Source organism: Streptomyces sp. NPDC090022 (assembly GCF_044748145.1).
In the GTDB taxonomy this organism is placed as follows: domain Bacteria; phylum Actinomycetota; class Actinomycetes; order Streptomycetales; family Streptomycetaceae; genus Streptomyces.
Window position 1 is genome coordinate 1 of record NZ_JBIVFN010000009.1, and the last position, 115343, is coordinate 115343.

65 protein-coding genes and 2 pseudogenes (1 of these 67 running past the window's edge) are annotated in these 115343 nt (G+C 72.6%); 18 read left to right on the plus strand and 49 right to left on the minus strand.

Annotated features, from left to right (window positions below; genetic code table 11):
* Positions 1–5515: amino acid adenylation domain-containing protein (locus tag ACIPXB_RS18415; RefSeq protein ID WP_401450834.1), on the minus strand; the 5515-nt coding region annotated here is incomplete at its 3' end.
* Positions 5516–6048: 533 nt separating this feature from the next.
* Here ACIPXB_RS18415 and ACIPXB_RS18420 point away from each other — a divergent pair.
* On the plus strand, positions 6049–7251 hold the full coding sequence (locus ACIPXB_RS18420; protein WP_401450836.1) for a cytochrome P450: 1203 nt from the start codon (positions 6049–6051) through the stop codon (positions 7249–7251).
* A gap of 96 nt (positions 7252–7347) precedes the next feature.
* Here ACIPXB_RS18420 and ACIPXB_RS18425 read toward each other — a convergent pair whose 3' ends face one another.
* From ACIPXB_RS18425 to ACIPXB_RS18445, 5 genes are all read right to left on the minus strand, one after another.
* Positions 7348–7635, minus strand: a complete 288-nt coding sequence (locus tag ACIPXB_RS18425) for an acyl carrier protein (RefSeq protein WP_401450839.1) — start codon at positions 7633–7635, stop codon at positions 7348–7350.
* Between the two features lie 32 nt (positions 7636–7667).
* On the minus strand, positions 7668–9410 hold the full coding sequence (locus ACIPXB_RS18430; protein WP_401450841.1) for an acyl-CoA dehydrogenase: 1743 nt from the start codon (positions 9408–9410) through the stop codon (positions 7668–7670).
* Positions 9407–11095 (minus strand): acyl-CoA dehydrogenase family protein, encoded by a 1689-nt coding sequence (locus tag ACIPXB_RS18435; protein WP_401450843.1) that lies wholly within the window; start codon positions 11093–11095, stop codon positions 9407–9409. The genes ACIPXB_RS18430 and ACIPXB_RS18435 overlap by 4 nt, the downstream gene beginning before the upstream one ends.
* Positions 11092–12840, minus strand: a complete 1749-nt coding sequence (locus ACIPXB_RS18440; protein WP_401450846.1) for a fatty acyl-AMP ligase — start codon at positions 12838–12840, stop codon at positions 11092–11094. Before ACIPXB_RS18440 ends, ACIPXB_RS18435 begins: the two co-directional genes overlap by 4 nt.
* 158 nt (positions 12841–12998) lie before the next feature.
* Positions 12999–13934 carry a TauD/TfdA family dioxygenase gene (locus tag ACIPXB_RS18445; RefSeq protein WP_401450850.1) on the minus strand — a complete coding sequence of 312 codons (936 nt, stop codon included), beginning with the start codon at positions 13932–13934 and terminating at the stop codon, positions 12999–13001.
* Between the two features lie 624 nt (positions 13935–14558).
* On the opposite strand from ACIPXB_RS18445, the gene ACIPXB_RS18450 reads away from it, so the two are divergent.
* On the plus strand, positions 14559–15332 hold the full coding sequence (locus ACIPXB_RS18450; protein ID WP_401450853.1) for a 4'-phosphopantetheinyl transferase: 774 nt from the start codon (positions 14559–14561) through the stop codon (positions 15330–15332).
* A gap of 175 nt (positions 15333–15507) precedes the next feature.
* Here ACIPXB_RS18450 and ACIPXB_RS18455 read toward each other — a convergent pair whose 3' ends face one another.
* The 3 genes and pseudogenes from ACIPXB_RS18455 to ACIPXB_RS18465 all read right to left on the minus strand — a co-directional run bounded on the left by ACIPXB_RS18455 (position 15508) and on the right by ACIPXB_RS18465 (position 19015).
* Positions 15508–16629: a sensor histidine kinase gene (locus ACIPXB_RS18455; protein ID WP_401450856.1), complete on the minus strand. Its 1122-nt coding sequence runs from the start codon at positions 16627–16629 to the stop codon at positions 15508–15510.
* Positions 16626–17303 carry a response regulator gene (locus ACIPXB_RS18460; RefSeq protein WP_401450858.1) on the minus strand — a complete coding sequence of 226 codons (678 nt, stop codon included), beginning with the start codon at positions 17301–17303 and terminating at the stop codon, positions 16626–16628. The genes ACIPXB_RS18455 and ACIPXB_RS18460 overlap by 4 nt, the downstream gene beginning before the upstream one ends.
* A 402-nt stretch (positions 17304–17705) precedes the next feature.
* Positions 17706–19015, minus strand: a pseudogene (locus ACIPXB_RS18465) (phosphatidylglycerol lysyltransferase domain-containing protein).
* Between the two features lie 611 nt (positions 19016–19626).
* On the opposite strand from ACIPXB_RS18465, the gene ACIPXB_RS18470 reads away from it, so the two are divergent.
* From ACIPXB_RS18470 to ACIPXB_RS18485, 4 genes are all read left to right on the plus strand, one after another.
* Entirely contained in the window at positions 19627–19896 is a 270-nt protein-coding gene (locus ACIPXB_RS18470) for a TerD family protein (protein WP_401450860.1), read from the plus strand.
* 136 nt (positions 19897–20032) lie between these two features.
* Entirely contained in the window at positions 20033–20614 is a 582-nt protein-coding gene (locus ACIPXB_RS18475; RefSeq protein WP_401450862.1) for a TerD family protein, read from the plus strand.
* A 110-nt stretch (positions 20615–20724) separates the two neighbouring features.
* The gene (locus ACIPXB_RS18480; RefSeq protein WP_401450864.1) at positions 20725–21948 is read left to right on the plus strand and encodes a DUF418 domain-containing protein; all 1224 of its coding nucleotides are present in this window, start codon (positions 20725–20727) and stop codon (positions 21946–21948) included.
* A 241-nt stretch (positions 21949–22189) separates the two neighbouring features.
* Positions 22190–23452, plus strand: a complete 1263-nt coding sequence (locus ACIPXB_RS18485; protein ID WP_401450867.1) for a cation:proton antiporter — start codon at positions 22190–22192, stop codon at positions 23450–23452.
* A gap of 18 nt (positions 23453–23470) precedes the next feature.
* Here ACIPXB_RS18485 and ACIPXB_RS18490 read toward each other — a convergent pair whose 3' ends face one another.
* The 8 genes from ACIPXB_RS18490 to ACIPXB_RS18525 all read right to left on the minus strand — a co-directional run bounded on the left by ACIPXB_RS18490 (position 23471) and on the right by ACIPXB_RS18525 (position 36126).
* Positions 23471–23593 carry a hypothetical protein gene (locus ACIPXB_RS18490; RefSeq protein WP_401450869.1) on the minus strand — a complete coding sequence of 41 codons (123 nt, stop codon included), beginning with the start codon at positions 23591–23593 and terminating at the stop codon, positions 23471–23473.
* A gap of 191 nt (positions 23594–23784) precedes the next feature.
* Positions 23785–25572 carry an ABC transporter ATP-binding protein gene (locus tag ACIPXB_RS18495; RefSeq protein ID WP_401450872.1) on the minus strand — a complete coding sequence of 596 codons (1788 nt, stop codon included), beginning with the start codon at positions 25570–25572 and terminating at the stop codon, positions 23785–23787.
* 284 nt (positions 25573–25856) lie between these two features.
* The gene (locus ACIPXB_RS18500) at positions 25857–28484 is read right to left on the minus strand and encodes an RICIN domain-containing protein (protein ID WP_401450874.1); all 2628 of its coding nucleotides are present in this window, start codon (positions 28482–28484) and stop codon (positions 25857–25859) included.
* A gap of 39 nt (positions 28485–28523) precedes the next feature.
* Complete coding sequence (locus ACIPXB_RS18505) at positions 28524–30887, minus strand: non-reducing end alpha-L-arabinofuranosidase family hydrolase (protein WP_401450876.1); 2364 nt, start codon at positions 30885–30887, stop codon at positions 28524–28526.
* Positions 30888–31394: 507 nt separating this feature from the next.
* Positions 31395–32975 (minus strand): sigma-70 family RNA polymerase sigma factor, encoded by a 1581-nt coding sequence (locus ACIPXB_RS18510; protein WP_401450878.1) that lies wholly within the window; start codon positions 32973–32975, stop codon positions 31395–31397.
* A gap of 434 nt (positions 32976–33409) precedes the next feature.
* Entirely contained in the window at positions 33410–34519 is a 1110-nt protein-coding gene (locus ACIPXB_RS18515) for a methyltransferase (RefSeq protein WP_401450880.1), read from the minus strand.
* Between the two features lie 154 nt (positions 34520–34673).
* Positions 34674–34907, minus strand: coding sequence for a DUF3592 domain-containing protein (locus ACIPXB_RS18520; protein WP_401450883.1), 234 nt, complete (start codon positions 34905–34907; stop codon positions 34674–34676).
* Between the two features lie 508 nt (positions 34908–35415).
* Positions 35416–36126, minus strand: a complete 711-nt coding sequence (locus ACIPXB_RS18525) for a 4'-phosphopantetheinyl transferase (protein WP_401450886.1) — start codon at positions 36124–36126, stop codon at positions 35416–35418.
* Positions 36127–36360: 234 nt separating this feature from the next.
* On the opposite strand from ACIPXB_RS18525, the gene ACIPXB_RS18530 reads away from it, so the two are divergent.
* Together ACIPXB_RS18530 and ACIPXB_RS18535 are read left to right on the plus strand one after the other, a co-directional pair.
* A complete protein-coding gene (locus ACIPXB_RS18530) occupies positions 36361–37062 on the plus strand; it encodes a YitT family protein (protein ID WP_401450889.1) in 702 nt (233 codons plus the stop codon).
* Complete coding sequence (locus ACIPXB_RS18535; RefSeq protein WP_401450892.1) at positions 37050–37817, plus strand: thioesterase II family protein; 768 nt, start codon at positions 37050–37052, stop codon at positions 37815–37817. Before ACIPXB_RS18530 ends, ACIPXB_RS18535 begins: the two co-directional genes overlap by 13 nt.
* Positions 37818–37894: 77 nt before the next feature.
* On the opposite strand, the gene ACIPXB_RS18540 is transcribed toward ACIPXB_RS18535, so the two are convergent.
* The 12 genes from ACIPXB_RS18540 to ACIPXB_RS18595 form a co-directional block, all read right to left on the minus strand.
* The gene (locus ACIPXB_RS18540; RefSeq protein ID WP_401450895.1) at positions 37895–38707 is read right to left on the minus strand and encodes an SAM-dependent methyltransferase; all 813 of its coding nucleotides are present in this window, start codon (positions 38705–38707) and stop codon (positions 37895–37897) included.
* A 71-nt stretch (positions 38708–38778) separates the two neighbouring features.
* The gene (locus ACIPXB_RS18545; RefSeq protein ID WP_401450898.1) at positions 38779–39921 is read right to left on the minus strand and encodes a MupA/Atu3671 family FMN-dependent luciferase-like monooxygenase; all 1143 of its coding nucleotides are present in this window, start codon (positions 39919–39921) and stop codon (positions 38779–38781) included.
* A gap of 7 nt (positions 39922–39928) precedes the next feature.
* Positions 39929–54421, minus strand: a complete 14493-nt coding sequence (locus tag ACIPXB_RS18550) for an SDR family NAD(P)-dependent oxidoreductase (protein ID WP_401450901.1) — start codon at positions 54419–54421, stop codon at positions 39929–39931.
* Positions 54418–64836 carry an SDR family NAD(P)-dependent oxidoreductase gene (locus ACIPXB_RS18555; protein WP_401450904.1) on the minus strand — a complete coding sequence of 3473 codons (10419 nt, stop codon included), beginning with the start codon at positions 64834–64836 and terminating at the stop codon, positions 54418–54420. Before ACIPXB_RS18555 ends, ACIPXB_RS18550 begins: the two co-directional genes overlap by 4 nt.
* A 2-nt stretch (positions 64837–64838) precedes the next feature.
* Positions 64839–77441, minus strand: coding sequence for an SDR family NAD(P)-dependent oxidoreductase (locus ACIPXB_RS18560; RefSeq protein WP_401450907.1), 12603 nt, complete (start codon positions 77439–77441; stop codon positions 64839–64841).
* 66 nt (positions 77442–77507) lie between these two features.
* Positions 77508–78368: an ACP S-malonyltransferase gene (gene fabD, locus ACIPXB_RS18565; RefSeq protein ID WP_401450910.1), complete on the minus strand. Its 861-nt coding sequence runs from the start codon at positions 78366–78368 to the stop codon at positions 77508–77510.
* On the minus strand, positions 78365–79795 hold the full coding sequence (locus tag ACIPXB_RS18570) for a PfaD family polyunsaturated fatty acid/polyketide biosynthesis protein (protein ID WP_401450913.1): 1431 nt from the start codon (positions 79793–79795) through the stop codon (positions 78365–78367). The genes fabD and ACIPXB_RS18570 overlap by 4 nt, the downstream gene beginning before the upstream one ends.
* Positions 79796–79865: 70 nt before the next feature.
* Positions 79866–80381, minus strand: coding sequence for a hypothetical protein (locus ACIPXB_RS18575; protein ID WP_401450916.1), 516 nt, complete (start codon positions 80379–80381; stop codon positions 79866–79868).
* A gap of 49 nt (positions 80382–80430) precedes the next feature.
* A complete protein-coding gene (locus tag ACIPXB_RS18580; RefSeq protein WP_150210957.1) occupies positions 80431–80934 on the minus strand; it encodes a hypothetical protein in 504 nt (167 codons plus the stop codon).
* A gap of 150 nt (positions 80935–81084) precedes the next feature.
* Positions 81085–83919: an ATP-binding protein gene (locus tag ACIPXB_RS18585; protein ID WP_401450920.1), complete on the minus strand. Its 2835-nt coding sequence runs from the start codon at positions 83917–83919 to the stop codon at positions 81085–81087.
* Positions 83920–84163: 244 nt separating this feature from the next.
* Positions 84164–85354, minus strand: a complete 1191-nt coding sequence (locus ACIPXB_RS18590; RefSeq protein WP_401450923.1) for a cytochrome P450 — start codon at positions 85352–85354, stop codon at positions 84164–84166.
* A 116-nt stretch (positions 85355–85470) separates the two neighbouring features.
* On the minus strand, positions 85471–85962 hold the full coding sequence (locus tag ACIPXB_RS18595; RefSeq protein ID WP_401450926.1) for a GbsR/MarR family transcriptional regulator: 492 nt from the start codon (positions 85960–85962) through the stop codon (positions 85471–85473).
* A gap of 91 nt (positions 85963–86053) precedes the next feature.
* Here ACIPXB_RS18595 and ACIPXB_RS18600 point away from each other — a divergent pair, with 91 nt between their 5' ends.
* The 3 genes and pseudogenes from ACIPXB_RS18600 to ACIPXB_RS18610 form a co-directional block, all read left to right on the plus strand.
* Entirely contained in the window at positions 86054–86980 is a 927-nt protein-coding gene (locus tag ACIPXB_RS18600; protein WP_401450929.1) for an ABC transporter ATP-binding protein, read from the plus strand.
* The gene (locus ACIPXB_RS18605) at positions 86977–88632 is read left to right on the plus strand and encodes an ABC transporter permease (protein ID WP_401450932.1); all 1656 of its coding nucleotides are present in this window, start codon (positions 86977–86979) and stop codon (positions 88630–88632) included. Before ACIPXB_RS18600 ends, ACIPXB_RS18605 begins: the two co-directional genes overlap by 4 nt.
* Before the next feature lie 95 nt (positions 88633–88727).
* Positions 88728–89396 (plus strand): annotated as a pseudogene (locus tag ACIPXB_RS18610) (sensor histidine kinase); the annotation flags it as partial.
* A 36-nt stretch (positions 89397–89432) separates the two neighbouring features.
* Here ACIPXB_RS18610 and ACIPXB_RS18615 read toward each other — a convergent pair.
* Entirely contained in the window at positions 89433–89669 is a 237-nt protein-coding gene (locus ACIPXB_RS18615; protein WP_401450935.1) for a hypothetical protein, read from the minus strand.
* A 59-nt stretch (positions 89670–89728) separates the two neighbouring features.
* On the opposite strand from ACIPXB_RS18615, the gene ACIPXB_RS18620 reads away from it, so the two are divergent.
* Positions 89729–89887, plus strand: a complete 159-nt coding sequence (locus tag ACIPXB_RS18620; RefSeq protein ID WP_401450938.1) for a hypothetical protein — start codon at positions 89729–89731, stop codon at positions 89885–89887.
* Between the two features lie 187 nt (positions 89888–90074).
* On the opposite strand, the gene ACIPXB_RS18625 is transcribed toward ACIPXB_RS18620, so the two are convergent.
* Complete coding sequence (locus ACIPXB_RS18625; RefSeq protein WP_401450941.1) at positions 90075–91805, minus strand: FAD-dependent oxidoreductase; 1731 nt, start codon at positions 91803–91805, stop codon at positions 90075–90077.
* Between the two features lie 58 nt (positions 91806–91863).
* On the minus strand, positions 91864–93756 hold the full coding sequence (locus ACIPXB_RS18630; RefSeq protein ID WP_401450944.1) for a glycoside hydrolase family 15 protein: 1893 nt from the start codon (positions 93754–93756) through the stop codon (positions 91864–91866).
* Positions 93757–94266: 510 nt separating this feature from the next.
* Here ACIPXB_RS18630 and ACIPXB_RS18635 point away from each other — a divergent pair.
* Complete coding sequence (locus tag ACIPXB_RS18635; RefSeq protein ID WP_401450947.1) at positions 94267–95208, plus strand: hypothetical protein; 942 nt, start codon at positions 94267–94269, stop codon at positions 95206–95208.
* Between the two features lie 98 nt (positions 95209–95306).
* Here ACIPXB_RS18635 and ACIPXB_RS18640 read toward each other — a convergent pair whose 3' ends face one another.
* The 4 genes from ACIPXB_RS18640 to ACIPXB_RS18655 form a co-directional block, all read right to left on the minus strand.
* Entirely contained in the window at positions 95307–95636 is a 330-nt protein-coding gene (locus tag ACIPXB_RS18640) for a GAP family protein (RefSeq protein ID WP_401450950.1), read from the minus strand.
* A gap of 42 nt (positions 95637–95678) precedes the next feature.
* On the minus strand, positions 95679–95846 hold the full coding sequence (locus tag ACIPXB_RS18645; protein WP_401450953.1) for an SHOCT domain-containing protein: 168 nt from the start codon (positions 95844–95846) through the stop codon (positions 95679–95681).
* Between the two features lie 672 nt (positions 95847–96518).
* The gene (locus tag ACIPXB_RS18650) at positions 96519–97844 is read right to left on the minus strand and encodes a class I SAM-dependent RNA methyltransferase (protein WP_401450956.1); all 1326 of its coding nucleotides are present in this window, start codon (positions 97842–97844) and stop codon (positions 96519–96521) included.
* 94 nt (positions 97845–97938) lie between these two features.
* Positions 97939–99996, minus strand: coding sequence for an APC family permease (locus ACIPXB_RS18655; RefSeq protein ID WP_401450959.1), 2058 nt, complete (start codon positions 99994–99996; stop codon positions 97939–97941).
* A gap of 141 nt (positions 99997–100137) precedes the next feature.
* Between ACIPXB_RS18655 and ACIPXB_RS18660 the strand changes: the two genes are divergently transcribed.
* Positions 100138–100806: a potassium channel family protein gene (locus tag ACIPXB_RS18660; protein WP_401450962.1), complete on the plus strand. Its 669-nt coding sequence runs from the start codon at positions 100138–100140 to the stop codon at positions 100804–100806.
* A complete protein-coding gene (locus tag ACIPXB_RS18665) occupies positions 100803–101465 on the plus strand; it encodes a potassium channel family protein (protein ID WP_401450965.1) in 663 nt (220 codons plus the stop codon). The genes ACIPXB_RS18660 and ACIPXB_RS18665 overlap by 4 nt, the downstream gene beginning before the upstream one ends.
* A 113-nt stretch (positions 101466–101578) precedes the next feature.
* On the opposite strand, the gene ACIPXB_RS18670 is transcribed toward ACIPXB_RS18665, so the two are convergent.
* From ACIPXB_RS18670 to ACIPXB_RS18700, 7 genes are all read right to left on the minus strand, one after another.
* Positions 101579–102337, minus strand: a complete 759-nt coding sequence (locus tag ACIPXB_RS18670) for a DUF3159 domain-containing protein (RefSeq protein ID WP_401450968.1) — start codon at positions 102335–102337, stop codon at positions 101579–101581.
* A 3-nt stretch (positions 102338–102340) separates the two neighbouring features.
* Positions 102341–102760: an OB-fold nucleic acid binding domain-containing protein gene (locus ACIPXB_RS18675; protein ID WP_401450971.1), complete on the minus strand. Its 420-nt coding sequence runs from the start codon at positions 102758–102760 to the stop codon at positions 102341–102343.
* Positions 102761–102784: 24 nt separating this feature from the next.
* Positions 102785–103471, minus strand: coding sequence for a response regulator (locus tag ACIPXB_RS18680; protein ID WP_401450974.1), 687 nt, complete (start codon positions 103469–103471; stop codon positions 102785–102787).
* Complete coding sequence (locus tag ACIPXB_RS18685) at positions 103468–106101, minus strand: ATP-binding protein (protein ID WP_401450977.1); 2634 nt, start codon at positions 106099–106101, stop codon at positions 103468–103470. The genes ACIPXB_RS18680 and ACIPXB_RS18685 overlap by 4 nt, the downstream gene beginning before the upstream one ends.
* Positions 106102–106291: 190 nt before the next feature.
* Positions 106292–107074 carry a DUF3710 domain-containing protein gene (locus ACIPXB_RS18690; protein ID WP_401450980.1) on the minus strand — a complete coding sequence of 261 codons (783 nt, stop codon included), beginning with the start codon at positions 107072–107074 and terminating at the stop codon, positions 106292–106294.
* Position 107075: 1 nt separating this feature from the next.
* Positions 107076–107609 carry a dUTP diphosphatase gene (gene dut / locus ACIPXB_RS18695; RefSeq protein ID WP_401450983.1) on the minus strand — a complete coding sequence of 178 codons (534 nt, stop codon included), beginning with the start codon at positions 107607–107609 and terminating at the stop codon, positions 107076–107078.
* Positions 107610–108194, minus strand: a complete 585-nt coding sequence (locus ACIPXB_RS18700) for a PaaI family thioesterase (protein WP_401450986.1) — start codon at positions 108192–108194, stop codon at positions 107610–107612.
* A gap of 58 nt (positions 108195–108252) precedes the next feature.
* Here ACIPXB_RS18700 and ACIPXB_RS18705 point away from each other — a divergent pair, with 58 nt between their 5' ends.
* The gene (locus tag ACIPXB_RS18705; protein WP_401450988.1) at positions 108253–108798 is read left to right on the plus strand and encodes a DUF3093 domain-containing protein; all 546 of its coding nucleotides are present in this window, start codon (positions 108253–108255) and stop codon (positions 108796–108798) included.
* 86 nt (positions 108799–108884) lie between these two features.
* Here the strand turns inward: ACIPXB_RS18705 and ACIPXB_RS18710 are convergent, their stop codons facing one another.
* From ACIPXB_RS18710 to ACIPXB_RS18725, 4 genes are all read right to left on the minus strand, one after another.
* A complete protein-coding gene (locus ACIPXB_RS18710) occupies positions 108885–109793 on the minus strand; it encodes a hypothetical protein (RefSeq protein ID WP_401450990.1) in 909 nt (302 codons plus the stop codon).
* Between the two features lie 11 nt (positions 109794–109804).
* Entirely contained in the window at positions 109805–110101 is a 297-nt protein-coding gene (locus tag ACIPXB_RS18715; RefSeq protein WP_030154344.1) for a DUF4193 domain-containing protein, read from the minus strand.
* Positions 110102–110485: 384 nt separating this feature from the next.
* Entirely contained in the window at positions 110486–111736 is a 1251-nt protein-coding gene (locus tag ACIPXB_RS18720) for a sensor histidine kinase (protein WP_401450992.1), read from the minus strand.
* 5 nt (positions 111737–111741) lie between these two features.
* Positions 111742–112395, minus strand: a complete 654-nt coding sequence (locus ACIPXB_RS18725) for a response regulator transcription factor (protein ID WP_030154340.1) — start codon at positions 112393–112395, stop codon at positions 111742–111744.
* 253 nt (positions 112396–112648) lie between these two features.
* Between ACIPXB_RS18725 and ACIPXB_RS18730 the strand changes: the two genes are divergently transcribed.
* On the plus strand, positions 112649–112825 hold the full coding sequence (locus ACIPXB_RS18730; RefSeq protein ID WP_401450995.1) for a hypothetical protein: 177 nt from the start codon (positions 112649–112651) through the stop codon (positions 112823–112825).
* A gap of 198 nt (positions 112826–113023) precedes the next feature.
* Here the strand turns inward: ACIPXB_RS18730 and ACIPXB_RS18735 are convergent, their stop codons facing one another.
* Both ACIPXB_RS18735 and ACIPXB_RS18740 read right to left on the minus strand, forming a co-directional pair.
* Positions 113024–113833 (minus strand): inositol monophosphatase family protein, encoded by an 810-nt coding sequence (locus tag ACIPXB_RS18735; protein WP_401451252.1) that lies wholly within the window; start codon positions 113831–113833, stop codon positions 113024–113026.
* A 29-nt stretch (positions 113834–113862) separates the two neighbouring features.
* On the minus strand, positions 113863–115026 hold the full coding sequence (locus ACIPXB_RS18740; RefSeq protein ID WP_401450998.1) for a ferrochelatase: 1164 nt from the start codon (positions 115024–115026) through the stop codon (positions 113863–113865).
* A gap of 190 nt (positions 115027–115216) precedes the next feature.
* Here ACIPXB_RS18740 and ACIPXB_RS18745 point away from each other — a divergent pair, with 190 nt between their 5' ends.
* Positions 115217–115343, plus strand: partial view of an MFS transporter gene (locus ACIPXB_RS18745; protein WP_401451000.1) — the 5' portion only. The gene runs 1124 nt beyond the window's last position; 127 of the gene's 1251 nt are visible here — the first part of the coding sequence; it begins with the start codon at positions 115217–115219; its stop codon lies beyond the right edge, outside the window.

Here is a 115343-nt window from a genome sequence, read left to right on the forward strand (position 1 = left end):
GGCACTCCCAGGCCGTCACGTCGACCGACGCCTCCGTCGGACCGTACAGGTTGTGCAGCTCCACACCCTCGAAGACCTCGAAGAACCGCCGCTGGACGTGCGCCGGCAACGCCTCGCCGGAACACACGACGGTGCGCAGCGCGTTCCCGCACGCCGCGGCAGAGGCATCCGCCAGGAACGCCTCCAGCATCGACGGCACGAAATGCACCGTCGTCACACCGGTCTCACACACCAGCTCGGCCAGGTACGCCGGATCCTTGTGACCCTCCGGACGCGCAACGACCAGCGTCGCACCCTCCAGCAGCGGCCAGAAGAACTCCCACACCGACACATCGAAACCGAACGGCGTCTTCTGCAACACCCGGTCCGCGGCGCCCAGCCCGAACCGCTCCTGCATCCACACCAGACGGTTCACAATGCCCTCGTGCGCCACGACGACGCCCTTCGGCCGACCCGTCGAACCCGACGTGAAGAGCACATACGCCGGATGCGACGGAAGCAGCGCCACATCCGGCGCACGACCGTCCGACCCCGCCAGCTCCACGACCACCGCCGGCTCGTCGAGGGCCACCACCGGGACTCCGCCCGGCATCCGTCCGGCCAGATCCTGCGAGGTCACCGCCACCACCGGCGCCGCGTCCGCCAGCACGACCGCGATCCGCTCGGCCGGATACTCCGGGTCGACCGGCAGATACGCACCGCCGGCCTTCACCACCGCCAACAGCGCCACCACCATCTCGACGCCGCGCTCCAACGCCACCGCGACGACCGACTCCGGACCCACACCACGCCCGACAAGCAACCCCGCCAGACGGTTCGCCCGCGCATCCAGCTCCGCGTACGACACCTCCACACCCTCGAACACCACCGCAACCGCATCCGGCGTCCGCACCACCTGCGCCTCGAACAACCCCGGCAACGTCGACCGCTCGACCTCCACCGCCGTGTCATTCCACTCGTGCACGATCCGCCGCAGACCCGCCTCGTCCAGCACCGGCACCGCACTCAGCGCGATCTCGGGGCCTCCCGCCGCGGCTCGTTCCAGCGCGGCCAGCAGGTTCCTGGTGGCCGTGCACAGCAGCGCGCCCACCTGCTCCGGGTCCGCCGGTGCGACCGCGTCGACGGTGAGCCGCATCCCGTCCCCGTCGTCGTCGATGTTCACCGCGAGCGGGTAGTTGGTGTGCTCCCGGTAGTGGCGCAGCTCGACGCCGTCGAAGAGGGCTCCGTCCTTGCTGACGGAGCGGTCGTTGTGCCGGTAGTTGAGCATGGAGGCGAAGAGGGGTGTCTCGCCCTCCACACCGCTGGCGTTCTGTGCCACGGCCAGCGGCGCGTGCTCGTGCTCGAGGAGCGCGGCGAGCCGGCCGCGTACGGCGGTCACCGCGGCCATCACACCCACCTGCCCGGTGTCCACCCGCACCGGCAGCATGTTCATGAACGGACCGAGGACCCGGGCGGCGTCGGCGTCGGCGTTCATCCGGCCGAACAGCACCGTGCCGAACACCACGTCGTCCCGGCCGCTGACCGCCGCGAGCACTCGCGCCCACGCCACGTGCATGAGCGTCGCGGGGCTGGCGCCCACCTTCCGCGCGACTCTGCGCAGCTGGCGTTCGAGGTCCGGAGCGATCCGCAGCTCGGCCTCGGCCGAGTCCGTCCCCGGCTCACGCGTGTTCAGCAGCCCGTACGGCGCGGTCGGCTCGGTGACGTCCCCCAGGAGGTCGGCGAAGAATCGCTCGTGGCCGTCCTGCTCCAGACCGGCCCGTGCCTGGACGACGGCGCTGCGGAAGGGCAGCGGCTGGGGCAGCTCGCCACCGCCTCCCCGCATGAACTCCCGGATCTCGGCGAGCAGCACCTCGACCGTCGTGTGGTCCTGTACCAGGTGGTGCAGACGCAGCAGCACCAGCCGCCGGCCCTCCGGGAGCGGGGCCACGTGGAGACCGAGCAGCGGCGCCCGCGTGATGTCCATGGTCCGGCTCACGGCCGCCGACAGCGCGGTCACCGGATCCCCGGCCTCCGGATCAAGGGCCACGTCGGCCACCGGCAGCTGAGCGTGCCGCCACACCACCTGAACCGGCTGGGGCAGGCCTTCCCAGACGATCGCGGTGCGGAAGATGTCGTGCCGGTCCAGCACGTGCTGCAAAGCGTCGGTGAATGCGTCCAGCCGCTGCGCGGAGTCGAACTCCAGGACGGCCGACGCCAGATAGGTGTCCTCACCGCCCTCGGCCAGCAGGTGGTGGAAGAGCAGGCCCTCCTGGAGCGGCGCCAGCGGGTAGATGTCGGCGACGTTGGCCGCCCCGCCCTCGACCGTGGCGACCACCCGGGTCACGTCGTCGGCCGAGAGGTCCACCAGCGGCAGCATCTCGGGGGTGATCTCCCGCGCGTCGGCGGGGATCCGGTTCGCCGGCACGGTGACCTCGCCCGCACCCCCCGCGGAGGCGGCGAGACCGGCCACCGTCGGTGACTCGAAGAAGGCGCGCACGGACACCGAAACACCGAGCTTGCGGATCGCCCCCACCAGCCGGATCGCCATCAGCGACTGGCCGCCGAGCTGGAAGAAGTCCTCGTCGACGCCGACCCGGTCCAGTCCCAGGACGTCGGCGAACGCCGCGCAGAGGATCTCCTCGCGCGCGTTCGACGGGCCGCGTCCGGTCCCGGCCCTGGTGCCCGGGTCCGGCGCGGGCAGTGCCCTCCGGTCCAGCTTGCCGCTCATCGCGAGCGGCAGGGCGTCCAGGACGACGACGGCGGAGGGGACCATGTGTTCCGGAAGCCGTTCGGCCGTGAAGGCGAGGACTTCGTCCGTCAGGTCGTCGAAGGCGTCGTCGATCACGACGTACGCGACGAGCCGGACGTCACCGGGCGTGTCCTCGCGCGTCACCACGGCGGCCTGGGTGACGTGGGGGTGGGCGGCCACCACGGCCTGGACCTCTCCGGGCTCGATCCGGTAGCCGCGGATCTTCACCTGCTCGTCCGCCCGGCCCAGGTACTCCAGTTGCCCGTCCGCACGCAGGCGTGCGACGTCGCCCGTGCGATACATCCGCGTTCCGGGCTCGAAGGGGTTGGCCACGAATCGCTCCGCCGTCTGCCCGGACCGGTTCACATAACCCCGGGCGAGCTGGACACCCGCGATGTAGAGCTCGCCGGCCACACCCGGCGCCACCGGACGCAGGAACCCGTCCAGGACGTACAGGCGCATGTTGGCGATCGGACGGCCGATGGGAACTGCGTCGCCGACCTCCTGGCCGGCCCGCACCTCGAACACCGAACAGCCGACGACCGCCTCGGTCGGACCGTACTCGTTGACGACCACCGAACCGGGGGAACGCTCCAGCCAGTGCTGCACCACCGCGCCGGGCAGCGCCTCACCGCCGACCACCCAGGTGCGGGCGGCAGCACGGATCTGGTCGTCCGTCAGCATGTCGGCAAGAAGGGGCAGATGGGCGGGGACGACCTTGGACAGACCGAAGCCGTCGCCGTCCCGCAGCAGCCCGGCCAGACCGTCCGCACCGCCCTCGCGGCTCACCACCACCGGCGACCCCGAAATCAACGGCACGACGATGCTGGTCACGGTGAGGTCGAACGCCAGCGAGGAGTGCAGCGGCGCGCCGCCCTCCGTTTCGTACGCGCCCGCGGCCCACTGCGTGTAGTTCGCGAGGCCACCGTGCGTGACCGCGACGCCCTTCGGGCGACCGGTGGAACCCGAGGTGTAGATCACGTACGCCAGTCCGTCGGCGGCCACCGGCACTCCGGCAGGCGTCCCCAGCACCGGGCCGGCCGCCAACGCGTCGTCCATCGTGACGACATGTGCCGCGCTTCCGAGCCGGTCGGCCGGCCCGGCGCTGTCGGTCAGCGTCAGCACCGCGCCGCTGTCCGCCAGCAGCCGGGCCGTACGCTCCACCGGGTGGCTCGGGTCGATCGGGAGGTAGCCGGCCCCCGCCTTCCAGATCGCGAGGATCGCGACGACCGCGTCCACGCTCCTCGGCAGGCACACGCCGACCACCGACTCGGCGGCGACGCCCCGGCTCAGGAGGTGGTGCGCGAGCCGGTTCGCCCGCGCGTCGAGCTCGGCGTACGACACCTCGAAGCCGTCCTCGACCACCGCGACCGCTTCCGGGGTGCGGGCCGCCTGCGCGGCGAACAGCTCCGGCACCGACCGGCCCGCGAACGGGACCGCGGTGTCGTTCCACTCCACGAGCACCCGGTGCCGCTCGTCGGCGTCCAACAGGCCGGACCGGCGGACCGGTTCGGCGGGGTCGACCGAGACCATCCAGTGCGCGAGCGCCAGGAAGCGGCGGCAGACTTCGTCCCCCGGCGCCAGGTCGGGGGCGTCGGGGTTCACGTCGACGGCGATCTTCAGTCCGGACCGGTCGTACACGTCGATGCGCGTGCTGTCGACCGGCCCGCTGGACAGGTTGTGCGCGCTCACGGAGCAGTCCCCGAACGGCAGCGCGTAGATGTCGAAGGACATCACGTTGATGAGCAGGTCCCACAGAGCGCCCTCGCCGAGCATCGCGTCGTGGAGCATCTCCTCGTAGCGGTACCGCTGGTGGCGCAGTCCGTCCAGCACCGCCCTGGTGGTCTGGCGCACGAGGTCCGCGACCGTGGTGTCCGCGGTGATCTTCACGCGGATCGGAAGGACGTTGTTGGTCATGAACGGGATCGCCAGGTCCCGCGTGCCCGCGCGGCCGCTCACCGGAACGCCGACGACCACGTCCTGCCGTCCGGTGAGGTGGTGCTGGTAAAGGGCCGCGGCACTGATCATCAGGCCGGCGAGGCTGGCCCCCAGTCCGCGGGCGGCGGTCTTCAGGTCCGCCCCGGCTGCCGCGTCGACGCTCTCCACGTACCGGACGGGGGCGCGCTGGGCGCGCTCCGCGTAGGTGCTGCCCAGGCCCTGGGCCTCGGGGAGCCCGGCCAGGACGCCGCGCCAGTACGTCCGGTCCGCCTCGTAGTCGGCCGAGTTCCGGTAGGAGCGCTCGGCGTCCATCAGACGGGTGCTCGAGGGTAGCGCACCCTCCTCCGGCGACCCGCCCTCCAGCAGCGTGTTGTAGATCTGGGACAGCCGGCCGACCATGAGCCCCGCACTGCGTCCGTCCAGGATCACGTGGTAGGCGCGCTGGTACCAGAAGGTGAGGCGGGGTCCGGCCGTGAAGATCCTGATGGTGTAGAGGGGGCGGTCGGCCGCTCCCTTCTCGGCACGCAGGTCGTCCCACATCAGGCGCTCGGCCGCCGCCTGCGGATCGGCCTCCGAGCCGATGTCGACGACCTCGACGGGGTAGTCGTCCGCCGCGTGGAAGAACTGCCGCGGCTGGCCGTCCACCTCGCGGATGCGGAGCCGGGCGGCGTCGGCCTCCTCCAGGAGGCGCTGCGAGGCCTGCACCAGGAGGCCCAGGTCCACGTCGCCGTCGAGCCTCAGATACTCGGCACCGTTGAAGCACGGGTTCTCAGGCGCCAGCTGATGGCTATACCAGATTGCAAGCTGGCCGGCCATCATTTCCCGGAGCTCACCCTCAGACGTGGCCATTCCCGTGCACCCCATTCGCTTCGAATTATCGGCTGGAAAAAGCACGGGACTGCCACATCCGGACATGCCGTATGACAGCCCAGTTCTCCTCGCACACCGCTGCAACGTGATATTGCGGACTTAGTGAGCCCGCGCACGGCGCAGGCAAAGGACAAACACTGGAGTCGCGACGACAACCGTTGCCGCGACATAGGCCCGCGGCGCCGCACACGCCTCCGCGGCACACGCTCTCCACTGCCCAATACGTGATCCACTATGGCTCAGGGAGGCGGCCGTGATCAATGACGGACGACTGGTCGGGCGACCGCCTCCGCCCGTGTTCGGCCAGGCGGCGGTGGGCCGTTCAACTGTGCCCCGGCGGCGGTTGAACACGGGCGGACGGCGGTGGGCGGCCGTGCGGGGCAGCTGCCGCGAAGGGGTGGCCCGCACGACGGCACCCTCTCGGCGGCCGCACTCGGCGGCATTCCCCGACACCCCGGCCGGGTGCATGATAATTCCGGTCCCGAATTCCGAGGAAACTGTGAGGCATTCACATGCACAACGAGCCGGCCGAACCGGCCCCGCCGATCAATCTGGTGGATCCCGGACTCTACTCGCACGGCGATCCGTTTGTGCAGTGGCGATGGCTCCGCGCAAATGAGCCGGTGTACTGGCACCCCCCGACGGAGCTTCCCGGTTTCTGGTCCCTGACCCGGTACGAGGACATCCGCACCGCCTACCGGGACGCGGAGACGTTCAGCTCCGCACAGGGCATCCTGCTCCGGCCGGAGGAGCACGGGGCCGACCCCGGCGGCGGCCGCACCCTCGCACTGACCGACGCGCCACGCCATCGCCAACTGCGGGGACTCGTGGACGAGTGGTTCTCCGTGCGCTCGGTCCGTGCGCTGGAGCACGAAATGGCCGAGATCACCCGCGGCATCGTCGACAAGGCTCTGGACCAGGGCAGTTGTGACTTCGTGACGGAGGTCGCGGCCCGGGTCCCGCTGTACGTGATCTGCAAGATGATGGGGGTGCCGGAGTCCGACTGGGAGTACCTCTACGACCTGACGAGTCAGGCGTTCGCGGCCGGCGACCCGCTCACCCGCCGCTTCGCCCACCTGAACATCCTCGGGTACTTCGAAACGCTCCAGGCGGAGAAGGCGGCACGCCCGGGCGACGACCTGGTGACCGTCCTGGCGACGGCTGAGATCGACGGTGAGCGCCTGAACACGGACGACGTGATCCTCAACTGCGACAACCTGCTGGTCGGCGGCACCGAGAACACCCGGATATCCGCTGCCGGGGGCATGCTCGCCCTCCTGGAACGCCCCGAGCAGTGGCAGCAACTGGCCGAGGACCCCGCCCTGCTCCCTTCCGCGGTCGAGGAGATCCTGCGCTGGACGTCCACAGCGACGCACATCATGAGGACCGCCGTCAGGACGACCGAGATCCACGGCAAGAAGATCGAAGCGGGTGACCGGGTCGTCTTCTGGCTGCCGTCGGCCAACCGGGACGAGACGGTGTTCGACGACCCGGACACCTTCAGCATCACCCGCAAGCCCAACCGTCACCTGGCTCTGGGCTTCGGTGAGCACTTCTGTCTCGGAAGCATGCTGGCACGCGTCGAACTGCGCCTGCTCTACGGCGAGTTGATCGACCGATCGGTACGGGTCGAGCTCGACGGCATCCCCAAGCTCCTGGACTCGATCGTCGTCAACGGCCCCGAGCGCCTGCCCGTCAGGCTGACCCGGGGCTGACCACGGGCGCGGGCGAACGCAGGCGAACGCGATGACGGGCCGCCGGAGAACCGGCGGCCCGTCATCGCGGTCCCACGGACCGGGTGACCCCGGCGATCACCCCGGGCCCTGGCGGCCGGCGAGCAGCGGGGTCAGGGCGTCCGCGAGCGGGCCGACGGCCGGGTGGTCCCACAGAAGGGTGGGCTCGACCTCGACGCCGTAGCGGTCCTCGATATCGGCGCACAGGCTGAGCACGTACACCGAGTCGAGTCCGTACTCGGACAGCGGCAGATCGACGTCGATGTCCTCGGCCGGCAGCCGGACGTACGCGGCCACGCAGCCGCGCAGCCATTCCCGGACCGCTTCTGTGTCGACCGCGGCCGGCCGGTCGGTGATGTCGGACATGGCAACCTCCGTTGTGTTTTCATCGATTGGGGTCAGGCGCCCGTCGGGCGGCAAGCGTGGTCGAAGGTGAGGCCGGCGTCGTGACGCCGGAGGAGTTCGGCGAAGAGGGACCGGGTGAGCGGCTCGGGCAGCGGGTCGTGGTGGCGTCCGGTGTGGGCACCCAGCCGGTGCAGGGCCGCGACCACCCAGGCCGGGTCCGCCTCCGCCCCCTGTCCCTCGGAGGGCCGTTCCCACCACAGGCCCAGGCACGCGGCGGCGGCGAGCGCCGCGGCCCAGCGACCGGTCAGGTCGAACGCCTCCGGCGGCGCTCCGGGCCCTAGCCGGTCGGGGGCGAGCGTGGCCGTCTCGGCGGACAGGGCCCGTATCTCGGCGGCGTACTCCGAGGCTGCGGAGACGATCCCCGCGTCCTCGCCGGCCCGCCGTTCGGCGCCCTCGAGGAGGGTCCGGGAGAGCGGGTCCCGGCCGCCCGCGGTGACCGCGAGGGTCCCGAAGTCGAGCGCCGGCAGCGGCTTCCCGGGCCGGAACGTGATGGCGGGCAGCGCCGCGCCACCGTCCGCGTTCCAGGTCCGCCGCGCGGTCAGGGGCAGCTGCGGCAGCAGCGCGGACTGGCAGGAGACCCGGGAGGCATGGCCGAAGGCCGAGGGCAGCACGTCCCGCTGGAGCTTCTGGAAGAGCGGCTGCTCCCCGGCGCGGAGGTAGAACTGCGAGCCGAGCAGCTCGGAGAGCCGGTTCACCGCTGCCATCAGCAGCGTCGGGACGAGGAGTTTGACCGCCGACGCGTACACGGTGCACTGCGCGGGAGCCGTGTGGGTCGCGCGGGCGGCCACCGTGACGAACGCGTCCGCCAGGAGCAGGTCCGCGAACGCCTCGGCGAGCACCGTTCGGGAGAGGGACAGGTCGGCGGCGGTGCCGCCGTACAGTCGACGCCCGAAGGCCCCGCGCAGGGCCGTGCGCAGCGCGGTGTCGAGCAGGCCGACGGTCATGCCGGGCAGCGCGATCCGGGTGAGCTGGAAGGAGCGCTGGGCCGTCTCCAGGCCGTGTCCGGGGGTGCCGACCACGGCCTCGGCCGGTACGGGGCAGTCGGTGAACGCGATGCCGCCGAGCGGCACGCCGCGCATTCCGACGGTGCCGAAGCGGGGCAGGCGGGTGACGGTCTCCGGTGGCAGCCGGTCGGCCTCCAGCAGGAGCTGGGAGTGGCTGCGGCTGCCGGGGGCGGCGTCCGTGCGGGCGAAGAGCACCATGGCTCCGGCCCGGCCGAGGTTGGCCACCACCTCCTTGCGGCCGTTGACGCGCAGCAGGCCGTCCGCTGCGGGCAGGGCGGTCAGCTCGGCGCGCGCGAAGTCGTTTCCGTGGGCCAGCTCGTGATAGCCACAGGCCACCCGGCCGCCCGAGATCAGGTGGTCGGCGAGCCATTCCTGCTGACCGGTACTGCCCGCGGTCCACACGTTGACGGCGGCCATGAAGGACCCCGCGCCGTAGCCCAGCCCCAGGCACGGGTCACGGCGGTAGACGGCGCGCATCACGTCGATGAGTTCTTCCGGGCCGGTGAACCGGCCCCCCAGGGCTCGGGGGACGAAGTGCGCGTTGAGCCCGAACGCGTCGAGGAGGTCTTCACCGGCCGACAGCATGGAGCCGTGGGCGTCGGCGGCCAGCACCGCGGCCCGGCCGACCGGGTTGCCGGGGTCGCCGGCGTCACCGAAGAGCGCCTCCAACCGGTCGACCGGGTCCGGGGACGCCGCGGGGGACGCGGGCCCGGCGGGATCTGCGAGGGTCATCGGACCGGTTCCTCCACCATGGGCGTGAGCGGCGGGACGAGAGACTCGTAGGCGTCGAGCGGTGGCCGGTGGCCGGGCACCAGCAGCTCCAGACAGCGTTCCAGGGCCGCGGTCAGCACCGTGGAGCGCTCCGTCCCGCCGGGTGCGGACAGCAGGTGCAGGGCGGCGGCGCCGGCGAAGCACGCCTCGAACCGGCGGGCAACCGCGAACGCGGCCGCGGGTGCGTTCCGGCCGGCCGGCGGCAGCTCCGCCATGGCGTCCGCGAGCGACGTCGTCTGCGCGCAGAGGAGGCTCGCCAGCTCCGCGGCGCGCGCGGGCACGGAACCCGCACGGGCCAGAGTGGTGACGCGCGCGGCGGCGTGCGGAACCGCCTGGACGATGCTGCAGCCGGTACGGCTGACCAGCCGCAAGGCGGTCGGGTCCAGCTCGGGCAGCGGGGCTTCGCCCATGGTCGCGGCGAGTCCGGCGGCGTCATGGCCACCGGTGCGGATCAGGCGGGTCAGCAGCGGGAACTGGGAGATGAGCAGTGAGCGGTTCACCGCCGTACTGCCGTCGAAGACCGACACGATCCGGTGGTCACGCTCCAGCTTCTGGAACATGCCGTCGGCATAGGCGTCCGTCAGGAACCCTCGTGCGCCCAGAAGTTCCGCGAGGTCATCGATGGTCTGCTGGACCATCCACGGCACTCCCGCCTTGAGGGCCGCGGAGACGGTGCTCATCTCGCCGGGAAGTCCGTGGGCACAGCGTCCGCCCAGCAGGGCCGCGGCGTCCGCCAGGGCCAGGGTCGCGCCGGCCCGGCCCAGCACGCGCCGGGCCAGCGGCAGGGCCAGCAGCCGGGTGCCGTAGAGGGCCCGCTCGGCGGCGAAGCCGGTGACCAGCCGCAGGGCGTGCTCGCCGGCGCCGAGGGACAGGGCGGCGCAGAGGGTGCGGGTCAGCTGGAGCGCCCGCAGCACGGTCCCCAGTCCGTCACCGACCGCTCCGACGAGCGCGTCCGCCGGGACCGGCGCGTCACAGAGGCGCAGGCCGCTGATGTCCGCTCCGCGGATCCCGTGCGTCGGCTCCTTCGGGAGCGGCTGCCATGTTCCGTCCGGAAGTGTCGACTTGTCGACCAGGAAGAGGCTGAACCCCCTCGGACCGCCGGCCGGATCGGTGCGGGCCAGCACACAGATCAGCCGGCCCCGGGTGGCGTTGTTGATCGGCCACTTCTCCCCGGTCAGCCGCCATCCCCCGTCCGGCCCGGGGGTGGCGGTCAGGTTCCCGGCCAGGAGGTCGCTGCCCATGCCCGGCTCGGTCAGGCCCCACGAGACCACCGCGTTCTCGTCGAGCACCAGCCGGGCCAGGGCCCGCTGCTGCTGCTCCGTCCCGGCGACCCAGGTCGACACGGCGCCCAGGAACGTCTTGCCGTGCGCCACGGCGACCGTCACGTCGCGGCGGGCGACCTCCCGCAGCGCGTCCAGCAGTTCGGGCAGACCGCCGGGTGCTCCGCCGAGCCGAGGCGGTACGTAGGCGCGGGGCAGACCGGTGGCGTCCAGCAGGGCGCATTCCTGGTCGGGGAACGCCTCCGCGGCGTCCAGCGCCGCGCTGCGGCCCGTACTGAAGGGGCCCTGCGCCGCGGCGGCCGCGTCCATCGCCCCGGCGAGCGCCGCAGCGAGTCCCGTCGGCCACTGCGGTGCGTCCGCGGTCACCCGGCCGCTCCCGCCAGTGCGGCCCGCGCCCCGGGCGCCATGTCCTCGTACAGCGGGGTGAGGGCGCCCGCCAGGAACAGGGCGCGCATCTCGGAACGCTGCACCTTGCCGCTGGTGGTCTTCCGGACCGTGCCGGGCCTCAGGAGCACGATGCCCGCGGCGTGCACCCCGAACTCCCGGTGCACGGTCGTGCGCATCCCGACGGCGAGTTCGCGCAGCTGCTCCTCGCTGAAGCGGCCGCGGACCTCGTGCACCACGACCACCTCCTCCTGGGGGACGGGGACGGTGAACGCCGTGCCCGCCAGGGCCGTCAGCGGCTCGTGCCACAACCGCAGTTCGTGTTCGATGTCGTGCGGGTACAGGTTGCGGCCGTGCACGATGAGCAGGTCCTTGGTGCGGCCGGTGACGTAGAGCTCTCCGGCGAGCAACACACCCAGGTCGCCCGTGCGCAGGTAGGGACCGTCGCCGTCCGCGGTGCGGGCACGGAAGATCTCTTCGGTCACGTCCGTGCGGCGCCAGTAGCCGCGACCCACGCTCGGGCCGCGCAGCCAGATCTCCCCGGTCGCGCCCTCCGGCAGCACCCGGTGGTCCTCCGGGGCGACGATGCGCACGTCGAAGTCGGGTACGTCGCCGCAGCCGACGAGCTCGCGCACCGGGCCGCCCGGTTCCGGGTCCTGGAGGCGGTGCTGTTCCAGTGCCTGGGGATCGACCGCCCGCAGGCGGGGCGGCCGGGTCGAACGGCCAGAGATGAACACGGTCGCTTCGGCCATCCCGTAGCAGGGTGCGAGCTGCTCGGCACTGAAGCCCGCCGGGGCGAAGCGCTCCGCGAACTCCCGCAGCGTGCTGGCCTGGATCGGCTCGGAGCCGTTGGCGGCGAACTGCCAGCGCGAGAGGTCGAGTCCGGCGATCTGCGCGTCGGTGACCCTGCGCAGGCACAGCTCGTAGGCGAAGTTGGGGGCGGCGGAGAAGCCGATGTCATAGCGGTCGATCATCGCCAGCCAGTGGTGCGGGCGCTTGAGGAAGGCCATCGGCGACATCAGGGCGCAGCTGCTGCCCAGGAAGAGGCCCGGCAGGAGCTGCCCCATGAGGCCCATGTCATGGTAAAGCGGTATCCACCCACCGAAGTTGGTGTTCTCGGTGAGACCAAGAGCGCGCCGCAGGCTGTCCGCGTTGTGGAGCAGGTTGCCGTGGTCGAGCATGACGCCCTTGGGGTCGCCGGTCGACCCGGAGGTGTACTGCAGCAGCACCAGGTCCTCGGTGGTGGCCCCGGCGTACCGCCAGCGCACGCTGTCGCCGAAGCCGGGGGCGTCGGTGGCGGCGACGGGCAGGTTCAGTCCGGTGTCGGCGATCCACTTCTGGGTCTCGGCGAGCTGGCCCGTGTCGGTGAGCGCCACGCTGACGTCGGCGTCGCGGGCGATCGTGGTCACGCGGCGCTGCTGGTACTGGAACTGGCCGGGCATGGGGGAGGGGACCGCGACGACCCCGGCGTACACGCATCCGAGGAAGGCGGTGACGAACGGCAGACCGGCGGGGTGCAGCAACAGCGCCCGGTCGCCGGGGGCGCAGTGTTCCTGCAGCCAGGACGCGACGCGACGGGCCTCGGCGTCCAGTTCGGCGTAGGTCAGGCTCTGCGCGCCGTCGGGCGCCTCGAGGTCGTGGACGAAGGTGACGGCGGTCCGGTTGGGGCGCTCGGCTGCGTGGCGGCGCAGCAGATGGAGCACGCTGGATTCGAGTGTGAGGTTCACTGGGCTCTCCTATCCGCGCTGGCGAGTGGACGGGCGCGGGCGAGAACGGCGAATCCGGATGCCGACAGGCAAGGCCCGAACCGCTCAGCGCGGCCTGAAGTGTGGGGCGGCTGGACGCGGCTGGACATGTGGTGCGTGCAATTGCCGCTACGCCGGAATTACGGTTGGAAGGGCTCGGCCATCGCGACCGCTATCTTTCGCGGTCCGGTGAAGGGTTCCCGACCGTGCGAGGTCAGCATGTTGTCGATCACGAGAACGTCGTGCTCCCGGTAGTCGAACCGTACGGTCGCGGCCCGGTAGCAGTCACGCACGTGCTCGATGACGTCGTCGGGAATGGCTGCACCGTCTCCGAAATAGGTGTTCGTCGGAAGATCGGGCTCGTCGAACAATTCGAGCAGCCCCTCCCGGATCTCCGCGTCCAGGGTGGTCAGATGGAAGAAGGCGGCATGGTTGAACCAGACTTCCTCACCCGACACGGGGTGGCGGTGGACGGCCTGTCTGACCGCGGTGGTGCGCAGACCGTCGCCCGGCAGCCATTCCGCTTCGATGCCGTTCTCCGCACAGTACGTTTCCACGGCGGCACGGTCGTCGATATTGAAGACGTGCTGCCAGGTCAGCCCGATTCCGGGGCGGAAGTTGCGCACCACCCGCCAGCCGCGCTGGACGAATTCCTCGCGTACGGAATCGTCGAGCCTCGCCAGTACGTCGCGGGTGCCGGCCAGCGAGGTCGCCCCGAGCGTCGTAGGCGGCTGGACGCAGTAGAAGTACAGCGCCATGGGCCAGGAGCGCTGGTAGGAGTTCTCGTTGTGCAGGAAGATCTCTTCGTTGGGCGGGTAGTCCGTGGAGGTGTACACCTGTCCTTGGATCGCGCTGCGCGGTGACGAGCGTTCCGTGTAGGTGAGCGGGTCCCCGGACAGGCCGCGGACGACGGCGTCGAAGGCGGCCACATCGGGGACGGAGAATCCGCGCAGGAGCAGCGCACCGTGCTCGAGCAGGGAGGCCCGCAGGGGGCCGCGCCCGGCCCGCACCCGCTCGGCGAGACTCTCCCCCTCCTCCGATTCGATCACGAGGGGAAATGCTGTGCTGTGGCTCATGCGTTGGGTGTTCCCTTCCGAAGCGGTACGCGATTCGCCGGGGTGGGTCGTCTACGGGTGCCGGGACGGAGCGGGGCCGTTCCGCGTCCGCCCGTCCGGGTCGATTCCCGGTCCCCGTGTCCGGCGGTGGGCGATCAACGGGGATCTCGCAATTCCCACGCGATTGATTCGGGCCGGCACTCGGTTCTCCCGGAGTCTGCCGCAGCGGGCCGACGGGCCGCCACCCGTGTCCGGCCGATCAACTGCGTCCGGCGCGCCGGTTGAACACCCGGCCGGGCGGCTCGACGCGTGTGCGGAAACCGCGCCCTCGACAAGAACGCCGCTCTCGAACATTGTGGTTCGGATCATCAGAGACCGGTTCCGGACCGCCCCGGCCGCGGGCGTCGGTCCTTCGTCGCCATTTCGTTCCGAAGGTGGAGGGCTGTCATGCCGGTAACCCGCTCACCAGGCCCGCTGAATTCGTTTCCCTATTCCCGAATGCCGGCGGATGCCGAGCAGCCCCGGGTGGAGCAGGTCGTTCCGGGCGGGACGCGGAAGGTGGCAGCGAGCCGTGACCCGCGCACCGGCTCGGGGCGCAGGCCGTCACGCGCGAGCACAGGCCGCCGTGCACGGGTGATGGCCGGCATGCTTCCCTCCGGCGTGTCGGCGGTCGAGACGTTCGGCGATCCGTGGCCCCTTCCCGCCCTGCTCCCGGAGGAGGCCCGGCTGACGACGCGCATGACCCCTGACCGCCGCCGCGAGTTCGCCACCGTCCGGGCATGCGCCCGGGCGGCCATGGGAGACCTCGGCCTCCCGCCGTCCCCCGTCCTGCGCGGGCCGCGCGGAGAGCCGCGGTGGGCGGCCGGGCTCGTCGGCAGCATGACGCACTGCACGGGCTACCGAGCGGCGGCCGTCGCCCGGAGCGCCGACATCGCCTCGCTGGGCATCGACGCCGAGACCAACGCGCCGCTGCCCCAAGACGGCATGCTGCGCATCGTCTCGACCCCGGAGGAGCGCAGGTGGCTGGCCCCCCTGACCGAGCAGCGGCCGGACATCGCCTGGGACCGGCTGCTGTTCAGCGCGAAGGAGAGCGTCTACAAGGCGTGGTATCCGCTCACCGGCCGCTGGCTCGACTTCGACGAGGCAGTCATCACCGTGCACCCGGACACCCGCACCTTCACCGCCCGCCTCCTCGTACCGGGGCCCCTTCTCGGCGGGGTCCGGCGCACCACCTTCCACGGCCACTGGCGAGCGGCTCACGGCCTCATCATGACGTCGATCGCCCTACCCGCAGGTCAGAAGCCCTTCTCCACCGGCTCCAGGATCGCCACGCACTCCACGTGGTGCGTCACAAGAAACAGGTCTACGCAAAACGAGTTAAGAAAAAGCGCAGGTCAGCAGCACCGACGACGCAAATAGGACTCAAGATCAATGTGCATTACGGGCATCATGGGCGCTACGCGCGAGCTCTTGGCACCCTCGCCGGCGGCGCCCGCGGGGCGAGCCCATCCCACAGGCTCTCGGATCACCGCCGGCGCCTCGGCCGAAGTGTCCGGACTTGAGGCTCGTTACGAGAACTCGCGCCGGCTGATGTTCAGTCGGACCGGGCGGGGGCTCGTAGTTCGATCTTGTAGCCGCCCTCTGGGGTGGGTTCGGCGGTGAGGGTGCCGTCGAGGAGTTCGGCGCGTTCTTTCAGGCCGATGAGGCCGTGGCGGGCGCTGGGGAGGGCGACGGTCGGGCGGGTGGGGGCGGTGTTGGTGACGGTGACGCCGAAGTGGTCGGCGTCGTGCCACAGGCACACGTCGGCGCGGGCTCCGGGGGCGTGTTTGCGCACGTTGGTGAGGGCTTCCTGGACCGTGCGGTAGACGGTGCGCTGGGCTGTGGTGCTGATGCCGGGAGGAAGTTCTCCGGTGAGGGTCGTCTCGATGCCGCTGTTGGCGATGAGCTGCTGGAGGTCGGCGAGGGTGGGCTGGGGGGTGAGTTCGGTTGCCTTGCCGCCTGAGGCGCGGAGCAGGGTGACCATGTGGCGGAGTTCGTCGAGGGTGTTCGCGCTCAGGGTGCGGATGGTGCGGGCGGCCTCGCGGGCGTCGGGGTCCTTGGCGGCCATCTGCAGGGCTCCGGCCTGGACGGCGATGAGGCTGACCTGGTGGGAGACGACGTCGTGCATCTCGCGGGCCAGCTGGGCACGTTCGCGGGCGAGGACGGTCTGGGCGTACAGGGCGCGTTCGTGCTCCCGGGCCTCCTTGACCTCGACGAGCCGGCGGGCCGCGTCGTGCCTGGCCTGCACGAGCTGGCCGAACAGGACGGGGGCGAAGGCCGTGGCCAGTGTGTAGACGAATTGGACGAGCGTCCAGGTCCGGTCGCCGTCGAACGCGTCGGACAGCGGCCACAAGAGGGTGGCCGCAGTGGCGTTCAGCAGGGCGCAGCCGGCGAGCAGCGGGCGGTTGCGGGTGGACGCGGCGAGTGTGTACAGGGCGGCGATCGGCGCGAGCGCGACGTCCATGAACAGGGTCATGGGCAGGGTGAGCAGGAAGACGGGCAGCGGGAAGCGTCTGCGCAGGAGCAGGCCGGCGCAGCCCGCGGCGGCGCAGGCCCACATCACGGGGGTGCCCTCGCCCAGGAGGTTGATCCAGGCGTCGAGTGCGGCCAGCATCACGAGCCCCGTGTCGACGGCCCAGGGCGGTACGCGCCGCCACCGTGCCCGGCCCGTGCTCATCGTCCGTTGTCCCGTGCCGTGTCGTCGTTGTGGGTGAGCAGTCCGGCGCGCTCGGCGAGGAGTGCGGCCTGGACGCGGCTGGTGACCCGCAGTTTGGTCAGGATCGAGCTGACGTGGTCCTTGACGGTGCCCTGGCTCAGGTGGATGCGGGTGCCGATGTCGGCGTTGGAGAGTCCTTCGGCGATCAGGACGAGGACGTCGCGTTCCCGGTCACTGAGCAGGCCGACGCGCGAGACGTCCGCGTCCTGGGGTGCTGCGGTCCCCGGGTGGCTGCGGAGCAGGGCGCGTGATGCCTTGGGCGACATGACGACGCCTCCCGCGGCCAGGGTGCGGACCAGCTGGGCGAGCTGTTCGGGCTCGGTGTCCTTGAGGAGGAAGCCGGAGGCTCCCGAGCGCAGTGCGGTCAGGATGTACTCGTCGGTGTCGAAGGTGGTCAGCATGGCGACGTGCGGTGGTGCGGGCAGTTCCTGGATCTGCCGCAGCACGGTCAGGCCGTCCACGTCCGGCATGCGGATGTCGAGGAGGACGACGTCCGGCCGCTCGCGCCGGATCACGTCGGCTGCCTGTGCCCCTTCCGCGGTCGCCACGACCTCGATGCCGTCGGACGCGTTCAGGATCATCTGGAAACCGGACCGCACCAGGGCCTCGTCGTCCACCACCACTACCCGGATCACCGGCGTCCCGCCTCACACTCTCGTCTGCACTGTCCCGCTGCTCGGCGACCCGTGCATTCGGGGGTCCCGCGTGCTCGTAGGGGTTCGCCTGACGTCGACCGTACGCCGGGCAGGGTACGCGGTGACGTGATCGCCCACCGACTGTGGACACCTGGCGGGTCGGCTCCAGCCGTTCGGGGGGTGCGCTCCGGCCGGTCGGCAGGCCGGCGGGCGAGGCTCGGCGGATGGCGCCCCCGGGCTCGTACCGTGGGATCGGTCCGTAGCCCCGCGCCGAGTCCGAGGGCCGCAGCCGATGTCCGTACCGTTTCGAGGACCGTCCCGCCATGCCCGGCTCATACCTGCGTCAGTCCGTCCGTGCCCTGCGGGATGTGAGGGGGCCGCCTGTGGGCGAGGCGCCGCACGTCAGGCGGACCGCGATCGCCGCCGGAAGAGGGCGGGCAGGCCCGGTGTCGTGACGAAGCCCTCCGCGCGGCCGGCGGCCAGGGCGATCCGCGGCAGTTCGGCGCTCTTCTGGAAGAGGACGAAGCGGGGTTCCCAGACCGGTCGGTACTTGGTGTTCGCGCGGTACAGCGATTCGATCTGCCACCAGCGGGAGAAGAACCCCAGGGTGGTGCGCCACAGGCGCAGGACGGGTCCGGCGCCCAGGCGGTCTCCGCGCTCGAAGACCGACCGGAACATCGCGAAGTTCAGGGAGATCCGGGCCAGTCCCACGTCGTCCGCCTGCCGCAGCAGCTCGATCACCATGAACTCCACCAGGCCGTTGTCGCTGTCGCGGTCCCGGCGCATCAGGTCGAGCGAGAGCCCCTTGCTCCCCCAGGGAACGAAGCTGAGCAGCGCGCGCAGTTCGCCGTGGGCGTCGTGGCACTCGACCATCACGCAGCGCCCGTCGTCCGGCGAACCGAGCCTGCCGAGCGCCATCGAGAAGCCGCGCTCGGTCGCCCCGTCGCGCCAGCGGTCGGCGTCGGCCACCAGACGGGCCATCTCCGGCTCGGGTATGTCCTCGTGGGCGTACCCGCACGCCGTATCCCCAGGGAGTCCCGCTCGCCGTGCCGGTCGAGGAGGGTGCGCAGCCGGGCCTCGTCGTCCTCGGTCGGCATCACCCGGCCCCGGGGGCTGCGGAACGCCACGTACAGCACGCTCAGGAAGACCAGCGCCGCCGTCACGTTGAGCGTCCCGTCGACCCAGCCCGGCACCTGGATGAGGCGGGCGGCCTTCTCGGACGGGTCCAGCGTGACGAAGCGGGACAGGACGTAGCCGAGGCGATCGGACAGGCCCGCTCCCGCACCGGTGGCGGTCGCCTGCACCAGCGCCACCCCCAGCGCGCTGCCGAGGACCGTACCGCCGGCCAGGGTGGCGAGCGCGGTCCGCGGGTTGGATCGGTCGCCCTTCGACGTGAACTCCGTACGCCCCACGAGCAGGGCCAGCAGGAAGAGGCCGGTGAGCGCGGCGGAGGCCCAGTTGATCCCGTGCTGACGGAAGCCGGATTCCTCGCCGGGCACGAACAGCCGGAGGATCATGACCGACAGGGTCAGCGCGGCGAGGACCGTGTTGAAGATCCAGGCCGCGCGCTTGCGCCTGCGCATGGCGACGGCCAGGCCCAGGGCGAGGATCGCGGACACCAGGCCGGCCGTGAGCAGGTACGGGGTGAAGTGCTCGCCCTCGTTGTGTTCCCGCACCCTGTCGCGCAGGGGAACGGAGCACCGCCAGCACATTGAGCAGAGCCATGACACGCAGGTACCAGACGCTCGCTGTGGCCGCCGCGCGACGGCACCGTGGTGTCACCACGGTCGGGAGAGTCTTCACGGCGGCGGTCGGCGGAGTCGTTGATGCAGTCACGTCTACGACATTCGTGAGGATCCGGAGGATTCACCACCCGGCAACCGGCCACACGTACCCCGCCAGGTGGCGGGGGTGGCGCAGCGGCGGCGGTCCCGGTCTGCGACCGCCGCCGAGCGGCGGATGATCCTCCCGCCGCTCGGCGGGGGGCGACCGGTCACCTGTCGGATACCGCCAGGCCGAGGCATCGACGAGGTTGGGGACATGCAAGCCGGGACGCCGTGAGCGTCGGTCCTGTCCGGCGGACGGATGATCCCGTGTCCGCTCGCCGCGGCCGTGCGTCGGCCAGGAGCAGAAGCAAGGAGCATCCCATGTCGGCCACCAGCCGGACCCTGCTCGCCGGTGCCATCGCAGCGGTCGTCGCCGTACTGATCACCGTTCTGGCCACGGCCGTCGGCGACTAGACCCCTGCCACGCCTCATCGCATCCGGTCCACACAGGACCATGCGGTCCTTCTTCGAGTGCACCCAAGTCAGGAGGGAACGTCATGAGTGTTTCGCTGTCCAAGGGCGGCAACGTCTCGCTGAGCAAGGAGGCTCCGGGCCTCACCGCGGTCCAGGTCGGCCTGGGCTGGGACGTACGCACCACCAGGGGCGCCGTCGCCCGCTACGACCTCAGCGAGGACGCGGCCACCGAGACCGCGATGGTCTTCGGCGAGCTCTACCGCAACGGTGCCGAGTGGAAGTTCCGGGCAGTCGGCCAAGGCTACGCCTCCGGGCTCGTCGGCATCGCCCAGGACTTCGGCGTCAGTCTCTGACCCCAGGACACCAGTCCAGCCGCCCGCCTGCCCTCGCGTGGACATCCCCCTCCGCGTGCGGGCGGCGGGTCCTCCCCGCCGGCCGCCGTTCGGGCCCGGCCACATCCTTCGCCTCGACCCACCCCGGGAGTTCCTCATGTCCATCAACCTCACCAAGGGCCAAAGGATCAGCCTGGCCAAGTCCGGCACGACCCCCCTCAGCCACGTACGGATGGGCCTGGGCTGGCAGGCGAGGACGCGCACGGGCCTCCTCGGCAGACTGATGGGCCCCGCGGCGATCGACCTCGACGCTTCCGCGGTCCTGTACGCGGGCCGGAGGGTCGTGGATGTCGTCTACTTCCAGCACCTGACCGGCATCTTCGGTGCCGTGAAGCACTCCGGCGACAACCGCACCGGCGGCGACGGGCCGGGGGACGACGAGGCCGTCACGGTCGACTTCACGCGGATGCCGGCGGAAGTGGACCAGATCGTCTTCACCGTGAACTCCTTCACCGGCGCGACCTTCGACGAGGTCGAGAACGCCTACTGCCGCCTGGTGGACGAATCGACGGGGGCCGAACTCGCCCGCTACACCCTGTCCGGTGGCGGCTCCCACACCGCCCAGATCATGGCCAAGATCTCCCGCATCAACGGGGCGTGGCAGCTGACCGCGATCGGCGAACCCGCCTCCGGGGCCACCTTCCAGGACCTCCTGCCGGCCATCGACCGCCACCTCTGATCCTTCCGCTCCGGCCCGCCGGTCGGCGGGGCGGTCCCGGCCGGTCGGCGGGGGTGCCACCGAAACCTGCCGGATGGTCCGCCTCCCCACCCCGACGGGAGATTCCTCGTATGACACAGATGCAGCCGCCGCAGGCGACGCCGGCCCCGCGGGAGTCCGCCGGGAAAGCCGCTGGTGGTCCCTCGATGGGACGCCTGGTCGGCGTGGACCTGGCCCGCGCGCTCGCGGTGTTCGGCATGTACATCGTCCACATCGGCCCGGTCCTGTCGTCCACGCACGGCGTCGGCACCTGGGTCCGGTATCTGGCCGACGGTCACTCGTCGGTCCTCTTCGCCACCCTCGCCGGGTTCTCGCTGATGCTGATCGCCGGCCGCCGTCAGCCGAAGACCGGCCTGGCGGGCCGGCAGGAGAAGGTCCGGATCGCGATCCGCGCCGTGGTCCTGCTGGCCCTGGGCAGCGTGCTGGCGATGGAGTACGGGGGAGTCATCATCCTCGGCTTCTACGGCGTGTACTTCCTCCTCGCCCTGCCCCTGCTGCGGCTGTCGGCCAGGGCACTGGCGATCACCGCGGCCGGGCTCGCGCTCGTCACACCCCAGCTGGCGTTCTTCCTGAACTCGCGGTTGAGCGAGTCCGTCCAGCAGACCATCGACGCCTACGACCCGCTCAAGAAGATCAGCGAGGTCGGCGTCCTCGACCTGCTGCTCACCGGCTTCTACCCGACGATCACCTGGATGTCGTTCGTCGTCGCCGGCATGGCGCTGGCCCGCCTCGACCTGTCGGCCGTCCCCGTCCAGCGTCGCCTGGCCGCGCTCGGCGCCGCCCTGACCGCCGGCGCGTACGGCCTGTCCCTGCTCCTGGCGGGCAAGGACGCTCTGCGGAGCACGGCGGAGGGCGGAAAGTCGTCCGCCGGGTTCGAGAAGGCGTCGTCCTTCGACGGCGGATCGTTCGAGGCCCCCCAGCGGGCGGCCTCGGAACTGCTGTCCGCCGGACCGCACAGCGGCACCACCTTCGACATCATCGGCAGCCTCGGCGTCGCCATCCTCGTGATCGTCGGCGCGACGGTGCTCATGGACCGCCTGCCGCGCCTGGACAGCCTGGCGAAGCCGGTCATCGCCGTGGGCACCATGTCCCTGACGGCCTACGTCGGCCACTTCCTCGCCCAGTCCACGCTCGGCGTATCGGCAGGCGAGAGCACCCAGACGTCCTGGATCCCCGTGCTCACGTTCATCCTCGGGGCGATCGTGTTCGCCGCGCTCTGGTCCCGATTCTTCCGCCGCGGACCGCTGGAGGCATTGCTCAACGCCGTCACCAAGCCGGCGAAGTACGTGCGATGACACCGGCCGGGGCGGGCGGTCCCTCATAGCCCGCCCCGGCCCGGATGGCCCCGACGGCCCGCTCAGGCCCGAGCAGCTCGGACAGGAGCGCTCGACGCCGCCGTCCACGGACGGTGGATCCTAGGGTCGGATACGGCGGCGCTCCGGCCGGGCTCACGAGGCCCTGTGGAGCGTGCTTCTCGCGCGGCAAGGCCGGCCCTTCTTGCTTCGTACGTGTTGTCGCCCCGGAACCGGAATTCACATGACCTTCGTCCTGATCGTGATCACCGCAGTGACAGCCGGGTGGGCGCTCTTCGCCCGAGGGCTTGAGCGGGGGCATGTCAGAGCCCCTGTGCTGCTGGTCCTCACGGGCGTCGTCACCGGGGTGTTCACGCACAGCCAGATCGCGGTCACCCTCAACTCCGAGATCGCCCAGCACGTGGCCGAGGTCATCCTGGCGGTCCTGCTGTTCGTCGACGCGACGGAACTGCCGGGCGGCCGGCTGTTCGGCAATGATCCCGGCGCGACCGTCCGCACCCTCCTGGTGGCGCTGCCCCTGAGCCTGGCCGCCGTCGTCCTGCTCGGCTCGCTGATGCTCCCCGACCTGCCCGCGGTGATCCTGCTGATCATCGCGTGCATCATCGTCCCCACCGACTTCGCCCCGGCCGAGACCCTCGTACGGGACACCCGCATCGCGGCACGCGTCCGCGACGTCCTCAACGTGGAGAGCGGCTACAACGACGGCATCATCTCGCCCGTCTTCCTCTTCGCCCTCATCCTGGCGGGTTCGACAGCGCAGGCACAGACCCCCGCGCAGGCGCTGGGCACGGCCGTGCCCTTCGCCGTGAAGGCCCTGGCCGTGGGCGTCGCCCTCGGCTCCCTGCTCGCATGGCTGATGACCACGGCCGACCGCAGGCAGTGGATGACCGGACAATCCCGCCGCATCCTCGTCCTGGTCACGCCGCTGCTCGTCTACACCGTGACGGTGGCGGCAGGCGGCAACGGCTTCGTCGCCGCGTTCGTCTGCGGCATCGCCTTCCGGTACGTCCGGCAGACCCCGGCCCGGCGACACGAGTCCTACGTCCCCGACGCCTCGGACTTCCGCCTCGTCGAGGACACCAGCTCGATCATGACCATGTGCATGTGGTTCTTCTTCGGCAACGCCACGGTGCTCGCCCTGAGCGAGGGCGTCGACGTGCCGACCCTGATGCTCTGCCTCGCCGCGCTCACCGTCGTACGCGTCGGTCCGATCCTGTTCGCCTTCCTCGGCTCGGACTTCACGCGGCGTGAACGGCTCATGATCGGAGCCCTCGGCCCACGCGGCACCACCTCGATCGTGTTCGGCCTGCTCGCCTTCAACGCCCTCCCGGACGGCCCCTCCGCAGACACCGCCCTGTACGCCATGACCATCACCGTGCTCGGCAGCGTCCTGCTCCACGGCCTCGGCTCGACGCCCCTCGCCCGCCTGCTCACCGCCCCCGTCCCCGTCCCCGCCTCCCCGGTCAGCCCGGGGAAGCTCCGCTGAGCACGTGGGCCGACCGGGTCACGCCTCGGCTGCCTGGAGGAGGTCGGGGCAAGGAGCGGACTGCCAGCCGATGCCCATCCGCATCAGGTTGAGCCGACGGCCGTCCGCCGTGTGCAGCGGAACCTGCTGGCCCTTGGTCATGAGGGGGGCGCGGGGACTCCAGGTGAGGTGGTGGACGGAGCACGGAGGAGCGAACCGCACAGTGATGCGGCGCTGACCTGAGCCTCACGCTTCGTACGGTCCGCCGGTGTCCGACGGCTGTCCGGTGCCACTCCGCCACCCAGCAGAGCTGCCCCCGCCATGTGGCGGGGGCAGCTCTCGGGCCACTCCTCTCACCCGGCGGGGCGCCCCGCCGGGGTCAGGAGCTGGGTCGCGGCGAGCTGTGCGTACAGCTCGTCCTGGTCCACGAGTTCCTCGTGGGTGCCGATCGCACGGACCCTGCCGGCCTCCATGACGACGATGCGGTCCGCGTCCGTCACCGTGGACAGGCGGTGCGCCACCACCAGGACGGTGGTCTCGCGCGCCGTCTCGGCGATGACGTCCCGCAGCGCCAGCTCGTTGACCGCGTCGAGCTGCGAGGTCGCCTCGTCCAGGAGCAGCAACCGGGGCTTGCGCAGCAGTGTGCGGGCAATCGCGACGCGCTGGCGCTCTCCGCCGGACAGCTTCGAGCCGCGGTGTCCGACCAGGGTGTCCAGGCCGTGGGGAAGACGCTCGACGAGGGTGTCGAGCCTGGTCCGGGCGAGGACGGCGCGGATGTCGTCATCCGTCGCGCCGGGCGCGCTGAAGACCAGGTTCTCCCGAAGCGTGCCGGCCAGCACCGGCGCGTCCTGCTCGACGTACCCGATGACGGATCGCAGTTCGGACAGCGGCCACTGCCGGATGTCCTGGCCGTCGACCAGGATGCGCCCGCCGGTCGTCTCGTAGAACCGCTCGATGAGCGAGAAGACCGTCGACTTGCCCGCGCCCGAAGGCCCGACGAAGGCGGTCATCCCGGCGCCCGGCACCTCGAAGTCCACCCGCTGGTGGATGTCGGGCAGTCCGGGCCCGTAGCGGAAGGACACGTCCTCGAAGCGGACCGACGCCGGACGCACCTCGATCCGCGCCGGCCTGTACGTGGCGGGCGGCTCCGCCGCCAGGCGGTCCACCTCCTTGATACGGGAGATCGCGGCCGCGCCCTCCTGGTAGGCGGAGGCGGCTTCGACCAGCTTGTACACCGGCTCCATCAGGTAGAACAGGTACAGCAGGAAGGCGATGAGCGTGGAGACGGGGATGTCCCCGGACGCCACCCGTGCGCCGCCGGCCGCGAGGACCGCCAGGAACGCCAGCTGGACGGCGAGGTTGTCCGCCGTTCCCAGCAGCGCCTCCCACTTCGCGCCGCGCACGCCGTGGCGCCACGCCCGCCGGGCCGACGCCTCGACGCGGGCGGTCTCCCGCTCCTCGGCTCCGGACGCCTTCACCGTGCGGAACGCGCCGAAGACCCGCTCCAGGCCGGTGGACATCTCCCCGACCGCGGCCTGGGAGCGCTCGGCGGCCTGTCCGATCCTCGGCATCACCAGGGCGGCGCCCGCACCGACGACCACGACCACGGCGAGGGTGACGCCGAGCAGGACGGCGTCCAGGAAGGCCATCACCACGACCGCCGCCACCAGCGTCAGCGCCCCGGTCGCTGCGTTGACCACCGCCTGGGTGCTCACGGCCCGCAGCAGCGTGGTGTCGGAGGTGACCCGCGACATCAGATCGCCCGGCTGCATCCGGTCCACCGCCGTCAGCCGCAGCCGCAGCAGCCGGCCGATCAGGCTGCGGCGCGCGGCCAGCACGACCGACTCGGCCGTCCGCTCCAGCACATAGGCGCCGAATGCCTCGGCCACCGTGCTCAGCAGCACCAGCACGGTCAGCGCCAGCAGGACGGTGGTGAGCGTGCCACCGGACGAGAGCCGGTCGACCAACGCCTTCGTGGCCAGCGGCTGCAGCAGCCCGCCGGCCGCCCCCACCAGCGCCAGCAGCAGACCGAGTACGACGGTCCACCGGTGCGGGCGGACGTACCCGTACAGCGCCTTGAGCGTCTCGCTGACGCGCAGGGACTCGGCACCCGTCGCCTCCGGGGCGGATGCGGTGTTCACAAGGATTCCTTGCGACGACCCGCTGCTTCGGGCAGGGGGCCTGCGGGCCGCATCGGGCACCTTCTCGTACGCACGCCGTGTCATGCCACCAGCCTGGGAGCCCGGGCGCACCGTCGGCCATCCGGCGATCGTCGGGTGCACCCCCGCCATGTGGCTGGAGCCGCCCGCACACAGTGTGACCGAAGCAACGAAAGCCGCCCTCCGACCGAGGTCGAGGGGCGGCCTTCTGTTACTGGTCGCGCGTCAGCTCAAGCATCAGACGTGCGTCCGCTCCGGCGTCGGGGTCAGGACGGGTCGCCGTACTGGAGACCACGCCCGTTCGTGCCGACGTACACGCGACCGAAGGTGTCGGGGTCGCCGGTGATGACGCCGACGCCGCCGATGCTGCCCCACTGGTGGGCGTCGTCGTTGACGCGGAGCCAGGTGGCGCCCTTGTCGGTGGAGCGGAAGACGCCGGTGACGTCCTTGACGGTGCCGATCATGTAGAGGGCCTGGTAGGAGGCGCCGGGTGCGGCCTTGCCGAAGCCGAGGGCGGAGGCGGACTTCACCGTGGTGAGCGGGGTGAAGGTGCGGCCGCCGTCGGTCGAGTGCAGCAGCCCCTGACCACCGCCGGCGATCCACAGGTCCCCCGCGACGCCGGGCACGGCCGTGAGCCGGCCATCGGCGGGAAGGCCGGTGGCACGGGCGGTGAAGGTCGCTCCGCCGTCGGTGCTGGCGTGGAGCGTGCCGCCGGACAGGGAGTAGAACGTCCTTGCCGTCGAGCGGTCGGCGACGACGGCGGCGTCGGTGCCCAGGCCACCGACCCTCGACCAGCTCGTCCCCTTGTCGGTCGAGCGGTACGGGGCCTGGCCGGCCTGGGTCCAGACGATGGTCGAGCCGTCCGCCGAGAGCGCGACGCGCCCGTCCTGGGCGCCGGCCACCGGCTCCGCCTTGAAGCCGTTCCAGCTGATGCCGCCGTCGGTGGAGTAGGCACCGTCCTGCGCGCCACCACGGCCGACACGGACCATGACCGAGGGGTTGGACTGGGCGAAGTCGATGTCGGTGCTGTTGGTCATCATCGGGTTGCCCAGCCGCCCGGCGGGCACCTTGGTCAGGTCGTCGTGGCGGAAACCGCCCTGGTCGCCCATGGCGGTGATGACGGTGGCACCGCCGGGCGGGGCGATCGCGTCCATCAGCGCGGTCTCCTCCAGGCCACGCGCCCCCACGGCCCAGTGGCTGGTGCCGCCGCTGTCGGTGGCGTCGGCGTCCTTGCTGCGCCAGATGCCGTTGCCGGTGCCGTACAGCACGTGCCCGGAGTCGAAGGGGTCGATGGCCAGGGCGGTCATCCAGTGCCCGGTGTGGGTGCCGATGTACGGAGCGGCCGAGGCGTTCCGCACCGACTTGTCCCCCAGCGCCTTCCAGGTCGTGCCGCCGTCGGTGGTGCGGTAGATCTCGTCCTCGGGCCACCAGCGGTCGAGAGTGGTGACCATCACCGTGGACGGCTTGTTCGGATCGACGGCCAGGCCGGAGAACCCGTAGCCGCCCTGCGAGGGGGAGATGTTCTTCCACGTCCCGCCCTGCGGCGTGTACTTCCACACCGAGCCCGCCGTCACGCCGTTGGGCCCGAGGGCGTTGGTGTACGTCAGGTACAGCGAGCCGTCACCGGAGACCACCCCGTGCTGCGGCATCTGGCCGGTGGGTTGGCCGGGGACGGCCTGCCAGGTGCTGCCGCCGTCGGTGGAGCGGTACAGGGAGGTGGACCGGTCGGCGACGCCGACGTAGATCGTCTTGCTGCCGGCCGGACCGTACGTCACGAAGGAGATGCCCGCGCCGCTGCCCGCCCCGTCCTTGACGGGGAACGTGGAGACCTGCCGCCAGGTCGCCCCGTGGTCGGTGCTGCGCCACAGGCCGTTCTTGCGGGTGCCGAGCAGCAGGGTGCGGTGGTCCGAGGGGTCGATCACGAGCCGCTCGCCCGCCCCGCGGCCGTCCTCGTTGCCGCCCAGCTTGAACGGCAGATCAGTGCGCTGGAAGGTGCGGCCCCGGTCGGTGGAGCGCAGGATCGCGCCGTTGCCGGCCCATTCGTTGGTGTACGTGCCCGCCGCGAGGTAGAGGCGGTTCGGGTCCACGGGATCGGTGGCCAGCGCGTCGATGCCCAGCAGGTTCCAGTCCTTCTCGCCGAGCCAGTCGGTCAGCGGGATCCACTGCTCGGCGCCGGTGTCCCAGCGGTAGGCGCCGCCCATGTCGGTTCGTGCGTACAGCAGCCCCTTCTCCCGCGGGTTGAACACCAGACCGGTGACGTATCCGCCGCCGACCACCTGGGCGTTCCGCCATGTGTACGGGCCGGCCGCCGCTGACGGGGCAGCGGCCACCTTCACCAGCTTCCACTGCTGGTTGGTGCTGCCATGGCCGCGGTACTGGATGACTGCCGCGCCGTCGGCCGTGGAGCCTCCGGAGACGTCCAGGACCTGGCCGCTCCTGCGGGAGGTGAAGGTGACGGCGTCGGAACCGCTCACCGTGTCGATCCGCCACTCCTGGGAGGCGGAGGAGCTGTCGGTCTGCTGCTCGGCGGCAGCCGCCTGTGCGGTCGAGCCGCCGGCTATGCCGAGCACTTTGCCGCTGTTGCGGTTCACCAGCTCGTAGTAGCCGTCGCCGGTGGACCTCAGCATCCACTGCTGGTTGGCGGTGTTCTGGTCGGTCCACTGCTGGATACGCGTGCCGTCGGCGGTGGAGAAGGCGTTGACGTCGAGCGCCTTGCCGCTGCGTACGGAGACCAGCCGGTAGTAGGCCTTGCCGTCGACCGTCGCGGCCTGCGAGTCGTCCTGCACGAACAGGAGGTACGGCACGACGATGGCGGGCACACCGAGCAGCAGGGCGGTGGCGGTCCTGCGACGGCGGTGACGTCCGCGACGCCGGCCGTTCGTGGGGTTGTTCATGGGGGGGTGTTTCTCCTTGTGCAACCGTGGGTCGGGCGGTCAGCGCTGCAGGGTCAGGACGCCCGGCCGGTACGGCAGCTGGTCGTAGGGGCCGCCCGCCTGCGGGGACTTGCCCTGGTAGAGGAACTGCAGGTTGCAGGGGTCGATGGTCATGGTCTGATCGGGGTTGGTGCGGATCAGATCACCGTGGCTGATGTCGTTGGTCCAGGTGGCACCGCTGTTGGCCTTGCCCGCGAAGGGGTTGCTTTCGTCGGCGGCCTGCGGGGTCCACGAGCCGTTCAGGCTGGTGGCCGTGAAGGAGCGGAAGTAGCGCTGCTCGTGCGCACCCCGGGCTTCGACGATCATGAGGTACTGGTTCTGGCCCTGGACCTTGTAGACCTGCGGCGCCTCGAACAGGTTCTTCGCGGTGTCGCTCATGACCGTCGTGTACGCCGAGCCGAAGCTGCCCGGGAAGTTCCCGATCGGCATGCTCGCCCGGTAGATCTTGCCGTTGTCGCCGGCGAAGAAGAGGTACATGTTCCGGTCGTCGGCGATCAGCGTCTGGTCGATCGGGCCGGTGCCGGATTCGGTGCGGGGGATGCTGCCGGTGAACAGCGGCTGCGGCGCGGACCAGCCATGGGGGTTGGTGGGGTCGCTCGACGTGCGGTAACTGAAGGGCGACGCACCCCACTGGTACGCCAGCACCCAGATCTTCTTGGGCGCGAAGTAGAACAGCGTGGGCGCCACCGCGTTCTGGTTCATCCTGGTCTGCCCGGCCGCCGCCATGTCGGGCCAGTTCGTGAAGGGGCTGAAGGCCATCGAGCCGTAGGAGGTTCCCGACGCGCTCGACGCGTAGACGAGGTGCTTGCCGCCCAGCGTCACATGGGTGAAGTCCTTCAGCGCGGCCCACCCGTTCGACGGCTGCGCGAGGGGACCGGTCGAACTCCACCTGTACGTCGACGGAAGAGCACATGTGCCGCCGCCCGTGCTGGACGGGGCTGTCCACTTCTGGTTGCCGACGGACGCGCAGGTGTACAGCTGGATCCTGGTGCCGTTCGCGGTGGCCGCGCCGACGGCGTCGAGGCACAGCCCGGACTGGACGCCGGTGATCGTGCCGTCGGTGTTGATGCTCCACTGCTGGTTGGCACCGCCGTTGCAGTCCCAGATGACCACCGGGGTGCCGTTGGAGGTGCCCTTGCTCTTGGCGTCCAGGCACTTGTTCCCGTGGACCTTCAGCTGCTTGGCGGCGGTGTGGGTCCAGCGCTGGTTGGGCTGTCCGTCGCAGTCCCGCAGTTGCGCCTGGGTGCCGTTGGCCGTGGCGGAGCCGGGGATGTCGATACAGCGCCCGGAGGCCACGCCCTTGATCTCCCCGGTGCTGCCGGCCGGGTCGACCGGAGAGGTACCTGAGCCGGAGTTGAACGCACGCGTGACGGCGGTGTACGCGGGCTTGGGCTTGCCGCTGTTGTCGAACAGCAGGGGATTCTCGCCGCCGCGCCAGGAATCGCTGTCACGGACGCCCCACACCGTGATACCGGTGCACCGTGCCACGGACAGGCAGGCGCTGACCGTGTTCGCGTAGTGGGTGGGTGACGCCTGGGCGATGTCCAGCTCGGTGATCTGTACATCGACGCCGAGGGCGGCGAAATTGGCCAGGGTGGTCCTGAAGCTCGCCGGCGGGCCGCCCGCCCCGAAGTGGCTCTGGAAGCCGACGCAGTCGATGGGCACGCCGCGGGACTTGAAGTCCTTGACCATGCGGTGGACGCCCTGGGTCTTGGCGTCCGACCAGTTCTCGATGTTGTAGTCGTTGTAGCAGAGCTTGGACGAGGGGTCGGCCGCCCGGGCGGTGCGGAACGCCTCCTCGATGAAACCGTTGCCGAGCACCTTCTGGAAGACCGAGTCGCGGAGTTGGCCGCTGCCACCGTCGGCGAAGGCCTCGTTGACCACGTCCCAGGCGTAGATCTTGCCCTTGTAGTGGGTCATCTGCGTCGTGATGTGGTGGTTCATCACGCCGCGCAGCGTGTTCGCGTCGCCGATGGAGCTGACCCAGGACGGGAGCTGCGAGTGCCAGACCAGGGTGTGTCCGCGCATTCGCTGGCCGTGCGCCGAGGCACGGTTGACGATCCGGTCGGCGGGGCCGAAGTTGAAATTGCCGCGGGACGGTTCGATGGCGTCCCACTTCATCTCGTTCTCCGGGGTGATCATGTTGAACTCCCGGTCCGCGATCGCGGTGTACGCCGGGTCGCCGAGCCGGCCGGCGGCTACAGCGGTGCCGAAGTACCTGCCCGACGAGACCGCCTGGGTACCCAGGCCCGCGGCTCCGGCGGAGCTGGGGAGGAGCGTCACGACACCGGCCACCAGCGCCGCGGCCGTCAGTCCTGTCGCCAGTGTCCGGCGACGTCGGCGGAGCCGGTGCAGGCCCTTCATGATTCTCCTCGGGAGTCGGTTGTCATCCCGGGTGCCGTGATCGTGCGCGCGCCGACCAGGGCGGCCCGATCTGCCGCGGAGTGTCGTGTCATGGGAGTGGCTTTCTTCAGGGGACAGGTCAACGGGGAAGCCGGGAAACCCGCTACGCCGTCACGTCGAGGCGAGCGGCGGCGGGAAGGCACCCCTGAAGTGGAGGCTTGAGGACTCGCGGTCTCGTAACGGAAAACCCGCGCCGTCCAGGACGATTGCTCGGTGATGCATCTCGCAGCAGGAAAGCGTTATGCCAGGCCCCGCGATCTGGTCGTCCCGGGAAACGGCGCACCGCACCGCTCATCGGCGAAGGAATCCGCTCACGGCGAGGCAGCCGTCGACACCATGGCATCGGAGCCGGGTTGGGGTGCGGGACCCGGCTCACCGCCGGGTGGAGAGGGCACGGTGCGGGACCGTACCGCGGGATCACCCGCCGTCACCGAGACGGCCGGGCCCCCGCTGATCGAGGAGCGGTCCTCAAGCCGCGGGCCCGCGCATGGTGAAGGAAGCCTGGCCGGCGAAGGCCCTCGTGCCGTCGGAGCCGTCGAGCCAGATGCCGCCGTCGCGGTGGCGGATGACCGAACCGGGATAGTTGTGCGCGTGCAGGGTCACCGACCCGGCGACCGCCCCGGGGCGCGGGCAGAAGGTGGCGTCTTCCCGGAACAGTTCGCTGCCGTCGTCGGTGCTCAGCCGTAGCCGCAGGTAATGGTGGCGAAGATACCGGCCGTCCGCGGCGCGGAAGGTGACACACCCTGTGTCGGCCAGTCCCCTGACGACCGTGAAGGTGACCCGTTGCCGTGCCCGCTCGCCGCTTGACGCGGAAACCTGGCCGAGCGCCGCGAAGTCGCCGTCGTACGTGACGAACAGGCCGGGCCGGTCCACGGACTCCAGCGACTGCGCGCCCAGCGGAACAGTGCCGGTGACGGCGGTCGGACCCACCGGGGACGGTGTGGCCGGCGGGGTGGTGGGCGACGGGATCGGCGTGGGGGTACCGACCGTGGGAGTACCGCTCGCGGAAGCGGCGACCGTGGGAGCGGCGCTCACGCCGGGCACCCGCGGCGCCGGTTCGGGCCAGGCCGCGTAGGTGGCGGTCCCGGCGACGAGTATCGCGCCGGTGGCGAGGCTCGCCACCGGATGGGCGGTCACCGCGTGGAGTTTGCCGAGCAGCGAGCCGTGCAGACCGCCTCCCCCCGCCGCCGTGCCGGCGGCGACGTGTGCCGTGGCCAGCCCGGCAGCGCTCGCGGCCGTACCCGACAGCAGGCCCTTGGCGGTCAGCGCGGCGACGAGTGCGGCCGGGACGGCCAGCGGCGTGAGGCTGAGGAGCAGCAGTTCGGCCGGAATCCGTTCTGTCGTCGACACCGTGCAGATCGGGCAGTCGCGGATGTGCCGCGCGATCCGCTTGCGCCACACGGATGTACGCGCACCCTCCCAGCCGACGACGGTCTCGTTCAGCCCCGGACAGCGCGGGTCCGCCTCCAGCGCGGTGACGATCGTCCGGCTCAGTTCCAGTTGCTCGCGCATGCGCTGCAGGCGTACTGCGGTGTGGGCGACACTGAGCCCCATCGCGTCGGCGATGTCCTGACGGCTCAGCAAGCCGGCGCATTCCTGCCACCACAGCGACAGCAGCACCCGATGATCCGGGTCGAGCCACCGGCCGGCTTCGACCGCATGCCGGCGTTCGTCCGACATGTGCAGACGCAGGATCGTCACATCCTCGAGCGCGCCGCCGACGTTCGGTACCTCGAGCGCCTCGTCGATGACCGTGATCCGGTCATCGAGCGTGCGTCGCCGGTGCCAGTGGTTGTTGATCTGGCGGAGCGTGATGGACACCAGCCAGGACCGGAAGCTCTCCGGGGCACGCAGGGCAGGCAGGTCGCGCACCACGCGCAGCAGGGTCTCCTGAACGACGTCGTCGACGTCGGCATGTCCGCTCAGCGCTCGCCCGACGATGTTGTAGAGCAACGGCAGGTACGCGGCGAGCAGCTTCTCGCGCGCGCGATCGTCGCCGGCCTGCGCCGCGACAACCAGCTCCGCGTGATCCGCGTCCATGAGCCCCATGCCCACCTCTCCAGGGGATAGATCCGCCGAGTACGGCGCCATACCTTAGCGTCGGCGAAGGAGCACGCCTTGCAGCACCCGCGCCCTGCACGGTCGACGTCCGCCCGATGCCTCGCCCGGCGTCACGGAACGTCACCGCGGAAAGGCGAACCAGGAGGTCGGCCACCGACTCGCCAGCCCGCCTCCTCACCCCTTCGAAGGGCCGGCCGACACCCGACTGCGGGCTCCTCCGTCTGCAGCAGAACCGCGCATGACGACCCATCAGAAACTGCGCCGCCCGTGCGTCAAACGTGCGTCAGGTATGCGTCAAGATATCACCTGTAACGCACGTAACACCCATCATGCACACTCGGCAAAGCCGCAGGTCAGAGGCGAGTCCTCCGGCTACCTTGCGGTGCCCCTCGGGAGAAGCCGCCCCGCAGGGGCGGTGGGGCTCACGCCACTCCGAGCCGCCACAGCGACGTGACCTCTGCCGCGCGGAAGTCGTGCAAGGGATCCGACGGGTCCTTCGCACGGCGGTGGCGAGGTCTGGTGGCCTTGCGGGACAGCACGCGCAGGCCCGCCGCCGTGATCGTGTCCGCCAGCTCGGTGCGCTCACGCAGTCCGAGGCGTTCGGGCAGATCCGAGAGGATCAGCCAGCCTTCGCCGCCCGGCTCCAGATGGTCCGGGAGCCCCGTGAGGAAGCGCTGCAGGGTCCGGCTGTCCTGGTCGTACACCGCCTGGTCGAGCAGCGTGCGGGGGCGGCCGGGGAGCCAGGGCGGGTTGCAGACGATCAGGTGGGCGCGGCCTTCCGGGAAGAGGTCGGCGTGTCGTACGTCGATCGTGTCCGCCAGACCGAGACGTGAGGCGTTGTCGCGGGCACAGGCCACGGCGCGCGGTTCGTGGTCGGTGGCGATGACCCGGCGCAGCCCGCGCCGGGCCAGGACCACGGACAGTACGCCGGTGCCGGTGCCGATGTCGAAGGCCCTGTCGCCCGAAGGCAGCGTTGTCTCGGCCACCAGGTCGACGTACTCGCCACGGACCGGGGAGAAGACGCCGTAGTGCGGGTGGATGCGGCCACCGCCGAGTGCGGGGACCTCCACCCCCTTCTTGCGCCACTCGTACGCGCCGATCACGCCCAGCAGTTCCCGCAGCGAGCCGACGCCGGGCCCTGCGCACGGGCCGTACGCCTGGGTACAGGCCTCCTGTACCCAGGGCGCGCGCCGCAGCGGGATCCTCCAGTCGCTCTCGTACGGAATGAGCAGCCGGCCCAGCAGCCGTGCCCGGCGCGACTGTTCCTCGCGGTGCAACCGGAACGTCTCGGCCGGGGACAGGCCGACGGCCGGACCCCGGCGCTCGACGCGGCGGCCCAGAGCGGCGAGGAGACTGCGCGCACCGGGATAGTCGCCGCGCCACAGGACGGCGTTGCCCTCACCGATCAGACGGTGTACGGAGGCGACGCCGACGGTGTCGTCGATGGTGACGATGCGCCTCGGGGGTGGCGCTCCGTTCGCCGAGTACAGCCGAGGGGACGCCGTCCGCGCACCCTTCACCGTCCGACTCATCGCCTGTGCGGTCACCGACATCAACTCCCTTGAGAGCCGATTCTCGACGCCCGGCAGCCGACCTGGGCGATTCCGAACGGGATCTTCTCGCCGTTTTGACGTGCCAGTGACACCCGGCCCCTGACCAGGAGTTCCGTGCCAACGGCTCGCCAGGTCACCGGCCTGCGACCACGACGGCGAGGAGAGCCGTCGAGAGCAGCACGATCAGCGTGCCCCCGACGGCGAAGGCCCGTTCGAAGCCGAAGCGTTCGCGGCCCTGGACGACGACACTGCGCGGGTCGGCCGGATCGTAGCTGACCAGTACGTTGTCACCGTCGCGAAGCGGTTGCCGGTCTGCTCCTCGCCGCGCCCGCGCCGTCGCGTCGGTGCCTCGGGCGCCACCACCCATTACGGGACGCCCTGGATTCATACCGGCCGCGGCTGAGGGGCGCGGAGGTCAGTGGCATGCCCGGTCGGCCCCCGCCGCGGCACGGGCGGTCCTCGAGCCGGAAAATCGCGCAGGGGCCGCGCTGCTCCGGTACCGCCTCACCGAAAACAGCACGGCCTCCGGCTTGATGTGACAGCCTGTCGGCGTCGGCGAGTGGCCGGCCTCCCACGGTCCGGCCCGCCTCCGTACGGACATGTGCAAGGCACACCCGTCGGACGCTTTCTCCACGGCCTGCCGCCAAGGCGTCACGGGAGTCAGCATGCGGCCGGATTCGCACCCACGGGAACAATCTTGACGTTCTCCTTCCGCCTCTGCCGTGACCTCTGACGTGTTGTTGACGCATCGGCGACTCCCCCACGTCAGAGGCGTGTCAAGGCCGAGTGCCGGATCTTGTCGAGGGCGGCCGCATGCGTTCCGATGGGGACCGTGAACAGCGCGTACCCGCCCAGGTGAGGACGGCGGGGAGCCTTCAGGACGGCCGGCCGCCCGAGTCGCGGGCACCGGCTCCCGGCAGGACGACGGAGGTGAGGATCAGGCCGTACCGGACGAGCCAGCGGCCGGGGAAGGCGCCGTCATGCAGGCCGCAGGCCAGGGCTTCGAGCTCGGGCGCGGGGACGAGCAGGCGGGCCCGGAAGGTTCCACCGGCGGGGTCCAGGGTGATGTCGGCCTGCTGGAACTCCAGTTCCCGGCCGGTCAGCGGGTACCAGGTCTTGAAGACGCTCTCCTTGATGCTGAACAGCAGCCGGTCCCAGCACACTTCGGGACTCCTGGTCCCGAAGTCGAGGATCTCGCGGAGTTCGGCGGCAGTGGCGATCGCGGCAAGCACCCCTGCCGGGAGGGGCACGTTGGGTTCGGCGTCGATGCCCAGGGAAGCCACGTCCCGTGCGGTCGCCACGGCGGCCGCCCGGTAGCCGGGGCAGTGGGTGAGGCTGCCGACGACACCGGACGGCCATTCGGGGGCTCCGCGCCTGCCGCGGACCAAGGGCACGGGTGGCAGGCCGAGGCCTCCGAGCGCTCTGCGTGCGCACATCCGCACGGTGGCGAACTCGCGCCGGCGGGCCTCCGTCGCGGTGGCCACGCCCTGCGCCTCGGCGGGGAACAGCGCCGCTTCCGCGTCCCACACCTGGTCTCCGTACACCGCGTCGGTGACGACCGTGACCGGCACGATCCGCTCGATCACGTTCCCCGTTCCCGCTTTCCCGTTCCCGCTTCCACGACGACTCACGATAGGGCGCCGGGTGGCCGGTGACCGGGTTCGCGACAGCGGTCTGGGGTCCGTGCTGGGGGTTCCACCGGGGTGGGCGCTCGCGCGGTGGGCGAGGCTCGTGCCGACACACGTCCGCGACCGTCACCGCTCCCGCCGCGGCGCGGCGCGGCGCCGGTGCGCGCCGACCCCGAAGGGAGTGCGGGAGCAATGTCCCAGCCTCGTTGGAAGCGGTCCGGCTTGCCGGCCCGTCTGCCGGGCCTCCGCAGCAGGTCCGTGGTGTACCTGACCGGCTGTCTGGTCTTCTCGGCGGGCGCCGCCTGCTTCATCCGGTCCGATCTCGGCACCGACCCGCTCGATGTCTTCGCCCTGGGGCTGCTCCGCCACGTGACCGCCACGATCGGCATCGCGCAGGCCCTGGTCGCCGTGGTGTGCATCGCGGTGTGGGCATGGTGGAACCGGCGCCGCCCGGTCGTCTCCCCGTTCGTCACCTTCTTCCTCTGCGGAAGCCTGATCGACATCCTGCGGGCCGTTGACGCGGCGGGGCTCCTGCCGGTGCACCGGGCCGTTCTGATGCTCATCGGTGTGCTGCTGTGCACCTACGGATCGGCCTTGATCATCATGAGCGGTCTGGGGATCCGCGCCATGGACCTGGTCGCCATCACGATGACGCAGCGGTGGAGGTGGCCCTTCTGGGCGGCCAAGGGGAGCCTGGAGCTGGTGCTGCTCGGCAGCGGGTGGCTGATGGGCGGGCCGGTGGGGCTCGGCACGGTGTGCTTCCTGGTGTTCGTCGACACCTTGATCCAGCCCTGTATGCGGCTGACCACGCGGCTGTTCGCGCTGCGCGACTACGGGCTGGAAGCGCCGGCGCCGGCCCGCCGTGGCCTTGAGGCGCCGTCATGGAGCGCCTAGCGGACAGGTGGGTCCTGCGGCCGCCCCGGGAGCGGGCCGGCCGCATGCGGCTGATCTGTGTGCCCTACGCCGGCGGAAGCGCTGCCGCGTTCCACGGCTGGGGAGACGTCCTGCCGCCCGCGGTCGAACCGTGGGCGCTGCGGCTGCCCGGACGGGACGCCCGGATCCGGGAACCCCTCGGCACGGATCTGCGGGCGGTGGCCGCCGAAGCGGCCGAGGCACTGGCCGGCCTGCTCGGCGACGAGCCGTTCGCCCTCTTCGGGCACAGCCTCGGGGCCTGGCTCGCCTACGAGATCGCCCATGAGCTCGGCCGGAAGTGGGATCTGCACCCCGCGTTGCTCGCCGTCTCCGCGAGCAACGCGCCCTCGGCGCGCCGTCGCCCGCGCACGTCCGTGCACCGGCTGCCCGACCTGGAGTTCCTGGAGGCACTGGACTCCCGGTACGGGGCGATCCCGCCGGTGATCCGGGAGGATCCCCAGCTGCGGGCTGTGTACCTGCCGGTCCTGCGCGCCGACGTGACGATGCTGGAGACGTACGAGTTCCCCGCCGGTCGGCTGCTGCCCTGCCCGGTGCTGGCCTACGGCGGCACGGAGGACCGGGAGACCAGTGCCGAGGGGCTCGCGGCGTGGGGTGCGCTGACCGGCGCCGGTTCCGGTGTCACCCTGCTGCCCGGCGGGCATTTCTTCCTCCAGCCCGAGCGGGCCCGCCTGCTCGGGCACCTGGCACCGGAGCTGCTGCGCAGCCTGATCCCCTGACGCCGCGCACTCTCCGCACGCACGAGGCCCCGCTGGCAAGCCGGCGGGGCCTCGTCCTATCGGGGGCTGTCCTCGGGTCAGCGCCGTTCGGCGGTGATCAGCACATAGCCGAGGCCGGGCGTGTAGAAGGTGTTGAGCTCGGGGTCGAGCATCGCCTTCACCACGTCCTCGCCGGCGATCCGGACCCATTCGTCGCGGTGCTCCAGCATCTGGGCGCGAAGGCTGACACGTACCTGCTCGGGGACGAGGATGCGCGGGGTCACGTCCTCGATGTCGAGCACCCGGAAGCCGGCCTCCTCCAGCATGGGCGCATACGCGTCGAGGGTGGTCGCGGTGACCAGGGGGTGGATCTGCGACCAGTCCTGTCCCGGCTCGTGGAACATGTCCGCTATCGCGAGCCGGGCACCGGGGCGCAGCACCCGGGCGGCCTCCCGCAGGGCCTTGGGCTTGTCCGGCATGTGGATGAGGGATTCGAAGAGCCAGGCCGCGTCGAAGGACCGGTCGGCGTACGGGAGATTCATGGCGTCCGCGCGCTCGAACTGCACACGTCCGGCGAGTCCGAGTTCCCGTGCCCGGTCCGTCGCCCGCTCGAGCTGCCGCTTGCTGACGGTGATTCCGACGATGTCGGCCTCCGCCGCCTGGGCGAGGTGGAAGGCGGGCTGGCCGATGCCGCAGCCGATGTCGAGGACGCGCTGTCCGGTACGCGGTTCCAGCCGGCGGACCATGAGTTCCGAGAGGCGGGCCGTGGCCTCCTGGAAGGAGGAGGTCTCGTCCCCTTCCGGCCAGTAGCCGACGTGCAGGTTGCTGTCGCAGATCCGGGCGTGGAACTCGCTGAACTCGTCGTAGAGTTCGGCGACTTCCTCGGTGTTGGACTGCGGGGTGGCGGTCATGGCGGTGCTTCTCCTTGCTGCCCGGGGGCGGTGAGGGATGGATGGTGCCGTGCCGGTACCGGACATGGGCTTCAGCCGCGGTCGTAGTACCAGGTCATGGGGGGCGCGGTCGCCGGGACCGGGGCACGGGTGGCCGTGGGGTCCGGCACGGTGGCCGACGCGGTGGCCCGCGTGGTGGTCGGGGCGGGAGCGAAGCGGCGGCGCAGTGCGTCCAGGGCCGGGAGCGCCGCGGTCACCGTGTCGAACGGCAGGCCGAAGTCGACGAGGCAGGCCACCTCGTCCACTCCCGAGTCACGCAGCCGTTCCACCGTCGCCGCGCACTTGTCCGGTGTGCCGAGCAGGGAGCGCCGCTGGTAGTAGTCCTCCGCCATGAGCTCGGCGAGCTTGTCCTGTTCCTCGGCGTCGGCGCCTCGGGCGCTGCCGCGGACCTTGTCGTCGGTCCGCTGCTGGGCCATGAAGGAGGAGAGGTAGTTCTTCACGGGGCCGCGTACGGTCTCCCACACCCGGTCCTCGTCGTCGCCGATGTAGGTGTGCATGCCGATCGTGACGATCCCGGCGGCCGGGTCGTGGCCGGCCTCGGCGCGGGCCGCGCGGTAGCGGGCGATGTCCTCTGCGAGCTTCTCCCAGCTGGTGAGGAGGGAGAGCACGTTGAGGCCGAGCCGGCCGGCGTCCGCCCAGGTCTGCGGGTTCGAGGTGTGGACCAGCCAGAGGGGGAGCTCGGGTTGTACGGGCCGCGGGTAGGTGCGGGCGCTCAGCTCGCGTCCGCCGGGGCCGGGGAAGGCGACCGGCGCGCCCCGCCACAGCGAGCGCAGGGTCTCGACGTGCCGGAGGGTGTACTCCCTGCGCGTGTCGTAGTTCTCCGGGTAGAAGACGAAGTCGCCCTGGTGCCAGCCCGTGGCGACACAGATCCCGGTGCGGCCGCCGGAGAGCTGGTCGACGAGCGCCCATTCCTCCGCCACCCGGACCGGGTGGTGGTGGGGCAGTACGACGCTGCCGGCCCGGAGCTGGAGGTGGCGCGTCGATACGGCCAGTGCCGCGGACAGGACGGCCGGGTTGGGGAAACTGCCGCCGAACTCCTGGAAGTGGCGCTCGGGGGTCCAGATGGCGGTGAATCCGCGGCTGTCGATGAACCGCGCAACGTCGAGGACGAACCGGTAGCGCTCGCCGAAGTCGTGCCGGTCGTTCGCGGAGAAGAAGTAGACGCTGAAGTCCATGCCTGCCTCACCTGCTGCCGTTCGGGCTGGAGGGGTAGAGCGACGCGGGGAAGAGGCTGGCCGGGAAGCCGCTCCTGTCCAGCAGGGGCATCAGCATCCGTGCGATGCGTGCCAGGTTCTCGTTGTGCGCGATGGTGTGGTGGTCCGCGCGCAGTTCGTGGATCACGAGCCGGTCCCCGACGAAGCCGGCGAAGCCGTTCGACGTGTCGGTGCTGGTCCGGGGCACGGCCGGCAGGCCGTTGGTGTTCCCCGCGGCCAGGAAGCCCTCCGTCGCGTGGAAGAGGGTGGTGGGCACGGGCGTGAGCAGGGGGCGCGGGCGGTACGCCTGGAGCAGGTCGCCGTTGCGGAGCATCAGTTCGTGGCGGACCAGGATCTGCCGCTTGATCATCTCTTCGTCGGGCCGCGCCGGGGAACGCTCGTGGATGTGCCGGGCCACGAGGTCCAGTTGCTTGTCGAGGTCGAAGCCGGTCAGTGAGGCGAGGCCGATCTGCTCGCTCACACCCCAGCGCTGACACATGGCGTTGCCGAGCATCACCAGGGAGAAGGCCTCGGCCTCGACGGCGGTCACCGTGCCCCAGTCGACGCTGTCCCACGCCTCGGTGCCCGGCATGATCGGGTCGATGGCGATGAGGTGGGAGACCTCCTCGCCCTGTGCCTGGAGCTGGCGGGCCATCTCGTACGCGAGGACGCCGCCGAAGGAGCAGCCGCCGAGGAGGTAGGGCTCGCGCGGAAAGCCGGTACGCAGCTCGGATACGTAGTGCGCGGCCATGTCCTCCACGGAGGAGTACTCCTTCGGGCGTGCGTCGCCGGACCCGGCACCGGAGCCGAGCTGTTCCAGGCCGATCACGGGCTGGCGCATGCCGAGGTGGCGGGAAAGGTAGATGGCGTAGCTGACCTCGCCGTACAGGTTGTGCGCCCAGACGGACCGGCGCCCGTTGCCGTGCCGGTTGATGGGCACCACGGGGGAGACGGCCACCGCGGACGGGGACGGCGACGGGACGGATGCGGAGGAGGCGGGGCTGCCGGCCAGCAGGTCGGCGATCCGCGCGGACGGACCCGCTGCGGTCAACGCCCAGGCAGCGCAGTCGAGTTCGCGGACCACCGGCGGCGGTGCGATCCACCGGCCGAAGTCGCCGCGGGCGGCGCCCGCCCCGGCCGCCGGCTCGGCCGGACGAATCACCAGCGCCTCCCCCGTCACTGGCAGCGGCCGGTACGCCGCGGCCCCGTGGGCCAGGGCGCTCCGCCAGCGCACGGCGGTGTGCAGCCAGCGACGCAGGTCGGGAGCGGACATCGGGGCGCGGTCCGCGAGCTCTCGCACCGCCGCGTCCACCTGCTCCTCCAGACCCCCGTCGGGCACGCCGGTCACGGGGTGTCCGGCGCCCCAGGCCGCGGCGAACCGTGAGGCGGCCTCGACGACCGAGACGGCGACGGGTTCGGCCGGGAGAGTGTCGTCACCCGGCTCCGGGGTGCCGAGGAGGAGCAGTCCGGCCACCTCCACACCGCGCGACACCAGGTTGCGTACGGTCTCCCCCGCGACGAGGCCGGCCAGCCCGTGGCCGATGACGCGGCACGGACCACCGGTGTGATGGCCGGCGATGACGGCGGCGCACCGCTCGCCCAGTTCGGCGATGCCCCCGGCCGGATCCGCGTCCTCCGCGAAGCCGGGCGCCTCCAGCCCGAAGACCGGCCCGTCCTCGGCGAGGCGGGCATGCAGGTGGGTGAGCCAGGTCAGCTCTCCGGTGTCACCGAACAGGCAGTACGAGGGTGTCCCGCCGGTACCGTCACCACCGTCACCGAAGGGGATCAGGCGGATGGCGGTCTCGGGACGTGCCTGGGCAGGGGCTGCGGCGACGTCACCCGGCACTGCGTCCGGCACTACGTCCGGCAGGACGTAGTTCTCGTTCAGGTGGGCGGTCAGGCGGTCGACGCTGGGGTGCTCCAGGATGGCCGCCATCGGGATGTGGTCGCCGTACCGGGCCTGGATCTGCTGCATGATCCGCATCGCTCCGATGGAGTCGACTCCGTATGCCGAGAACTCGCGTGCGGGTACGACCTGTTCGGGGCTGATCCCGATGCCGTCGGCGACGGCCTCGCGCACGTGGCGCCGCAGCGCAGCCAGCGGGTCGCTGTCGGAGGAGTGCGGGGCGGGAGCCGGGGTGGCCGTCCGCGGAGTCACCGCGTGGGCCGCCGGGGCGGTGGCTCGTGCGGGGGCCGGGGCGGTCGGATCCGGAGCGCGACGGGGCGCGGGCGTGGTGACCGGCAGGTCGGGAACGGACGTCGTGACGGCCCGGACGCGCGGGGCGGCCTGCACGGGGTCCTGTGCCGGAGCGGGGTTCGCCGGCTTCGGGAGCCAGTGGCTCTCGGGGGCGAACGGGTAGCCCGGCAGCGACACCCGGTACCGCGGGCGGCCCTGGTGCAGAGCAGCCCAGTCGGGCCGGGCACCCCGGACCCACAAGGCGGCCAGCCGGGCCGGGTCACCGCTCTGTGCCCGCTCGGCGGCGTGGGCGAGTTCCTCTGCGTCGGGACGGGCGGTGTCCGGCTGCGCGGTGACCGTCCCGGTCCACAGCGCGGGGTCGGAGGTGCCGTCGAGGTGAGCGCGCAGGAGCCGGGTCAGCTCACCATGGCTCTCGGCTGCGGCGGCCAGGCGGACGGGCAGCGCCCGGCGGCCGGTCTGCAGGGTGTACGCGGTGTCCGCAGGGCGGGCGTGCGCCAGGGTGCCCTCGCGCTCCATCCGCCGCAGGTGGTCGAGCAGCCGCTGGGCGCAGGCACGCAGCCGGTCCTCGTCACGGGCGCTGAGGACGAAGAGCTGGGGTCCGTCCGCCGCCGCGGGTACGGCGGCGGTGGCCGGCGCCTCCTCGACGATCACATGGGCGTTCATCCCGCCGAACCCGAACGAGCTGACGCCTGCCCGGCGGGGCTTGCGGGCGGCCGGGCCGGCCGTGCCGGACGGTCGGTCCCACCGCCGTGCCTGACCCACGAGGTAGAACGGCGAACCGCCCAGTTCGATCAGCGGGTTGACCTGCTGCAGGTGCAGGGTCGGCGGCAGCATCCGGTGGCGAAGCCCGAGGATCACCTTGATCACGCCCGCGATGCCGGCGGCGGTCTCCAGGTGGCCGATGTTGGTCTTGACGCTGCCCAGACCGCAGAACTGGGTGGCCGGGTCCGGGCGTTCACCGGCGGCGAAGGCGTTGCGCAGGCCGGTGAACTCGATGGGATCACCGAGGGCCGTGCCCGTGCCGTGCGCCTCCACGTAGCCGATGTCCTGCGGCCGTACTCCGGCCCGCTGCTGCGCCGCGGCGATGACAGCGGCCTGGGCGGCGGGGTTGGGGGCGGTGAGCGAGGCGGACCGGCCGCCGTGGTTCGTCGCGGTCCCGGTGATCAGGGCGTGGATGTGGTCGCCGTCGGACCGCGCGCGGCTGAGCGGCTTGAGCAGGAGGGCGCCGACGCCTTCGCCGCGTACGTAGCCGTCGGCCCGGTGGTCGAAGGACTTGCAGCGGCCGTCGGCCGCGAGCATGCCCGAGCGGTCGAACGCCTCGAAGCCGGTGGGGCTGAGGATGACGTTGACCCCGCCCGCGATCGCCAGCTCGCACTCGCCGGTCTGGATGGCCCGGACCGCCCGGTGGAGGGCGACCAGTGAGCTGGAGCAGGCCGTGTCGACGGGCTCGCTCGGGCCGCGCAGGTCGAGGAGGAAGGAGATCCGGTTGGCCAGCACGCTGTGGTCGTTGCCGGTCATGAGCTGCCCGTCGAGTTCGGCTCCGCGCTCCCGGGCGAGTTCGCCGTACTCGGAGGAGGCGACGCCCACGAAAAGGCCGCACGAGGAGCCGGCGAGGGCGGCCGGGTCATACCCGGCCTCCTCCACGGCCGACCACACCGTCTGGAGGAACAGCCGGTGCTGCGGGTCCATCACGCGCGCCTCGCGCGGGGTGATCTGGAAGAAGCCGGCGTCGAACAGGTCGACGCCGTCCAGGAATCCTCCCCAGTACGGTGCGGATCCGGCGGTGCCGGACGTGCCGGAGGTGCCGGAGGTGCCGGACGTGCCTTGGAAGCGGTCGGCCGGGGCCCGGGTGATCAGGTCGCGGCCTTCGGCGAGGTTGCGCCAGTACGTCTCCAGGTCGGGCGAGCCGGGGAAGGCTCCGGCCATGCCGACGACGGCGACCGGTTCGGCGGGGGCGCCTCCGGCGGGGGCGAAGGCCGGTGCGGGGGCCGTCCGCGCAGCGGGCACGGGGGCCTCGGCGACGGCGGGGGCCGTGGTCGGCGCCGGGGTCACGGATACGGACGGGGCCGGGGCCGCCGGCGTCGCGGGGGCCGTCACGCCGACCGGGGCCACGGTCTCGACGGAGGTCGGGACGTCGGCCGGGTCGCCGAGAGGGGCCGGGGTGTCTGCCCGGGCCGGGCCGGTCGCATGGGCAGGCGCCGTCTGCGCGGACGGGGCCGGGGCGGTCCCGGGGGCGGGGGTTGTGTGGTCGGCCGCGGAGCCGAGTCCCCTCACCAGGGCGGTGACGTCGGGGCAGCCGTAGAGCACGGCGGGGCTGACCGGGACGCCCAGCTCCGCGGTCAGCCGGTCGGCCAGGTGGACCATGGTCACCGAGTCGAAGCCGAAGTCGCTGAGGTGGTCGCCCAGGTCGATGTCGGAGGGCTTGACGTGCAGCAGCTCGCAGATCGCCTCGGTCACCGTGCGGGCGATGTCCGGCCGTACGTCCCGCGCGGGGACCGGCACCGCCGGACGGCCGGCGGCGGGCCCGGCTGCGTCGGCCGCGGGGGCCGGGTCCGGGTGGGTCACGTAAGACTCCTCGGGGTAGTCGGACGGCGCCGTGTCCGGCGCGGCGGGCCCGGTGGCCGGCGGCTCGGCGTCGAGCCAGTACCGGTCGCGGGCGAAGGGGTAGTGCGGCAGCGTGACGAGGCGCGGCGTACGGCCGGCCCACAGGGCCTGCCAGTCGGCCTGGCCGCCTGCCGTCCAGCCGCGGGCCAGGGCCGCCAGGCCGGCCTCACCCGGCACCTGCGGCTCCACCGGCGGCGCGGTCGGTCCGGGGTGCGGGGCGCGCGGCACCGTGCCGGTCCGGACCCGGTCGCTGCCGGCAGCGTCGCCCTGGGCGAATGCGCGGAGCGCCTCCGCGGCATCGCCGACGCTGTGTGCCACCAGTGCCAGCCGGGCAGGGAGCGGCTCGCGGCCCGTCTGGAGCGTGTACGCGACGTCGTCGAGGCGGAGCCGGTCCGCCCCGGAGTGCAGGAACTCCGCCATGCGGCGGGCGTGTTCCTTCAGCCGGTCGGGGCGGCGGGCGGAGAGCACCAGCAGCTGCGGAGCCGAGTCCTCCTGGGCGGGCCGGACGGCCGGGGGTGCCTCCTCCAGGATCACGTGGGCGTTCGCCCCGCCCGCGCCGAAGGAACTGACTGCCGCTCTGCGGGGCGGACCGCCCGGCTCACGGTGCCAGTCGGCAGGCTCCCGCACGACCCGGAAGCCGTCGGCCGTGGCCGGGCCGTCGGTGCCGAGGGTGGGCGCCAGGGCGTCATGGCGCAGCTGGAGCAGCACCTTGGTCAGCTGGGCCATGCCGGAGGCGGCCTCCAGGTGGCCGATACCGGGCTTGAGGGAGCCGATGGTGAGGGTGCGCCGGGTGCCGCCCACGTCGTAGGCGCGGCGCAGCGCGGCGAGCTCGACGGGATCGCCGACGGGGGACCCGGTGGCCTGCGCCTCCACGTACTGCACGGAGCCGGCGTCCGCGCCGGCGTCGCGCAATGCCTCCTGGATGAGGGTGACCTGGGCCTCGACGCCGGGTACGGCGAATCCGTCCGTCGGGCCGTCGGCGTTGACGGCCGTGCCGAGGACGCAGGCGTGGATCCGGTCGCCGTCGCGCAGTGCGTCGGAGAGCCTCTTGAGCAGGACCACGCCGACGCCCTCACCGGTGACCATGCCGTCGGCCGCGGTGTCGAAGGCACGGCCGTGGCCGTCGCGCGAGAGCATCCTGGCGGCGGACAGATCGAGGTGGTGGCTGGGGTGCAGGATGAGGTTGACGCCCCCCGTCAGCGCCGCCGAGCACTCGCCGGACCGCAGGCTGCGCACCGCCAGGTGCAGGGCGGTGAGCGAGGACGAGCACGCGGTGTCGACCGCCATGCTGGGTCCCGTCAGGCCGAAGCAGTGGGAGACGCGGTTGGCGATCGCCCAGCCGGAGGAGTTGGCCCTCAGGCGGCGCCCCCGGCCCCACTGCTCGGCGGCGAGCAGCTGGTACTGCGCGTGCATCACCCCGACGAACACGCCGACCCGGGGCATACCGGGAGCGGCTGCGGACCGCAGCCGGGACGGCGGCCAGCCGGCGTCCTCCAGAGCCTCCCACGCGGTCTCCAGGACGAGCCGCTGGGCGGGGTCCATGGTTTCGGCCTCCCGGGGGGAGATCCGGAAGAGCAGCGGGTCGAAGCGGTCCACGTCGTCGAGGAACGCGCCCCATCGGTGGTAGCTGCGGTCCGGGTCGGTGCCCGAGGGGTCATGGTGCTCGGCCAGCGGCCAGCGGTCCTCCGGGACGTCCGTGACGGCACGGCGCCCGGAGCGGAGGTTCGCCCAGAACGTGTCCAGCTCCCGGGCCTGGGGGTAGCGGCCCGCCACGCCGACCACGGCGATGGGCTCGGCGGTTGCGGCGGAGCCGGCGGGACGGCCGGCGGGACGGCCGGCGGGACGGCCGGCCGGGCCCGGCTCGGGGGCCGGGCCGGTCGCCCGCGCAGGTTCGGTCACCTCCGCCGGTACGGTCGCACGCGGTCCCGTCGCCCGTTCCGGTGCAGCCGCCTGCGCACCTGTGGCCGTCCTGTCCGGAGCGGACGCGGGGCCCGCCCCGTTCGGCGGCAGCGCCGCGGGGGTGGCACCGCCTCGCTCGACGAGTTGCTCGGCGATGCCCCGTACGGTGTCCCCCGCGAAGAGGACCTCCCTGGGCACCGGACCGAGTACGCGCTCCAGTTGCTCGGCCGCCTCCATGGTGCTGAGGGAGTCCGCGCCGTACGCGGACAGCGGCGTCGTCTGGTCGATCTCCGGCTCCGGCAGCCTGAGAATGCCGGCGAAGACGGCGGTCAGGTGCGCTGCGGTCCTGGCGATCAGGCTCTCGGTCTCCGGGCCGGTCGCAGGTGCGCCGGCTGCCGGTGCCACGGCCGGGCGGATCGCGCCGTCGGCCGGGCGGGCCGTCGCGTCGGCGGTCCCGGAGGCCTGGTCGGAGGGGGCGGTGCTCCCGGAGGCGGGGTGGGCGGCGGCTGCGCTCCGGGCGGCCGGAGCCCGGCCCGCGCCGTCGGCCGGCGTGACCCGGCGCCACACACCGCGCTCCGCGAGGATCAGCTGCTGTCCGTCCTGCTCGGCCGTCCGGCCGGGAACTCCGTGACGGCTCACCCCGTTCAGTCCGGCCTCGGTCAGCAGACCCGACCAGGTGCCGGGGCCGACGAGCGGGGAGTGCGGGAGCCGCAGCTCCGGGTCCCGGGCGAGCCACCAGCCGTCCGTGAGCCCGAAGACGGCCGTGATGCTGTCGAGGACCCGGGTGGCCTCGTTCAGGACCAGCAGGGCACCCGGGGCCATCAGGTCGGCCACGTTGGCGAGGGTCCGCCGGATGTCCGCCGTCGCGTGCAGCACGTTCGTCGCCAGGACGATGTCGTACCGCTCGTTCGCGAAGCCCTGGGCCCGGAGGTCACCGGATATGTCGAGCACCTTGAACTCGGCGAAGCGACGGGCCGCGCCGAAGCCCTCGCGCCCGGCGGCGACCAGGGTGGGAGAGATGTCGGTGCAGTCGTAGCGCAGGCCCGTGCCGGTGGACGCGAGCGCGCCGAGTGCGTCGAGCACGGGCAGGCTGGTGCCGCCGGTGCCGGCGCCGACCTCCAGGATCCGCAGCGGGCCGGCCTCCGCGGGGCGGCCGTCCAGCCGATGCCGGGCGGCGGCGGTCACGGCGGCGGCGCACAGGGTGTTGAAGTACCGGGTGCGCGGGTCTTCGTGGTACAGCGCCGCGATCCGGTGGCCGGAGCCACCGGGGAAGAGGACGTCCAGCCCCCGTCGGCGGCCGGCGAGCACGTCGGGCAGTGCGGCCGCGCAGTCGTCGAGCAGGTCGAGGGTCGGTACGGACTCCGGGAAGCGGCGTACCAGTTCCGCCCGTTGCGCGGTGAGGTCGGCCGTCTCGGCCCCGGGTCCGGACCGCCCGGCGGCGAGCAGCGCCTCGTACAGCCGCTGCCGGGTGTCCGGTGTGCCGGACGGCCCCGCCGGTGCGTGGCCGGCGTGACCGGCGAGGCCGTCCAGGACGGCGAGGACCTCACGTATCCTGCGGCGCCCGTACGCGTCCACCGCGTCCAGGTAGTCCGGCGCGTACGGCTCGCCGTACGCGGCCTGGGCCTCCCGGACCGCGGCCCGCACGGGGGCCAGTACCCGGGCGGGGGCTGCGGGGACGGCGGGTTCGGCGCGCTGGAGGGTGTCGGTGGCCACCGGTGTCACGTCGGCGAGGGAGCCGTCCGCCTTCAGCGGGGCGAGCTGGACCGCCCCTGCCGCCAGGCAGGCGCGGAACGCCCGGACGCCTTCGGCGGCGGACAGCGGCAGGATGCCCCAGTCGGCCAGGCGCCTGCGGTGTTCCTCGGTGGCGACGGCGCCCTGGTCCCCCCAGAAGCCCCAGTCGAAGACGGTGACCGGCCAGTGCAGCCGGCCGGCGAGACTGCGGCCGTACGCGGCGAGGAAGGTGGAGCCCGCCGCGTAGTTGGCCTGTCCGGGGTTCCCGGTGTGGGCGATGGCGGAGGAGAACAGGGCGAGGAAGTCGAGCGGCTGGCTGCCCAGCGCGTCGCAGAGGGCGACCGTGCCGCGCACCTTGGGGTCGAGGGCCGCCCGGAACGTGCTCTCGTCCATCCGGGCGAGGGTCCGGTCGGCCAGCCGGAACGCCGTGTGGATCACACCGTCCACGCCGCCGAAGCGCTGCCGCATCCACGCCACGCAGGCCCGCACGGCCGCGGGGTCGGTGATGTCGCCGCAGTGGTACTCCACCTCTGCCCCGGCCTCGCGCAGGGATGCGAGCAGACCCTCCGGGAGTGCATCGGCCGGTCGCCTGCCGACCAGCATCAGGCGGGCCCCGTACGTTCGCGCCAGATGTCCGGCGATCACCTGCCCGAGGCCGCCGGCGCCGCCGAGCAGGAGGTAGCGGCCGCCGTCACGCAACGGGAGCGTCCCCGGCAGCGGCTCGCCCGGCTCTGCCGGCTCCAGCCGCTTGACCATACAGGCGCCCTCGCGCAGGGCGACCTCGGCGAACGGTGTCCGTGCCGGTTCCGCCTCGATGGCGTCCAGCAGCGCCTCCCAGCGGCCGAGTTCGGCGCACCGGGCCAGGTCCTCGCCGGCCAGGTCGATGCAGACGGTGTCGAGGAAGGCGAGTTCACGGGCGACGGTACGGGTCAGGCCGTGCAGCGAGGCGGCGAACGGATGGGCGAGCGGCATGTCCTCGTCGACCTGCTGGGCGTCGCTGGTCAGCACGGTCAGGCGGGTGCCGCGGGGGCGGTGCTCGGCCAGGGCGCGTGCCAGGTGGAACAGTGCGAGGCAGCCCTGGCTCTGCGCGTCCTCCAGGTGGTCGAGGTCGGTGGGGGTGTACCGGCGCTGCTCCACGCCGCCCAGGAAGTAGACGGCGGCCGGCACCGGATGACTCCGCAGCAGCTCGGCGAAGGCGGTGGCCCGGTCGGCGGCGGTGGCCGTGAGGTCGATGAGGTGGGCGCGGCCGCCGTGCCGCTCGGCGAGGGCCGCGCCGAGGCCGTGGTCGTGCTCCGTGGTGAGGATCAGCACCGGGCCGTCCTGGCCGCGGGCGACGCGGGCGGCGTCGAGCGGGGTGAGCCGCCAGGTGGGCCGGTAGTACGGCACTCGGGCCGCAGGGGATGCACCGGGGGCGCGGACGGCGGTGAAGCCGGTGAACTCCACCAGCGGCTGCCCCTGGGCGTCGCACAGGGTCACCTCGCAGCGGACGGAGCCCCGTTCGGCGTCCGCAGCGGTCAGGCGCGCGTACGCCCAGCGGGCCGGACCGGTCGGCGCGTGCAGCCGGACCCGGTCCACGGAGGCGGGCAGGGTCGCGGGACGGTCCCAGGCCGGCACCGCGCCGTGCAGGGTGTGCAGGGCCGCGTCGGCCACCCCGGGCTCCAGCCACCAGTCGGCGGCCGTCCCGGCGGGCTGTTCCGCGAGTTCCGCGAGGGCTTCGCCGTCACCGCTCCACAGCCGGCGGACGAGCCGGTAGGAGGGGCCGTACACGAGGCCCTCGGCCGCGGCCCGCTCGTAGAAGGTCTCCCCGGACCGCGGGCCGGCGCAGCGGGCGCGGATCCCGGCCAGGTCGAGGGGGCGGGGCCGCGGTGCGGCACCGCCGTCGAGGCGGGCGGTCAGGGTCGAGTGGACGGTGGTGCCCTCGGGGCCGTCGGTGACGAGCGCCACGTCGGCCGCGTCCGCCGCGGTGGTCACCCGGACGGCGGCGCCGGTCCCGTCCAGGACCAGCGGGACGCGCCATTGGACGCCGGTGAGTTCGACGACCTGGCGGCCGGTCAGGGTGTGGGCGGCGGCCCGGGCCAGTTCGAGGTGCGCGACTCCGGCCAGCACGGGCCGGCCGGCGACGAGGTGGTCGGCCGCGACCCGGTCGCGGGGCCCGAGCAGTACGGGAAAGGAGGCCGTGCCGGCCGTGGAGGTGTGGGGGCCCAGGGCTGCGACCGGTCCCGGAGCGGCCGTGCGGGCCGCGGCGGGGGCCGCGTCGAGTGCCGCGGGGAGTGCCGCGGGGAGCGTGGCGGGCCAGTGGGACGGCCCGGAGAAGGGATAGCCGGGCAGCGGTACGACGTGGGGGGCGGGACCGGCGGCCGGGGCGGCCCGGTGGGCGTCGTCCCAGTCGATCTCCGCGCCCGTCACCCACAGTTCGGCCAGCTCCCGCCAGCGGCGGGCGGCGAACAGTGACCGGGTCCGCTCGGGACCGTCGTCGGTGCGGAGCGCCGCGTCCGGGGCGGCGCGACCGGTGAGCACCCCTTCGGCGGCGCCGGTGCCGGCGAACCGGGCCAGCCGCTCCCGCAGTTCGCCGCGGTCGCGGACGATCAGGGCGAGCCGGTGCTCGAGGTGTTCACGCCCCACCTGGAGGGTGTGGGCGATGTCACGGAGCCCGGCGCCGTCGTGCCGGGCGAGGCGGTCGGCCATCGCGGCCAGCCGCTCCTCCGTCCGGGCGGAGAGCAGGATCAGGTGCTCGCCGTCCTCGGCGGGGCTCGTGCCCTGCCCTGCGCCGATGTGCCGGTGGTGCGGCGCGCCGGTGAACTCCTCGACGATCAGGTGGGCGTTGGCACCGCCCGCGCCGAAGGAGCTGAGCGCCGCTCGCAGGGGGAGGCCGGCCGAGGTGGGCCGCCAGGGCTCGACCGCGCGCTGGAGCCGGAACGGGGACGAGGCGAAGTCGATCCTGGAACTGGCCGGTTCGGAGTGCAGGGTCGGAACCAGGGTGCGGTGGCGCAGCTGGAGGACCACCTTGGTCAGGCCGGCGATCCCGGCCGCGGCCTCCGCGTGGCCGATGTTGCTCTTCACCGAGCCGAGGGCGCAGTGCCGGTGGTCGTCGCTGCGGTCACCGAACGCACGGGTCAGGCCGTCGATCTCGATGGGGTCGCCGAGCTCGGTGCCGGTGCCGTGCGCCTCGACGTAGCCGATGGTGCGGGCGTCCACGCCGGCCCGGCGCAGGGCGGTCCGGATGACCGAGGCGTGGCTCTTCGGCGAGGGCACGGTGTAGCCGTTGGTCCTGCCGCCGTGGCTGACGGCGGTGGAGCGGATCACGGCGTGCACGTGGTCGCCGTCGGCGAGCGCGGCGCCGAGCGGCTTGAGCAGAACCGCTCCGACGCCTTCTCCCGGCACGAACCCGTTGCCGCCTTCGCCGAAGGCCCGGCCGACCCCGTCGGGGGAGATCATCCGCTGCTCGGAGAGCATGGCGAACTTCATCGGGTGCAGGTTCAGGTAGGCGCCGCCGGCCACCGCCATCCGGCATTCGCCGCGGCGCAGGCTCTCGCACGCCAGGTGCAGGGCCGTCAGCGATGCGGAGCAGGCCGTGTCGACGACCAGGCTGGGGCCGTGGGCGTCCAGGAAGTACGACAGCCGGTTGGCCAGGGAGAACTCCATGGAGTACGCGGAGACGGGGTTGCCCTTCCCCCACTCCTCGGCCGCCACGAGTTCGTAGGCCATGCCCGTCGTACCGACGAACACGCCCAGGGCGTGGCCCTCCTCGGTGCGGGTGTGCCGGTGCAGCCGGGCGCGCGTGTACCCGGCGTCCTCGATGGCCGACCATGCCACTTCCAGGAACAGCCGCTCGGCCGGGTCCATCCGCACGGCCTCGCGGGGCGACACCCCGAAGAACAGCGAGTCGAAGCGGGTGACGTCGGACAGGAAGCCGCCCCAGCGCCCGTAGCTGGTTCCGGGGCGCCGGTCCCCGGAGTCGAACCAGCGGTCCTTGTCCCAGCGGTCGGCGGGGATCTCCCCGGTGCAGTCGCGGCCTTCGACCAGGGCCTGCCACAGGGCGTCGGGATCGGCGGCACCGGGGTAGCGGCCGGCGATGCCGACGATCGCGATGGCGTCCTCCGGCTGCGCCTCGACCGGGGCGGTGGCCGGTGCGGCGACCGGCTCCGGCGTCTGGCGGCGAGACGCCTCCCGCCGCTCGCCGGCCCGGTCCGCCGTGGGCTCGCGCAGGGCCTCGGGGTGGTGTTCGGCGAGGTGCCGGGCGAGTTCGGCAACCGACCGGTGCTCGAAGAGCAGGGTCACCGGCAGCGGTCCGAACCGGTCCTCCAGCGCGACGGAGAGCCTTTTGATCATCACGGAGTCGATACCGAGGGCGGAGAACTCCTGGTCGGGCCGGAGCTGTCCGGCGGGGATCCCGGCCAGCTTCGCGACCAGGTCCAGCAGGAAGGCCTGGGCCGCCTCGGTGATCGCGCCGCCCGCCGCTTCGGTACGGGGACGGGCGGCCGCGTCGGACGCGTCCGCGGGGGTGCCGGGATCTCCCGCGGGCCGGGCCGGCCCGCCGGGGCCGGTCCGGCCCGCGGCGAAGGCGCGGATCCTCGCCGCGCGGCCGTGCACCACCACGAGTTCCGGCAGCCCGGAGCGTACGGCGGCGGTCAGGACGGCCAGTCCGGTCTCCGCCGGCATGGCCGTCATCCCCTGCAACTCCTCGGTGGCCAGCCGGTCGTTCTCGCTGAGGGTCATGCCGCCGCCCTCCCAGAGCGGCCATCCCAGGCTCACCGTGGCGCCCCGCCGCTCCCCCGCCTCGACCTGGGAGGCGCGGTGGGCGGCGAAGCCGCCGAGGGCGCGTGCGGCGGCCGCGTAGTCGCTCTGGCCGGGGTGGCCGAGATGGCCGGACATGGAGGAGAACAGGGCGAAGAAGCGCAGCGGCTCGTGCCGCGTGGCCTCGTCGAGGTGCCGGGCGCCGACGACCTTCGGGTCGAGGACCCGGTGGTGGGCCGCGGGGGCCTTGTTGACGATGTACGCGTCCTCGTTGACGCCGGCCAGGTGCAGTACGCCGGTCAGCGGCCCGTACGCGGCGCGGGCAAGCGCGACCGCCGAGGCCACGTCCTCGCGGCGGGTCACGTCGCCCTGGGCGTAGGTGACCCGCCCGCCGGCCGCCTCGATCCGGGCGAGGGCCTCCCGGCGGGAGGCGTCCAGGGCTGAGCGCCCCATCAGGACCAGCCGCGCCCGCGACTGCCGGGCGAGCAGCTCGGCGATCCGCAGGCCGATACCGCCGGCTCCTCCGGTGAGCAGGTGGACGCCCCGGTCGGGCAGCCAGGCCACGGCGGAGCCGGCGTCCTGCGGGAGCTCCACCGGGACCAGGGTGCGCATCCGGCGGCCCTCGTCGTCGTACCGCACCTGGGCCGACCCGGGCGCGGCCTGAGCCGGTTCGGCGAGCGCCCGGCCCACGGGGTCCGGATCGGCGGACCCGGTGGTGACGCAGACGGCGTGCAGCCGGCTGTCCTCCCGGACGGCTACCGCGCAGAACCCGCCGAGCGCGTCCCCGGACTGGGCGGCGTGGGCCCCCACCGGCAGGAAGACCACCTCCGGGCGGTCCGGGTGCGGGTGCCGGATCAGGGCGCGGACCAGCGGGTACGCCACGTCCAGGCAGCGCTCGGGAGCCGCCTCGGTGACGACGACCACGCGCTCGGGCATGCGTCCTTGTGCGGTGAGCTCCTCCCACAGCCGGGTGAAGCCGGAGTCCTCGTCGACGCCGACGCGGAAACGGGTGTCGCTCTGCCGGACCCACCCGCCGCCCCGGACGGCGCGCACGGTGATCGCCCCCGTCGGGGCGGCGACGCCGGGAGCCTCCGGCTGCCCGACGCAGTCGAGGACCACCAGGGCGCGGGAGGCGGCGACCGGTGCAGGCCGCACCTCGCCGCCGTACTCCCAGACCGGCCGGAAGCAGACCACGTCGTCCGCGCCGGACGGGCGCCCTGCCGCAGGACCGCCGAGCAGGGCGGTCGCATCGGCGACCGAGAGTTCACCGCGTCGCACCTGCTCCAGGATCTGCCGCCTGGACACCTTCGGGTTCACAACACACCTTCCATGGACTGTTCGACCTGTTCGACTGACATGCGGCCGTCGGTGAGCGCCTGCAGCAGCTCCGGCAGGGCCGCGGGGGCGGGGGCCGGCAGGTCCGGCTCCGCCGGCCGGATCTGCCCTGTCGGCTCCGCCGGCCGGATCTGCTCCGGCGGCTCCGCCCAGTACCGCTGCGGAGCGAAGGGATAGGCGGGCAGGGGAATCCGGCGTGGGGTCCGGCCGCCCGGCCGGGGCCGCCAGTGCGGCCCGCCGGCCACCCAGGCCCGCGCGGCGGCGTACGGATCGGCTGCCGGCTCCTCCCGGACATCGGCCCCGGCGGATCCGGCGGTGCCGGTCACGAGGCTCGGGTCGGGTGTCCCGTCGAGCTCGGCGCGCAGCAGCCGGACCACCTCGTCGGTGCTGGTCGCCACCAGCGCGAGCCGGTACTCCATCGCGTCCCGGCCCTCGCGCAGCGTGTGCCCGAGGTCCGCCAGCGGCACCGGTGGCGCCGCCACGGCGCTCTGCCCGGTCAGGAAGGCATGGAGCCGGTGTACTTGGGCGCGCAGCCGCTCCGGGGTCCGGGCGGACAGCGGGATCACCTCGGGCCGGGGGCCGTCCGGCTCCGCGGTGCCGTCGGTGGTCTGCGCGTACTCCTCCAGCAGGACATGGGCGTTGGTGCCGCCCAGTCCGAAGGCGCTCACCCCGGCCCGCCGGGGGGATCCGGAGGAGGGCCACGGCGTGAGCCGGTCCACCACCCGGAACGGGCTGTCCTCGATCTCCAGCAGGGGGTTGGGCTCGGAGAAGTGCAGGGTCGGCGGAAGCATGCCGTGCCGCAGCGCGAGGACGGTCTTCACCACGCCGGTCAGGCCTGCGGCGGCCTCCGTGTGTCCCACGTTGGACTTGACCGTGCCGAGTGCGCACCAGGGGCTGACGGGCTCGTTCTCGGACCGGCCGGTCAGCGTCGCGAACGCCTTGCGCAGCCCGCGCAGTTCGATCGGGTCGCCGACCTCGGTGCCGGTGCCGTGGGCCTCGATGTAGCCGATCGTACGCGGGTCCACCCCGGCCTCCCGGTAGACGGAGGCGATCAGCTCGGCCTGCGCGGACGGGTTGGGCATCATCAGCGAGTCCATGTGACCGCCCCCGCCGTGCGAGACCCCGCTGCCACGGACGAGTGCGTGGACGGTGTCCCCGTCGGCCAGGGCCCGGGAGAGCGGTTTGAGCAGGACCGCGGCGGCTCCCTCCCCGCGCACCATGCCGTTGGCCTTCCGGTCGAAGGCCGCGCACCGCCCGTCGGGCGACATGATCCCCAGCTGGCCCAGCGCCACGAACAGATCGGGGGTCAGGAAGAGGTGGACGCCGCCCGCCAGCGCCGCGTCGCACTCGCCGGTACGGATGGCCCGGACGGCGCGGTGGAGCGCGGTGAGCGAGCTGGAGCAGGCGGTGTCCACGGCCTCGCTCGGGCCGCGCAGGTCCAGCTGGTACGAGATCCGGTTGGCGATCAGGCAGTGGCCGTTGCCACTGACCACATGGCCCTCACGGTGACGCCCGGCACGGTGCAGCTGCCAGTCGTAGTCGCGCGACGTGGCTCCGATGAAGACGCCGGTCCGGCTGCCCCGGAGTGCGCCGGGGCGGTGGCCGGAGTCCTCGACCGCCTGCCAGGCGGTCTCCAGCATGATCCGCTGCTGGGGGTCCATGAGTTCCGCCTCCAGCGGCGTCATGCCGAAGAACTGCGCGTCGAACCGGTCCACACCGTCGATGAAGGAACCCCAGCGGCTGTTCACCTTGCCCGGGCTGCGGTACGGATCGCCGAACACCTCACGCCAGTCGAACCGGTCCTCGGGAATCTCGGTGACCAGGTGGACGCCGTCGCGCAGGTTGCGCCACCAGGCGGTGAGGTCCGGCGACTTGGCGTAGCGGCCGGCCATGCCCACGATCGCGACGGGGTCGTCGTCCGGCGTGCCCCGGCCGGGGGACGCCGGCAGGACCGGGGGCGTCGGCAGGACCGGGGGCGCGGTGGCCGTCACGGGCGCGGGCGAGGCGGGGGCCGAGCCGGCCGTGTCCGGCGCGGGCGCGGCCGGGGCGGCGAACCGCGCCGGGGCATGGGCTGCCAGGTACTCCGCCAGGGCGGCGATGGTCGGCTGCTCGTACAGCAGGACCTTGGGCAGTTTGCCGAAATCGGCCTCCAGACCGCGTACGAGCTGGATCGCGCTCAGTGAGTCCATCCCGAGCGTGTCGAACGATGCCTGCGGGTCGACCGCTTCCTCCGCCACCCCGAAGAACCGGGCGAAGACCCCGCGGAGCCGCTCGCGGATCTCGGTCGCGTCCGGCTCCGACGCCGTGTCCGGCACGGCTCCGGCGGATGCGGCGGCTTCTGCGGCCGGCGCAGGGACAGCGGATGCCGGCCGTACGGGCGCGGGCGCGGGGACGGTCACGTCCTCGGGTACGCAACCGATCAGGACCGCGTTGTCGAACTCCGCCTCCGCCAGGTCGGCTGCGCCGAACGCCCAGGTGTACGGGAAGCCCTGCTCACCGAGGGCCGTGCGCCACCCGGCCACGTCCAGGAACGGCGAGTGCGGCAGCCTCACGTCCGGGTCGGTGCTCGACCAGTAGCCCGGCAGCGGGCCGATCATCGGTGTCATGCAGTCGCGGTTGCGCACCAGTTCTTCCAGGACGAGCGCTCCGCCGGGTGCGAGCAGCCGCCGGATCCGGGCCAGGCTGTCCGTCATGGTGCGGGTGGCGTGCACCGAGTTGGCGGCGATGAGCACGTCGGCGCTGCCGGGGACGAAGCCCTGGGACTCGGGGTCGGCGTCCAGGTCGAGCACCCGGCACTCGAAGTGCACCGGGCTCTTCCCGAAGCGGGTCCGGGCGGCCGGCAGGAAGGCCGGGGAGACGTCGGTGAAGGTGTAGCGCACGGCGTCGCCGTGCTCGGCCAGGACATCGAGCACCCGGCGGGTGGTGCCGCCGGTTCCGCCACCGATCTCCAGCAGGCGTACGGGGCGGCCGGGTGCGCGTTCCCGGGCCGCGCGCACGAGTGCGGCCACGGCACGGGCCACGATCTCGTTGTGGTGGTCGGCCACGGCGTTGCCGTCGTAGATCCGCAGCAGCAGGTCGGGGTGGTCCGGCGAGAAGAACACCTCCAGCGCGTCGGCCGAACCGGCGAGCACCTCGGGCAGGCGGGGCATGCACGCCTTCACGAGGTCAAGCCAGGGGGTGAGCTCCGGGTGTTCCGCGGCCAGGGCCGCCGCCTCCCCGTCGAGCCAGCTCTGTTCGCCGGCCGGGGACCCCGCGTGCCGTCCCTGGGTCCTGGCGATCACCAGGGCCAGCGCGTCGGCGAGGCGGCCGTACCGCTGCTCGTCGGCGAGGCGGGCCCGCAACTGCGCCGCGGAGCTCTCGCCCAGCAGGTGGCGGCACCAGCGCCGCAGCAGTTCGTCCAGCCGGTCCATGCCGGAGCGGGCCCGGCGTCCGGCGAAGCCGGTGCCGGCCACGAACCGGGCCACCTCCTCGGCCGCCCGGCCGGCTCGACCACGCGGCTCGGGGGGCTCTGCGTCCGACTGCGGCCCGGTCCGCGGCAGCGGTCCCGGTTCCTGTTCCGGCGCGGCGGCCGTGGTGTCCTCGAACCAGTACCGCTCACCGCCGAACGGGTAGCCCGGCAGCGGCACGCGGCGCAGCCGCCGGTCCGGTACGGGCAGTTCCACGTCCTCGCCGGCGGCCCAGCGGCGTACCGCCCCGGCCTGCGGGTGGCGGTCCGCGCCCGGCACGTCGGCCGCTTGCGACGTGCCCGCGAGGAACTCGTCCAGGCGGTCCAGCAGTTCGGGGAGGGATCCGGCCACCACGGCGAGGCGCGCGGCCATCGCCTCGCGGCCCCGGCACAGCGTCGCCGAGACCTCGTCGGGCCGGAGGTCCGGCTGCCCCTCCAGGAACGCACGGTGGCGGGCGACGAGGCGGCGCAGTGCGTCCTCGTCACGGGCGGAGAACGGGAAGACGTACGGACCGGGCACGCGGGCGGCGCCGACGGTCGCGGGCGCCTCCTCCAGGACGGCATGGGCGTACGCACCGCCGAAGCCGAAGGAGCTGACACCCGCCCGGCGCGGCACGCCGGAGGGTGTGTGCCAGGGAACCGTCCGGTCGTCGAGGGCGAGGGCGCTGCCCTCGAAGGCGCAGTGCGGGTTGGGGGTACGGAAGTCCGGCATGGCGGGGAGGACGCCGTGCCGCATCGAAAGCACCGTCTTGATCACGCCGACCAGGCCGGCGGCGCCCTCCGTGTGACCGAGGTGCGCCTTGGCGGAGCCCACGGCGCAGAAACCCGTGCGGGTGGTGTGCGCCCGGAAGGCCGCCGTCACGGCTTCCACCTCGACGGGGTCGCCGAGTGCCGTCCCGGTGCCGTGCGCCTCCAGGTAGGTCAGGGTCTCCGGGTCGATGCCCGCCTGCTCCCAGGCACGCAGCAGCAGTTCGGTCTGCCGGCCCGGGTGGGGGGCGGTGACGGAGGCGGCCCGGCCGCCGTGGCTGACGGCAACGGACCTGATCACGGCCTGGACCGGGTCACCGTCGGCGAGCGCGGCGGACAGGGGTTTGAGGAGTACGGCGGCCACCGCCTCGCCGGGCACGTATCCGTCCGCGCGTGCGTCGAAGGTGTGGCAGCGGCCCGAGGGGGACAACGCGCCCAGGGCGGAACTGCGCAGGTAGTGCTCCGGGCCGAGGATCAGGTTGGTACCTGCCGCGAAGGCCATGGGGCAGTCCCCTCGCCGCAGCGCCTCCACGGCGAGGTGCAGGGCGTACAGGGAGGAGGAGCAGGCGGTGTCCACGACCATGCTGGGCCCGGTGAGGTCGAGCACATGGCTGGGCAGGTTCGCCGCCATGGACACCGAGGTGCCGGTCACCTCGTGGGCACCCATCCGCCGCCCGCGGGAGGTCATCTCGTCCTCGTAGTCGCTGAAGCACCGGCCGATGAAGGTCCCGGTCGCCGAGCCGCGCAGCCTTCCGGCCGCACCGGCGTCCTCGGCCGCCTCGTACAGGACTTCGAGCAGCAGGCGGGCCTGCGGGTCCATGCCCTCGGCCTGGGCCCGGTGCACACCGAAGAAGGCCGCGTCGAACCGCCGCACGTCGTCGAGGAAGGCCCCGTGACCGCAGTCCGTGCCGTCGGGCCGCGCCCCCGTGGGGTCGTAGTGGAGCCGGTGGTCCCAGCGGTCCGCGGGTACCGGTGTGATCAGGTCCCGTCCGGCGAGGAGGTCGGCCCAGAGGCCGGTCGTGCCGCGGGATCCGGGCGAGGCGGGGAAACGTCCCGCCATGCCGATGACCGCGATCGGTTCGTCCGCCGCAGTGCGGTGGCCGGTGCCCGGTGCCGCCGGGGGTTCCGGGGCGGGGGCGGCCGGGGCCGCGCCGGGGACGAAGGCCGCCGGACCGGCCGCGGTCTCGGGCACGGTCTCGGGCACGGTCTCGGGCGTGGCCTCGGACCGGGGGGCGGCCGGGGCGAGGGCGGCGGCGAGCGCGTCCCGGTGGCCTGCTGCCAGGTGGTCGGCCAGGCTTTCGACGTCCGGGTGCAGGAAGACCGCGGTCGCGGGGAGCTCGACGGCGAACCGGTCTCCGATCCGCCGCACGAGTGCGACGAGTTGGACGGAGGTCAGGCCGAGTTCCATGAAGCCCGCTCCGTGGACCGGCCCGTCCACGCCCAGCAGCTCCCGTACCGTGCCCGCGATCCAGCCGGCGGCGCGCGCCGCCAGGTCCCCGTGGTCGGGGACCGGCGTGGTGACCGTCTCCGCGGAGCCGGGGGCGGGTGTGGCGGCCGGATGCGCAGGGTGGGATGCGGGTGCGGCAGCCTGCTCCGTGAGGTCGAGATGGCGTTCCAGCCTGGTGCGATCGCCGTGCAGCACGACGACCTGGGTCTCGCCGGAACCCCACGCCGCTTCGAGGGCGGTCAGCGCGTCCGCCGTGGGCAGCGGCTCGGCGCCGAGCCGGCCGAGGACCAGGTCCTGGGCCTCGGGATCGAGCCGCATGCCGCCGTCGCGCCACAGCGGCCAGTTCACGGACAGCGTGCGGCCGTGCCGCTCGCCGGCCTGCCGGCGCTCCTCCCGCCATGTGGCGAAGGAGTCCAGGAAGCGGTTGGCGGCGGCGTAGTCCGTCGCACCGGCGTTGCCCAGAACGGAAGCCACGGACGAGTACAGGAGCAGGTAGTCGAGTTCCGCGTCCCGGGTCGCCCGGTCGAGGCAGACCGCGCCGCGTGCCTTGGGGGCCAGTACGCGCTCCAGGGCCGCCCGGTCCTTGCCGAGCAGCAGGGCGTCCTCGACCACGCCCGCGGCGTGGACGACTCCCGTGAGCGGGCCGAAGCGCCGCGTCGTCTCGGCGACGGCCCGCTCGGTGGCGGTCAGGTCCGTGACGTCGGCGCGCAGGTACGCCGCCCGGGTGCCGGCGGCCTCCAGCCCGGCCACGGCAGCGTCGGCCACCGGACCCCGGGCCGAGCGGCCCAGCAGTACGACCGCACCCGCGCCCCGGGAGGCGAGCAGGCGCGCGGTGTGCCTGCCGAGCCCGCCCGCCCCGCCGCTGATCAGGTAGTGGCCGCCGGGGCGCACCAGCGGTACCGGCGGCACGGCGTCGGCAGCCGCCGGGTCGAGCGGCCGGAAGACGCGCCGCGTCCGCCTTCCGCCCTGGTACCGGACTTCCGTCACGGGGGCGGCGGAGTCGTCCGCGGCCGCACGCGCCTCCGCGAGCAGCGCTGTCACCGGTGCCCCGCCCGTGTCGAAGCGGACGGTGGTCAGGGCGAGTGCGGGCTGTTCGAGCCGTACGCTGCGGGCGAGCCCGCCGACGGCGGCGTGACCCGGCGTCTCCGCGTCGCCGTGGTCGTCCGCGTACGCGTACACGACCGGCAGCCGCCCGGTCAGACCCTGGGCCCACGCCCGGCACAGCAGGAACGCGGACACCAGGCCGGCGGTGTCGTCGGCAGCGGCGTGCCCGGCCGTTCGCAGACCCCACAGGTGGAGCAGTGCGGCCGGCGTCACGGTCTCCTCCCGCAGGGCCTCCGCGAGCATCCGGTGGTGCTCGGCCTCTCCGGGCGAGATCTCGTACAGATCGGGGTCCAGGCGGGCGTACGCGACCCCGGGCCTGACCTGGACGACGCGACGGCAGCGGACGCGCAGTTCGGCGATCCGCTCCGCGTCGGTGTCGAAGGCGACGACGACGTCGGGGGTCGCGGGAGCCACGGCCTGCGAACGGGCTTCGAACCGGCGCGCGACGTAGAGCATGGTCCGGGCGACGGGCCGAGCCGGGGACGGGGACGGGGACGGCGTGCTGTCCTGCCCGTCCAGCCAGTGGCGTTCCCGGGAGAACGGGTACGTCGGCAGCGCCGCCCGGCGGGCTCCGCGGACCGCGGGCCAGGTCCGCAGGGTGCCCGAGGTCCACTGCTCGGCCAGCACCTCCTGCGACAGCCCGGCAGCGTCCACGCCCGCCGCGCCCACGGGGGCTCCGGCCTGCTGCACCGGTCCCTGGTGCCATGCCGTCCGGGGGGTGCGGCCGGCGGCGAACTCCTCCAGTGCCGCGGCCAGTTCGCGGGACGATTCGGCGGTCACGGCAAGCCGGTGCGCCATCGGCCGGCGCCCGGTCCGCAGGGTGTGGGCCACGTCCGCGAGGGCCAGTGCGGGGTGCTCCCGCAGGTGCCGGGCGAGCCGGCCGGCCGTCTCGCGCAGCTGGTCCTCGGTACGGGCCGACAGGGGGACGGCCCAGGGGCCCGCATGCGTGGCCGCGACCGGGTGGTCCCCGGCGTACTCCTCGACGATCAGGTGGACGCCCGCGCCCCCGGCGCCGAACGCGCTGAGCGCGGCCCGGCGCGGGAGCGGCAGGCCCGTCTCGGGGTCGGTCTGCGCCTGCCACGGCTCGGTGGCCGCGGGCAGGCGGAAGGGGGTCTCCTCGAACCGGATCGCGGGGTTGAGCGGCCCGGTGTCGCGCGCCGCCGGGATGGTGCGGTGGCGCAGGCACAGCAGCAGCTTGGTGAGGCCGGCGATGCCCGCGGCGGCCTCCAGGTGGCCGATGCCGGTCTTCACGGAGCCGACGGCACAGAATCCGCGGTCGCCGGTGCCCTGCCCGTACACCGAGGTGAGCGCCTCGATCTCGATCTGGTCGCCGAGGGCGGTTCCCGACGCGTGGGCTTCCAGGAGTGTGACGGTCCGGGCCGGCACCCCGGCGTCGGCGAGCGCCGCGGACACCACCCGCGCCTGCGCTTCGGGGCTGGGCACGGAGTAACCGCCGGTGCGGCCGCTGTGCCGCAGCGCGGAGCCGCGGATCAGGCCGTACACGTGGTCCCCCGACGCGCGTGCCTCGGCGAGCGGACGGATCACCACCGCGCCCACCCCCTCACCGGGGACGTAGCCGTCGGCGTCCATGCCGAAGGGGCGGCATCGGCCGTCGGAGGAGAGCAGGCCGAGTTCCGCCAGCCGCAGGTACTTGTACGGGTGGAGGGAGAGGTTGACACCGCCGACCACGGCGGCCCGGCACTCACCGCGGCGGATGCTCTCCGCGGCCAGGTGCAGTGCGGTGAGCGCGGCCGAGCAGGCGGTGTCCACCGTGAGGCTGGGGCCCTGGAAGTCGAAGGTGTACGAGACACGGTTGGCCAGGGCGGAGGCCCAGGAGCCGGCGATCTCCGGCGTGCCCTCGCGCAGCCGGTCCAGTCCGTTGAGCTGGTAGTCGTTCCACATCGCCCCCGCGAACACGCCGACAGCCCCGCCGGTCTGGGCCGCGAGGCCCTCCGGGGAGTGGCCGGCGTCCTCCAGGGCCGCCCAGGCCGTCTGGAGGAACAGCCGCTCGTGGGGGTCCATCAGCTCGGCCTGCCGGGACGACAGGTGGAAGAACGGGGCGTCGAACTCCGCGACACCCTCGCAGAAGGCTCCCCATTTGCCGTACGTGCGCCCGGAGGTGCCGCGCCGGGGGTCGAAGTAGGCGCTGTGGTCCCAGCGGTCGGCGGGCACCTCGGTGACGCAGTCGCGTCCTTCCAGCAGGACCTGCCACAGCTCGTCGGGGGTCCCCGCGCCCGGGTACCGCCCGGCGAGCCCGACGATGGCGAGCGGCTCGCCGGGGCCTGCGGCGTCGGCCGGCGGGGCCGTCGTGACGGTCGCGGCCACCGGCGAGGAGTACGCCGGCAGGGCATCCGTGGCGTGCCGGGATTCCCCCGTGGCATGCCGGGATTCCCCGGCGTCCGTAGTGTTCCCGGCTCGTTCCGGGTCTCCGGATGCCGCTTCGCCGTGGCCCTGGTCGCCGGGACGGCCGGCGAGGTGGTCGGCGAGCGCCCGGACGGTGGAGTGCTCGAAGAGCAGGGTCGGGTACAGCTCCGTTCCGAGCCGGTCCTCCAGGCCGCGGGCGATGGCCAGCAGATCCACCGACGTCAGGCCGAGGTCGTAGAAGCCCAGTTCCGGGTCGACGGTGTCCGCGGGGCGGCCCAGCCGCTCGGCCACGAGCGCGGTGACCGCCTCGAGCGGGCCGCCCGCCGGACGCCGCGCTGCGGCGGTGGGCGCGGCCGGGGCCCCGGACACCACAGGGACCTGTGTGGCCGCCCGCGGTGCGGTGATCAGGTCGGCCGAGCGGACGCGTTTGGCCCGGAAGCCGGTGAGGCGCGCGGCCACGCTGCCGTCCGGCGCGCAGATCTCCAGGTCCGCGTGGAACAGGTCGGCGTCCAGCCGCCCGCCGACCGGTCCCGGAACGTGCACCAGGTTCTCGGCCCCGATCGGGCCGGACACGTGGAAGGAGTCGATCGCGATGGGAATGAACGCGTGGTCGGCTGCGGTGCGCTGCTCCTGCCCGAACAGCAGCAGCGGCACCAGCGTGGCGAAGTCCAGGACCGCCGGGTGGGCGTGGAAGTGCTCGGTGTACGGCTCGGCTTCGGGCGCCAGCCGCATCCGGGCGAGCGCGTGGTCCCGGCCCACCCGCACGGTGCCGGACGCCTTCATGAAGCCCCGGTGCAGGATCTCCAGTCTCCGCACGAACGCGTACAGGTCGTCCACGTCGACGGTGCGGCCGGGCGCCGCCCCCGCCTGGAGCCGCTCGGCCGGAACGCTCCCGGCCGCGGGGTGGCGCAGGCCGTGGATCTCCGCCTGGCAGTTGACCACCCAGCCGGCATCCGGCGCGTCGGCCGGTCGGCTGCGCACGGTGACGGGCAGCCCGGCACCTGCCCCCGCTTCGCCGATCAGCACCTCGACGCGGTGTCCCGCGTCGGTGCCCACGACGGGGGCGAGGAAGAGGATGCGCCGGAGCTCCACCCGGGCCGGGTCGGTCCCGGCGCGCTTGACCAGCCGCAGGATCATGTCGAGGAGGAAGACCCCCGGGAGGACCGGCACGGAGTGCACGAGGTGGTCGCGTACGGCCTCGTCACCGGCGGTCACGGTCGTGGCCGCGCGGCGGCCGGCAAGCGGTTCCAGGATGGGGTCGACAGCAGCAGAACGTCGGTTCTCCGCCATGGCTAGCTCAGTTCCTCCAGCTCGAACAGGGGACGGGGACGCAGGGTGGTGGCCCGGTGTTCCGGGGGCTGCCGGTCCACCCAGTGACGGGTGCGGTGGAACACCGGCGGCGGCAGCGGCACCCGCCGAGGCTGCGCGAGCTGCCGCTCGCTGTCGGTCAGCCCGCGTACGACCACGTGGCAGTTGGTGCCTCCGAACCCGAAGGCGCTGATCCCGGCGCGCCGTACGCCCTGGCGGGCGGGCCACTCCCGCAGCTCCGTGTTGGGCAGGAAGGGCGAGGCCTCGAAGGCGAACCGGGGGTTGGGACGGGTGCAGTGCAGGGTCGGGGGCAGGGCCCGGTGCACCAGCGAGAGCACGACCTTCTGCAGGCTGGCCATTCCGGCGGCCATCAGGAGGTGCCCGACGTTGGACTTGACGCTGCCCACGGCGCAGAATCCGCGTTCGGCGGTGTCCTCGCGGAAGACCTCGGTGAGCGCCTTCAGTTCGATCGGGTCGCCGATCATCGTGCCGGTGCCGTGGGCCTCGACGTACGAGACGGTGCCGGCGTCCGCCCCCGCCCGGGCCAGGGCCTCGCGGATCACGGCCCGCTGGGCGTCCGGGTTCGGCGTGGTCAGGCCCATCGTGCGGCCGTCGTTGTTCACCGCGGTCGCCTCGATCACCGCCAGGACGCGGTCGCCGTCGGCCAGGGCCCGGTCCAGCGGCTTGAGCAGGACCGCGCCGACGCCTTCGCCGGGCACGAGACCGTTGGCCGCCGCGTCGAAGACGTGGCAGGCCCCGTCCGGCGAGAGGGCGCCGGCGGCGCTCAGCTTCAGGTACGGGGTCTCGTCCAGGATCAGGTCCGCGCCGCCGGCCAGCGCCATCTCGCAGTCGCCGGCGTGCAGGGCCTGCTGGGCCAGGTGCAGCGCGGTCAGCGAGGAGGAACAGGCCGAGTCGACCACCATGTTGGGGCCGCGCAGGTCCCGAACGTGCGCGAGGTGGGCGGCGATGAAGTTCTGGTTCAGCCCGGTGGCGGTGGACCTGCCCGGCACGCCGATGCGGGAGCCGTAGGTGCTGGTGCCCGATCCGACGTAGACGCCGATGCGGCGGCCGGCGAGTTCGGCCGGGGTGTGGCCGGCGTCGGCGAAGGTCTCCTCGGCGCACTCCAGGAAGAGCCGGACCAGGGGGTCCATGTGGGCCGCGTCGGCGTCCGGTATGCCGAAGTATCCGGGGTCGAAGTCCTCGATCCCGTCGAGGAACCCGCCCCATTTGCCGATGCTCCGGCCGGGCCGGGGCTCCGGGGAGTACAGGCTGCCCACGTCCCATCGGGAGCGCGGCACTTCCCGTACCCCGGAGCGTCCCTCACGCAGCAGTTCCCAGAACTCCGCGGCGGAGGCGGCGCCGGGGAACCGGCCGGCCATGCCGATCACCGCGAGCGGTGTCACTGCGGCCGGTGTCACTGCGGCCGGTGTCACTGCGGCCGGTACGGCACCGTCGCGGAACCCCGCCGCAGGACCGCTCCCCGGCGTTGCACGGTCTTCCGCCGGGGCGGTGCCGCCGTGCTGCGCCTCGGCGGCGGTCGCCCACCGGCCGATGGCGTCGGGGTGACGCGAGATCAGGTACGCGGCCAGCCTGGCAGTCGTGGGGTGTTCGAGGATCACCGAGGGATCCAGCGGGCTGCCGGTGACCTCCTCCAGCCGCGGTACGAGCCCGGCGATGAGCACGGAGTCCACGCCGAGGTCGGCGAACGGCACGTCAGGCCGGATCGTGGTGCGGTCGAGCAGGGTCGCCTCGGCCATGAGCTCGACGAGGTGACCGGTGAGCCGTGACATGTGCCGGTCGGCCGTCGAGCCTGCGCCGACCACCGCGGAGCCTGCCGCGGGTCCGTCCGTCTCCGGCCCGGCCTCGGGCACTGAAGGGCTCGGTGGTTCGGGGCGTGCCGGGGAGACCGGCTCGCCCGTGGTTCCGGTGCGCGGTCCGGTTCCCGCTCCGGTACGGGTGCGGTTGCCGGCCGTCAGGTCGGCCCCGTCGTCCGCCTGCGTGCCCGGCAGCAGGGCCTCCGCCGCCCCGGGGCGCGCGGACACGGCGACCAGATTGCTGTGTCCGGCCGTGCCCAGCGCCCGGTCCAAGAGGTCCAGTCCCTGGTCGACGGTGAGCGCGCCCAGACCGGCGTCGCGGTAGCGGGGTGCGGTGACCTCGCCCATGCCGGCGCCCGTCCAGCTGCCCCAGTCGATGGCCAGGTAGCGGGTACCCGAGCCGTCCGTCCGGCCGCGCTGCTCCGCGTAGGCGTCGAGCAGCGCGTTGCCGGCCGCGTAGTCGGTCAGGCCGACGGCCAGCGCGGGTACGGCGGCCGAGAGGGAGGAGTACAGCACGACGAAGTCGGGCGCGTCCTGGGCCAGGGCCCGGTCGAGGGCCAGCAGCGCGGACCCCTTGGGCTCCCAGCATGCGGAGATCTCCGCGCAGGTCTTCTGCACGAAGGCGGGGGTGCCGCCCACCGATCCCGCGCAGTGCAGCACTCCGGCGATCCCCCCGAAGCGCGCCCGTACCTCACCGAGGAACCGGGACAGGGCCGGCTCGTCGCTCAGCGGGCCGCTGAACAGCATGACTTCGGCTCCGGCCGCCTCCAGCCGGCGGACCGCCTCGAGACGGTCCCGCGACCACGCGGCCGTCGCACCGCTCCGCTCCAGGGGCCGCCGCCCGGCCAGCGCGATGCGGCGGGCACCTCGCCGTACCAGCAGGTCGGCCGCGGCGAGGCCGAGTCCTCCCGTGCCGCCGGTGACCAGGTACGCCCGGTCGGGGTCGATGCGCAGACCGCCGGCCGTCCGTGTGCCGGTGCCCTCCACGAGCGGCCGGAGGCGGCGTACCTCACGGGCTCCGTCGCGGTAGCGCACCTCGGGTTCCGCACCCGCGGCGGCGGCTTCGGCCACGGCGGTGCGCAGCAGTTCCCGCACACCGGCCAGGGGGCCCTCGATCTCGATTCCCACCGAGCGCACCGTGCCGCACTCGGCGCCCACGGCCCGGACCAGGCCGGCCATCCGGGCGCCGGCGAGGCTGTCTGCCGCCCGGAGGTGGACCACGGCCAGGTCCCCGCTCCGGCCCTGGCCGGCGAGTACCTGGAGCAGGCCGACGCGGGCGGCCTCGCGGCCGAGCCGGTCACCGCCCCGGGCGTCGGTCAGGTCGAGCACCTCGGCGATCCGCCCGTGCCGTTCGGTGATCCGCCGCCCGGCGCGTCGGCCCGCCTCGTGGTCCTCGAAGTCGATCTCGTACTCGGGGGCGCCGAGGGCCGGCAGCGTCCAGGGTTCGTGCAGGACGATCCAGTCGCGTGCGTCCGTACCGGCCAGCTCTTCCAGCAGACCGGCATCGGCGTCGCGCCCGACGAGGAGGAGCCGGGCCCCGGCCCGGGACCGGTCTGCTTCCGGCGCGGGAGCCGGTGTGGGTGCGGGTACCCAGGCGCGGGTCAGCAGCTGTGGCCTGTGGTCCGCGTGCTTCGGTGCTGTCACGGCTTCCTCTCCGAGCACGGGACCGTGGGCGCGGGTGTGGTCGAACGGGTGGACGGGGAAGGGGACCCGGCGGAGGCCGGGAGCGGAGGGCCAGTCGACGGGTTCGCCCGCCGCCCAGCGCCGCGCGAGGGCGTGCGCGCCCCCGTCGGACGAGCCGGCGTGCCGCGGGCCGCCGTCCGCGGCCGGGGGGAAGCCCCGGAGGGCCTCGGACGTGTAGAGCCCGTGAGGGGTGCCCCCGGCGAGGAAGGCTTCCAGCCGGCCGAGCAGCTCGGCGCGGGTCGAGGCCACGGCCGCGAGCCGCTCCGGCAGGGCTGTTCGGGCGGCCTGCGAGGTGTGGGCGAGGTCTCCGAGCCGGCAGGCGGTTCCCGCGAGCCAGGAGTGCAGCCGGCGCGCGTACCGGCGCAAGCCCTGCGGGGTGGCGGCGGACAGGACCACCACCTGCGCGCCCGCAGGCCGGTCGGCCGGGTCCTGGGGGGCTGCGGTCCCCGCCGGAGGCTCGGCCACCACGACATGGGCGTTGGCTCCGCCGAAGCCGAAGGCACTGACGCCCGCGACCAGCGGCACGGGGGCGCCGGTGTCGTCCACCGGCTGCCAGGGCTCGGCCGCCAGCGGCACCCGGAACGGGCTGCCGGCCAGCTCCAGGTGCGGATTCGGCCGGCTGCCCGCCGCGTTGGGCGGCAGCGTCCGGTGCCCGATGGCCAGCAGCACCTTGACCAGCCCTGCCAGGCCGGCTGCCGACTCCAGGTGCCCGATGCCGGTCTTCACGGCCCCGAGCGCGCACCAGGGCTGCCCGGACGGCTCGCCTCCGGCACGGCTGAACGCCGTCTTCAGGCCCGCCACTTCGATGGGGTCGCCGAGCCGGGTGCCGGTGCCGTGGGACTCGACGAAGGAGACGGATCGCGGGTGCACACCGGCCCGGCGCAGCGCGGAGGCGACGACCTCCGCCTGTGCCTGCGGGTTCGGGGCGGTGAGGGAATGGGCGCGACCGCCGTGGTTGACCGCGCTGCCGCGGATGACCCCGCGCACCGGGTCCCCGTCGCGCAGCGCCAGGTCGAGGGGTTTGAGGACGACGACCCCGACGCCCTCGCCGCGGATGAACCCGTCGGCACGCTCGTCGAACGTCCAGCAACGCCCGGTGGCCGAAAGCATCCCGGCCGTCTCCAGGGAGTCGAACCACGTCGGCGAGAAGAGGGCGTTGACTCCGCCGGCGACCGCGAGTGCGCACTCGCCGCTCTCCAGCGCGGTGAGCGCGCGGTGCAGTGCGGTGAGCGCGCTGGAGCAGGCGGTGTCGACGACCTCGCTCGGACCGCGCAGGTCGAGCAGGTAGGAGAGCCGGTTGGCGATGATGCTCGGTACGTGGCCGGTGACCGAGTGGCCGGCGACCTCCTCGCCCGCGCGGCTCAGGAGTTCGGCGTAGTCGGCGAGGGTGGCTCCGACGAACACGCCGGTGCGGCTGCCGCCGAGACGTCGCGGGTCGTGCCCGGAGTCCTCCAGGGCGTTCCAGGCCGCTTCGAGGAAGAGGCGTTGCTGAGGATCCATCAGCCGCGCCTCACGGGGGGTGATTCCGAAGAAGGCGGCGTCGAAGGCAAGGATGTCGTCGAGGAAGCCGCCGCGGGGCGCGGGGCCCGCCCAGCGGCCCGAGGGTGCCTCGGTGACCAGGTCGCGGCCGGCCAGGAGGTTCTCCCAGTACGTGTCCAGGTCCTCCGCACCCGGGAAGCGTCCTGCCATGCCGATCACGGCGACGGGCACGGCCCGGTCCGGTCCGGTGGAGTCCTGGGGCTCCTGGGGTTCCCGGGCGACTGCACGTGCCGGCAGCGGAACGGCCGGAGCGGATACGGGTACGGCCACCCCTCGGCGCCGCAGCTCCTCGGCCAGAGCCACGAGGCTCGGGTGGGAGAAGAACACCACGGGTGTGAGAGCGAGACCGAAGAGGTCGTTGAGCCGGTTGGCGAAGTCGGTGAAGATCAGCGAGTTGAAGCCGTAGTCACCGAACTCGGCGGTCACGTCGAGTTGCGCGGCGGGCAGCTTCACCAGGCGGGCGGCCTCTTCGCGCAGGCGGTCCAGCAGCCTGGCCGGCTCGCCCGCCGCGTCCGCGCCCCCGGCGCCCCAGGCGTCGCCGGGAGCGGGGGCGGTCACGGCCGGATCGAGCGCGGCGAGCGCGGATGCGATGCGTTCCTGGTCCCCGCAGCCGATCAGTACGGTCGGGCTGTCCAGCCCGAGGACGTCCTCGAACGCACGCAGGGCGGCGTCCCGTCCGATGGCGGTCAGGCCGAGCGTGGTCTCGGTGAGACGCCGCGTGGCGTCGGGCATGCGCATGCCACCCTCCTCCCACAACGGCCAGACGGCCGACACGGACCGGCCCGGACGCAGCCCTCGGGCCGCGCGGTCGGCGCGCTGCTCCATGAACGCGTCGAGGAACCGGTTGGCCGCGCAGTAGCCCGCCTGTCCCGCGTTTCCGAACGTGCCGACGTAGGAGGACATCGCCAGGAAGAAGTCCAGCGGGTCCGACATGGTGGCCGCGTCCAGCTGCCGGCAGCCCGTGACCTTGGGCGCGAGGACCCGCGTGATGTCCTCGTCGGAGGTGTCGTGGAGCGTGCCGTCGCGCAGCACGCCCGCCGCGTGCACCACGCCGCGCAGGGGCCCGTGACGGTCACGGGCGGCGGCGAGTGCTTCCTGCAGGGCGTCCCGGTCGGTGATGTCCGCCTGGAGGTAGAGCAGTTCACCGCCGTGCGTCCGTACCTCCTCGCGCAGCGGGCCGAGCGCGGCGGGGGCCGGTGAGCGGCCGAGCAGGGTCACCCGGGCCTGACAGCGTGCGGCGAGGTGGGCGGCGAGGAGCCTGCCGGCTCCGCCCGCGCCTCCGGTGATCAGATAGTGGCCCCGGGCGCGGAGCACCGGCGCGGTGGGGACACATTCCAGTCGGCGCCACCGGCGGACCCACCGCTCGCCGCCGGCCCGCCGGGTCTCGGTCACGCCCGAGCGGACCTCGGCCAGGACCTCGGCGAGCGAGGGCTCCGCGGCATCCGCCGCGACCTCCGTCCGGATGGCCCTGACGTACGGGGATTCCTGGGCCAGGGCCCTGCCCAGACCCGAGACGGCCGCACTCGCCGGGTCCTCCTCCGACGTCCGGCCGAGGCAGACGTAGGTGACGGAGCGGCCCCGGCCGGCCTGCCGGGCCACGGCGACGGCTCCGTGCAGCGCGGCCGGACCGGTGTCCGCTCCGTCGGTGTCCTCGGCATCCAGGCGACGCCGGTCGACCACGACCAGCTCCCTCCCGTCTCCCGGTACACGGACGTCACGCGGGTCGTCCGCGGTCCCGTCCGCTCCCACCGCCCAGTTCGGGGTCCCGCCGACGACCACGACCGCCGCGCCGGCCGGCAGCCCGGCGGGGCCGAGGGGCTCGGGGAGCCACCGCGGCGCGTAGTACGCGAGCCCCCTGGGGGTGACGGTCGCCGCCGCGTCCGGTTCCGCGAGCCAGTGCCGGGTCCGCCGGAACGGGTACCCCGGCAGGGGCACCCGGCGCCGCGCCGCGCCCGGTATGACGCGGGCCCAGTCCACGGCCGCCCCCCGGCACCACAGCCGGCCCAGTGCGGCCGGCCCGACCCGCCGCAGCGCGGCCGGCTCGGGACCCCCGTCGAGGATCTCGGCCAGGGCGGGGTCCCCCACCGCCTGTCCGAAGGCGGCGCCGAGGGCGGCGGCCTCCGCCTCCATGCCGTCGGCAGGGGAGGCGAGCCGGCTGAGCGCTGCTTCCAGTGCGTCCAGGTCGTCCGCCGTGAACGCGACCCGGCAGGCGAGCGGTTCGCGCCCGGCGCGCAGCGTGTACGCGATGTCCGCGAGCGGGTGCCGCCGCTGGTCCTCACGCAGCCAGGCGGCCAGCCGGGCGCAGACCTCTCCCAGCGTTTCCTCGTCCCGCGCGGACAGCACGATCAGCTCCGGCCCGGCGGGTGTCGCGGTCCGGGGCAGGTCGGGTGCCTCCTCGACGATCAGGTGGACGTTGACCCCTCCGGCGCCGAAGGAGCTCAGGGCTGCGCGGCGGGGCGTGCCGTTCGGCCCGGCGGGCCAGGTGACGGTCTCCTGCTGCACCCGGAAGGGGGTTGCGGCGAAGTCGATGTGGGGGTTGAGCCGTTCGGAGTGCAGGGACGGCACGAGAGTGCGGTACCGAAGCTGGAGCAGCACCTTGGTCAGGCCCGCGACGGCCGCGGCGGCCTCGGTGTGCCCGATGTTGCCTTTGAGGCTGCCGATCGGGATGCTGCCCGGCCGCAGGCCGTGCCCGTAGGCGCGGGCCAGACCGCGGATCTCGATGGGATCGCCGAGTTTCGTGCCGGTGCCGTGGGCCTCGACGTAGCCGATGCCCGCCGGATCGATGCCGGCCCGCCGCAGAGTGCGGGATATCAGCTCCGCCTGCGCGTCCGGGCTGGGTACGGTGAATCCGTTGGTCCGCCCGTCACTGTTGGCGGCGATCGCCTTGATCACTCCGTGGATGTGGTCGCCGTCGGCGAGCGCGTCCCGCAGGGGCCGCAGCAGGACCGCGCCGACCCCTTCGCTCGGCACCATCCCGTCGGCGTCCGCGCCGAACGGACGGCAGCGGCCGGTACGGGAGACCATGCCCAGCTGCGCGTACTGGATGCGCCGCGCGGGGTGCAGGATGACGTTGACGCCGCCCGCCACCGCGGCCGTCACCGTGCCGCCGCGGATGGCGTCGCAGGCGAGCTGCAGGGCGGTGCCCGAACCGGAGCACGCGGTGTCGACGGCGATGCTCGGCCCGGTGAAGTCGAAGAAGTGCGAGACCCGGTTGGCGATCTGGTAGAGATCGGTGTTCGGGTAGCGGCTGCGGCCGTCGAGCGCCGCGCCGGCGCTGAGCACCGCGTAGTCGGGTCCCATCGAGGCCACGTACACGCCGATGTTCCGGCCGAGGTCCGCCGCGGTGTGGCCGGCGTCCTCCAGGGCGTGGTAGGCGGCCTGGAGGAAGAGGCGCTGCTGCGGGTCCATGGTCTCGGCTTCGCTGGGGGCGAGGCCGAAGAAGGGTGCGTCGAACTCGTCGACGCCGTCGATCAGTCCGGCGGCCGAGGTGTACGTCCTGCCGGGTCCGCCGGCCGGGTCGACGTATGCACGCCCGCCCCAGCGGACGGCCGCGTCGCCGATGGACTCCGTGCCCGCGATCAGGTTCCGCCACAGCCGGCCGGTGTCGCGGGCACCGGGGAACCGGCCGGCGATGCCGACGATGGCGATGTCGTCGGACGCCACAGGGGTGCTCGCGGCGGCCGTACCGTCCACGGCCCGCCGGTCGCCCTCGCCACGGCCGGCGGCCGTCCGGCCTGCGGCGTCGCCGGCCTGTGCCGCACCGCCGGGTGCTGCGGGCCCCGGGTCCGCAACGGCGCCCGTCGCCGCGTCCACCGCCGCCGCGAGCTGCCCGAGGGTCCGGTGCTCGAAGAACAGCGTGGACGGCAGGCGGCCGAACCGGGCTTCGAGGGCCACGGTGGCGTCGACGATCTCCAGGGATTCGAGCCGCAGTGACTCCAGGGTGGTGGTGGCCCCCAGGCTGTCGGCGGGCAGCCGCCGCAGCCGCCCCAGCACCTCGCGGACCGCCGCCAGGGTTCGGCCGTCGTGCGGTGCCGGGACTCCCGTCGGCTCACTCGCGGGTGCGGCCACGGAGGCGTCAGCGGCCGTGATCCAGTCGTGGAGGGCACCGGCGTCGGTCAGGGCGGCGGCCATCGTGGTCAGTGCGGTGAGCCTGACCGGATCGGCGGTGGGGGCCGTCGGCCGGGCCGCGGGGGCGGATACCGGATCCGTTCCGGGCCGGGCCTCGGGCCGGAATGCGGTCCTGGCTGCCACGTCGCACGTGACCTTCCAGCTCAGGGAGCCGTCCGGCGCGGCCGTCCCCGTGCCGAACACCTCGTCGAGGAAGGCGCGGACGGGTGTGTTCCGGGGCGTCGGGCAGTACGTCGCGGAGAGCACCGAGCTGCCTTCGGAGGCGGCCGCCGCAAGGGCGGCGAGAAACGCGTGCTCGACACCGCGCCCCAGCACCCGGCAGCTGAGCAGGAAGGTCTCCAGCGTGAGGGAGCCGGCGGACTCGCGGGTCACGGCGGCGCCGACGAGTCCGTACTCCCCGAAGCGGTCGCCGACCTCGGCCACCCAGCAGCGGGCGCCGTCGGCGAGCACCGCCTTCAGCTCCTGTTCGGTCCTGCGGATGCCCGAGAGGTTGAACTGGTTGGTGCGCTGGGTGAGCTGGGCGACCCGGGCGAGCTGGTCCGGGCGGGCCTCGTGCACGTCGACCCGGAGGCCCAGGCCGGCGATGAACTCGGCGAGGGTGCCCGCCCCGTCGCGGAGCAGCTCCCGCTCGCGGGACGCCCGGTACATGGCGGTGCGCCTGCGGTCCTCGTCGGTGACCACCGGCCGGTCGAAGGCCCACAGCCGGTCGAGGAAGCCGGTGGTCTCCGCGCCGTCCGCCGGCAGCGCGAGGGCGAGCACGCCCGGGCAGGCGGCCCGTACGGCGGCGACCTCGACGGGGTTGTCGTCGAGGAAGACCAGGCTGTCGAGGCCGAGTCCCAGTTCCGCGGCGAGGGCGGCGATGTTGCCGGGCTTGGGGTTCCAGTCGATACGGCGGGCCGCGATGTGCTCGGGGCGCAGCGGCATGGCGGGGTGGCTGCGGAACGCCGCGTCGACGTCGTCCTCGGAGTTCTTGCTGCTCAGGGCGATCAGCACGCCCTTGTCGTGCTGATCCACGGCCCACTGCTGAAGGTGGAGGTGCGCAGGGTCCAGGCGGATGCCGTCCGGGCCGTCCTCCCCCACCACTCCGCCCCACAGTGTGTGGTCGCAGTCGAGGACGAGCACCTTGAACGGCGGGGCGAGGAGGGCGTGGACCTCGCGGGCCAGCGTGGTCGCGAGCGCCGTGCCGGCCAGAGGTGTGTAGGGGATGTGCGCGAGCTGCTCGCGTGCGGCGTCGTGGTGGTCGGGCACGGGGTGGCTGCCGCTCCACCGCTCGCTGCCGGTCAGGTGCACCCCGTCGACACCGGCGAGGGCTGCGCGCACCTGCTCTTCGAGGCCGGCCAGCTCTGCGCCCCGGGCCTGCGCGGCACCGGGCGACGGCGGGGCGAAGAGGACCGCCAAGGGCACGGCGGCACGCTCCGCGAAGGCGGCGGCCGCAGCGGCGAACTCGTCCGCCGTGCGGCCTCCCTCGGCGCCGGCCGGCCAGTCCTCCGGCCGCAGCAGGACCGCGTTGCAGCCGTGCCGGTTGGCGGCGAACGTGCTCTGCGGGTCGAGGAGTTCCTGGAAGACCTGCCCGTACGGGGCGAGACGGACCTCCAGCCCGAGTCCCAGCCGGTCCATCCAGGTGGTGAGGGGGGCGGCGAGCGGGTCCGTGGTGAAGGTGGCGGCGACGGCGAGCAGGCCGCGGGCGCCCGGAGCCGCCTGACCGGAGCCTCCCTGCGCGTCGGCGGACTCCGCGTCCGCCGCGGACTCGCCGACGGCGAGCCCGGTGCGTGGAACGGCCGATGCGGTGCCGGACTCGGCACGGCCGCCGGACTCGGCAGCCGACCCGGCAAGGGGCTCGCCGCCGGCGCGCACGTCGGCCTGACCGGCCGGGGGCTGGACCGGGGCATCCGCAGGCTCCCCGAACTCCTCCGCCAGCTCCACGCCACCGCTGCCCGCGGCAGCAAGACGCCGCACCAGCTCCGCCGCCACCGGCTCCACCGGCAGGGCCGGTTCGGCCGCGGCCACCGCGTCGGCGAAGCCGGTCGCGAGGCGGGGCGGCCGGGCGATCAGCACGCCGACGCCCGGACGCTCCGCGGCGGCTGCCCGGACCAGGCCCTCGACCGCGCTCTTGGCCGCGGCGTAGTGTGCGAAGCCGGGCCGCGGGGCGCTCACGTACGCGGAAGAGACCGCGAGCAGTTGCCCGTGCGTGGCGGCGAGGTCCTCCGCGAAGGCCGCCAGCGGGGCCTGTGCCAGTTGCAGGGCGCGCCGTACGTGCTCGCCGGCCCTGCCGACGGTCGCGGTGTGCAGGTCGAGGCCCTGTGCGGCCGGGCCGGCGTTGAGGACGACGAGGTCCGCCGGCCCGTCCTGGGCGAGGATTCGTTCCCGTACCTCGGCGCACCACTGCGCGTCGCCCACGTCGCCCTGGTGGAGGCGGACCCGCAGTCCGTCCGCCCCCAGGCCCGCGACCAGCGCCTCGGCCTCGGTACGGCTGTGCCGGTACGCCAGGTGGACCGTGGCTCCTGCGACCGCGAGCGCCTGGACGAGGGCGGCGCCGAGGCCGCGGCTGCCCCCGGTGACGAAGGCCGTCCGCCCCTTCAGCCCGTCCGTGACGGGCGTGGGCAGCGCCACGGCGAGCAGTTCGCGGATCCGCTCCGCCGAGGGGGCGGCGGCCTCCCGCCGGGCGAAGGCCCGGACTTCGACCCGGGCGCGCAGCCGCCCCGTCGAGACCTCGCCGGTCAGCCGTACGGTACGGAACCGGGCATCGACCTCGGTGATCTCACCGCGGGCCGTGAAGGCCCGCCCGGTGCCGGCTTCCTCGAAGGCCAGCTCCATGCCGCTGACGAGGGCGGACCGGCCCGGTGCCTCCATCCCGGCGAGCTGGCTGGCCCAGGCGAGCACGGCGGCGTGCTCGGCGCCGACGCCGAACTCGGCCAGTCCGAGCGCCGCCGACAGCTCGCGCAGGGCCGACCGGTCGGGACGCCAGGCCTCGCCGATCCGAGTGCCGGGCACGAGCTGCTCCAGGGGCGCTTCGGCGGCGGTGGCCGTGGGCCGGGGGCGCGCGGTCCGCCGGGACACCGGGCCCGGCTCTCCGCGCTCGTACACCGCCTCGGCGTCCAGCAGGGTCTTCCCGCCGTCCAGCACCTGATAGCCGACCTTGGAAGGGCCCGTCTCCGTGACGGTGCAGACGTACTGCCGGCCGGGCAGGACCGGCCCGGGGAACCGGACCGTGAGGCCCGCGAGCCGCAGACCGGGCCGGGCCGGGCCGGCGGCCAGCGCCTTCAGGGCGCACAGCGCCCCGTGGGCCACCGGCTCACCGAACGGCGTGCGGCTCGCGTACGCCTCGTCCACGTGCAGCGGACTGCGGTCCCCGCTGGCCTGGGCGAACGTCTCGATCTCCGCACGGGTGACGCTGAACGGGCCGGTGAGGGTCAGGGGCTCCATGGCCGCTGCTTTCCTTTCCAGGGTGGAGGGTGCGCTCCCCCGAGCGGACGGCCTGAGGGAGAGAGGCTAGAGCGCGACGGCAGCGCTGCGGGCGGCCCGGATGCGCCGGGTGAGCCCGGTGAGCACGGTGCCGGGGCCGATCTCGTGCAGCTGGGGGTCGGGCTGGTCGAGGCAGTGGCCGACGGTCTCCGACCAGCGGACCGGCTGGGTGAGCTGGCGCACCAGGGTGCTCGCGGTGTCCCCGTCGTACGGGCGCGCGGTGGTGTTGGCGATGACGGGGATCTTCAGCCGGGCGAACACGTAGCCGCGCAGGAACCGGTCGAACTCCCGGGCCGCCGAGGCCATCTGGCGGGAGTGGAAGGCTCCGCTGACCGGCAGCCGCACCACCGTGTCGGCGTGCGCGGACAGCAGCGGGGTCACGGACGCGACGGCTTCGACGGGTCCGGAGACGACGATCTGGTCCGGGGCATTGAGGTTGGCGACGTCGACGTCATGGCCGGCGTCCCGCAGCAGGTCGCGCACGCGCATCTCGTCGAGGCCGATGACCGCGGCCATCGCGCCCGGTCCCGCGTCGGCCATCAGGGCGGCCCGCCGTGCCACGATCTCCAGTCCGGTGCGGAAGTCGTAGGCGCCGGCGGCGAACAGGGCCGCGTACTCGCCGAGGCTGTGCCCGGCGACCAGGTCCGGGATCACGCCCGTGATGCGGACCGTGTCCACGTACGACAGCGCGTCGACGACGTAGACGGCGGGCTGGGTGAAGCGGGTGTCGGCGAGGCGTTCGGCCGGGCCGTCCAGGCACAGCTCCGCCACGGAGTAGCCGAGCACCTCGTCGGCCTGCCGGACGAGATTGGGGTAGGCCGCCAGCAGCTGCCGGCCCATCCCGACGCGCTGGGAGCCCTGGCCGGCGAAGAGGTGGATGGTGGTCACGGAAGCCTCCGGTACGGGGCAGCGGGGACGGGGTCGGGGCCTGCCATGGCCCGCATGCGCTCGGACAGCAGCTGTGCGGCGCCGGCCATCAGCAGGTCGGCCAGTTCGTCCACGTGCCGGTTGCGCCAGTCCTCCCGCTCGGTCCCGCGCAGCAGTGCGTTGAGCGCGCCCATGGCCGGCCCGCAGTTGATCTGGTAGTCCACCTGGTGTTCGGAGGAGCCGCTCATGGCGAGCCGGATGGACTGGACGAAGTACGCCTTGAAGACCAGCAGCATCCGGTGCTTGGGGTCGCGTTCCGCGCGGGCCAGGGTGTCCGGGTCGGCCTGCCGGTAGTAGGCGCGGGTCTCCTCCCAGACCTCGTCGAAGCTGCGCCGGAAGTAGCGGCGCTGGAGCTGTTCGGCCGTGGCCGGGTCGAGCTCCTCGAGCGAGCCGTGCCGGCGGTAGAGCTCGTACAGCCGGTTGGCACGGACCGGGTAGAACAGGCCGCGGCGCAGCACCTGCGCCCGGGCCCCGGTCTCCAGCATGTCGCCGGCCGGCACGAGCGCCATGTCGTGGACGTCGGCCTGCTGGAGCATGTCCTTGACCGCTTCGCTGGTGCCGCATTGGGCCGTGCACTGGTTGATGCTGCCGGTCAGGACGAAGTCCGCGCCCATGACGAAGGCGGCGGCCACCGCGTGGGGCGTGCCGAGGCCGCCGGCCGCCCCGACCCGTACGCCCGCGGCGGCCGGGAACTCCCGGGCCGCCATGTCGCGTTGGCGGACGGTGTCCGGCAGCAGGATGACCAGGGGCCGCTGGTCGGTGTGCCCGCCGGAGTCGGCTTCGGCGACCAGGTCGTCGGCCATCGGGACCCGCGCGGCCAGGTCCGCCTCCTCTGCGGTGAGCAGCCCCCGCGCCAGCAGGTCGCCGACCATGGCGGGCGGGGCGGGCTCCAGGAAGGAACGGGCCACCTCGGGGCGGGACACCTTGGCCATCACCCGGTTCGGGACGTGGACCGCCCCGTCCCGGGCCGGGCGCACGCCGGTCAGCCGGTAGCGGACGACGGCCGGCGTGGGCCGGACGAACGAGGCCGCCTCGACCCGCCGCACCCCGTGCCGCAGGAAGATCCCGACCTGTTCCTCCTCCTTGCGGGGGTTGTCGCCGCCGGCCAGCAGGTTGAAGCCGTACGGGCCTTCGCCCAGCTCCCGTTCGAACCGGCGGACGGCGGCGATCACCCGGTCGGGCCGCAGCCCGCCCGTGCCGAAGTACGAGAGGAGCCCCGCCCGGCCCATGCGGACGACCATGTCCTCCGAGGCGACCGCCTTGTACATGGACCCCGCGACGTACGCGTACCGGACGCCGTGATCGGCCCGGAACCGGGCGCTGCCCAGGTTCTCGGGGGCCACGGCCGCCACGGCCGCGAGGGCCTGCTCGGCATGCACGACCGCCACGTCCTCGTCCTTCCTGTTCTGTGCGCTGCGTGCCTGAGGGGAGACCGGCGGGCGGGGGCCCGCGGCCGGTTCAGCCGGCCTGTCCGGCCGACTTCTGCTTCTCGTGGCGTTCGAGGATCGCGGGCATCTCCGCGCTGACGAAGGCGAGGAAGCGCTCCATGTTCGACAGCCGCAGCAGGCGCTCCTCGGCGGCGCCCTCGGCCCGGAGGCCGTCCAGTCCGGCGCGTGCGACCCGGTGGAAGTCGGGGAACTCGGAGAAGATGCCCCTGACCTTCGGCGCCCAGCTGTTCTCCCGCAGCCGGATGGTGTAGTCCTCGGTCAGCGAGCCGGTGCGCTCGAACACGCTGACGGGGTCGTTCTCGGGCGTGAGCTGGTCGACGATGCGGTCGATCGCGGCACGCGGCACGCCGAGGACCTCGGCGATCCGGCCCGCCGTCTGGGCGGCCGGATCGCAGATCATCATCCAGCCGACGACGCGGCCGCGGTCGTGCGGCATGCCGTCGTTCTCGTAGTAGTACTGGGCGACCTTCTCCACGAAGGACTTCTCGCCCTCGGTGAGCTTCACGGTTACGGTGTCAGCGGCCATGGGGCCCTCTCTCTTCGCGTCGTCGGGCGGTGGCCGGCCGGGCGGCCGGTCAGGCGGAGGTGCTCTGGAGGTGGCGCTCCCAGCGCGCGGACATGTCGGCGAGGTCGCCGACGATGTGCCGGAAGAGCTCCTCGATCTCGGCGATGCGCCGACGGCGCTCCGGGGTGGCGTCGGCCAGCACCTCCAGGCCGTACTGGAAGATCCGGTGGTACTCGGGCCAGCTGGCGAAGGTGTCGGAGACCGCCTTCGGGTAGCCGTTGTCGACCAGGCGGTAGCGGGGCTCCTCGCCGTCCCCGCCGGTCCGGGTGTACAGCCCGGCCAGGGTGAGCTGTTCGAGGAGCTGCTCGATGCTCTCGGGCGCGGCGTCCACGGCCGCGCAGATCTGCGCCATGGTCTGCTCGGCGGGGTCGCTGATGATCATCCAGGCCATGACGCGGCCCTTCTCCCAGGTGACCCCGTGGGCCTCGTGGTAGTGCCGGGCGACCTCGTCGACGAAGGACCTCTCCGCCGGGGTCAGCGTGTCGTACCGCTTCTCACTGGGTGCGCTGCTCACGGGTTCCCGCCTTTCGGTTGCGACAGGGGCCGGGCCGCGGTGGCCGGATCCGGTGTCACCGCGGCGGACGACGGTCAGCCTGTCGAACGGGGCGCTGCGGCGCCCCAGGAGAACCCCCAGCAGGGACCCCAGCTCCCCCGGGGCCGGTGCTCAGGCGCTGTGCCGCAGTGGGGCCGGCACCGCGTCCACCGGGGTCAGCGCACGGGCCAGTTCGGAGCGTTTGCGGATGCCCAGCTTGCTGTAGGCCTGTCCGAGGTGCCATTCGACGGTCTTCACCGTGATGAACAGGGCCTGCGCGATCTCCTTGTTGGTCAGGCCCTCGGACGCCTTGTCGGCGACGCGCTGCTCCGCGGGCGTCAGCGCGGCCGCGTCTTTGGACGTGGCGGGAGCGGGCCGGGCCCCGGTCAGTCGCAGTTCGGCGTGCGCCGCGTTCTCCAGGGACTCCGCTCCGCAGCCGCGGGCCAGTTCGGCCGCCGCGGTGAGCCGTTGCCGGGCGCCGGAGCGGTCACCGCCGCGGCGCAGCGCGCCCCCGAGGGCGAGCAGGACACGGGCCCGGTCCAGGGGCAGCGGCAGCTCCGCCAGCAGGTGATCGGCCTGCTCCATGCGCCGGATGCCCTTGTCCCCTCCGACGATCTCTCCGTACGCGCAGAGGGCGGCGGCCAGCGGCTGGGCCGCGCCGAGGGAACTCGCCCGTTTCACCTCGTCGAAGGCGAGCGTGCGGGCGGCGGACTCGCCGACTCCCAGGGCGAGCGCCCGTACGCCGTCGACGAACCAGCCGCCCGTGGCACAGGAATGGCGCCACGGGCCCTTCTGAGCGAGGCGCCGGCAGTCGAGGAATTCACGGACCGCCTCCCTCGTACGCCCCAGCGCGGCGAACAGCCTGCCACGGGCCACACGCACCGGCAGGTACACGGCCCCATCGTGCAGGCCGTCGGCCAGGCCCTGGCGGGCGAGCAGGTCCGCGGCCTCCCCCGCACGGTCCTGCTCGATCATGCAGTGGACGAGCACGGCCGTGGCGAGCGGTACGTGGACCGTCTCCAGGTCCTTCGCGCCGGTGCGGCCGAGCAGCGATCGAGCGGCGTCCGCGGCCTCGGTGATCCGTCCGGTGTCGAGCAGCACCATGGCCCGCAGGCTTTCCGCGGTGGCCGAGGCCAGCAGGTGCCCGGCCCGCGAGGCCGCGGCGATGACCTCGCTCAGGACGCGTTCCGCACTGATCGGATCACCGCTCTGGGCGAGCACCCAGGCCGCGATGGAGGCGGGGGGCAGTTCCACGTCGTGCGGGCCGAGCCGGGCACCGCCCGCGACCGCCGCGGCCGACAGCCGGGCCACGCGGTGCAGCGGCCGGCCCCGGGACAGGGCCTCCGCGGCGGCGTGGGCACACAGGGTCGCTCTGTCTTCGACGTGAGGACCGGAGGGGCACGGAGCCTGCGTGGTGGCGAACAGCCGGTGCAGCACGGCCCCCAAGGCCCAGAGCTGGCTCCCGCCTGCCGAAGTGTGACCGGAGAGCGTCTCGGCGGCCTCATCGGGGCGGCCGGCGGCGGCGAGGGCCTGGGCGAGGTCGAGGCGTATGGCGCGTTCCAGGTCCGGTCTCGGCCTCCGGTGCAGAGCCTCGGTCAGACACTCGACCGCCGTGGGCTCGTGGGCGCGTAGTTCGGCCGCACCGAGTTCCGCCCAGAACGAGGCGTCCGTCTCGTGGGCGCTCAGTTCCCCCATGGCCCGGCGAAGGTAGCGGGCGGCGGACCGCGGGTCGCCCTGACCGACCAGCCGGCTGGACGCGGCCCGCAGTACGTCGGCGGCCCAGCGGTCCGGGCCCGGATCGGTCCGGCACAGATGCTCGGCTGCGGGGACGACGGTGGCCGGGTCCGTGCTGAGACACTCCGCCGCGGCCCGGTGGGCGGCATTGCGAAGCCGGGCCGGCATCCCCTCGTACACCACTTGCCTGATCACCGGTCTGTTGAACGCGTAGGGGGTGCCGGAAGCCAGCAGGCCCGCGTCCCTGAGGACGCCCGCCGCTTCCGAGGCCCCGGCCTCGTCCAGTCCGGCCACCCGGGCGCAGTGCTGGGGCTCGGCCTGCCCGCGCAGTACGGCGACGGCCCGGGCAAGGGCGATCGCCCGGTCCGGCAGCCGGTCGAGCCTCCGTCGCACGCCCTGGGCGGCCCGGCCCGGAGCCAGGCGGTGGATCCGCGGGACGTCAGATGCGACCGGGGCTATTCCGGCGCGCTCCGCCTCCCTCAGCAGTTCGAGGAGGTGCTGCGGGTTGCCCCCGGTCAGAGTGTGGCACGCCTCTGCGAAGGACTCGTCAGGGGTGTCGCCGAGGGTCTCGGCGGTGAGCTGCCGGACCGCGTCCGGGGTCAGTTCGCTGAGCGTGACCAGCTCGGCCAGCGGCGCGGCGCAGGCGGTCCGCAGCAGGTCACGGTGGGCGGCCTCCTCGGCCGGTGACGTCGTGAGAACGACGAGGATCGGGGCGTCGTCGAGCCTGTTGGCGAGGTAGCTGACGAAACGCAGTGATGCCGCGTCCGCCCACTGGGCGTCGTCGATGACCAGCAGCAGGGGCTGCCGTTCGGCGAGGTTGCGGCAGAGCCAGTACAGGCCGTGGAGCGCCGCGTAGAGCTGCTCTTCCACCGCCGGGCCGGTGCGGGTCCCCGCCTGGCCATAGTCGAAGATGCCGCCGGCCAGGGCTGCGGGGCCGGCCATCGGGTTCCGGCCCTCGCCGTGGTGCCCGCCGTCGAGGAAGCACTCGAAGAGCTGGCGCACCACCGTCCAGGGGAAGTCCCGCTCCAGCTCGCAGCCGCGGGCGTGCAGGATGCCGAAACCGAGGTCGGCGGCGTCCTCCCGGGCACCTCGGAGCAGGCTGGTCTTCCCCAGCCCCGCGGCTCCCTCCAGTACGACCATTCCGCCGTTGCCTCTGTGCGCGCGCCGCACCGCGGCTTCCAGGAGTTCTCTTTCGTGGACTCGTTCCAGAAGGACCGCGCCCTCGCGCCGCATCCGCTTCACACCTTTCGGAGAAGAGTGACTGTCCGTCCACTACACGGTTGGCCTGATGTGTGTCGCAGGGGTGCTCTCCTCGATCGGTGAGACCGTACATCGGCCGGACTCGCCAGGTCCGTTCAGGAGCCGTCAAGGAATCGCAGTAGCGATTTCCGGCCACCTCGGGGGCTCGGCCCACACGACAGCCCGCACCGGCGACGGCCGGTGCGGGCGGCTGTGTCGGCGGAATGCCGAGTGCGTGTCAGGCGGCGCGCAGGGTCACGGGCAGGCTGTCGAAGCCGACCATCTGCGGAGGCAGTGCCCACCCGACGGCATCGCGGTCGACCCGGATCTCCTGGAAGCGCTCGAACAGCACCTTCAGCACGAGCCGGGACTCCAGGCGGCCGAGGGCGTTGCCGATGCAGTGGTGCGTGCCGAAACCGAAGCCGAAGTGCCGGCCCTCACTGCGGCGGTGGACGTCGAACGCCTCCGGGTCGGGGAACTGGCGCTCGTCCCGGTTCGCCGAGCAGAAGCTGGCTGCCACGTGCTGATTGGCCGGAATCATCACCCCGGCCAGCTCGACGTCCCGGGTCGAGGCGCGCAGCCCGGTCGTGATGGGCGGGCGGTGGCGCAGGACCTCCTCCATGGCCTGTCCGAGCAGTTCGGGGTGGGCGCGGACCTCGGCCTGGGCCGCCGGGTTCAGGTCGAAAAGGTCTACGGCGTTGGCGATGGTCATGGTCGTGCTGATGTGACCGCCGGCGAACATGACGTTGGCGAAGTTGACCGTCTCGTCCTCCGTGAGCCGGTCGCCGTCGAGCTCGGCGTTCGCGAGCCGGGTGAGCATGTCGTCCCCCGGCTTGTTGCGGCGCGCGCGCACCTTCTCCCGCAGATAGGTGATCGCCTCCTGCTGCAGCCGGCCCATTGCCTCCGCGAAGTCCGGCCGGGCCATCTCCTCCGGTGTCACGCCCATGACCTTGCGCGCCCAGTCGTAGAAGAGGTGCCGGTCCTCGGCCGGGAGACCGAGGATCTCCAGGATGACCGCGATCGGCACGGTGTAGGCCAGGTCGGCCACCAGGTCGATGCGGTCCTTGCCGATGAAGCCGTCGATGATCTCATTCGTCGTGCGGACGATCAGCTCCTCGTACTCGGAGATCGAGTGCGGGGTGAAGGCCGTGCTGAGGATCCCCCGTACGCGGGTGTGCCGCGGCGGGTCCATCTGGGGGAGGCTCTCCAGGCCCGTCTCGGGGAAGCCCATCCGGTGCATCTCCGAGGAGAAGGTCTCGGGGTGGGTCAGCACGTGCCGGGCGTCGGCGTACCGGTAGACCACCCACCAGCCCGTCACCGGGTCGCGGTGCACGGGGTGTTCGTCCCGCATCATGCGGTACCAGTCATAGACGGCGGGGTCGTTCACGTTCGGCTGCGCGGGGATCGCACTCACGTCGAGCTCGGACACCTCATCACCTTTCTCGCCCGGCGGTTCGGCCGGTGCGGCCAGACGCAGCCTGACGCGGCGGGTGCCCGCCCGCACCCGGGCCTTCCCCAGTTCCGACCCCAGCAGGGCGCCGGGGGCTACGGGGTTGTGGTGGGACCGATCCCCTGGCGAGCGCGCCAGCGGTCCAGGACGCCGCTCAGCTCCGCCATCATGAAGGCGAAGAACTCGCTGCTCTCGGACAGCCGGCGGCCGGCCGCACTGTCACCGCCGACCGCGTCGACACCCTCCTTCAGGACCCGGATCCAGCGGAGCATCGTCTCGTCCCGCTGCGCCATCGACTCGAACCAGGCGTTGTCGCGCACCCTGTAGCGGTCGCGGCGCGAACCGGGCTCCCGCTCCCGGCTCACGAGGCCGACCCGGACCAGGTACCCGACGGCTCCCGACACGGCGGCCGGGCTCACCTGGAGCCGTTCGGAGAGCTGAGCCGACGTCAGAACGCCGCTGTCGTGCGCCATCAGGCAGCTGAACACCCGGGACGGCATGCGCGGCATGCCCGCCTCGGCCAGCTCCGAGGCGAACCGTTCGACGAACTCCGACACCGCCTCCGTATTCCGCTTCTCATCGCCCACCTGGGCCCCTCCCGATCCTCGTTGTGCGCCGGACCCGTTTTAACGGTTCCTTATCTTCACAGATTTGTGAAATCACAGTAACTTCATCAGCATGACGAAGGCAATCATGTTGTCCGACCTGCGGAAGTCCTTCGGTCGGGTGCAAGCCCTCGACGGGCTCCACCTCACAGTGGAGACGGGCGAGGTGCACGGTTTCCTCGGGCCCAACGGGGCCGGCAAATCCACCACCGTCCGGGTCCTCCTGGGCCTGCTGCGTGCGGACGGCGGAAGCGCCCGACTGCTCGGCAAGGACCCCTGGAACCAGGCCGTCGAACTCCATCGCCGCCTCGCCTATGTGCCGGGTGACGTGGAGCTCTGGCCCAACCTCACGGGAGGTGAGGCGATCGACCTGCTGTCCCGGCTGCGCGGCAGCCTCGACAAGCGGCGCCGGGACGAGCTGATCGAGCGCTTCGACCTCGATCCCACCAAGAAGGGCCGCACGTATTCCAAGGGCAACCGGCAGAAGGTCGCCATCGTCGCGGCCCTCGCCTCGGACGCCGAACTGCTGCTGCTCGACGAGCCGACCGCCGGCCTCGACCCGCTGATGGAGGTGGTGTTCCAGGACGTCATCCTCCAGGCCAAGGCGGCCGGCCGGACCATCCTGCTCTCCAGCCACATCCTGGCGCAGGTGGAGAAGCTCTGCGACCGCGTCAGCATCATCCGCCAGGGGCGGGTGGTACAGACCGGCACACTGGCCGAGATGCGCCACCTCACCCGGACGACGATCGAGGCCGAGACCGCAGCACCCGTCACCGGCCTGGAGTCCCTCCCCGGTGTCCACGGCCTGCGCACCGAGGGCAACCGGGTGCACTTCGCCGTCGACGGGGCGCACCTCGACACGGCGATCCGTCAGCTTTCCCGGTTCGGGCTGAGCAGCCTGGTCAGCCACCCGCCGACGCTGGAGGAGCTGATGCTGCGCCACTACGGCGACCAGCTCGCCGCCAACGGCCGGGCCGCCACCGGGGACGGTGTCCGGTGACGACCGCCACCGCCTCCCCCGCCCCCGCGCGCGCTCGCGCCGCAGAGGGCGGCCGGGTGTTCGCCGGGGCCGGCACGCTCCTGCGCTTCAACCTCCGCCGGGACCGCATCAGGATCCCCGTCTGGGTCTTCGCCCTCTTCGTCGCCTCGGCGGGTACCGCGAACAACGTCAAGACGCTCTACCCCACGGCCGCCGACCGGGCCTCGATCGCGCGCAGCTCGGACACCCCCGCCGTGCTCGCCATGACGGGCCCCCGGCACTACCTGGAGGACTACACCTTCGGTGCCATGCTCGGGCACCGCATGCTCGGCATCGCCGCCGTCCTGGTGGCCCTGATGAGCATCCTCATCGTCACCCGGCACACCCGGGCCGAGGAGGAGACGGGCCGCGCGGAGCTGGTCCGCTCGGCCGTCGTGGGCCGGCACGCCCATCTCGCCGCCGCGCTGGCCACGGCCGCCGTCGCCAACCTCGGCCTGGCCCTGCTGCTGGCCGTCGGCCTCGGCGGCATGGGGATCGAGGGCATCGGCTTCGGCGGGGCCCTGCTGTACGGACTGGCCCACGCCTCGGTCGGCCTGGTGTTCGCGGGCGTGGCCGCGATCACCGTACAGATGACCGCCCATTCCCGAGGGGCGTCGGGGATGGCGCTCGCCGCCATCGGCGCCGCCTTCGCCCTGCGGGCCTCCGGCGACGTCGGCAACCAGGCCCTCTCCTGGTTCTCGCCCATCGGCTGGGCCCAGCGCACCTATGTCTTCGTCGACGACCGGTGGTGGCCGCTGCTGCTCTCCCTGGCGCTCGCGGGGGCCTGCACGGCCGTGGGCTTCCACCTGAGCACCCGCCGGGATGTGGGCGCCGGCCTGCGGGCCGCCCGCACCGGCCCGGCGGCGGCTTCCGAGGCGCTGTCGCGGCCCTTCGGTTTCGCGTTGCGGCTGCACCGCGGCCTGCTCATCGGGTTCGGTGCCGGCGTCTTCCTGCTCGGTACGATGTACGGCTCGATCCTCGGCGATGCCGAGGACATGCTCAAGGACATCGAGCAGGTGCAGGACGCGCTGAAGCGGCTCGGCGGAGCCACCGTCGCGGAGTCCTTCGCGGCGATGGTCATGTCGATCGTGGCCGTGGTCGTCGCCGTGTACGCGGTCATCGCGGCCTTGCGGGCGCGCGCGGAGGAGACCGCCGGACGCGCCGAACCCGTCCTCGCCACCGGCCTCTCCCGGGCCGGCTGGCTGGGGAGCCACCTCGCGGTCGCGATGGCGGGCGGCACCCTCCTGCTGCTGGTCTCCGGTATCGGCCTGGGGATCTCCGGCGCCGGCTCGACCGGTGACGGCGGGCTCTTCCTGAAGCTGGTGGGCGCGGCCCTCGCCTATGCCCCGGCCCTGTGGGTGACGGTGGGCGTCACGGCGGCGCTGCACGGCTGGTTCCCGCGGGCCGCCGCCGTCGCATGGGTGGTACCGGTGAGCGCGTTCGCGATCGGCTATCTGGGACAGCTGTTGCAGTTCCCCGGATGGGTGAACAACTTGTCCCCGTTCGGCCATGTGCCGCGACTGCCCGCCGCCGGGATGGACTGGACGCCGATGGCGGTCCTCACCCTCGTGGCTGCGGGGCTGGTCTGGCTCGGCCTGGAGGGCTTCCGCCGCCGGGACCTCGACACGAAATAGCCCGGCAAGAGCGGGGCGGCGTACGGACTGTGACGCCGCCCCGCTCCTCGTACGCCGGCACCCACCCCGTGAACGGGCCACCCCCTCCACATCGACGGCCGGCTCATCGGCGCGCCGTCAGCCACGACCTGCGCACCCCGCTGGCCGGGGCCCTGGCCGCGGTGAGCTCACTGCGCAGCGGACGCGAAGGTCTTCTCTGCGGAGGACCGGGCGGAACTGCTCGCCGCGGCCGAGACGGGCCTGCTGCGGCTGAGCCGGCTGGTCGAGAACCTGCTCGACCAGCCGGCTCCAGGCGGGCGCCCTCACCCTGAACCTGCGGACCACCACGTTCGAAGAAGTACTCCCGGCCGCCCTGGACTCCCTGGCGGCCAGCCCGCCCTCCCCCACCGTGGCCGACGTACGCGCACCGGAGTCGATGCCTGCCGTGCGGGCCGATCCGCCACTCCTCGAAAGGGTGCCGGCCAACCTCGTCGGCAACGCCGTACGTCACTCACCGCCGGAGCACCCGGTGCTCGTGACCGCCGGCGCGCTCGCAGGGCGCGTGGAGCTGCGCATCACCGACCGCGGGCCCGGCATCCAGCCAGGCGACCGCGAACGCGTCTTCGAACCCTTCCAGTGCCTGGGCGACCACGACAACTCGGCAGGCCTCGGCCTCGGACTGGCCCTCGCCAAGGGCCTCACCGAGGCCATGGGCGGCACCCTGACCTCCGAGGAAACCCCCCGGAGGCGGCCTGACGATGGTCGTCTCGCTGCCCGCGGCCTGACCGCCGCGGCATGCGGCGAGACCCATGCAAGGCGGCTCAGTGGCGTCTGGCCGCGGGAAGGGTGAGGTCCACGGCGAAAGCACTCGCTGTGACTGTGGTCCGGACGGTGCCGCCCATCGACTCGGTGAGGTCGCGGGAGAGCCGCTGCGGCAGGCTGAAGGGCTGGCCAACTTCTTCGGCGTCCCGCCGGCATACTTCTTCGACGACCAGGTCACCCTGGCGGTCGACGATGAGCTGGCCCTCCTCTCGGCCCTGCGGGACGCGAAGGTCCAACGGGTCGCTCTGCGAACGTCATCGACCTGGCCACCACCGAAGCCGCCCACGCCCTGGGCTTGGCCGCCTCAACCAGCCGCCTCCGTCCCGGCTACCGTGCGGACCTACTGGTCGTCCACGGCAATCCTGTCGAAGACCTTCAGAATCTGCGCCGCGTAGCTCTGGTCATGTCCGGCGGGCGTGTCCACATACCTCGGTTTCCGCATACCGCCGGATGAGATCGCTCCCGGAGCTACCTCAACACCGTTGGTCGCGCCTCTCGGCTGACGTGCCTTGAACGGGTGTGTCTGGTAAGCGGTGACGGCGTCCCCGATCGGGCCTCACGTGTCTCGGGCCGACGCGTGGAGAGCCGTGTCGACCCGTAATCCTCCAAAGGCTGGTAGGCCTCTGCCTCTGCTTCTGCGGTCAGACGGCTGTGAGGGCGCCGGGGAGCTGGGCGAGTTCGTCTTCGGCGTGGGTCACGACCGGCATGCCGGCCACGCCGGTCGCCAGTGGTGTCCTGTGGAAGCCGTGGTACGTCATCGTCCCGCCGGACAGGAACGCTGTCTCCCAGCCGGCCTGACGCAGGACGCAGTAGGCGAGGTAGCTGCGGAAGCCGGAGCGGCAGTACGTGTACACGGGGCGGTCGCGGGGCACCTCGGACAGCCGCTCGCGCAGCTCGGTGTACGGGACGAGGACGGCGCCGGGGATGTGCCACGCCTCGTACTCGGCCTGGGTGCGGGTGTCGAGGATCAGCGCCCGCTCGGCGCACTCAGGGAACTCCTCCGGGTACCAGAGGTGGATGTCGCCGCGCAGGAGGTTCGCGGCAAGGAAGCCAACCATGTTGACCGGGTCCTTCGCCGATCCGTAGGGCGGGGCGTAGGCGAGTTCGAGGTGTTCGAGGTCGTAGACGGTCATTCCGGCACGCTGCGCGACCGCGAGGACGTCGATGCGCTTGTCGACGCCGTCCCAGCCGAGTACTTGCGCGCCGAGCAGCTTGCCCTCGGCAGGGTCGAACAGCACTTTCATGAACAGTGGAGCGGTGCCGGGGTAGTAGGCGGCGTGCCCGCTCGGGTGGGCGTACACCTTGCGGTAGGGGATGCCGGCCGCGCGCAGGTGGGCCTCGGTCAGGCCGGTGCCGCCGGCCGTCATGTCGAAGACCTTGACGACGGCCGTTCCCTGCGTCGCGCGGTAGGCGCTGTCATGTCCGGCGATGGTGTCGGCGGCGATCCGTCCCTGGCGGTTGGCAGGGCCGGCGAGCATGGAGAGCACGGGCTCGCCGGTGACGAAGTGAGGTGTCTCCACGGCGTCGCCGGCCGCGAGGATGTCGGGCGCCGATGTGCGCATGTGCGCGTCGACGACGATGCCGCCGCGCGGGCCGATCTCCAGTCCGGCCGCGCGGGCCAGTTCGACGTTGGGGCGGGCGCCGGCAGCCAGGACGAGGACGTCCGGTTCCAGGGTGGTGCCGTCGGAGAGATCGACGTGGAAGGTGCTGCTTTCGCCGCTGCGGATGGCATCGGCGGAGGTGGAGAGGCGGACGTCCACACCGTGACTGTTGACGTGGTGGTGCAGGATCCGGGTCATCTCGTGGTCGAGCCACGGCATGAGCCGGTCCGTCCGCTCGACGACGGTCGTCTCCAGCCCTCGGGACCGCAGCGCCTCGGCTAGTTCCAGTCCGATGTAACTGCCGCCGACGACGACGGCGCGTGAGGCGCCCTTCTCCAGGTGGGCGATGATCCGGTCCATGTCCTCGATGTCACGCAGGACGTCGACACGAGGGTCGTTCGCCCCCGGAATCGGTGGGCGGATCGGATCGGCGCCCGGGCACAGGACGAGGGTGTCGTACGACTCCCGGTAGACGCGGTCCGCGTCGAGGTCGCGTACCTCGACCTCCTTGGCCCGGCGGTCGATACTCAGAACCTCATGCGCGGTACGGACATCGAGCGCGAGGCTTCGGGCGAGACTCTCGGGGGTCTGCAGCAGCAGGCTGTCCCGCTCGGGGATGGCTCCGCCGATGTGGTACGGCAGGCCGCAGTTGGCGAACGACACGAAGCGGCCGCGTTCGAGAAGGACGATCTCGGCCGACTCGTCCAGCCGCCTCAGACGCGCGCCGGTCGAGGCGCCTGCCGCGACGCCTCCGACGATGACGGTCTTCATGGAAGGCCCCTTCCGGACTGGTGACATGAGCGGCCTTGGGGGCCCGGAGCCGTGGCGGTCATGGCGCGCGCCACATCTCTCCGGGGAGGGCACCGACGGTGCCGACGCCGTGGTCGATCTGGTAGTCGAGGTTCATCGCCGCGGTGATGAGAGCGAGATGACTGAACGCCTGAGGAAAGTTGCCGAGTTGTTCGCCCGTCGGGCCGATCTCCTCGGCGTACAGACCCAGGTGGTTGCCGTACGTGAGCATCTTCTCGAAAGTCAGCCGCGCCTCGTCCAGCCGCCCCGAACGGGCCAGCGCGTCGACGTACCAGAACGTGCACATCGAGGACGTGCCTTCGGAGCCCCGCAGCCCGTCGGGTGAGGCACTCGGGTCGTATCGGTAGACCAGGCTGTCGGAGACGAGTTCCCCGTCCATCGCCCGCAGCGTCGACTCCCACATCGGGTCCTGCGGGGGGATGAATCCGACCAGCGGCATGTAGAGCAGAGCCGCGTCCAAGACCTGCGTGTCGTAGTGCTGGACGAAGGCCCCGCGCCCCGGATCCCATCCGCGGTCCATGATCTGGAGCAGGATCGCATCCCGCGTACTGACCCAGCGTGCCAGGTCTGCGGGTCTGGCGTGGTCGGTGGCCAGACGCACCGCCCGGTCGAGCGCAACCCAGGACATGAGGCGGCCGTACGTGAAGTCCTTGCGACCGCCTCGGGTCTCCCAGATGCCGTCGTCCGGCTCGTCCCAGTGGTCGCACAGCCAGTCGATGAGCCGGGTGATCCGCTGCCAGCCGCGCCAGGCCAGCGGCATGCCGTGCGCGTCACCGAGCCTGATCGAGTCCATGGCTTCGCCGTAGATGTCGAGTTGGAGCTGGTCGGAGGCTCCGTTGCCGATCCGCACGGGGCGCGAGTCGCGCCACCCCTCGAAGTGGTCGAGCACCTCCTCGGTCAGGTCCGACGAGCCGTCCACCCGGTACATGATCTTCAACGGGGACGTGTCCCGGTCGGTCGCCGAGGCGGCGGCATCGTCGACCCTGGCCGCAAGCCAGCGCAGGAAGCCGTCCGCTTCCCTGGTGTAGCCGAGCCCCAACAGTGCGTAGACCGAAAAGGATCCGTCGCGGACCCATGTGTAGCGGTAGTCCCAGTTCCGTTCTCCGCCTGCCTGCTCGGGCAGACCGGTGGTCGGCGCCGCGATCAGCGCGCCGGTCGGCCGGTAGGTCAGCAGCTTGAGCGTCATGGCGGATCTCTCCACGTGTTCGCGCCACCGCCCCCGGTACTGCGACCGCGCGACCCAGGTCCGCCAGAAGTGGCAGGTCTCCTCGAACAGGCTCGTGACCTCGTCGACTGTGATCCGTTGCGCTGATCCGTCCGGGGCCGTGTCGAGCACGATCCCTCCCGTGTCTCCTACCTGGCCCGTGACCTCCGCACGGACGGCGCCCTCCTCTGAGGTCAGCCGCACCTGCTCCGACGGCGCCGCGTCCGGGCGGCGGACGAGGCTGAGCGCCAGCCGGTCGCCGCCGTCGGCATGGAAGGTGGCCCCGTCGCCGGAGACCTCGACATGGTGCGACTTCCGGCCGTAGTCGAAGGCCGGCCGGCACTCGACGACGAAACGCATCTGCCCGCGCACCACCCGCATCAGCCGCACCAACCGGTGTCGGTCAGTGGCCGCACCCTCGATCACCGGCATGAAATCGACGACCTCCCCGACCCCGTCCGGAGTCAGGAAGCGCGTGATCAGGACCGCGGTGCCCGGCAGATACAACTGCTGGCTCTCCCAGGAGTCCGTGTCCGGGGCGATCCGGAACAGGCCGCCCCGCTCACGGTCCAGAAGCGAGGCGAAGACGCTGGGGGAATCAAACCGGGGAGAGCAGAACCAGTCGATAGTCCCGTCCGTTGCCACCAGCGCACTGGTCTGCAGGTCACCGACGAGCCCGTGGGCGCCGATCAGCGTGAAGGTCTTCATCTGTGGGCTCTCTTCCGGTAGCAAACCTGCCACCACTCGCCACATGAACACCGGCGTACTCCCGGGGGCCGGTAGTGGCCGGCCGCCCTGAACGGAACAGTCCAACGGCACTCCGACCTCGACGCTCTTGCGAGACCGAAGGGCTTCAGCGCCGACTTCGGCAGCTCGGCGGGCACCAGGCATATGCAGAGGACGTCCCAGGCGAGTCGGCCGGCTTCAATGTGTCCGACGGCGCTCTCGGTCACCCAGTTCAGCCTTGTGGGGCCTCTCCTTCTACCTAAACAGCTCACCCCTGGGTGCGCCATCCGGCATTGTCTGCATCGACCTTCCGTCGTGCTGCCCCGTCCGGGCTCGACGGACTCACTCTTCCCGTCGGCACGGCACTCCGTTCGATAGAATCGCTCACAGACGTTCGACCCCGCCGGAAGCACGACCACCGCCCGGGCGCCGAGAGGCTTCGGTTCCCCCTCGCGACTGGAGCGTCGTATGGCGTACCGTCCAGCGTCCGGCGTGACGCGAACGGCCATTGCGGCCGCCTTCGTGACGGCCCTGGCCACCGCACCGCCCACTCCCGCGCAGGCCTTCACCGGTGGCAACCACGAGGACATCACACGGGCGGCCCTGCCCTGGGAACCGGTCACGCTCTCCGCGATGGCGGATGCCAAGGACGGGGCGGTCAACGCCAACGACCACGGCGGGTACTTCCTGATCGGCCCCCTGCACTGCGACAACGCCGACTACCTCGCCCCACGCCTCGTCCAGCACTATCCCCGCAGCCGGGACGAGGCCACCACCGAGCTGCTCGCTTGCATCCGCACCTCCGTCGCCCGCTTCCGGAACGCAATCCGGGCGGCCGACGGCCTCGTGGACGCGCACGGCAGGGTCCGGGCCGATCAAAGCGGCCTCTCCTCCCCGTGCACATGGAAAGAGACCTCCGACCGGGCCAAGTGCGACGTGCTGGAACAACTCGGCCGGGGCTGGCACCAACTCCAGGACTTCCACACCCACTCGAACTGGTCCGACCGGCCGGCCCCCGGGCCGGTCGGCCTCGACAACCCACCCGGGCTCGCACGTACCGATGCCGTCCCCTTCTTCGCCATCGGCCGCTACAGCCGCATGGAGGACGCCGACTGGACCAGGGAGGCCCGATCCCTCGTACCAGAAGAGCTCACCACCGGCTGCTACTCCGACTTCGACTCCACCGGCGTCAAGTCCGCCGACTGCGCCGACCGTGTGACGCACAACCGTCACTTGAACAAGGACACCGCCGCCTCCCGCCGCTCGAGGACCGGAGACAACTTCGCCCGTGCCGTTGCCGGAGCCACCGCCGAGACCGCCCGTCAGTGGAACGACTTCAAGGCCGAACTGCGCAGGACCTATCCGGACGACCGGCGCGGCGAGCAGATGATCTGTGCTCTCGTCCACGACGAACCGGCTTCGAGCTGTCCCTGAGCGGGGGCTCATCCCATGAGCTGGTACAGGCTCGAGCAAGAGACAGATGAGAACGATCGCCAGGTCCTTGTGGTGCGTCAGCCACGTCCGCAGGCTCGTCAGTCCGGACCGGGCCTTCCCGGGCGCGAACACCATGTACAGCTCCATGGCCGGCAGGCTGGAGGTGGCCAACAGGCAGAAGCCGAGATCAGGCTCAGGCCGATGAGCAGTGTGGCCGCGAGCGAGGGCGGAGAGTGGGGCGCGGGCGATTGCCCGCCAGTGAAGAGCAGGACCATGGCGATCACGGCCACGAGGCACGCGAGCCAGGCGATGATGAAGGCCAAACCGTTGTACACCCCACGGGGTGCGGACACGACCAGCACGAAGGCCATGCCCGGGACCGGATAGAGGGTGATGGCTGCGCCGATGAGGAGCAGGTCGAGCAGCATGGGGATGCCCCTGAGTCCGTGTCGTGCTCCGGCCGGACCAGGTCAGGTCGCGAGGACCTTGGCCTTGGCCTGTGCGAACTCTGCTTCCGTGATCGCACCGCGGTCCTTGAGCGCGGCAAGCCGGGACAGCTCCTCCGCATGGCCGCCGCTCCCGGCGGTCTCGCGCACGTAGGAGCGGCAGTTCGGCGTCAGGGCTGACCGTCCTGACATCCCCTCGGGTCACTGTCGACTCCGACGAGGCGAGCATCGCGGTCGCCGTCGACGGCGAGGCACTGCACATGCCGACTCCTGTCCACTGCACTATCCGCCCGGGTGCGCTCCGGGTCCTGGTCCCCAGGACCCGTCCTGGGTCACCGGCGGGCCGCCCGCCCCTTGACTGGAGAGAAACGGTTGCTCTGGTGCTCAGTCGGCGTCGGCCGTCTCCAACCACCGAGAATCGCTGAACGGCAGGTGCGAGGGCCGGAGAAGGGGGAGCTGAAGTGTTGCAACCACGTCTTGGACGCCTCTTGCCGGAGCCTGCGACAAGACAACCTCGGAGCTGCTGGCCACACCGTCGTGACGCGCATAACACGCGAGTGTCCACGGAATAGGGCAAAGCCCGCCCCTGACACAACCCCTGCACGGCGGTCGGCCCCCACGTCACGGAACGTCACTGTCGGGTAGCGAGCGGGCGGAGTCAGCCAACGGCTCGGCAGCCCGGCTCCCGCCCCCTTCGAGATACTCACCACGGCACGACTGACAGTTCCGTCCGGCGGCCACCCACCGCACATGACGACCCATGAGAAACCGCGCCGTCCGTGCGTCGAACATGCGTCGAACATGCGTCAAGATATCGCACCTAACGCACGTAACGCCCACCATGCACATCGGCAAACCTGCAGGTCAGAAGCCCTTTTCCACCGGTTCCAGGATCGCGACGCACTCCACGTGGTGCGTCATCGGGAAGAGGTCGAAGACGCGCAGCGTGCGGACGCGGTAGCCGTGGTCGCGGAAGTAGGCCAGGTCGCGGGCCAGGGCCGCCGGGTCGCAGGCCACGTACGCGAGGCGGCGGGGGGACAGGGAGGCCAGGTGGCGGACCGTCTGCTTGCCGGCGCCCGCGCGGGGCGGGTCCAGGACGATCAGGTCGCACTCCGTGATCTTCGTGCGGGGCAGGACCTGGTCGACCTTGCCCTGCTCGATGCGGACCCGCGGGAAGTCGGCCAGGTTGTGGCGGGCGTCCTCCACGGCGCGCTTGCCCGCCTCGATGCCGAGGACCGCGCCGGTCTCGCCGACGCGTTCGGCGATGGCGCCCGCGAAGATGCCGACGCCGCAGTACAGGTCGAGGGCCATCTCGCCCTTGCGCGGCATCAGGCCCTGCATCACGGCCTTGATCAGGGTGTCGGCGGCCTGCGGGTGGACCTGCCAGAAGCCGCCCATGCCCACGCGGTACGTGCGGCCGTCGGCCCGTTCGCGCACGAAGGGGCGGCCGTGGACGCGGTGCGTCGAGCCGTCCTTCTCCTCCACGCGCAGGACCGAGACCGGCTTGTCGAGTTCGACCAGCGGGAGGCGGCCGCCGGGGCGGGGGGTCAGGACGACCTGGCGGTCGTTCGAGCCCGAGGCGGCGATGGCCTCGACCGACTCCATCTGGGGCCAGTCCCGCTTCTCGATGCCGAGCTCCGAGACGCCCGGCGCCGCGATCATGCAGTGGTCGATGATCTCGACGTCGTGCGAGCGGTGCCGGCGCAGGCCCGCGTTGCCGTCCTCGTCGATCGCGTACTGGACGCGCGTACGCCACTGCGGGACCTGCCCGGCCGGCAGCTTGTCGCCCTCGGCCGGCATGACGGTGCCGTCCCAGCCGGCCTGCTCCGGAGTGAGGCCGGCGAGCCGCTGGAGCTGCTCGGCGACGACCTCGCCCTTGAGCCGGCGCTGCGCGCCGGGCTTGGCGTGCTGCCAGTCGCAGCCGCCGCACTTGCCGGGGCCGGCGTACGGGCACGGGGCCTCGACCCGGTCCTTGGAGGCCTCCAGGACCGTGATCGCGTCGGCGCGCAGGAAGCGGGAGTCCTCCTCGCCCTCGGTGACCTTGGCGACGACCTTCTCGCCGGGGAGGGTGTGGCGGACGAACAGGACGCGGCCGTCCGACGTACGGGCGATGCAGTGGCCGCCGTGCGCGACGGGGCCGACCTCGACCTCGTACTCCTCCCCGACCAGTGACTGCTTCTCGTTCTGCATGGTGGGGAGGTTCTCCAGGTGGGTGTCGGGTGTAGAAGTGGATCACACGAATGCCGATGGGCCGGCCGTGGCGGCCGACCCATCAGTCTACGTCCTACTTCGGGCGCGAGTCTTCCACGGGCCTCGGACGGGGGGTGTCCACCGGGCCGCGGCGCACCGCTCCCGGCGCGTTCCATTCCTGGCGCTTCTTCGCCCGCCGCTTGGCGAGCTCGGAGGACTCCAGCTGGTAGGGCACCGACGTCACCATCACGCCCGGCGTGAACAGCAGCCGGCCCTTCAGGCGCAGGGCGCTCTGGTTGTGCAGCAGGTGCTCGTACCAGCGGCCGACGACGTACTCGGGGATGTACACGCTGACGGCGTCGCGCGGGTTCTCGCTGCGCAGGCCCTTGACGTACTCCACGACCGGCCGCGTGATCTCGCGGTACGGCGAGTCGAGGATCTTGAGCGGCACGTTGATCCCGCGCCGCTCCCACTCGGCCCGCAGCGCCTTGGTCTCGGCCGCGTCGACGCTGATGCTGAGCGCCTCCAGGGCGTCCGAGCGGGTCAGCTTGGCGAAGGCCAGCGCGCGCAGGGTCGGCTTGTGGACCTTGGAGACCAGGACGATGGAGTGGACCCGGGAGGGGCGCACGCTGTCGTCGGAGGGGCCATCGGCCGCCGCGATCTCGTCGGAGACGCGGTCGTAGTGCTTCCGGATCGCGGTCATGGTGCCGTAGAAGATCAGCATGCCGAGCAGGGCGACCCACGCGCCGTGCGTGAACTTGGTGGCGAGGACGACGACCAGCACCAGGCCGGTGAAGAAGGCACCGAAGGTGTTGATGGCACGGGCGCGGATCATCCGGCGGCGCGCGGCGGGCTCCCGCTCGGTGCGCAGGTGCCGGTTCCAGTGCCGGACCATGCCGATCTGGCTGAGCGTGAACGAGACGAACACGCCGACGATGTAGAGCTGGATCAGCTTGGTGGAGTCGGCGTCGTAGAGCCAGACCAGCAGCATGGCGGCGCCGGCCAGCAGCACGATGCCGTTCGAGAAGGCGAGGCGGTCGCCGCGGGTGTGCAGCTGGCGCGGGAGGTAGCGGTCCTGCGCGAGGATCGAGCCGAGCAGCGGGAAGCCGTTGTACGCCGTGTTGGCCGCGAGGAACAGGACCAGCGCGGTGGCGGCGGCGAGCAGGATGAAGAAGAAGCTGCCTTCGCCGAAGACGGCCTCGGCCACCTGGGTGATCACCGGGTTCTGGACGTAGCCGTCACCGACGGGGACGCCGTCGCGCAGCAGGTCGTGGGCCGGGTTCTCGGCCATCCGGACGTCGGTGGCCAGGGCCAGGCCGATGATGCCGCAGAACATGGTGACGGCGAAGAGGCCCATCAGGGCCAGGGTGGAGGCCGCGTTCTTGCTCTTGGGCTTGCGGAAGGCGGGTACGCCGTTGCTGATCGCCTCGACGCCGGTCAGGGCCGCACAGCCGGAGGAGAAGGCCCGCAGCAGCAGGAAGACCAGGGCGAATCCCGCGATCCCCTCGTGTTCGGGCTTGATCTCCAGATCCGCGGTGGGCGCCTTGAGCGTCTCGCCCATGACCGAGCCCTGCCAGACACCCCAGGCGATCATGATGAAGACGGCGGCGATGAACACGTACGTCGGGATGGCGAAGAGCTTCCCGGATTCCTTCACACCCCGCAGGTTCATCAGGGTGAGGAGGAGGATCATGACGATCGCCGAGAGGACCTTGTGCTCGATGACGAAGTCCACGGCGGATCCGAGGTTCTCGACACCGGAGGAGATCGACACGGCCACGGTCAGGACGTAGTCCACGAGCAGGGCGCTGGCGACGGTGAGTCCGGCCTTGGGCCCGAGGTTGGTGTTGGCGACCTCGTAGTCGCCGCCGCCGCTCGGGTACGCGTGGACGTTCTGCCGGTAGGAGGCGACCACGGTGAACATGAGGACGACGACCGCCGCCGCGATCCACGGGCTGAACTGGTAGGCCGATACACCCGCGATCGAGAGGACCAGCAGCACCTCTCCGGGGGCGTATGCGACGGAGGACAGCGGGTCGGAGGCGAAGACGGGTAGGGCGATCCGCTTGGGGAGGAGCGTTTCTCCGAGGCGGTCGCTGCGCAGCGCCCGGCCGATCAGGATCCGTTTGGGCACGTCGGTCAGTTTGGACACGCAGAGGATCGTACCCGGCTATCAAGAAGTCATATTGATGACCGCCTGTGTGTAGCTCGGGGCGCGGTCTGAGACCCTGTTAAGCCTGAGCATGAATGAGGCTGGACTGACTGACAGCCGCCGACAGCCGGAAGGACGGCCGTGCATATCGTCATTATGGGCTGCGGAAGGGTGGGCTCCGCCCTCGCGCAGACCTTGGAGCAGCAGGGGCATACGGTCGCCGTCGTCGACCAGGACCCCACCGCGTTCCGTCGGCTGGGGGCGGGGTTCGGCGGACGCCGGGTCACCGGCGTCGGCTTCGACCAGGACACGCTGCGCGAGGCCGGTATCGAGGAGGCGGGTGCCTTCGCCGCCGTCAGCAGTGGTGACAATTCCAACATCATCGCCGCCCGGGTGGCCCGTGAGATGTTCGGCGTCGAGAACGTCGCCGCCCGCATCTACGACCCCAAGCGCGCCGAGGTCTACCAGCGCCTGGGCATCCCCACCGTCGCCACCGTGCGCTGGACCGCCGACCAGATGCTGCGCCGGCTGCTTCCCTCCGGCGCGGAGCCGCTGTGGCGCGACCCGAGCGGTGCGGTGCAGCTCGCCGAGGTGCACGCCTCGGCGGCCTGGATCGGCCACAAGGTGAGCCGGCTCCAGGACGAGACCGGGGTCCGCGTGGCCTTCCTCACCCGTCTGGGCGAGGCGATGCTGCCGACGTCGCAGACGGTGCTGCAGGAGGGTGACCTCGTCCACGTGATGATGCGCACGGACGAGATCGACAAGGTCGAGGCGGCCTTCGCCGAGGGCCCCGAGGAGGCACACGCATGAGGGTCGCGATCGCCGGGGCCGGCGCGGTGGGCCGCTCCATCGCGGGCGAGCTCCTGGAGAACGGCCACGAGGTCCTCCTCGTGGACAAGGCGCCGACGGCCATCTCCGTCGAGCGGGTGCCGCAGGCCGAGTGGCTGCTGGCCGACGCCTGCGAGATCACCTCGCTGGACGAGGCCGCGCTGCAGCGCTGCAACGTGGTCATCGCGGCGACCGGCGACGACAAGGTCAACCTGGTCGTCTCGCTGCTGGCCAAGACCGAGTACGGCGTCCCGCGCGTCGTCGCCCGGGTCAACAACCCCAAGAACGAGTGGCTCTTCAACGAGTCCTGGGGCGTCGACGTCGCGGTGTCCACCCCGCGCCTGATGTCGGCCCTGGTCGAGGAGGCCGTCAGCGTCGGTGACCTGGTCCGGCTGCTGCGCTTCAGCCACGGCGACGCCAACCTGGTCGAGCTGACGCTCCCGGCCGAGTCCTCGGTCGCGGGCACCCAGATCATGGAGATCAACTGGCCGGAGGACACCTCCCTGGTCACGATCATCCGCGGCAACCGGGTCCTGACGCCGCACCCGGAGGAGACCCTGGAGGCGGGCGACGAGCTGCTGTTCGTGGCCGCCCAGGCCCGCGAGGAACAGCTGGAGGAACTCCTCCAGGCCCGTCGCTGACCGGGCGCGCGGCACGTACGCCGCAGGGGCGGGGCGACCGGTGGTCGCCCCGCCCCTGCGGCGTCGTCGTTGTCCGTGACCGGCAGGCCGGCCGGGAGCTACATCTCGCGGAGCTACACCTCGCCCCGCCCGGCGGCCTTCGCCGCCGCCTTGCGGGCCTTCTCCGCCTCCTCCTCGGCCTCCCACTCCGCGATCACGTCGATCGGCGGCGGCGCCTTGGCCAGGAAGAGCCACGTGAAGTACACGGCCAGCACCATGGGCGGCAGCTTCAGCGCCACCAGCAGCCAGCCGAGCTGCGTCTCGTCGCCCCACCAGTACAGCGGGAAGAGGATCGCGTACTTGGCCAGGAAGATCAGACCCCAGGCCAGCGAGGCCTTGACGTACGCCTTCTTGCGGCCGGGATTGCGGGTGCGCCAGGAGAGGTTCTCCCGGAAGACCGGGCCCAGCACCACCCCGAGCAGCGGGAAGCCCACCAGCGCCGAGACCGTGAAGGCGACGCCGAGGCCGGCGCCGTAGATCATGCCGGGCAGGTAGAAGCCCTTGGCGCTGCCCGTGAAGAGGGCGAAGGCGACGCCGACGCCGACGCCGAAGACGCCGCTGAAGGCGTGCTTGACGGTGTCCTTGCGGACCAGCCGCACGATCACCAGCAGCACGGCCACCGCACCCGCCGCGATCGCCGACATCCGCACGTCCTTGTTGAACGTGTAGATCATCACGAACAGCAGGCCCGGCAGCATCGTCTCCACGGTGCCCCGGATGCCGCCGAAGGCGTCGAAGAGCGCCGCCTGGGTCACGGCCTTGACGTCGGGCCCGTCCTCCTGCGGCGCGGAGCCGGGGGACGGGGAAGGCGTCGGTTTGTCGAATGACGTCACCGGCTAGTGCTCCTGTCCGAGCGGTCGGAGTTCGTACTTGGGGTTGAAGAGGACCCGTCGGCCGTGGCTCATCGCGATCCGCCCGGACGCGATCATGCGCCGGCCGGGCTCGATTCCCACGATCGAGCGACGGCCGAGCCAGACGACGTCCAGCGCGGCGGAGCCGTCGAAGAGCTCCGCCTCCAGCGCCGGAACCCCTGCCCTCGGCCGCAAGGTGACCGTGCGCAGCGTACCGGTCACCTTGACGATCTGGCGGTCGTGGCAGTCGCAGATCCGCGTGCATCCCGCGGCTTCTGCGTCCTCCTGCAGTTCCGCCGAATGCAGCTCCTCCTGGGAGGTGGACAGCCGCTCTATCATCCGGCGGAACCGGCCCGCCGGCCTGACCGGTTTCGCGGGCTTCTCGGGACGCGGTTCAGCACTCATACAGGAAGCGTACCGGCGCCCCACCTAGCGCTCGAAGCGGTATCCCATGCCCGGTTCCGTGATGAAGTGCCGCGGGTGCGAGGGGTCGGCCTCCAGCTTGCGGCGCAGCTGCGCCATGTACACCCGCAGGTAGTTCGTCTCGGTCCCGTACGAGGGCCCCCACACCTCCTGGAGCAGCTGCTTCTGGCTCACCAGCTTGCCGCTGTTGCGCACCAGCACCTCCAGCAGGTGCCACTCGGTCGGCGTCAGCCGTACGTCGCGCCCCTCGCGCACGGCCTTCTTGGCGGCGAGGTCGACGGTGAACCCGGCCGTCTCCACGATCACCTCGTCCTCCCCCGCGCCGGTGCCCGGCTCGGCCCGGCGGACGGCGGCCCGGAGCCGGGCCAGCAGCTCGTCCATGCCGAAGGGCTTGGTGACGTAGTCGTCGGCGCCCGCGTCGAGCGCCTCGACCTTCTCGTCGGAGGAGTGCCGGGCGGACAGCACCAGGATGGGTACGCGGGTCCAGCCGCGCAGGCCCTTGATCACCTCGACGCCGTCCATGTCGGGCAGGCCGAGGTCGAGGACCACCACGTCGGGGTGGCGGGCGGCCGCGAGTTCCAGGGCCCCCGCGCCGTCGGCGGCGGCGTCCACCTCGTACCGGCGCGCCTTGAGGTTGATCACGAGGGCTCGGACGATCTGCGGCTCGTCGTCCACCACGAGCACCCGGGTCATTGAGGTCCTGCTTTCTGTCGTACGTCGTCGTCGTGTGCGTGCGGGATGCTCTCGGAGCGGTCGGGACGACCGCCCGGGAGCTGGTCGGGCGGTGCGTCGTCGGGCGGTGCGGCGTCGGGCGGGGCCCCGTGACGCACGGCGCGCAGGGTGAGGACCATGGTCAGGCCGCCCCCCGGAGTGTCCTCGGCGGCGAGCGTTCCGTCCATGGCCTCGGCGAATCCGCGGGCGACCGCGAGGCCGAGGCCGACGCCCGCGCCGCGCGGTGCGTCGCCGTGCCGCTGGAAGGGCGCGAAGATCGCGTCCTTGGCCTCGTCGGGTACGCCGGGCCCGCGGTCGGTGATCCGCACCTCGACCCGGTCGCCCAGCGCGCTGGCGGAGACCGTGACCGGGGTGCCGGCGGGACTGTACTTGACGGCGTTCTCCACGACGTTGGCGACCGTCCGCTCCAGCAGCCCGGGGTCGACCGCGACCATGGGCAGGCTCTCGGGCACGTCCAGCAGCACGCTGTCCTCCGGTACGCCGCCGAGCGCCATCGGGACCACCTCGTCGAGGTCGATCGCGCGGATCAGCGGGGTGACGGTGCCGGTCTGGAGGCGGGACATGTCGAGCAGGTTGCCCACGAGGTGGTCGAGCCGGTCGGCGCCCTCCTCGATCCCGGCGAGCAGCTCGGCCCGGTCCTCCTCGGAGAAGTCGACGTCGTCGGAGCGCAGGCTGCTGACGGAGGCCTTGATGGAGGCCAGCGGGGTCCGCAGGTCGTGGCTGACGGCGGCCAGCAGCGCGGTACGGATCCGGTTGCCCTCGGCGAGCCGGCGGGCCCGGTCGGCCTCGTCCACCAGGCGCCGGCGGTCCAGGACCACGACGGCCTGGGCGGCGAAGGCGCCGAGCACGCGCCGGTCCTCGGCGGGCAGCACCCGGCCGGTCAGGGCCAGCGCCATGTGGTCGCCGATGGGCATGTCGACATCGGCGTCCTCGGGGCGGGCGGCGGGGTGGGGGCCGACGCTGCCGGCCGGAACCCAGGGATCGACGTCGCCCGCCCGCTCCAGCAGGGTCACGGACTCCATGGCGAAGGTCTCGCGGACCCGTTCCAGCAGGGCGTCGAGGGAGTTCTCGCCGCGCAGCACGCTGCCCGCGAGGAAGGAGAGGATCTCGGACTCGGCGCGCAGCCGGGCCGCCTGGTGGGTGCGGCGGGCCGCGAGGTCGACCACGGACGCCACCGAGACGGCCACGCCGAAGAAGACGCTGATGGCGACGATGTTGCGCGAGTCGGAGATCGTGAACCGGTGCAGGGGCGGCGCGAAGAAGTAGTTCAGCAGCAGCGAGCCGACCGCGGCGGAGGCCAGCGCCGGCCACAGTCCGCCCAGCAGGGCGGCGGCGACCGTCAGCGACAGGAAGAGCAGCATGTCGTTGGCGAGGCCGGGGTCGGTGTCCATGTGCGTCAGCACCAGGCACAGCAGCACCGGGCAGACCACGCCGACCAGCCAGCCCGCCACGATCCTGGGCCGCCCGAGCCGGGCCGTCGTGCGGGCCACAGGCAGTCCCCGCCCCTTGGCGGCCTCCTCGTGGGTGACGATGTGGACGTCGAGGTCGGGGCCGGACTCGCGGGCGACGGTGGCCCCGACGCCGGGGCCGAAGACGTACTGCCAGCTCTTGCGGCGGCTGGAGCCGAGGACGATCTGGGTGGCGTTGACCCCGCGCGCGAACTCCAGCAGGGCGGCGGGGATGCTGTCGCCGATCACATGGTGAAACGTTCCTCCCAGGTCCTCGACCAGGGTCCGCTGCACCGCGAGCTCCTTGGGCGAGGCCGCCGTCAGGCCGTCACTGCGCGCGATGTAGACGGCCAGGACCTCGCCGCCGGCGCCCTTCTCCGCCAGGCGCGCGGCCCGGCGGATGAGGGTACGGCCCTCGGGGCCGCCGGTCAGGCCCACCACGATGCGTTCGCGGGCCTGCCAGGTGGTGCGGATGTTGTGCTCGCCCCGGTACTCCTGGAGGTACTCGTCGACCCGGTCGGCGACCCAGAGCAGGGCCAGCTCGCGCAGGGCCGTCAGGTTGCCGGGGCGGAAGTAGTTCGACAGGGCCGCGTCGACCTTGTCCGGCTTGTAGATGTTGCCGTGGGCCATCCGCCGGCGCAGCGCCTGCGGCGACATGTCCACCAGCTCGATCTGGTCGGCACGCCGTACGACCTCGTCCGGCACCGTCTCGCGCTGACGCACCCCCGTGATCGTCTCGACCACGTCCCCCAGCGACTCCAGATGCTGGATGTTGACCGTGGACACCACGTCGATACCGGCCTGGAGCAGCTCCTCCACGTCCTGCCAGCGCTTGGTGTTGCGCGAGCCCGGCACATTCGTGTGCGCCAGCTCGTCCACCAGCGCGATCGCGGGACGCCGGGCGAGGACCGCGTCCACGTCCATCTCGGTGAAGGACGCCCCCCGGTGGGTCAGCTGCCGGCGCGGCACCTGCTCGAGCCCGTGCAGCATCACCTCGGTGCGCGGCCGGTCGTAGTGCTCGACGAACGCCACGACGCAGTCGGCCCCGCGCTCGACCCGGCGGTGGGCCTCGGACAGCATCGCGTACGTCTTGCCCACACCGGGCGCCGCGCCGAGATAGATCCGAAGCCTGCCGCGTCCCATGGGCCCATTCTCAGGGACATTCCGCCTGTCCACGCACGTGGGGGCGGCCGGGAGGAGATCCCATACGGATCCCTGACACGGCGCCGCCGCCGGGTCCCGGCGCACGTCGACGCTGCGGCCCGCACCCCCCGGGGAGTACGGGCCGCCGCCTCGACGTCAGGAGCGGACCGAGCCGGTCACGCCGATCGGCTCAGCGGACCTCGGTGATCTCCGGGCCGCGCTCCAGCTGACCCATGCCGCCGGAGAAGCGCGAGCCCTCGGCGTCCTCGGTCTGCACGCCGTCCGGCACCATCTGCGCGTCGTTCGGCAGCTTGAGGACGATCGGGTCGCGCGGGGCCATCGGGCCCTCGCCCCGGATGATGACGGTGTCGCGGAAGATCTGCTCCAGCAGACCGGCCGACTCCGGACGCACCGCGCCCTGGCCGGAGATCACGCCGCGCAGGAACCAGCGCGGACCGTCCACACCGACGAACCGGACCAGCTGCGCACCGGTCTGCCCGTCCGGCAGCGGTACGGGGACCTGCGCGCGCAGCTCCCAGCCCAGCGGGCCCTCGACCACGTCGACGACGCCGCCCTGCTGGGTGATACCCGTGGCGATCTCCTCGCGGACCTCGCCCCAGATGCCTTCCTTCTTCGGCGCGGCGAACGCCTGCAGCTGCACGGCACTGTCGCGCAGCACCACGGTCGCGGCGACGATCGCGTCACCGGCGACCTCGACCCTCAGCTCCATGCCCTCGACACCCGGGACGAGCATGCCGCCCAGGTCGACCCGGCCGTCGGCGGGGTTCCCCGGTACCTCGGAGACGTCCCACGGGCCGTCGGGGCGGGGGGCAGGCGGCAGGTTCACCCGGCGCGGCTCGGCCACGTCGGTCTCATCGGCGTCCTGCTCCTCGTCCGTGCCGACGCCGTCGACGACCTGCTCGGTCTCGCCACCGTCCTTGACGGAGCTGTTCTTCTTGCGACGTCCGAACACGTCACTGTCCTTCCCGGTCGGATACGACCGAAGCGTAGCCATTCCCACCCTGCTGACCAGCGCCGGATCCGGCCACGGCCGCATGACCGCCGGTGGAGCCGAAACCCCCCTCGGCCCGGGCCGAGCCGGGAAGTTCCGCCACCTCGTGGAAGCGCACCTTCTCGACCCGCTGGACAACCAGCTGGGCAATGCGGTCGAAGCGCTCGAACCGGACGCTCTCGCGCGGGTCGAGATTGACCACGATCACCTTGATCTCCCCACGGTACCCGGCATCCACCGTCCCCGGGGCATTCACGAGCGCGAGCCCGCAGCGGGCCGCCAGCCCCGAGCGCGGGTGGACGAAGGCGGCGTACCCGTCGGGCAGCGCGATGGACACCCCGGTGGGCAGCACGGTGCGCTCGCCGGGGGCGAGCTCGGCGGCCTCGGTGGTCACCAGGTCGCAGCCGGCGTCGCCGGGGTGACCGTAGGCGGGGAGGGGCACCTCGGGGTCGACGCGCTTGATCAGTACGTCGACGGGTGCGTGGTTCTGCGACATCTAAGGGTTCACCTCGAAGGCGCGGGCGCGCCTGACCTGGTCCGGGTCGGCCATCGCCGCCCGGATCTCCTCGGGCCGTCCGTTGTCGATGAAGTGGTCGACCTTGACCTCTATGAAGAGCGCCTCGGCGCGGACGGCGACGGGGCCCCCGGGGCCGCCTATCCGGCCGACGGCGCTGGAGTAGATCTTCCGCCCGGCCACGGCCGTGACCTCGGCCTCCAGGTGCAGCACGGTGTCCACCGGCACCGGGCGCAGGAAGTCCGTCTCCAGGCGGCCGGTGACGGCGATGACGCGCAGCAGCCAGTTGAGCGAGCCCAGGGTCTCGTCCAGGGCTGTGGCCAGGACACCGCCGTGGGCCAGGCCCGGGGCGCCCTGGTGGGCGGGCTTGACGGTGAACTCGGCGGTGACGCGCACGCCCTCGCCGGCCCTCGCCTGGAGGTGCAGGCCGTGGGGCTGGCCCTCGCCGCAGCCGAAGCAGTGCGCGTAGTGCGCACCGAGGAGCTCGCCGGGCGCCGGGGCGTCGGGGTGCCGGACCGGCGGCGCCGCGTCGGCCGGGGGCGTCAGGCTTGGGTTTCGTCCACTCACAGCCGCAGACCTTACCCGCGCGGCTGCCCGCCGGTCGCCCCGTGCCAAGCTTGGGGGCATGCAGCTCTCGCCCGTGCACCATGACGAACGCCTGACCGCCCCGCGCGCCTGGTGGGTGATCGCACTGCTCGTCGGCCTGGCGGGCGCGCTGATCATGCTGCCGCTGGGCACGCTGCCGCTGCTGGCCGGCCTGGTGGGCGGCACCGCCCTGGCGGGGCTGCTGGTCAGCGGTTACGGCTCCGTGCGCGTGCGCGTGGTGAACGGCTCGCTGGCCGCCGGTGACGCCCGGATCCCGGTGGCGGCGCTGGGGGAGCCCGAGGTGCTCGACGCCGAGGAGGCGCGCGCCTGGCGCACGTACAAGGCGGACAACCGCGCGTTCATGGTGATGCGCAGCTACGTCCCGACGGCGGTCCGGATCGAGATCACGGACCCGGCCGATCCCACCCCGTACGTCTACCTCTCGACCCGGGAGCCGCGGGCGCTGGCTGCGGCGATCCGCGCGGCGAAGGCGCAGGAGCGCGAGGGGGCCCGCGAGGGGGCCGGGGAGCAGGCCGCCGACGGGCGGACCGACGAGCAGCGCGACGCTCAGGGGCAGAACGCCTGACGGCGTCGGGAGGGCCGGGAGACGGCCTCGGGAAGGCCGGGAAAGGGGCCCTGTAGGGCCCACCCGGCGCACGGGGCCCGCCTGGATCAGGCAGGCCCTTCCAGGTAGTGCGCGCCGCCCGGCGGGGGCAGCGGGTGCTCGGGCCGCTCCAGGGGCGGCAGCGGGGGCAGGGCGTCCCACGCGACGGCGCGGGCCCGCAGGTCGCGGCGCACCTTCTCGGCGACCTTCTTGGTGTCGCGGCGGTTCATGACCGCTCCGACGGCCGCGCCCACCATGAACGGCATCAGGTTCGGCAGGTTGCGCACCAGTCGCTTGGTGATCTGCTGGCGCAGCTCGCGCTTCATCTGGCCGCCCAGCGCCGCGTTCAGCGTGGTCGGTTTGGTGAGGTCGACCCCGCGCTCCTCCGTCCACGACGTCAGGTACGCCATGCTGCGGTCCTTGAGGCCGCCGGACGGGCGCAGCCCGTAGACCTCGTGGAGCTCGGCGATGAGCTTGAGCTCGATTGCGGCGACCGAGGTGACCTCCGCGGCCAGTTCGGCCGGCATCGCGGGCGGCACGGGCAGCATGGCCGCCGCGCCGATGCCCGCACCGACGGTCGAAGTGGCGTTGGCGGCGCCCGCGATCAGCTTGTCCGCCAGCTCGTCGGGGCCCAGGCCCGGGAACTGCGCGCGCAAGGTCGCGAGGTCGCGCACCGGAACGCGCGGGGCGTTCTCGATGATCCGGTCGGCGAGATAGACGATCGCCGCCTTCGCGGCCTCCCGGCTCCTGCGCACGCCGTTCCTGACAGCGGTCTCCAGCCGCCGGCCCGCGGATGCACGCCGAGGCGCCTCGTCGGCCCCCGTGGCCGACGGGAGCGTGGCTCCGGCATCCGAGGTCACGGCGAGCTCGCCCGCGGGTCCAGGGCCCGTTTCCGGGCCCGGGGTCTCCACGTACGTCTCCACCGAAGCGTCCTGCCTGCGGAAGCGTCGCTTCCGGAACGGCGTCGAGCCCGTCACGGCCGACGTCCTCAGTCGCAGTCGCGGCAGATCGGCTGACCGTTCTTCTCGCGTGCCAGCTGGCTGCGGTGGTGGACCAGGAAGCAGCTCATGCAGGTGAACTCGTCCGCCTGCTTGGGCAGCACCCGGACGGCCAGTTCCTCGTTGGACAGGTCTGCTCCGGGCAGCTCCATGCCCTCGGCGGCGTCGAAGTCGTCGACGTCGACCGACGAGGACGACTTCTCGTTGCGCCGGGCCTTCAGCTCTTCAATGCTGTCGTTGTCGACGTCGTCGTCGGTCTTGCGTGGGGTGTCGTAGTCCGTTGCCATTGTTCGCTCTCCCCCTCTGGGTGTTAGCGGTGTCTCAGCGCACGTAACGCGCGAGAGGCCGGACTTGTGCCCGACCTGAGGCGGAGATTTTGCCTCACATCAAGGTCTGTTACTCAATCGACACCCAGCCGCACGCCTGAAGGAGCGATCAGCTGTGATGTCGAGCGGGACCGTACACGGTCTGGCACCCGTCGTGCACGAGCGCCACCCCTGGTATTTCCCGCCAATTGGGGGGCCGGAAACCCGGACTTTCCCGGGCTTTCCGACCATTCGGGGGTCACGGAACGCGCAGGGTCGAGCACTCGACAATGTGATCGATCACACACATTCCGCCCACCCCTCGGTCGCCGAACTTCAGCTGTGGGCGAAACCGTGACGGGTGGGTCAGATGGGCAGGGTGACACGCATCACGAGGCCACCGCCCTCGCGCGGCTCCGCATGGATCCGCCCGCCGTGTGCGCGCGCCACGGAGCGTGCGATCGACAGACCGAGCCCCACACCCTTGTCGCTGCCCGTTCGCTCCGTACGCAGCCGCCTGAAGGGCTCGAAGAGGTTGTCGATCTCGTACGCGGGAACCACGGGACCCGTGTTCGAGACCACCAGCACCGCCTGGCCGTGCTGGACCTCGGTCGCCACGTCCACCCAGCCGCCCTCCGGCACGTTGTACCGCACGGCGTTCTGCACCAGGTTCAGCGCGATCCGCTCCAGCAGCACCCCGTTGCCCTGGACCACCGCCGGAGCCCGCTCGCCGCGTATCTCCACGCCCTTGGCGTCGGCCTCGCCGCGCGCCTGGTCGAGGGCGCGCGAGGCCACCTCGGCCAGGTCCACGGGCTTGCGCTCGACGATCTGGTTCTCGCTGCGGGCCAGCAGCAGCAGGCCCTCGACCAGCTGCTCGCTGCGCTCGTTGGTGGCGAGCAGCGTCTTGCCGAGCTGCTGGAGCTCCATGGGAGCGCCGGGATCCGACAGGTGCACCTCCAGCAGGGTGCGGTTGATCGCCAGCGGGGTCCGCAGCTCGTGCGAGGCGTTGGCGACGAACCGCTGCTGGGCCGTGAAGGCCCGTTCCAGCCGGTCGAGCATCTCGTCGAAGGTGTCGGCGAGCTCCTTGAGCTCGTCGTCCGGCCCGTCCAGCTCGATGCGCCGGGTCAGGTCGGAGCCGACCACCCGGCGGGCGGTCCGGGTGATCTTGCCCAGCGGCGAGAGGACCCGGCCGGCCATCGCGTAGCCGAAGGCGAAGGCGATGACGCTCAGGCCCATGAGGGCCATCAGCGAGCGGCTGAGCAGGTCGTCCAGGGCGTGCTTGCGCTGATCGAGGGTGCAGGCCTGTATCGCGGCGTTGAACTCGTCCAGCGGCTGGTTGGTGCCCACGCCCGGGCAGGTCGGGCTGGAGACCTCGATCCGGCCGCCGGTGACGTTGAGGATCTTGAACGTGAGGGCGTTGCCCTCCCTCAGGGCCTGCGCCGCCAGCAGGTAGATGATCGACAGCAGCAGGATGCCGGCGATCAGGAACATCCCGCCGTACAGCAGCGTGAGCCGTATCCGGATGGTCGGTCTCAGCCACGGGAAGGGACCCTCGGGCTGACCGGGGTCCCAGGTGGGCTTCGGTGGCGCCGGGTGTGGCGCCGCGGACGCGGCCACCCGCGTCAGATCCGGTAGCCGGAGCCGGGCACGGTCACGATGACCGGGGGCTCGCCCAGCTTGCGGCGCAGCGTCATGACCGTCACCCGCACCACGTTGGTGAACGGATCGGTGTTCTCGTCCCACGCCTTCTCCAGCAGCTGCTCGGCGGACACCACGGTCCCTTCACTGCGCATGAGGACCTCCAGCACCGCGAACTCCTTGGGCGCCAGCTGCACCTCCCTGCCCTCGCGGAAGACCTCGCGCCGGTTCGGGTCCAGCTTGATCCCGGCCCGCTCCAGTACGGGCGGCAGGGCCACGGTGGTGCGCCGGCCGAGCGCGCGCACGCGGGCGGTGAGCTCGCTGAAGGCGAACGGCTTGGGAAGGTAGTCGTCCGCCCCGAGCTCCAGGCCCTCGACGCGGTCGCTCACGTCGCCCGACGCGGTCAGCATCAGGACGCGGGTGGGCATGCCCAGCTCCACGATCTTGCGGCAGACGTCGTCACCGTGCACCAGGGGGAGGTCCCGGTCGAGCACGACCACGTCGTAGTCGTTCACCCCGACGCGCTCCAGGGCGGCCGCGCCGTCGTAGACGACGTCCACGGCCATGGCCTCCCGGCGCAGTCCGGTGGCCACAGCATCGGCGAGCAGCTGCTCGTCCTCGACGACGAGTACGCGCACGTCGATTTCCTTCCTCCGAGCCCTCCAGGGCACACGTGTATTGCGTCATCCATCCTGCCGGTTTCGGCCGTAAACCGGCTGTAAGACGCAAGTGGAGGGGGTCCGAGGGGCGGAGGTGAGGATTCCCTCGCCTCACGAGGTTTCTGCGCCCAGGGTGCCGGGGAGGACGTCAGCACACCCCGACCACTCCCTGACAGCGGCGTGCCACGTCCCTCGTAGCCGCCGCCGACCCACGAAGAGGGGGCGCACCACCATGGACGCATTCACCGCGGGTCTCCTGCAGCGCATCGAAGCAACGCAGTCGGACCTCCTTCAGGCCCGTGAAGCCGGCGACGACTTCCTCGCGGAGGTCGAACAGGCGGAGCTGGACGATCTCCACCGGCTCGCCGCGGAACACGGCGTACAGGTCACAGCCGCAGCCTGCGGCTGATACCGGCGCCGGGGACGCCACCGCGCGGCCCCGGGCGCCTCATCCACCCTCCGGACGCCGGGCGGGCCACCGTGGCCCGCCCGGCGTCCCGCATGTCCGCCCGCGCCGGCGGACGCGCCCCGGCGGGCGCCCGTCCGCGCCGTCCGCGCCGTCCGCGCCGGGTACGCCGGGTACGCCGGTACGCCGGGTGCGCCCCGGTCAGGCCTCGCCGTCGTGCCAGGCCCCCGCGTCCTCCAGCAGCGGCTGGAGGGCGGCGAACACCGACGGGGTCGCCGCCAGCACCAGCTCGCCCGAGGCCGCCCGCCCCGGCCGTCCGCCGGTGAGCGCGCCCGCCTCCCGCGCGATGAGGTCCCCGGCCGCCAGGTCCCAGGGGTTCAGCCCGCGCTCGTAGTAGCCGTCCAGCCGGCCCGCGGCCACGTCGCACAGGTCCACCGCCGCCGAACCGCCGCGCCGGATGTCCCGGACCACCGGGATGATCCGCGCCGCGACCTCGGCCTGGTGCGCCCGCCGGGTCTGGAGGTAGCCGAAGCCGGTGGCCACCAGGGCCTGGTCCAGCGGCGCCGCGTCCCGGCAGGACATCCGTGCGCCGCCCAGCCACGCGCCGCCGCCCAGCACCGCGTGGTACGTCTCCCCGCGCAGCGGCGCCTCGACCACGCCCACGACCACCTCGCCGCGGAACTCCGCCGCGATGGAGACGGCCCAGGACGGCAGCCCGTAGAGGTAGTTCACGGTGCCGTCCAGCGGGTCGATGACCCACCGCACGCCGCTGGTGCCCTCGCTGCTCGCGCCCTCCTCGCCGAGGAACCCGTCCGCGGGCCGCCGCTCCGCGAGGAAGCCGGTGATCAGCTTCTCGGCGGCGAGGTCCATCTCGGTCACCACGTCGATCGGGCTGGTCTTGGTGGCGGCCACCGCGAGGTCGTCGGGACGGCCGTCGCGCAGCAGCGCGCCGGCCTGCCGGGCGGCCTCCAGGGCGAGCTCCAGCAGTTCCTGCTTCAGTGCGTCGGTCACGGCGTGTTCCTCGGTCACGGAGGTGCTCCTCAGGCGTAGGGACTGTCGGCGCCCGCGGCGGCCGGCCGCGGGGCCCGGGCGGGGCAGCAGCCCACCGCGCACAGGTCGTGGCTCTGGCCCAGGGTGCCGACCCAGCACTCCGCGGCAGCTTCTCCGCGCTCCCTGGCGGCCCGCTCCAGGACCAGCTCGCGCACGGCCGCGGCGAAGACGGGGCTCGCGCCGACCGTGGCCGAGCGCGCCACGGGCAGGCCCAGCTCGGCGGCCTTGGCGGTGGCCTCCGTGTCGAGGTCGTACAGGACCTCCATGTGGTCGGAGACGAAGCCGATGGGCACCATGACGACGGCCGGGGCGCCGGCGGCGTGCTCGGCCTCCAGGTGGTCGCAGATGTCCGGTTCCAGCCACGGGATGTGCGGCGCGCCGCTGCGGGACTGGTAGACGAGCTCCCAGGGGTGCGCGCGGCCCGTCCGTACGGCGACCTCGTCGGCGATCACCCGGGCGACGTCGAGGTGCTGCCTGACGTACGCCCCGCCCAGGCCGCCCTCGGTGTGGTCCTCGACGGGGCCGGAGGTGTCCGCGGCGGCCGTCGGGATCGAGTGGGTGGTGAAGGCCAGGTGCGCGCCCGCGCGGACGGCCTCGGGCAGCGACTCCAGCGCCGCGAGCACCCCGTCGATCATCGGCTCCACGAACCCGGGGTGGTTGAAGTAGTGCCGCAGCTTGTCCACCCGCGGCAGCTCCAGGCCCTCCCCGGCGAGGGTCGCCAGCGCGTCGGCGAGGTTCTCGCGGTACTGCCGGCAGCCCGAGTAGGAGGCGTACGCGCTGGTCGCGAGGACGGCGATGCGGCGGCGGCCGTCCTGGACCATCTCGCGCAGCACGTCGGTCAGGTAGGGCGCCCAGTTCCGGTTGCCCCAGTAGACCGGCAGGTCCAGCCCGCTCCCGGCGAAGTCCTTGCGCAGCGCGTCCAGCAGGGCCCGGTTCTGCGCGTTGATCGGGCTCACGCCGCCGAAGCCGAAGTAGTGCTGTCCGACCTCCTTGAGCCGCTCCCGCGGGATGCCGCGGCCGCGCGTGACGTTCTCCAGGAACGGCACGACGTCGTCGGGGCCCTCGGGCCCCCCGAAGGACAGCAGGAGCAGGGCGTCGTACGGGCGGGCCGGGCCGCCCTCGCCGGTGGCGCGGTTCGGGAGCTGGTCAGACATGTCCAGAATCCTGCCACCCGGCGCCCACCGTCGGTAACCGGCCTCACCAGCTGGACACCGCCGGCCGCAGGTAAGGTGAACCTTAGTTCTGGGTGGGCTCGCGGCCTGCTCCGATGACATGTCCCCGTGCGGGTGCCGTCGGTGCGGCCGTAACCTGTATGGGCCATCCACGTCCCTTACGGAGGGCCCCTTGCCCAGTCCCTACCGCGCGATATTCAGCGCCCCCGGCACCAAGGCTTTCAGCGCGGCCGGCTTCATAGGCCGGATGCCGCTGTCCATGGTGGGCATCGGCATCGTCACGATGATTTCCGAGATCA

Excerpts from the sequence above, each read along its gene's own strand:
- ACIPXB_RS18470 (WP_401450860.1), top strand. The coding sequence starts at position 19,627 with ATGAGTGTTTCGCTGTCCAAGGGCGGCAACGTCTCGCTGAGCAAGGAG.
- ACIPXB_RS18730 (WP_401450995.1), top strand. The coding sequence starts at position 112,649 with ATGGACGCATTCACCGCGGGTCTCCTGCAGCGCATCGAAGCAACGCAG.
- ACIPXB_RS18675 (WP_401450971.1), bottom strand. The coding sequence starts at position 102,760 with ATGAGTGCTGAACCGCGTCCCGAGAAGCCCGCGAAACCGGTCAGGCCG.
- ACIPXB_RS18650 (WP_401450956.1), bottom strand. The coding sequence starts at position 97,844 with ATGCAGAACGAGAAGCAGTCACTGGTCGGGGAGGAGTACGAGGTCGAG.
- ACIPXB_RS18420 (WP_401450836.1), top strand. The coding sequence starts at position 6,049 with ATGCACAACGAGCCGGCCGAACCGGCCCCGCCGATCAATCTGGTGGAT.
- ACIPXB_RS18740 (WP_401450998.1), bottom strand. The coding sequence starts at position 115,026 with ATGTCTGACCAGCTCCCGAACCGCGCCACCGGCGAGGGCGGCCCGGCC.
- ACIPXB_RS18645 (WP_401450953.1), bottom strand. The coding sequence starts at position 95,846 with ATGTCAGGACGGTCAGCCCTGACGCCGAACTGCCGCTCCTACGTGCGC.
- ACIPXB_RS18685 (WP_401450977.1), bottom strand. The coding sequence starts at position 106,101 with ATGGGACGCGGCAGGCTTCGGATCTATCTCGGCGCGGCGCCCGGTGTG.
- ACIPXB_RS18600 (WP_401450929.1), top strand. The coding sequence starts at position 86,054 with ATGACGAAGGCAATCATGTTGTCCGACCTGCGGAAGTCCTTCGGTCGG.
- ACIPXB_RS18515 (WP_401450880.1), bottom strand. The coding sequence starts at position 34,519 with ATGAGTCGGACGGTGAAGGGTGCGCGGACGGCGTCCCCTCGGCTGTAC.
- ACIPXB_RS18500 (WP_401450874.1), bottom strand. The coding sequence starts at position 28,484 with ATGAACAACCCCACGAACGGCCGGCGTCGCGGACGTCACCGCCGTCGC.
- ACIPXB_RS18705 (WP_401450988.1), top strand. The coding sequence starts at position 108,253 with ATGCAGCTCTCGCCCGTGCACCATGACGAACGCCTGACCGCCCCGCGC.
- ACIPXB_RS18485 (WP_401450867.1), top strand. The coding sequence starts at position 22,190 with ATGACCTTCGTCCTGATCGTGATCACCGCAGTGACAGCCGGGTGGGCG.
- ACIPXB_RS18445 (WP_401450850.1), bottom strand. The coding sequence starts at position 13,934 with ATGAGCCACAGCACAGCATTTCCCCTCGTGATCGAATCGGAGGAGGGG.
- ACIPXB_RS18640 (WP_401450950.1), bottom strand. The coding sequence starts at position 95,636 with ATGCTGCTCGACCTGCTCCTCATCGGCGCAGCCATCACCCTCTATCCG.
- ACIPXB_RS18530 (WP_401450889.1), top strand. The coding sequence starts at position 36,361 with ATGTCCCAGCCTCGTTGGAAGCGGTCCGGCTTGCCGGCCCGTCTGCCG.
- ACIPXB_RS18430 (WP_401450841.1), bottom strand. The coding sequence starts at position 9,410 with ATGACCCTCGCAGATCCCGCCGGGCCCGCGTCCCCCGCGGCGTCCCCG.
- ACIPXB_RS18555 (WP_401450904.1), bottom strand. The coding sequence starts at position 64,836 with ATGGCGGAGAACCGACGTTCTGCTGCTGTCGACCCCATCCTGGAACCG.
- ACIPXB_RS18560 (WP_401450907.1), bottom strand. The coding sequence starts at position 77,441 with ATGGAGCCCCTGACCCTCACCGGCCCGTTCAGCGTCACCCGTGCGGAG.
- ACIPXB_RS18680 (WP_401450974.1), bottom strand. The coding sequence starts at position 103,471 with ATGACCCGGGTGCTCGTGGTGGACGACGAGCCGCAGATCGTCCGAGCC.
- ACIPXB_RS18475 (WP_401450862.1), top strand. The coding sequence starts at position 20,033 with ATGTCCATCAACCTCACCAAGGGCCAAAGGATCAGCCTGGCCAAGTCC.
- ACIPXB_RS18625 (WP_401450941.1), bottom strand. The coding sequence starts at position 91,805 with ATGAAGACCGTCATCGTCGGAGGCGTCGCGGCAGGCGCCTCGACCGGC.
- ACIPXB_RS18505 (WP_401450876.1), bottom strand. The coding sequence starts at position 30,887 with ATGAAGGGCCTGCACCGGCTCCGCCGACGTCGCCGGACACTGGCGACA.
- ACIPXB_RS18480 (WP_401450864.1), top strand. The coding sequence starts at position 20,725 with ATGACACAGATGCAGCCGCCGCAGGCGACGCCGGCCCCGCGGGAGTCC.
- ACIPXB_RS18455 (WP_401450856.1), bottom strand. The coding sequence starts at position 16,629 with ATGAGCACGGGCCGGGCACGGTGGCGGCGCGTACCGCCCTGGGCCGTC.
- ACIPXB_RS18715 (WP_030154344.1), bottom strand. The coding sequence starts at position 110,101 with ATGGCAACGGACTACGACACCCCACGCAAGACCGACGACGACGTCGAC.
- dut (WP_401450983.1), bottom strand. The coding sequence starts at position 107,609 with ATGTCGCAGAACCACGCACCCGTCGACGTACTGATCAAGCGCGTCGAC.
- ACIPXB_RS18665 (WP_401450965.1), top strand. The coding sequence starts at position 100,803 with ATGAGGGTCGCGATCGCCGGGGCCGGCGCGGTGGGCCGCTCCATCGCG.
- ACIPXB_RS18425 (WP_401450839.1), bottom strand. The coding sequence starts at position 7,635 with ATGTCCGACATCACCGACCGGCCGGCCGCGGTCGACACAGAAGCGGTC.
- ACIPXB_RS18535 (WP_401450892.1), top strand. The coding sequence starts at position 37,050 with ATGGAGCGCCTAGCGGACAGGTGGGTCCTGCGGCCGCCCCGGGAGCGG.
- ACIPXB_RS18575 (WP_401450916.1), bottom strand. The coding sequence starts at position 80,381 with ATGGCCGCTGACACCGTAACCGTGAAGCTCACCGAGGGCGAGAAGTCC.
- ACIPXB_RS18585 (WP_401450920.1), bottom strand. The coding sequence starts at position 83,919 with ATGCGGCGCGAGGGCGCGGTCCTTCTGGAACGAGTCCACGAAAGAGAA.
- ACIPXB_RS18630 (WP_401450944.1), bottom strand. The coding sequence starts at position 93,756 with ATGAAGACCTTCACGCTGATCGGCGCCCACGGGCTCGTCGGTGACCTG.
- ACIPXB_RS18520 (WP_401450883.1), bottom strand. The coding sequence starts at position 34,907 with ATGGGTGGTGGCGCCCGAGGCACCGACGCGACGGCGCGGGCGCGGCGA.
- ACIPXB_RS18510 (WP_401450878.1), bottom strand. The coding sequence starts at position 32,975 with ATGGGGCTCATGGACGCGGATCACGCGGAGCTGGTTGTCGCGGCGCAG.
- ACIPXB_RS18540 (WP_401450895.1), bottom strand. The coding sequence starts at position 38,707 with ATGACCGCCACCCCGCAGTCCAACACCGAGGAAGTCGCCGAACTCTAC.
- ACIPXB_RS18545 (WP_401450898.1), bottom strand. The coding sequence starts at position 39,921 with ATGGACTTCAGCGTCTACTTCTTCTCCGCGAACGACCGGCACGACTTC.
- ACIPXB_RS18450 (WP_401450853.1), top strand. The coding sequence starts at position 14,559 with ATGCTTCCCTCCGGCGTGTCGGCGGTCGAGACGTTCGGCGATCCGTGG.
- ACIPXB_RS18490 (WP_401450869.1), bottom strand. The coding sequence starts at position 23,593 with ATGACCAAGGGCCAGCAGGTTCCGCTGCACACGGCGGACGGCCGTCGG.